We start from the raw sequence: 110,479 nt of genomic DNA, 5'->3' as shown, positions 1-110,479 counted from the left end.
TATCAAAATTTTTTGATATAGATTTATGAGTTCTGTGAAATCAGTCGGTTTGGTGATTTTGTGCCGGCTTCATCGGAAAACCACTACATATGGATTTGCCCCGGCATACCCTAATCGGCGAAAATACGCGCCTTCTTTTTGAGCAGTATTTGCAGCTTGAAGTCTTTTCCTGAAAAACACTGGAGAATTGTCAATGCCGTCCCGTAAAGATCTCGCCAACGCCATTCGCGCGCTGAGCATGGATGCGGTTCAGAAAGCCAAGTCCGGCCACCCGGGTGCGCCCATGGGTATGGCGGATATCGCCGAGGTGCTGTGGAACGATTACCTCAGCCACAACCCGGCCAACCCGCATTGGGCCAACCGTGACCGCTTCGTGCTGTCTAACGGCCATGGCTCCATGCTGCAGTATTCCCTGCTGCACCTGAGCGGGTACGACGTCAGCATTGATGACCTGAAGAACTTCCGTCAGCTGCACTCCAAAACACCGGGCCATCCGGAATACGGTTATACCCCGGGCATCGAGACCACCACCGGCCCGCTGGGGCAGGGCATCGCCAATGCTGTTGGCTTCGCGCTGGCCGAGAAGGCACTGGCTGCTCAGTTCAACCGTCCGGGCCACGACATTGTTGACCACTACACCTATGCGTTCCTGGGCGACGGCTGCCTGATGGAAGGTATCTCCCACGAAGTCGCCTCTCTGGCCGGCACCCTGGGCCTGGGTAAACTGGTGTTCTTCTATGATGACAACGGCATCTCCATTGATGGAGAAGTAGAGGGCTGGTTCACCGACGACACGCCCAAGCGTTTCGAGTCCTACGGCTGGCAGGTTATCCCCAATGTTGATGGTCACGATTCCGATGCCATCCGTGCAGCCATTGAAGCTGCCCGTGCTAACACCGCACAGCCCACCATTATTTGCTGCAAGACCATTATCGGCTTCGGCTCCCCCAACAAGCAGGGCAAGGAAGAGTGTCACGGCGCCCCGCTGGGTGACGATGAAATCGCTCTGACCCGCGAAGCCCTGGGCTGGCAGCACGGCCCGTTCGAGGTGCCGTCCGAGATCTACGCCGCGTGGGATGCCAAAGAAAAAGGCCAGGCTGCACAGAGTGCCTGGGAAGAGAAATTTGCGGCCTATGAGAAGGCCGAGCCGGAACTGGCCGCCGAGTTCAAACGCCGCATGGCGGGTGATCTGCCGGCAGACTTCGCCGAAAAAGCCCAGGCCTATATCCAGGAATGCCAGGACAAGGGCGAGACCGTTGCCTCCCGTAAAGCGTCCCAGAATTCCCTGAACGCATACGGCCCGCTGCTGCCGGAACTGATGGGTGGCTCTGCCGACCTGGCCGGTTCCAACCTGACTATCTGGTCGGGCTGTAAAGGCGTGACCAAGGAAGACGCCTCCGGCAACTACATCTATTACGGTGTGCGTGAATTCGGCATGGCGGCCATCATGAACGGTATCGCCCTGCACGGTGGCTTCGTGCCTTATGGCGCGACCTTCCTGATCTTCATGGAATACTGTCGCAATGCTGTGCGCATGGCCGCCCTGATGAAGCAGCGCTCCATCTTTGTCTTCACTCACGACTCCATTGGCCTGGGCGAAGACGGCCCGACCCACCAGCCTATCGAACAGCTGGCCAGCCTGCGCACCACCCCGAACATGAGCACCTGGCGCCCGGCCGATACCGTGGAATCCGCGGTAGCCTGGAAAGCGGCCCTGGAGCGCAAGGATGGCCCGACGGCCATGGTTTTCTCCCGCCAGGGACTGCCGCACCAGCAGCGTGATGCCGAACAGCTGGCGAATGTGGCCAAAGGTGGTTACATCCTGTCTGACAGCGAAGGCACTCCGGAGCTGATTCTCATCGCCACCGGCGGCGAAGTGGGCCTGGCTCAGGACGCCGCAGTCAAGCTGCGGGAACAGGGCAAAGCGGTGCGTGTTGTATCCATGCCGTCTACCGACGTATTCGATGCCCAGAGCGCCGAGTACAAACAGCAGGTGTTGCCGCTGGAAGTCACCAACCGCATCGCCATTGAAGCGAGCATTGCGGACTACTGGTACAAGTACGTGGGCCTGGACGGTCGCATCGTTGGCATGACCACCTTTGGTGAATCTGCGCCGGCCGGTGAGTTGTTCAAGGAGTTCGGCTTTACTGTCGACAACATCCTGGAAGTGGCTGACGAACTGCTGGACGCCTGATGACCAACGCAACGCCGTTTCGAATTGCCATCAACGGGTACGGCCGAATCGGCCAGTGCGTGTTGCGGGCCCTTTATGAAAACGGCTATCGCGACCATCTGCAGGTGGTCGCGATCAACGAGTTGTCGGATATCGACACTATTGCCCACCTCACCAAATACGACTCCACCCACGGGCGGTTTCACGGTGAGGTGGCCGTGGATGGCGATAACCTGGTGGTGAATGGTGACCGCATCCGCGTGTTGCGCCACCCGGACCCAAGCGACTTGCCCTGGCGCTTGCTGGAAGTGGATCTGGTGCTGGAATGCTCCGGCGCCTATTCCGACCGTGCCACAGCGGAAAAACATATTGAAGCCGGTGCCCAGCGCCTGCTGTTTTCCCAGCCGGGCGATCCGGATGTCGACCGCACGGTGGTCTTTGGCATTAACGATGGGGACCTGAACGTTCAGGACGTGATTGTAGCTGCCGGCTCCTGCACCACCAATTGCCTCGTGCCGGTCATCAAGGTACTGGACGATGCCTTTGGCGTAGAGCAGGGCAGCACCACCACGATTCACGCCGCCATGAACGACCAGCCGGTCATCGATGCTTACCATCACCAGGACCTGCGCCGCACCCGAAGTGCTCTCCATAATATTGTACCGGTAGACACCGGCCTGGCCCGCGGTATCGAGCGTTTGTTGCCTCATATGGAAGGCCGTTTCAGCTCGGTTGCCATGCGCGTGCCAACGCTGAATGTCTCTGCTATAGACATGGTGGTTAACGTGCGTGAGCCGACCGACATAGCCACAGTGAATCAGTTGCTGTGCAGTGCATCCGCAGGCTCATTGAAGGGTATCCTCGGCTATACCGATGAACTGCTGGCCAGTTCGGACTTCAACCACGATTCCCATTCCGGCGTGGTCGATGGCGGGCAGACCCGAGTCACCGGCGGCACCATGGTGAAAGTGCTGTGCTGGTTTGACAACGAGTGGGGCTTCGCCAATCGCATGTTGGATGTCAGCAGAACCTGGTTGAGCAAAATCTGAATAAACAGACGGGGGCTGGCCGTGAACGAAGTCAGCCCCCAACCATAGGCTTAGATGTTTGCACCTTTGAACCCATAACTACGGAACCTGATTATGGCCATCAAAAAAATGACAGACCTGAACCTCGCCGGCAAGCGGGTTCTGATTCGTGAAGACCTGAACGTACCGGTCAAAGACGGAAAAGTATCCAGCGACGCCCGCATCCGCGCCTCGCTGCCGACCATCCAGGCGGCCAAAGACGCCGGCGCCAAAGTCATGCTGATGTCCCACCTCGGCCGCCCTGAAGAAGGCGTGTATGACGAAGCCTCCTCCATGAAACCGGTCGCCGAACACCTGGGCACCCTGCTGGGCCAGGAAGTCCGCCTGATCAAGGATTATCTGGACGGCGTTGAAGTGGCTGACGGCGAAGTAGTGCTGTTCGAAAACGTCCGCTTCAACAAAGGCGAAAAGAAAGACAACGAAGACCTGGCCAAACAGTACGCCGCCCTGTGCGACATCTACGTGATGGACGCCTTCGGCACCGCCCACCGCGCCCAGGCCTCCACCCACGGTGTGGCAAAATTTGCCCCCGAAGCCTGCGCCGGCCCGCTGCTGGCAGCGGAACTGGACGCCCTCGGCAAGGCCCTCGACAACCCGGCAAAGCCGGTGGTGGCCATCGTTGGCGGCTCCAAAGTCTCCACCAAGCTGGACGTACTCAACGCCCTGGAAAAAGTGTGTGACCAGATCATCGTTGGCGGCGGCATTGCCAACACTTTCCTGGCCGCAGCCGGCCATCCGGTAGGCAAGTCCCTGTGCGAACACGACCTGATCGACACCGCCAAAGACATCGCCAGCCGGGTGGAAATCCCGCTGCCGGTTGACGTGGTGGTCGCCAGCGAATTCGCTGAAACCGCCACGGCGACGACCAAAAACATCTCCGACGTCAGCGACGACGACATGATCCTCGACGTGGGCCCGGAAACCGCCGGCCAGTTCGCTGAACTGCTGAAAAACGCCAAAACCATCCTGTGGAACGGCCCGGTTGGCGTGTTCGAATTCGACCAGTTCGGCAACGGCACCAAGGCACTCGCCCAGGCCATCGCCGAAAGCGACGCCTTCTCCCTGGCCGGCGGCGGCGACACCGTCGCTGCCGTTGACAAATACGGCGTAGCTGACAAGATTTCCTACATCTCCACCGGCGGCGGTGCGTTCCTCGAATTCGTGGAAGGTAAAACCCTGCCGGCAGTAGCTGTACTGGAAGAGCGCGGAGCGTAATCAACAAAGCGATTCTGAGAGAAACCCGCACAGGGCCAGAATCGCAAGGAGGGTGGGGTAGGTCTTTCGCGGAATTTCGGAGGCCATGGATGGCCGGAGAGAAGCGCACATGGATGTGCTCGTAGCGGTTCCGCGAAAGACCTACCCCACCCTCCGCAGCAGACTCAAAAGCCTGAAACGAACAGAATTCAAACCTCAAAAAGTCAACGAAGGAGACAACCCATGGCCCTGATTTCGCTGCGGCAACTTCTGGACCACGCCGCCGAGCATGGTTACGGTGTGCCAGCCTTTAACGTGAACAACCTCGAACAAATGCGCGCCATCATGGAAGCTGCCGACAAAACCGACTCCCCGGTCATTGTCCAGGCCTCCGCCGGTGCCCGCAAATACGCCGGTGCCCCGTTCCTGCGCCACCTCATCCTGGCTGCCATCGAAGAATGGCCGCACATCCCGGTGGTTATGCACCAGGATCACGGCACCAGCCCGGCCGTATGCCAGCGCTCCATCCAGCTTGGCTTCAGCTCCGTGATGATGGATGGCTCCCTGGGTGAAGACGGGAAAACCCCGACCAGCTACGAATACAACGTCGACGTGACCCGTCGCACCGTTGAAATGGCCCACGCCTGTGGTGTCTCCGTAGAAGGTGAACTGGGCTGCCTGGGCTCCCTCGAAACCGGCCAGGCCGGTGAAGAAGACGGCATCGGTGCCGAAGGCACCCTGGACCACAGCCAGATGCTGACCGATCCGGAAGAAGCCGCTGACTTCGTGCAGAAAACCCAGGTCGACGCACTGGCTATCGCCATCGGCACCAGCCACGGCGCCTACAAGTTCACCCGTCCGCCTACAGGTGACATCCTGGCCATCGACCAGATTAAAGCCATCCACGCCCGCATCCCGGACACCCACCTGGTTATGCACGGCTCCAGCTCCGTACCTCAGGAGTGGCTGAAAGTGATCAACGAATTCGGTGGCGAGATCCCGGAAACCTACGGTGTACCGGTGGAAGAAATCGTTGAAGGCATCAAGCACGGCGTGCGCAAGGTCAACATCGACACCGACCTTCGCCTGGCCTCTACCGGTGCCGTTCGTCGCTTCATGGCCCAGAACCCGGCGGAATTTGACCCGCGCAAATTCCTCAAGGCCACCATGGTTGCCATGACCGACATCTGTGTCGCCCGCTACGAAGCCTTCGGCTGTGCCGGCCAGGCCAGCAAGATCAAGCCGCTGAACCTCGAACAGATGTTCGAACGTTATGCGGCTGGCGAGCTGGACCCCAAGGTCAAGTAAGCCTTCTGCTCAAAGCCCCCGTAGCCGGGGGCTTTTTTCTAGCACTTTCTCGCCAGCCGCTCCAACGTCAACAACGTATCGGTGTAACGAGCAAATCGTGCCAGATACTCCGGTGACAACGTCTGCATTTCAGCAATAGCCCGGCTTACCAACCGATGCGCGTTCATAGGCCCCGCTTCTTTCGGAGTGCTTTCAATGGCGTGTCGAATTCGCTCGGCAATAACGTGATGGCCCTGGTTCGCCTGGGCTCTGATCATGGCTTTCAGGGGGCGCGGGTTATTGGGGCTTGATGCCGGGTGTGCCTGTGGCTGCTCTTCTGTCTGCTGCCCGAACACCCGTTGTTCCAGGGCCGATCGCGGAGCTTCAACCGGCGGTTCTGCAGTTTGATTCAACCGGTTCAGAAGTGAAGACAGAGGAGAAGGCTCGCTCACAGCGGATGTGGGCTCAGGCTGGCCGGCACCATCGCACTTTGCCTGATAGTCCGATATCGCCTGTTCCAGCTTCCGACAGTGCGTCGTTCCCTTATGCAGCCCCTTTGCGCGCAGTCTTTGCTCGAAAGACTCCAGATAGCGGAACCGAACCGGGTCATTCTGATCGGCGCCGTTTTGCCTCAAGCTTTCCAGCAAGGAGGGGCCGGGGGCTTCGCTCATGGTCAATCACCTTCCCCGGTTTCAGTATCCTCAGCCGACGAAGGCGCCCGTGGCACGGTACTGATTTCCACCCGCCGGTTCTGGGCCCGGGATTCGGCATCGACGTTGGGTACGGCCGGGTGGTGAGGACCAAAGGCAGCGGCGAATACCCGGTCATTGGGTAAGCCGAGTTCTGTGAGGGTTCGGGTAACCGTAAGTGCCCGCTGGGCCGACAGGCCCCAGTTATCCTGGTAACGGTTGCCGGGATGCATGGGCAGGTCGTCGGTGAAACCGCTCACCATCAGCAGTTCATCGTGCTGCTCCAGGTAGGTTTGCAGAGGTGTAATCAGCGATTTCAGAACTTCCTCGCCTTCGGCCTGCAACTGGTCTGAATTCAGCTCGAACAAGACGTTGCCGCTGATGCCGATACGGCCATCCCGAAAAGTGACCAGGCCCTTGGTGAGCGGGTCTTCCAGGGCCTGCTCCAGGGCAATTCGACGCTGTTCTTCCGCCTCCCGTTTCTCGATCTCCTCGGCCAGGGACTGGCTGAGTTCCAGCTGGATGCCGATCACCCACACAAGAATCAGCGCCAGAATGCCCACCAGCGCCGCCATCAGGTCCGAGAAGATGGCCCAGACCGGTGCCGATTGCTGTTCGCCGCCTTCCAGCTGTTCCATCAACCGGCCTCGCCAGATTCTGCCCGGCGCAGGGCTGCGGCGGCATCAATCACGTCTTTCTGGGCGCTGACGCTGAGGTCAATCACCTCGCGGGCCTGGGCCACGTAATAGGCCAGCTGTTCATCGTGCCGGGTGCCGGCGTTATCCAGGGCCTTCTGGATATCCGCAAGGCTGGCGACCACCTGCTGGTTGGACTGACTGAACAGCTCAATGGCTTGGGCGAAGGAGTCGCTCAACGCGCCGACTTCCTGGCTGCTGCCGGTGATGTTGTCGCCCAGTTCGCCCAGTTGCCGGCTTTGTTCCTGGATCAGGGTGTTGAAGCGCTCGCTGATGCCGGTCAGGGTTTCGCCAGCGCCGCTGATCAGGGTATCCACCGCCTCCCGCTGACTGTCAGCGGTGCTGCGCTGGTTCTCCAGCAGAGTGTCCAGTTCCTGGACCAGTCGCTGGCGTTCCTCCAGCAGTTCGTTTTCCCGCTCGCTGTTGCGGGCGATTTCCGACTGCAGCTGTCGGATCACCTCGGCGGCGGCCTTCGGTGTTTCCGAGGCGGTCTCAATCAGTCGGGTCATGGGCGCTTCCAGTGCAGTGCCCAGCTCACTCAAGTGGCGTGCTGCTGTGGCTTCCAGTTGTTCCATTCGCTCGTTTGTAGCCCGGGCTCGTTCGCTTTCCTGTTCCCGGAGTTGATCGAGCTGAGCGCCAACGGTGCTGATCAGTTCCGCCAGCCCGGCCTGTTGCTGCTCAATCAACCCGGTGCTGCTGGTCTGGAAATGGCTTTGGTATTGAGTCAGCGCCTCATTGAATGCTGCCAGCATGTCATCACTTTGAGCCTGTTGACGGGCCAGACCGGCCTGCCAGTGTTGCGACACCTCAGCCCCGGCATTGTTCAGGCGTTCACAGCTCTGTACCAGTTGTTGTTGATGTTCCTTGAGCCAGGTTTGGTGCTCGTCGTTGATGGCGCCAAGCCAGGTGTGGAGCTGCTCCTGCAACTGGCTTTGACTTTGTTCGTTCTGCTTTGAGAGGGTCGCCAACGTCTCCTGGTTCTGGGCCTGCTGTGCAGTCAGATTCTGCTGCCAGCGCTCGCCCGCCTCCGTGGTAACTGCCTGAAACCCGGAGATCAATTCCGTGAGTTGTTCACGGGCATTATCTGCCCAGCTTTGTTGCAGGCCGTGAGCATCCTTCTGAAGTTGCTCCAGGGCCTGGACAACTATGGGCTCAATCCGCTCTGACGCCTGCTTTGCAGTGTTGTCCAATGCCGTTGTCAGGGAGTTGGCTACGGAGTCGGCCAGGGTCTGATAGTGGCGGCCGACCGTGCTGTGGAATTCCTGCTGGTTCCGGGTCAGGGACTGTTCCAGTTGCTGGCCAAGTTGCTCCATGCGCGCCGTCATGCGTTCCATGGCCGAGGCCATTTCGGGCAAGGCTTTGGCCTGGCTCTCCAGCGCCTGAAACGCCTGATGGCGTTGATGGTCTGTAGAAAGATGATGCAGCTTGTCTCGCAGCGTACTATCCAGTGTGCGGGACGCCTGCAACCGGTCCCGGCGGCTCAGGGTAGATGCCAGCCCCAGCATGGCGGAGGCGGCGACGCCGGCAATGGAGGTGCCGAAGGCGAGACTCAAACCGACAATCGGAGCGGCCAGTGCGCTGCGAATAGCGCTCAGTTCGGTGCTGTTATCCAGGGCCGAGGCGGCGCCGCCAAGGGTCACAATCATGCCCGCAAAGGTGCCCAGCAGGCCCAGCATCACCAGCAGGCCGGTCAGGTAGGGTGTCAGTTGCGGGCCGGGTAATGCGGCGGCATGGCCCTCGATTCGCCTTTGCACCGGGAACTGCATCGGGGCGGGCAGTGTGCCAAGCCAGTGGTTAACCTGCTCCTGGCTTTCAGGTAACTGATGAATCTGTGCGTTCAGTTCGCGGGTTTGTCGGCGGAAATTCACCAGTTCGCCAAAGCCGAGACAGTAAACGGCGCCAATCAGGCCGGTAAACGCCAGCGCCAGCAGGTCGGAACCGACAAATCCGGCACCAATCCAGGCTACCACGGCCAGGCCGATGGCAAACGCCAGGGTAAAGAACAGTTTACTCATGGGGTGTTGTTAACCTCTTTGTGGCAAGCCTCCAGCAAACCCAGAACCGGTTCCAGCCGAACATCCAGTTCAGCGAGTAACAAAGACTGCGCTTCCTCGCAGTAGCGGTGGAACCAGTCGGCCGTTGTGGCCGGGGTGGGGCTTTGCTCCGGGGTGGTCGATCGGTGCTCGAATCGTTGTTCAAGAACCTTGGGAATATGGGAAAAACACTGTGCGGTATACCCGGCCATCGTTTGATCAAACACGGCGTCCAATTCGGCCAGGTGGGCCAGCTTCGGGCCCTGATCTTTCATCGATTTTCGAACCTTATCCCGCAACTGACGGCTGTTGGCCGCCACCTTACGCTGTAATGTCAGCCAGGCATTGAGAGCGACTTCAGGTTCGGGGTCACCATCAAACTCCAGATCTGAGCCAAACCCGCGAATACGCTGAACCAGTACCCTGCGTATCGTCGCCAGTTCCTCCGTTAACCGGTCTACCACGGCGCCCTGAGGCGTGCCTGGCTGTTTCGCCCGATAACCAATGGCCGCATCCAGGGTCATGGTGTCGCCCAGGCCGAACAGCCGGCTGAGTCGCTCTGCAAAGCAGGGCAGTGCGTCTGGAATTGCAGGTGCGCCCGGTGGGGCCAGCTGTACGAGCAGTTTGGACGAGAGGCCTGTATGTGCCTGAGGCTGGTTTAGCATCCGTTCGGTGTCTCACTCCGTGGTCGAGTAGAGCTGCGGTTAGAGGGCGCTATTCTACTGGCTAAAAGGAACGAATCCTAATGACTGTATCGTGAGGTACCGCACGGCATTTCTATAGCCGGGTGCTGAAATATCCACTTTCATTACGATGGCACGCATACTCCGGTAGCGAGCCACTGCGAGACGGGTACAATAGACGCCGGATGCTTATAAGTCGATAAATCAAGTCAGTTGGAAGGGATTGCCAGATGTCTGAGCAGGAAGCACCAGAAGTACAGATCAGTGCCACATTTGTCGAGAAAATAAACTTTGCCTGCCATCAGAGTGCTTTCGCAATATTACGCGAGCTGAAGGTCCAGAATCTCGACACCAGGGAAGGCTTGTCTGATCTCACTATTGTTCTTGAAGCCTCTCCCGCATTTCTGAAGCGTAAAGAGTGGAAGGTGGATTACCTTGCAGCGAAGGAGCTCCTGCTTGTCAAAGATCGTGATCTGGAGCTGGATGGTGGTTTTCTTTACGGGTTGACTGAGTCGATGCGTGGCGCGGTAACCGTTCAGGTGCTTCAGGCTGGTCGGATGCTTTCTGAAAGGGTGATTCAGGTAGAACTTCTGGCTTGCAATGAGTGGGGTGGCGCGGAGTACATGCCCGAGTTGCTGGCTTCGTTTTGTACACCGAATGATCCCGCCGTTGATCGTTTGCTGGGGCAGGCTAGTCAGATTTTGCGTAAAGCGGGCAAGCCGGATGCCATTGACGGTTACCGATCCGGCAGCCGTGAGCAGGTATGGCTGCAGGCCTCCGCGATATACTCGGCGGTGGTCAACATGCAAGTGAGTTACGCCTTGCCACCGGCGAGCTTTGAATCCAATGGCCAGAAGATCCGCCTTCCGAGCCAGATCGAAAACAGCCGGGTGGCCACCTGTCTGGATTCTACGTTATTGCTGGCAGCTGCGTTCGAGCAGGCAAATCTGAACCCGATGATTGTGCTGACTCGCGGCCACGCCCTTGTAGGCCTATGGCTGGAAAAGGAAGATCTGTCGGACATTGTGCTGCGAGATCCTCAGATTCTGCGTCAGCGGATTCCGCTGAAAGAACTTATTCTGATTGAAACCACCCTCACTACCCAGCACCCGCCTGTATCTTTTTCCAGGGCAGTCGCAGCAGGCAACGATCAGATGTCGATATCTGAGGACTATAAGTTCATTGCGGCAGTTGATATTCGCCGCGCGCGAGCCCACCGATTTAATCCCATCAGCCTGAAAAGTCCGTCCATTGCTCCGCGTGACAGCGCCAATATCAGTGAGCCTGAGGAGCTGGAGCTGGAAGATGCACCCGATCTGGATTCCAATCCTCCGCAGTATCTGGAGCAAAGCGTTAATGATGATACGCCGGAAGGGCGGGTGGAACGCTGGCAGCGAAAACTGTTGGATTTGTCGGCCCGGAATCCGCTTCTCAATTTCCGCCATGGTCTAAGCAGTCTGTCGATCCTGACGGTTGCTCCGGCGGAACTGGAAGACGTACTGGCCAGTGGCACCAAAATCTCGATAGCACCCTATCCCTGGTCGCAAACCAGAAAGCAGGACTCGGAACTGCATCAGCAACGAACGGGCGAGGAGCTCAAGGCCGCCTATGTCAGGGATGCCTTCAGCAAGAACCAGGTTCTTGTAGATATGCCGCAGAATGAGCTGGATCGTCGTGCGGTCGAAATTTATCGGCGGGCACAAACCTCTCTCCGGGAGGGGGGCTCGAACACGCTATTCCTGGCCATGGGCTTTATGCTGTGGCGATCCCGCGAGAACAACCGGGTTTATCGTGCGCCGCTGGTGTTATTGCCGGTAACGCTGGAGCGCAAATCTGTACGGCAGGGCATTCGGATTGTCGCAAATGATGACGAGCCTCGGTTCAACACCACTCTGCTAGAAATGCTGAGGCGTGATTTCGGCATCGATATCCACGGCTTTGATGATGCTTTGCCTCGGGACGAGCACGGTGTGGATATTCCTGGAATCTGGAATACGGTGCGTCATGCCATAAAGGATGTGGCAGGCTTTGAGGTGGTGGAGAATGTTGTGCTCGGGCACTTCTCTTTCGCCAAATATCTGATGTGGAAGGATCTTGTCGACCGCTCTGCCGCGCTGAAAGAAAGCCCGGTGGTCAAGCACCTGATTGAATCCCCCCGGGATCCATATGGCAGTGATATCCGATTTGTTGATGCCAGCGACATTGATAACCAATACAAGCCCGCAGATTTTCTGACGCCTCTTCCCGCAGACTCCTCCCAGATGTCGGCTATCGCAACAGCAGATCTCGGCAAGGATTTTGTGATCATTGGCCCACCTGGAACCGGGAAAAGTCAGACCATCAGTAACCTGATCGCGCATCTGCTGGGTAAGGGAAAGAAAGTTCTGTTCGTCTCGGAAAAGACCGCGGCCCTTGAAGTGGTGCACCGTCGCTTGCGTGATGTTGGGTTAGGACAGTTTTGTCTGGAGCTGCATTCCAACAAAGCCAGCAAGGCGGATGTGCTGGCTCAGCTTGGCGCATCCTGGAACAACGCCGCACGAACTCCGGTGGCAGGTTGGCAGCGTGAAGCCGACCTCCTCAGGACTCAGCGGGATAGCCTGAACAACGTGGTGAATGCCCTGCACGAACGGCATCGCAACGGTTTGACCGCCCACTATGCCATCGGGGTAAAGGTCCGGGATCAGGCGTTGACTGAAAAAGTCAGGCTCGGCTGGGACAAGACTGATGCTCATGATGAGCGCCAGTTGCAGCAACTCAGGGAAATGGCGGAGCTTCTTCGGGTGCAAGCCCGAGCGGTTGGGCAGTTTGACGGCCACCCGTTAAAAGTGGTCAATCAGTACGAATGGCACCCTCAGTGGCAGGAACAGTTGGTGAGTGCCGCAGAAGAATTTCAGGTGGGAGCCACCCAGTTGGCCGATCATCTGGTTGAACTTGAAAAGGCCATTGGGGTCAAGCTGGGACCAGTGAATCTTCCACGGTTAGAAGGCGTGGTCGAGCTGGGCCAGGCCTTGCTGGACTGTTACGGCAAGCGCGTGGCGTTCGCATTGGAGCCTGAAGGTCAGGAGTGCCTGAATGGCATCACGGAAGTAATGCCTTACCTTGAGCGTTATCAGGTTGCTTTGCCGAAACTGAGTTGCCCATACGAGCCGCTGGCCTGGCAAAAGCTGGACGCAGATAGTCTGGGCCGGGCATGGGACGAGGCGGTCTCAGCCTGGTGGCCCAAAGACTGGTTTGCCAAACGCAAGGTCCGAAAGGTGATGCGCCAGGGCGGCGCCCAGGCCAAACCGGATCCGGCCAGCGACATTCCCCTGCTGCACGAGCTTAGGGAAACCGGTGGTCACATCGATCGTTTGGATGCTCGGCTTAACAAATTGCACGGCTGGTCTCGCTACGACACAGACATCGGCACTGTCAGCGATCTTCATACACTAGGCACTCGGGTTCGCTCTGTGGTCAGTAGACTGGCTGACAGTACCGACAGCCTGATTGCGCTGCGGTCCGGTGTTCGTACGCTGCTTCACGATGCAAATGACTTGCTGGCGACGGAAGCCGTTATCGGCAAGGTCATTACCGGGTTTCTGGCATCCGCTTCAGTGTTTGAGCAGCGACGGGCGCACTTTGAGCAGCTGGTCGGAACACAGCTGAAAGAGTACCTTCCGGCGGATGGGAACGCCTGTGAACAGATTGTCAGCCTTTGTCAGCAGGTCGCAGGCCATCAATCGTCTTTGCGAGACTGGTGTGCCTGGGTTCGGCGGAGGTCAGAAGCCCTTGCCTTGCAGCTCGAACCTCTGGTGGATGTCATCGAGAGTGGCAGTGTGACACCGGAGGATATTCCTGCAGCCTTTGAGGCGGCTTACTGCAATTGGTGGTCTGCAGGAATCATAGGAGAAAATGAAACCCTTAGAACCTTCTCGTCTCCGGAACATGAAGCGACCATTCAACGGTTCCGGGAGCTGGATTCACGGTTCTGCGAACTGACCGCCCGGCATATAGCCGCCGAGCTGTCGCGCAATATTCCTGAACAAGGCGACGTAACCCGCAGCTCACACTGGGGCGTTTTGCGCCATGAGCTGCAAAAGAAGGCCCGACATAAGTCGGTTCGGGAACTGATGCAGTTGATGCCGGATGTCGTCACTACCCTGGCGCCTTGTCTGATGATGTCACCACTCTCGATTGCCCAGTATCTGTCTGCAGATCAGGCGCTGTTTGATGTAGTAATTTTTGACGAAGCGTCACAGATCACGGTGGGTGACGCCATTGGCTCGTTGGCCCGTGGCCGGCAGGTGATAGTAGCGGGAGACCCTAAACAGATGCCGCCCACCAATTTTTTCTCCCGTTCCGATGACGACCCGGATGGTGATATGGATGGGGAGAGCGATCTGGAGAGCATTCTGGATGAGCTGATCGGAGCCAGTATTCCCCAGCGGGTGCTGAACCTGCACTACCGGTCTCGGCGGGAAAGCCTGATCGCATTCTCGAACCGACAATACTACGACAGCTCTCTGGTCACCTTCCCTGCACCGGTCCATCCGGACAAGGGAGTGTCTCTGGTTCGGGTAGATGGAGTGTATGGCCGCGGGGCGGAACGTAATAACCCCGAGGAGGCGAAAGCCATAGTGGCAGAGATCGTCCGCCGACTCACCTCCGATGATCCGTCCATTCGCCAACAATCAATTGGAGTAGTGACGTTCAATACCGAACAGCAGGCTACGATTGAAGATTTGCTTGATGAAGCGCGCGCTAAGGATCCGTCCATCGAATGGGCCTTCTCAGAGGACAACAACCTGGAACCGGTTTTCGTGAAGAACCTGGAAACCGTGCAGGGAGACGAGCGTGACGTCATTCTCTTCAGCATAACCTACGGTCCGGATCGTCTGGGACGGATTACCATGGATTTTGGGCCGTTGAACCGAGCCGGTGGCGAACGCCGTCTGAACGTCGCGCTGACGCGGGCTCGCACCCGGATGATGGTCTTTACCAGCATGCCCCCGGAAGCCATCGATCTTTCGCGCACGCAGGCCCGTGCGGTGGCGGACCTCAAACACTTCATGGAGTTTGCCGAGCGTGGTGTGCAGTCCTTTGGCCGACAGGGCGCAGAGACCGTGGATAACATTGAGTCTCCTTTTGAAACTGCCGTGGCAAGAGCACTTCAGAGCAAGGGTTGGAGCGTCCACTCGCAGGTCGGTGCCTCTGCCTACCGGGTTGATATCGGGGTCGCCCATCCGAATGTGCCGGGTACCTACCTGGCGGGTATAGAGTGTGACGGTGAAATGTATTTGGGCTCCCCATACGCCCGTGAGCGGGACAAGATTCGTCAGAGCGTGATGGAAGGGCTCGGTTGGACGCTGTTCCGGGTATGGGCGACTGACTGGTGGACCAGCCCCGATAAAGCACTTAACGACTTGGACTTTGCGTTGCGTACGCTGTTAGATAACTCTTCAGCACAAGACGGGGTAGAAAATCCGGACCTTTAGATCTTGCGTCAGGTTGATGCCTCAGGCACTGGCTCAGGCCGGCGCCAGGCAACCAGGAAAATTATCAGCCCGGCCACGGCGGTTGCAGCCCCTACGTAGCCCGTGGATTGCCAGCCGAAGCCGGCGGTAATGGCCAGCCCGCCCATCCATGGGCCCAGGGCATTGGCAAGATTGAATGCGGCGTGATGGGAGGCAGCCGCCAGAGTCTGGGCGCCGGTTGCCACATCCATCAGGTGGGTTTGCAGCGCCGGGCCCAGGGCCACCATTAAAGCGGTCAGGAAGCAGACTACGAGTAACACGGGCAATGAGCCTGTGGCAGACGGAAAGACGCTCAGAATCATGGCGCTGAACACCAGGATCACGCCAACGGCACGGAATTGCAGACGGTCAAACAGCCAGCCACCAAGCAGGTTGCCCACAAAACCGCCCATCCCGAACACCACCAGGGCCACCGGAATCCAGGCAGCATCCACTCGAGTGACTTCCAGCAGCGTCGGGGCAAGGTAACTGAACACCGCGAACATGCCTGCGAAGCCGATAGCGCCAATGGCCAGCGCAAACCAGATTTGTGGTTTATTAAAGGCGCGGACTTCGCTTAACGGGCTATGCCTTTGTTCCTGTGGATTTTTTGGCAGGAACAGGGTAACCAGCACTACGGTGAGTAACGACACCAGGCCAACAAAACCAAAGGCGTAGCGCCAGTCCATGGATTGCCCCATCACCGTGGCCAGGGGGTTGCCTATCAGCAGTGCAAGGGTCAGCCCCATCATGATCTGGCTCACCGCCTTGGCCCGCTTGTGTACTGGCACCAGCGAGGCTGCCACCAGCGCAGCAACACCGAAGTAGGCGCCATGGGGCAGTCCGGCGATAAACCGGAAAACCAGCAGGGATTCGTAATTGCTGGCCAGGGCACTGGCCAGGTTGCCCAGCGCGTAGAAGGACATCAGTAGAATGAGCAGCTGCCGCCGGAACAGTTGCGCGCCGAGAATGGCCAGAATGGGCGCACCGACCACCACGCCCAGTGCATAGGTGGAGATAAGGTGGCCTACCTGCGGCTCAGAAACGCCGAGATCCTGAGCGACATTGGGCATCAACCCCATAATGGCGAATTCACCGGTACCGATACCAAAGCCGCCCATCGCCAGCGCAAAGACGATCAGCCAGGTAGGAGGGCTGGATTCGGGGAGTTGGTTGGCGGCGCTCAATCTGATCTCCTTGATCCAATCAGGGAAGAGAAAGCCCGCCATTGTCAGGGTTGGGTGCTCTAGCGGCTATAAGCGATTATGAGGATGGACGTTAGCTTGCTAATTCAAGCCGTAGCGGCGTTCGCGCTCAAACCGGAAAAAGCCCTCGTCCTCTTCCCGTTCGATGGTCGGAGCAGAAAACCCGAAATGTTCCTGGCGAAGATCCGTTAACGCGGCCTCCAGTTGATCGCGGTTCAGGCGCGTCTCCAGGGCGCGTCTTTCGGCCATATAAGCTTTGCCTTTCTGCCATTTTTCCTCCCGGCGCTGGTCTTCCTCGGCCAACTGGCGAACGGCCTCTTCGGAGTAGCCTATCTGGCGGCGCAAAGCGTTGATGGCTTGCTGGCGTTTGTCTGCAGGCAGGCTGGCGAGTTGCTGTTGAACGCTCTCCATGGAGAACAGGGCGTGGCCGGTCGCACCGGAACCCGCCAGTTGCCGGGCCAGATCGGCACCATAGAGTTCGTCTGCGGTGGTCTGTAGCTGGTGAGCCAGTTCGGTCAGTGGCATCTGGTTGGCCTGGTCCAGCTGCGCCAGAGTCTGCTGGAACTGGTCCGATTTGGCTTCCACCGGGTTCTGCTCCTCGGCCCAGATCTGGCTTGCCAGGGGGCCGAAAATCGCTTCGCGTTGCTGCCAGAGCTCGGCGTAGCGTTCCATGTCCGGCAACCCCTGTAAACGAAGCTCGTGATTGTCGAGCCACCGGTTGTACAGGTCCAGCTTGGCCAATAACGCGAAAATGCTGTCGGCCAGTTCTGGAAATGCCGTGGTGATGGCGGACTGGAAAAGTTCGTTACCGGAATCCGGGTAACGCGCCAACAGGTTTCGGCGTTCGTTATACAGACGTGCCTGGGTGGCCGGCTCGGTGATGGTGTCGCCATAAAGCTCCAGGTACTGAACGGCCAGTTCGACAGCGCGTTGGTCGCCGCTTTGGGTTGGCTCGGCGGTGGGCGTCGCGGCTGCATGTGAAGGCGCGGAGCTGTCGTGTACCTGACTGGCCGTTGTCTTTGATGACTCGGGCCAGTAATGAACACCGCCGGCAACCAGTAAAGCCATGGCACCGAGCGCCAATACGGAGTTGAGTGGTTTCATTGCAGCTGTCCTGCCAGTGGTCTTGCAGAATGTGGTCCCGGCCGTTTTCCGGCCGGGACACTAGGGCGCTTAGAGAAGCGGTTGCAGTTTCGGCCAGATCAGATCAGCGATCTTTTTCGAACCGCTATCCGCCGGGTGGATACCATCAAAGATGATATCGCGGTCGTTGATTACCCAGCGCGGATCCACAAACGTGCAGTCCAGTACCGAGTTTTCACAGGCCCGGGCCAGTGTGGCATTGCCGTAGTCCACCGCCTCTTTCATATCATCCAGCCGGAACAGGCCGTTCTTGGTGTAGTAGTAGCCGGTCAGAATGCCGTTCTGAACACCGGCTTCCGCCATCTCGTTCAGGAAATCGACGCCTTCCACATAGATATCATCGATGAAATCCCGGCATTGCTGGCTCAGACGCCCGAAGCGCCACCAGGGTGTCTTGCAGTTGTTGGAGTTGAAGGCAATCGCAGGAATCAGAATGTCATTCCCGCCGGCATCACCCACAATGGTTTTGATATCCGGGTTATCGGTAACTGCTTCCCGGAACTGATTGGGAATGGACGGGGCAATCAGCTCTCCGGACAGCTCTGCACCGGAGACCGTGTAGCGCCGGAAGGTTTCGCCGGCTTTGGCCTCCAGCTGATTCTGGATTTCACCGGAGAGGGCAAAGATGGAATCGCCAACGAAAACGACCTGGTCGTTATCGGCGTCGGTCACCTTGTCGTTACTGAGCAGATAGCCGAGTTCACTGCAGCCGGTAAATAGCAGGGCCGCGCCAAGTGCCATGGCTGGCTTGAGGGTTTTGCCCAGGAAATCGGGCAGGAACGAACGGTGTTCATTAATTGTCATTGTTTGAACTCCTTGTGTAAGGGATAGACGGTCCGTCTATGGGTACTGCCCTTTCAATATCGTCCATGGGCGCTAGTTTGCAGAATGGGAGAATAGGCTTCGGAGTTGTCAGATCCGGCCATCAGTCGGTCATTGTGAACCGCCTCTCAGTTCTTGACCTGTCTCAAGTGGTGGTCAGCACTGGCTTGTATTTTTTCCATCAGCGTCAAATATAGGTAATCAGAGAAACCTATTTGCTCAGATGCGAGGAGCGCCATGGATTTCAAAGACTATTACGCCGTCCTCGGTGTGAGTGAGTCTGCCACGCCCGAGGAAATCAAGAAGGCTTACCGTAAGCTGGCGCGGAAATATCACCCGGATGTCAGCAAAGAGGCCGATGCGAGCGACCGTTTTAAAGATGTGGGCGAAGCGTATGAAGTGTTGAAAGACCCCGAAAAACGGGCCGAGTACGACCAGTTGCGCAAGTACGGTGCCCGCTCCGATGGCTCATTCCAGCCGCCACCGGGCTGGCAGAGTGCCTCGGGCTTTGGCGGTGGAGGATACACCGAGGCCGACGCTCGCCAGTTCAGTGATTTTTTTGAGGAAATCTTCGGCGGTGGCCGGCGTGGAGGCTTTGGTGGCGGTTTTCGCCAGAGCATGAAAATGCGAGGCGAAGATGTGCATGCCCGGCTGGCCCTGTTTCTTGAAGAGGCCTTTAACGGCTGCGAGAAACAGGTGTCGTTCACGGTTCATGAACCGGATGAACATGGCCGCCTGATACCGCGCCAGAAAACCCTGAAAGTAAAAATTCCCGCAGGCATGCGCGAAGGGCAGCATATCCGGCTGAAGGGCCAGGGCGCACCCGGCATTGGTGGAGGTGAGCCTGGCGATCTGTTTATCGAAGTGGAACTGGCGCCCCACCCGCACTTCAGCATTGAGGGCCGGGATGTGCTGGTTACTGTGCCAATCTCCCCGTGGGAGGCGGCCCTGGGTGCGACGGTCACAGTACCAACGGTGAGCGGAAAGGTGAATGTGAAGGTGCCCAAGGGGGCCACCAGCGGGCGCAAGCTCCGGCTCAAGGGCAAGGGATTCCCGGGTAAACATCCGGGCGACCAGATTGTGGTACTGCAAGTGGCCATGCCGGAACAGCACACGGCGGAAGCTGAAGCACTCTACGAGAAGCTGGCTGAGCTGGAGAAAGGCTTTAATCCGCGCAGCAAGCTGCACGTGTGAGGGAGGCGAACATGACGAGCAAAGACCGGATTCTGATGCTGGAAGTCACCGATGCCGATGGCAGCACCTTCTCACTTCGGGAAATCTGCGAACGCGGGGACTGCCATGCGGAGTTTGTGATCAAACTGGTGAATTATGGGGTTATTTCGCCCCTGGACGAGGTGCCGGAAATGCGCCAGTGGCAATTTGATGTGGCCGCCCTGAACCGCCTGCAGAAAGCGCTGCGCCTGCAGCGGGACCTGAAACTCAACCTGCCCGGGCTGGCCATGTCGCTGGAGCTGCTGGATGAAGTTCAGGACATGCGGCGGGAGGTGGGCCGTCTGAACCAGCGCATTCGTCAACTGATGGGCGAGTAGGCGTATTATTGTCCCGGGGGCTGAACGCCTGTTTCAGCGCCCGGACTTTTCCAGTGCCTGTATTTCGGCGTAAATCTTTTCCGCCTCCTCCATCAGCGTGCCGTGACTACGCAAATCGCCATTACGCTGTGCATGCAGCGCCTTGGCGAGCTTTTCCTCATAGGCTTTCTGCAGTTTTTTCTTCGGGTCGCCCTTCAGAAATCCCAGCATGGCTGGCTTCTCCTCTTGTTCAATGTTCCAGCATATACGCTGTCGGGCCGGCGTAGTTCACTCCAGAACCTGGATTGCTGCCCACATAGGCCCGCCTTTTGCTATACATAAAGACAGAAACTCGGCAGGGAGCTGGCTGTCGGTGTGCAGGATGCTTTGCGCGCGAACACTAGCGGAGTCCCTATGTCCATACGCTTTTTCAAACGCCTCGTGACCAGTCGTCTGTTGCGGCCGGTGTTCATTGTGCTTCTGGTCGCTGGCCTGATACAGGTCGAGGGTTTGCGGTGGTGGCTGATGAAGTACGCACTCTGGCCAGCCTTCAGCAGCGGGTCCTTGAGATCTCCGGGGTGGCGGAAGATCAGAGTGGGCACACCAGCGAAGTCAGCGTCAGCGTGCGTGAAATTGCCGATTCCTCACGGGAAACCGTTGATTCCATAACGCAATCGGACGAGGCCAGCGGTGAAATAGCAAGCACCCTGTCGGCCCTGCAAACAAAGGCATCCCAGTTCCGGGTCTAGCAGACCCGGACACGTTTCCAGAAACGATTCACGAAATTTTCATCTTTCCTGACTGGACAAATTGAAAATTTGGGATTATTTTCCCATTTAATTGTTTGGGAAAAATATCCCAATTATTGTGGCGATGAAAAATGCGCCGGATTCTGTCAAATCAGTCGGGAGAAGGAAGATGAAGCGCAACGGACTTTCAAAAGCGATCAAGTTGGTTCTGGTTGGTACCTTGGCCGGCGGTCTGGCCGCCTGTGGTGGCGGTGGCTCCGGCTCCTCCGGTTCAGTGGGTGCGAGTGGCAATGCCGAGGGCACCAGCGTTGGTGCGGTGACCGGTTTTGGTAGCGTGTATGTCAACGGAACCCGGTTTGCGACCGATGGCAGCGTTAGCAGTGACGACGGCATCGAACGTGAGGGCCAGCTTGAAAAAGGCATGGTGCTGAAAATCAAAGGTGACTGGGACGAGCGGGGCCAGGGCCAGGCCGACGCTGTGTTCTATGACGATACCCTGAGGGGACCACTGGTTGCGGCAACCTGGGATGCCACCGCCAGCACCGGTCAGCTGGAGTTGCTGGGGCAGGTGGTTGTGCTTAACAACCAGACGGTATTCCGCGGAGCCACACCGGTTGAGCTTGCGGCCGCGCCTGCCAACTATCGGGTTCGGGTAAGCGGCTGGCGGCTGGATGACGGCAGTTTCCGGGCCAGCTTCGTGGGTGCGCGTCTGCTGGGCTCGGATTTTGACGATGTGAATGAAGCTGAACTTGAAGGCGTGGTCCAGAACCTGGATGCGCAGTTGCAGACCTTCACCATCAACGGTTTCACAGTGGATTACACCAGCGCAGTCGCGGATGACGACTTCAGTCTGGACCAACTGGAGAACGGGCTTGCGGTTGAGGTGGAAGGTCAGCTCAACGCAGACGGCGATGTCCTGCTTGCCGAGGAAATTGATGATGAGGACGACCTGTTTGACGACAACGATGACGTTGAAATTTCCGGTGATATCTACGATTTCGATGCGTCTGCCCGCACCTTTCGGATTAATGGCGTGCTGGTTCAGCTGAATGCTGAGACTGAGTTTGACGACATCAGCGAGGGCAGCCTTCAGGATGGCGTGTTCGTGAAAGTCGAGGGTGATTTCCGCAACAACACTCTGCTGGCAGAAGAAGTGGAAGGCCGGGAAGGCGATGCGGAACTGGACGGCATCATCCAGCAGATCGATCTGGACAGTGAATTGCTGGTGGTCAGTGGCGTTCGCGTTCAACTCACCGCAAATACCCTGATCGACGACGATGACAGCGATAACGACCTGCGTAATCGTGTTGATGACATCAACGCCTTCAGCGTTGGGGACTATGTTGAGGTTGAAGGTCGTCAGCGTACTGATCACCTTGAAGCCTTCACCATTGAGCGGGAAGACAGCGACGAAGATGATAACTTTGAGCTGGAGGCCAGAATTGATGCCATTTCCGATACGTCGGTGACGGTGATGAATCTTGAAATCCTGCTGAATGGCTTCAGCGTTGCGGGTCTTCAGGTTGGTGATGAAGCCGAGGTTGAGTACGACCAGACCAACGGCGGAGAGTATGTGTTGAACGCAAACCCCGAAAACTGAGGTTGAAGGACACAGGTTGCGGGGATACCGCAACCTGTGTCTGGTTTTCCGGGGCAAGATGGGAATACAATCCCAAACATGACTGATGCCAAATCCAATCCCCTGCACCAAGCGCTGTTCCGCATTTTGCGCCCGATGGCCAGACTGCTGTTGCGCAATGGCGTTCCGTTCGGCGAGTTCTCTGAGCTGGTGAAAAGGGCGTATGTGGAGGCTGCGTTGGAGGATTTCTCTGACGGGCGCCGCAAACCAACCGATTCCAGAGCGGCAGTGATGACAGGCCTTACCCGCAAAGAAGTGCGAAAACAACGAGAGATATTGGCGGGGCAAAGCCCGGTCAGTGAACGAACCTCTCATGCAAATCGCGCTTCGCGTGTGGTGTCCGGATGGGGGCACGATGAGACCTATCAGGCTGCGAATGGACAGCCCGCGGTGCTGGCATTCGAGGGCGCCGGGAGCTTCAGTGAGCTGGTTCGAAAATACAGTGGCGATATGACTCCCAGAGCGGTACTGGATGAGCTCCAGCGGGTGGGGGTAGTCGCGGTTGAGCCGGATACTGGGTTCCTGATCCTGAAACAGCGGGCGTATGTGCCGGCCGGAGACAGCGAAGAAATGCTCCAGATCTTCGGAGAGGACGTATCTGATCTTGTAGCCACTATTGATCACAATCTGGTGAGTCGGGATGTCGGGCGTGAGCCGCTGTTCCAGCGCACCCTGACCTATAATGAAATACCACCAGAGGTGATCGCTGCGTGGCGTGAACAAGCCGCAAGGCAGTCCCAGGCCCTGCTGGAAGATCTGGACAGCTGGTTAGGGCCTCACGACCGGGGAGTATCCGGCCAGGAGGGCGGCGAATCGGTACGGACCGGCGTCAGCATTTTCTATTTTGAAGAGCCGGTTCAGACGAACAAGAGCGGAGACGAATGATAATGGCTCTTAATGTCCCGACCGGACAACCCCCGCGCTGGCAAACCACCGAACTGGTCAGCATGCTGCTTTCGCCGGGTGCCCGTCAGGTGGTGAGATACTGGCTGAGTTCCGAGCATTTCCTGGATGAGCAGAAACACCCGAAGGTGGTGCTTGCAACGCCCCATGAACCCCATTCCTTTGTTGACCTGGTGCAAATCGCCAACCCAAACCTGGTGCCTTCTGTCGTGCTTGCGGAACTGCTTCGAAAGGGCATTGTGGAAACCCTGGAGAGCGGTCACGTTCTGTTAAAGAGAAGCGCTTATGCTCCCTGGGGTGCTACCGGTTCACTGAGCCTGGGCAATTACGATGATTTTGTTGACATCGACAAGCTACGACGACGCCACAACGACAGCTGACAATCAGTGGCGGGCCCGGATGGCCTGCAGGAGAGAACAATGTTCAGAGCAGTAACGCTTCACAGAATGCTGAAACTGGCCGCCGCACCGATCGCACTCGGCGTGTTGAGTGCCTGCGGCGGCGGTGGCGGTGGTGGAGTCGACGTTGCCGACGGCGGCATCCGAGGCACTGGCTCCAGCGTTGGGCCGGTTTCCGGTTTCGGTAGCGTCTTCGTCAATGGCGTGAAGTTTGAGACGGATGGTCGCGTCAGCAGTGATGACGGCATTGAGCGTGAAGACCAGTTACAGGAAGGCATGATCCTGAGGATCGAAGGCGAGTGGCGGGTTGATGGCCGGGGGAATGCGGAGTCGGTCGAGTACGACGATACCTTCCGTGGGCGTGTGGACAATCGGACTCAGACCCTGGATGCCGACGGTATGGTCGAATCGGTGCAGTTCACCATCTATGAGCAGACTGTGGTTGCCGACCAGCAGACGGTGTTCAAGGACATTGCGCTTGAAACCCTGGCAGACGGCGCTTTCGTGCGCATCAGTGGCTGGCGTGAGCCGGACCCCAACGGTCGGTACCGGGCAAGCCACATTGGTTTGATGACGCAGGATGAAACCAACGTAGAGATTGAAGGCCGCATCGACGAGGGTTCATTGCAGCTGAATCTGAATCAGTTCAGCATTAACGGGCAGTTGGTCTCGTACACTGACAGCGCGTTCGCCGGGTCGCTGACGGAAGCCGATCTGGCGGATCTTCTGCTGGTGGAGGCCGAAGGTACGATCTCCAATGGCGTATTGATTGCCCGGGAAATCGACGAAGGCGAAACCCGTCGCTACCGTCGGGGCTCCGGCAATGACATTGAGTTCTCAGGCCCCGTGAGCACCGACTACAACGCATCGGACCGATCCTTCCACATCAACGGCCTGATTGTCTTTGTCGACGATAACACCGAGTTTGATGATGGCTTGTCGGCCTCGGATCTGACTGCCGGCATGCTGATACAGGTTGAGGGGGATTTCCAGGACAATGGCTCCGTACTGGCTGAAGAAATTGAAGCTCGGGAGGGCAACGCGTCAGTAGACGGTGTCCTCGACGTCAACACGCTCAACTTCAACGACCAGACCTTCCGGGTTGGTGGTGTGTTGGTGCAGCTCACGCCACGGACGATCATCACCGACGATGACAGCGATCTGCGTCTGAAACTGGCGGACCTGAACGGCAGTTATCAGTTGGAAGTGGAAGGGATTGAGCGGCAGTCCGGCTCTGGCGTTGTGCTTGAAGCGATAAAGGTTGAGCGCAATGAGGAAGACAATGGGCCAGCGGCGGATCGTGAATATGAAAGCCAGGGTCAGCTCACGCACGTGCAGGGGACTGTGTTCACGGTACTGGGAATTGATGTGCAAACCACGATAGATACCCAGTTTGAAGGCACCAGCCGCGACGAGTTGATTGATGCCTTCGATGCCGGGCAGCGGCCGGTACTTGAAGTAGAGTATCGTGAGCCAACACCGGGCAACTTCGTGGCCGATGAAATCGAACTGGAAAGCGAAGACTGAGCCATGAACCACCTCGCCCACACCTTCCTCGCACCGGACTCACCGGAGGCGAGAGTGGGCAGTATCCTCGGGGATTTCACCCGGGGACTGGACTGGGATCATGTGCCGTCGCCGGTGCTTGCAGGCGTGCGGCACCACCTGGCGGTTGATGTATTCACCGATCAGCATCCGCAGGTGCTGGCCAGTAAAAGCCTGTTCTCAAGGGAGCGCCGGCGCTTTGCCGGCGTGGCCCTGGATATCCTCTACGACCACTTCCTGCTCCGGCACTGGGAACAGTTCAGTGACTGGGACAAAGATACCTTTATCCGGACCGTATACCAGGAACTGCAAAACCACCAGGCGCTGATGCCCGAGAACATGGCGGTGGTGACCCGTCGCATGGTCGAGCATGACTGGTTTGGCGCCTATCAGGATCTGGACAACATCGGCTATGCTCTCGATCGCGTGGCCAGCCGAATCCGCTTTGCCAACCGGTTTGCCGGCATCATCGACGAAATTCGCGCCAACGAAGCCGAACTGGAAGGCCATTTTCTGGCCTTCTTCCCGGAACTTCAGGCCTTCGCCAACCGCTTTCCGGAATCATCCCATCAGGCGTGAACGGGCCTGCTGATACTCCGCTTCCAGACGCTGAACCAATGCTTCAACCGACAACACATCGTTAATCTGACTCACACCCTGACCGGCGGACCAGACGGTCTTCCACGCTTTGGCCTCATCGTCCAAGGGCTTGAGCTTCTCGCCGTAATTCACATCGCCGGCCTGGTTCAGCTTCTGCATATCAAAGCCCGCGGCTTCCAGACTCTGGCGCATAAAACTGGCCGGTACACCGGACACCGCCGGGGTATGGATGATATCCGCTGATACGGCTTCGATGATCATGTTCCGATAGGCATCTTCCGCTTCCGATTCCTCGGTATTGATAAACCGTGTCCCCATATAGGCCAGATCCGCCCCCAATGCCTGGGCTGCCAACAGATCCTCTCCGTGCGACAAACCGCCGGCCAGCAAAATGGTGCCATCGAATACCTCACGGATTTCATGCACCAGCACAAACGGATTGGTGGTACCGGCATGGCCACCGGCTCCGGCGCTGACCGCAATGATGCCATCCACCCCGGCTTCTGCCGCTTTGCGGGCGTGTTTCTGATTGGTGACATCGTGGAATACCAGCCCGCCGTAACTGTGCACGGCTTCCACCACCTGACTGGCCGCGCCCAGGGAGGTAATGACAATTGGCACCTGATGCTTTACGCATAGCTCAAGATCCGCTTGCCAGCGCGGGTTGGTGCGGTGAACCACCAGATTCACGGCATAGGGCGCGGTTGTCGCGCTTGGTTGCTGCGCCTGCCATTGCGCCAGCTCGTCATTCATCTGTATCAGCCACTGCTCGAAACCCTCACTGCTGCGCTGGTTCAGGGCTGGAAAGCTGCCCACGATGCCGGCTTTGCAACAGGCAAGGGCCAGGCGGGGAGAGGAAATCAGAAACATGGGGGCGGCAATCAATGGAAGACGAAGTGCATTGTTGAGTTGTGCAGGAATTGGCATGTTGAGTCCTTGATTTTTATTGGAACTTTCTCAAGCTATGGGGGATCTTAGCCTGTTCCCACTGAGCCGTGAAACCGGTTTTCTGAGATAGTATGCAATCAACCTCCAGACAAGGAGCCCGTCATGGGTGAAGCAAAACGACGCAAACAGACCGGCGCCCCGTCGCCACGCAACACGCAGGGCCGAAAATCACTGATCATCGTCCTGTCTCTGGTGATCGGGGTGGCCGTCATCGCTGGCCTGTACTTCGTCACCAAACCACCAGCACCCAGCTCAGACACACTCCCCGTGGCGGCCCCTAACGCCGACGAATTCCCGGCCATTGTTGACCAGTACGGCATTGCCGTTGGCAGCGAAGATGCTCCGGTTGTCGTCCGCGAGTTCGCCGACTACCAGTGCCCGGCCTGCGCCCGCTTCGCCGAAGCCAGCCAGCGCCTGAAGAAGGAATATGTGGAAACCGGCAAAGTCCGCTTCGTCTATTTCGATTTGCCACTGCGCCAGCACCAGAACGCCATACCCGCCGCCCTGGCCGCCCGTTGCGCGGGTGATCAGGACCAGTACTGGGCCATGCACGACAAACTTTACGGTTCCCAGATCGACTGGAGTGGTTCCAACGATCCGACGGCCACCTTCACCCGCTACGCCAATGAGCTCGGCCTGGAAGAACGCCGCTTCCGTCGTTGCATGGAAACCGAATTGCACCGGGAAGCTGTCGAACAGAGCCTGAAAGTGGCTGTCCAGCTCCGGGTCGCCAGCACACCCACGGTCATGGTCGACAACATCCAGTTGACCCGGCCCGGCTGGGGCCAGTTGTCGGCGGTTGTAGAACGGGAGTTGGCCAAAGCGGAGTAATGCGGCCATCCGCAACTTGCATCGGGGGCCGGGTTGATTAAACTTTGCCCCCTCGCGCCCACCGGCCGTGACAAATATCAAATCATGCTCCGGATTTACGATCCGGCCCGCAGGAGAAAACCATGAGCAACGAAATCGTCGTCTGCGCACTCTACAAGTTCGCAGTCCTCAATGATTACAAAGATCTACGCCAGCCCTTGCTGAACCTGATGCTGGAAAAAGGCGTGCACGGCACCCTGCTGCTGGCCCGCGAAGGCATCAACGGAACCATCGCCGGCAGCCGAGAAGGCATCGACGCTGTGAAAGCGTGGATTGGCAAAGACGACCGCTTCAACGGCATCGACTACAAAGAATCGTTCGTTGATATCCAGCCGTTCAAACGCACCAAGGTCAAACTCAAGAAAGAAATCGTCACCATGGGCGTCGATGGCATCGATCCCAAGCGGATTGTCGGCACCTACGTGGAGCCGCAACAATGGAACGACCTGATCTCTGATCCGGACGTTGTCCTGGTCGACACCCGTAACCAGTACGAAGTCGAGATCGGCACTTTCAAAAACGCCGTCAATCCGGCCACTGACACCTTCCGCGAGTTTCCCGACTATGTGAAGCAGAACCTCGACCCGCAGAAGCACAAGAAAGTCGCCATGTTCTGCACCGGCGGTATCCGCTGCGAGAAGTCTACGGCTTATCTGAAAGAGCAGGGCTTCGAAGAGGTGTATCACCTCAAGGGCGGCATCCTGAAGTACCTGGAAGAGGTTCCCCAGGAGCAGAGTCTGTGGCAGGGTGAGTGTTTCGTATTTGACGATCGGGTAACGGTGAATCACAACCTGGAACGTGGCGAATACGACCAGTGCCACGCCTGTCGTCGGCCTATTACCGAGGCCGACAAGCAGCGCCCGGAATACGAACAGGGTGTCAGTTGCCACCAGTGCATCGACAGCCTGACCGAAGAACAGAAAGCCCGTTTCAAGGAGCGTGAGCGCCAGATGCGCCTGGCCCGAGAGCGGGGAGAAGAACACGTCGGCGGCGAGGCCGCACGCATTATTGCTGAGCGAAAGGCCCGCAAGAAGGCCGAACGGGAAGCACAGGCGCGCAGGAGTCTGGAGGGGGAAAAGCAGCGTAAGTCTGCTGTGAATTAACAGCCCCTGAGTAAGGAGATAGTATGTTGATCAGAAAACCCCTGGCGGTTGCCTGCCTGGTGGTGGCCCCCGTGGTCTGGGCCCAGGAAAGCGGCAACGTCGAAGGTGAAGCTGAACTTGGCATTTTGCTGACCTCTGGCAACACCGAAGAAACCAAGGTGAATGGTCGGCTGGCTCTCAAACATGAGACAACGATGTGGCGGAATACCGGCGAGTTCAGTTCCCGGTACACTGAAGCCGATGAAGAAACCACGGCAGAGGAGTATCAGGCTGCGCTGGAATCCGACTACAAGTTCGATGAGCAACAATACTGGTTTGTCAGAGGTTCCTGGGAAGACGATCGTTTCTCCGGTTACGACTTCGAGTCTACCTTGAGCACTGGTTACGGAAACCGAGTCTGGCAGGTGGGGGAGCGATCGTTCCTCGACCTTTCTGGAGGCCTGGGTTATCGGTATAACAAGCTTGAAGAAGTGAATGACGATGGCGACGACGCCGAGAAGGAAGCGATCGCAAGATTAGCCGCCCATTTCGACTACGCCTTATCGGACACCGCCCTGTTCCGGCAGAAGCTCAGTACCGAAATCGGACTGGATGAGAACAACACCATCAGCCAGTCCGAAACGGCCCTGCAGACCAGTATCGTGGGGTCGCTGTCGATGAAAGCGGCGTTCCGGGTAAAGCATGTATCCGATGCGCCCGCCGGTACTGAAAAGACTGACACAGAAACCTCGTTGTCTTTGCTGTACGGGTTCTGACACACCCGGTAGCCACAAACAAAAACGGGGCAGGGGAATAATCCTCTGCCCCGTTTGTTTTTGGGGTTACACGTTGTTTCTCAGGCCCAGTTCGTCCGGGTAGGGCGTCAGGTATTTCTGGGAGTGGAGGTAGTCTACCGGTTCCTTGCGTTGGGCCAGGCGCAGCAGCGTCATGGGCACCACCAGAGGTATCTCACCACGCCGGTAGGCTTCGATCTGCTCCAGCAGCACGGTTTTTTCCTCGGCCGACATGCCTTCTTTCAGAAAACCCAGCAGATGCTGCATGGCATTCACATGCGAGCCACGGCTTACCCGTTGGGTCATGGCTTCCATGAACTGATGGATGTAGCGGTCGGCAATCTGTTCCAGAGGTTCGGATTTGAGGTGGCCCAGCATCGGGCCCAGTTGCCGGTAGATCTTTTCTGAATGGGCCAGCAGCGTGAACTTGTGGCGGGTGTGGAAATCAATCAGCGCCTGCTTGGTCAGGTTTTCGCCTGCCACGTTCTGCATCCAGTCGTCGTAGGCAAATACCCGTTCAATGAAGTTTTCCCGCAGCATGTCATCGTGCAGGCGGCCTTCCTCTTCCACCGGCATCAGCGGGTAGGCTTTCATCAGCGCCTCGGCGAACATACCGCGGCCATCCCTGTGCATGAAACTGCCTTCGGCGTTGTGAATCTTGATGCGTTCCATACCGCAACTGGGTGATTTCGCCATCAGGATGTAGCCGCGCAGGTTGGCCAGCGAGGGAAGTACCTCGGCAATGAAGTTCTGCATGCCTTCGGTGTGGTCTTTGCTGCCCTTGCTTTCCACCAGATGAAGACCGTCTTCATGCTCACGCAGATGAATGGCGGGGCGGGGAACGCCAAGGCCGGCTTCAAGTTCCGGACAGATAGAGCGGAACTCGAAGTGCTTTGCCAGCACCTGGGTGCAGTAGCGGGAGTGTTTGTGGCCGCCGTCGTGCCGAACTTCCTTGCCCAACAGGCAAGTGCTGATGCCAACCGGTATACCGCTCACAGGCTTCTCCAATACACAAAAGTGACGTTACTGATACCGCTTACGTTGATTCAGTGTAAACCGATCAGAGCAATGCACCCAAAGTGCTCATGAAGACGTTTTGTTGCGTTTCTCGCGGGCAGCCAGGCTGGTCGCGTAAATGCCCCGGACATCCCGGGCAAATTGCTCGATGGAATAATCCTCGGCAAAGGCCCGGGCTTTGTCCGACAGCTCGGTGCGCAGTTTGTCGTCCTCAAGCAGCCGTTGGGCTTTCTCAATCCAGCGGGCCTGGTTTTCCGGAGTCTTGTAGCCGTTCAGGCCGTCCCGAACCACGTCTTCAATGCCACTGGAGCGAACCGCTACCACCGGCAGCCCGGCAGACATGGCTTCCAGAATCACCATGCCCTGGGTCTCGGATTTGGAAGCAAACAGGAAGGCATCGCCAAGGTTGTACCAGAGCGCCATCTCCTCTGGCTGAACCGCGCCCACCAGGGTGAAGTGAGAGCCCAGCTCCAGGCTGTCAATCTTCTTCTGCAGCCGGTCCCGCTGGTGGCCATCGCCAATCATCAGGAACCGGAATGGCACGTCGCTTTCCTGCCGCAGCCGGTCGATGGCTTCGATCATGAAGTCGATGTTCTTCTCGTTGGAAAGCCGGGCCACGCTGATAAAGACCTTTTCGTTGCTCAGCCCCAGTTTTTTCCGGAGTGCCTCCACGTCTGCGGGCTCCACGGCCTGGAAGCGTTCGTACTCGATACCGGTGGGCTGGACGAAGGTGGGCGTGGTCACCCCGATCATCCGCAGGTATTCCTCGGTGGAGTAGGTCGGCACGATCACGCCATCGCAGCGGTTGGCAAAGCGTTTGATCAGCGCGTGGGAAATCAGGTTCCGGAACAGCATCCCGGGCAGGGGCACAAAGTGAGCGTAGTGCTCCAGCCGGGTGTGGTAGGTGTAGATGGCCGGAATACGAAGCTGGCGGGCCATAAACAGCCCCAGGCTGCCGAGCCAGAACGGATGATGCAGATGAATCACATCCGGCCGGAAGGCCCGAACCTGCTTGCGTATACGGGCCAGGAAAATATTGGCCAGGCGGAATTCCCGCTTCTCGCCCATGGCCAGCAACGAGGGCACCCGCACCACGGCGTCTTCCCGGTCCGGCTGGTCACGATACCGGGGCGCGACAATCTGGGTACTGTCCCCTAGATGTTCCAGCCCCCGGCGCAGCCGTGCAATGGAAATCGGCACCCCGCCGATGAAAGGCAGATAGTTGTTGGTGAACATGGTGACCCGCAACGGCTTTTCGAGCCACGGGGTGGGGTCCAGGTCGTAATCCGGATAGTAATCTTTGCCGATGAAGATGACCTGGTAAAGCTTGATGGTCAGTGCCACAAACACCGAGACGATCAGGATGAAGTTCAGATAGCCGGTGTAGAACAGGGAATACACAAAGAACCACAAGCTTTCCAGGCGCTTCCAGACCGGATGCTGGCCCACTTCCAGACGCTCCATCTGATAGCTGACTTTGCCGTCTTGAGAGACCTGCACGTCCACGTAGTGGTAGAAGCTATCCTCCGTATTCAGCACCAGCCCGCCGGCACCCCCGGTGGTGATGAAGGGCGTGCCATCCACCACCTGCTCGTCAAAGAGCGACAGGTTAGCCGAAAACACCAGGTCGATGCCTTGCTCCCGAATCAGCTGCAGCAACTCCTCCCGGAAGGCGGGAGGTTGCAGGTAGTCGTCTTCATCGTCGAACAGGGCTGGGGTTTCCGGTTGCAGAAGCGGGTGGCCAATAAACAGGATGTGCGCGTTGCTGGTGTCGTGGGCCAGAAGATCCCGGAGCCAGCGAATCTGCCAGCGCCAGGGCGTTTTCCCGGTGCTGTCCAGGAAGATCAGCCGGGTATTACCGGCCCGCACACTGTAGAAATGGGGCCCGAAATGATCATAAAACCGGAAACTGCCAAAATTCTCGTATTCGTGTGGGCCGAAGGTGAGCAGATAGGGAATGTCCAGGTGGCTCAGGGTGCCATACAGTGCCCGGTATTTATCCTCGCCACCGCCGCTCACGGCATTGCCGGACGACACCAGAAAGTCCACACCGGCCTGATTCAGGGTCGGGATAAACCGGCGCTCGAAGATGCCCACGGAATTGTTGATGTTGCCCACCACCGCAAAACGGATACCGGAGCCTGGCGGAGTGCGTTGGTGGATGCGTTCAACCTGCTCGCTGTGCAGGGCCTCAAAGTCCTGTTTGAAGAAATTCAGGTACACCTTGTAGCCCACCAGCGCCACCACAATGGCCAGGCACAGATAGAACAGCAGTTTAAGCGGGTTACGACGGATCATTCCGGCCTCCGGTGGCTTTTGATCAGTTCCCTCTGCATCACCAGCAAACCGATGAGCATGCCCAGGTAGATAGTGAGAAAACGCCAGGCAATAGTGACCAGCACCAGGTGATTGCCCGACAGGATATCCTGGAAGAAACTGCCGAACACGCCTTCCGATATGCCAGAGGCCCCGGGGGTGGGGGAGAAATACATGATGAAGGTGGTTACCACCAGCAAGCCCAGAGTGGTCAGGTAATCCACCTCATAGCCCAGGCCGTGAATCAGCAGGGCGGGAAAACTGAACAGGCTGAGCAGGAACACGGCGGTGAACACTACCGACAGCAGTACGTCCCGTGGCGCGCCACGGAGGTATTCGCTGAAACACAGGGCAAACCGCAGCATTTCCCGCCGTAATTTGAACTGCCAGCGGTCGTGCCGGCGGTGGTTGATCAGATGTGCCTTGCGCAGGCCTGCGACAAGAGCGCTCAACGGCAGGATCATCCAGCGTGTCCGGAACAGCAGCACGGCGAAGAATCCCAGATAGAGCGACACAAACACCGCCAGTGCGGTGCCGATACCGGACGACCAGATGCCGCCGTCCAGGGCCTCCAGGCTCAATAGAAAGACCGGTGTCAGTGAGAAAATGAACGCCACCGCGAGTACCGTGCGGATAGTGGTGGCCGCCGTAGCGCGGGCCACGGGCACCCCATGGCGGGTGAGATACCAGATCTGGGCAAACCCGCCCCCGGTGGCCATGGGGGTTACGTTGGAGAAAAACAGATTAATGAACACCAGCCGGAAGATCTTGCGCAACGGCAGCCGGTGCCCCAGCGCCTTGAGGGTGTAGTGCAGGCGCAGACCATCGGCCATGAAGTAGATCAGCAGCAGGGCCGCGACCGGCAACAGCAAAGTGGGAGAAAGCAGGCGATCGTCGAACTGGAAACTGCGGCCGGCGAAGCGGTCGTAGACCGCATACAGGCCGGCGCCGGTCATGACCAGGAACAACAGGGCGAAGGCCGTAAGCCGTCGCCAGGAAGTCCGTTTCTGGTAGTTGCTGTCAGTGCTGTTGGTCATGCTCTGCCCGTCTGTTGGTGGCGGGCAGTGTACCCTGTGCAGGGCAGTGCTTGTCCAGTTCGGCTTAGTGACCGTAAACCATCAGATTGGTGTTGGTGATGGCAAAGTCTGTGAACTGAACCGAGCCGATGCTGGTGTCACCCATGCGGAATACCGGCATGTCGATATCAGCCCGGAATTCCACATCGTGTACAGAAAGGCCTTCTTTGCCAGAAGCGGCACTGGTGCCCCGGGACAGGTTAGCCTTGGCATGGGCCATACCAAAGTGCCCCATGGTATCCGCGCCACGGCGGTTATGAATCTGTAGCCCTTCAATGCCAACGGCGGCGAAGTTGAACAGCAGGATCACGTCGGCTGCGTCCCAGTTCAGGCTACCGTTGCTGATTTCGAAATGGGTATCGAGCTGCAGTTCGGAGCCGGACACCACGTTGCCATTGGCCAGGGTGCGCGTGGCGCCGCCGTTATTGCGGATAACCAGATCGGTGGGGCCGATGTAGCCCTGCAGCAGGATGTTTGAGAACAGACTGGAGCTGCCTTCACTGCCGGTGGTGGTGATGCTGTCGATGGCCAGTTCGAAATCTACCGCCTGCAGATAGTCGGTCAGGCTGGTGGGGTCGCCGTAATCGCTGGCCCCCAGATGGATCACCAGGTCGCCGTTGTCGAACTGTTTGCCGAAACTGCCGCCAACCGAGTATTTCGCCAGCGCGTCCGCGACATCGGGATTACTGGTATCGAGCAGACCGGCGTTGGCGCGGCGTGCTATCTCGGAGAAACCGTGTTCCAGAATCTCGCCACTGCCCGCGATATCAATCGTCAGCTTCATGTTGTCCAGCACGGTATCGTTCTGGCCGGACAATCTCAGGCCGTTGATCCCCAGAGAGCCTTCATCGGTCCAGATCAGGTGATCAATATTGAGTTTGGTTTCCAGTTCAATGGTTACACCGGCCTGGCCAGTCACACCCGCCAGGGTTGTGTCATCCAGCGGCTGGAATTCGGCCATGGCAGGCACGGCTAATGAGGCGCCGGCCATCAGACTCAGGCAGGCGAGGGATTTTCTGGCCTCAGGAATGAGAAAAGACATGTTGGCCCCGGTTCGTTCGACGATTTGTTGTTATTGATTGCTTCAGAACACCTGACGTGTGCTGATCAGCCGCAGGGACAACACAACCAGAGCTGCGGTCGTTAAAAGTTACACATTGTTACTTTAAGCCTGAAGGCGGGGGTGATCTGTGAGGCTGGTCACAACCTGAACAGTCGTGACCGGTGTTTCAATCCAGTGCCTGGCGGATGAGGTTTTTCTGATGTTCGGCGAAGCCCCGGATCAGCTCAGTGGCTTTGGTCGAATCCCTCGCCAACACCGCCTGCGGCAACTCCGAGAAAAACGTGCTGGTGGTTGCGAGGCCCTTGCGGTAGCGGTCTGCCCCCAGGTAATAGGCTCGGCTCACGGCAGGTTTGAAGTTGGACAGCGCTTCGGTCAGGTAGGGGTTGGCGACGACCTGGCAGCAAGCTTCCATCACGTTAAAGCTGGCTTCCACCACCCGGGTGATGTCGGGTTGGGGTTCTTTTATCCGTTCGACCACCTGCGATACCGCCACCAGTAAACGGTCTTTGTCAGCCTCCTGCCAGCGCTCGCACAGGCGTGAGGCCAGCATCATCAGCAAATGCATATAGACGTCGTAGAGCTCCGAGGCGTATTCGGCATTCAGCTGGGTTGCAGAAGCCCCTTTCCTTGGTGTGATTTCCACAAGGTGCCACCGCTCCAGGGTATAGAGTGCCTCTTTCACGGATGCCCGGCTCACTTTCAGTTCCGAGGCCAGTGTAGCTTCCTGAATACGCTCTCCGGGGCGGATCTGCCCGGTCATGATGCGCTCGGCCAGGAAGTTGGCAATCTGTTCTGCCAGAGTATTGGGCACCTGAAAGTCCATAGGGGGGCTCGGTCTGCTCACTGTCGGGTTGTTAGACAAACTTGGAACGGCGGGAGTGTAGCACAGCCGGAGTAATGCCGGTCATTACCTTGAAATCTGCCCGTGCAGCACGCAGGTATATGGCTTGAATCCTCCAAACATAAGGGAAACCAACATGCCCAAGCATTTTGAGCAGGCCCCGGGCCTGTACGATGACCCCGTTCCCGAAACCGAAGGCTATGTCTTTAACCAGACCATGATGCGCATCAAGGAGCCCGAGCGTTCCATGGACTTCTACACCCGGGTACTGGGCATGCGCCTGGTTCGCAAGCTGGATTTCCCGGAAATGAAGTTCACGCTCTACTTCCTGGGCTACCTGGACGACAAGCAGGCTCAGTTTGTGCCAAACGATGATGGCCACCGCACCACCTACACCTTCGGCCGGGAAGCGATGCTGGAGCTCACCCATAACTGGGGCACCGAAGACGATGTCGACTTTGCCTACCACAACGGCAACGATGAGCCCCAGGGCTTCGGCCACATCGGCATTGCCGTGCCCGATGTCTACGCTGCCTGTGAGCGCTTTGAAAAGCTGGGCGTGGAATTCGTGAAAAAGCCGGACGACGGCAAAATGAAAGGCCTGGCCTTTATCAAAGACCCGGACGGCTACTGGATTGAAATCCTGCAGCCAGACATGCTGGAGAAACAGCGCAAGGACAGCTGATCACTACGCTGTTCCTGACCCCGGCGTTCAGCTTTCCTGGCTGGCGCCGGGCGCCTTGCCATAGCGCGAGGCGACAATTACCGCCACTGTCAGAATGAACGCGCCCGCAACGCCAATCTGCCCCAGTTCCTCTCCCAGAATCAGCCAGGCCAGCAAGGCAATAAACAAAGGTTCGAGCACGACGACAATGCTGGATACCGTCGCCGGCGTGGTTTTCATCCCGGTAAAAAACAGCAGATAGCCAATGCAGGTGGGCACCACGCCAATGTACAGCACCATCAGCCAGTGCTTTAGCCCCATCGTCTCCAGCCCCGCAAAGCCGCCACTCAGGGCCACCACGGGCAACAGCAGCAGTGCGGAGGTACCAAAGCAGATAAAGGCGGTGGTAAACACCGGTGTGCCCGTTGAGTTGTAGCGGCTGGTCAGGGTGAAGCCGGTGTATACCGCCGCCGCCAGCAGCGCCATCAGAATGCCTGCCAGTCGCAGGGTGCCGGCTGTGTCCATGTCACTGACTACCAGCATGCCCGTGCCCAGAATCGCGGCAATCGCGGCCAGGATAGTGAGCAGTCCTGGTTTCTCGCCCAGCAATGGGGCAGCCAGAATGGCCACCAGAACGGGTGGCAGACACAGGGATATCAGGGTGGCAATGCCTGCCCCGGTCAGATCCACCGCCAGCAGATAGCTGCCCTGATAGAACGCCTGGAACAGCCCCAGGGCGGTGAGGGTGAGCATGGCCTTGCCGCTGAGAGAACGCAAAGAGCTGCCGGGCACCGTCTGGCCGGGGTTGCGGGCCACCAGCTGCCGTTGCTCGCGCCGCATCAGTAGCCAGAAGAATGGCAGCGCAACCACCAGGCGTAAAAAACCGAGGGTGATGGCCTCCAGTTCCGTACCGTTGAACAGAAACTTGGCGACAATCCCCGTAGTGGCCCAGAGCAAAGAGGCCAGGGCAATAAGAAGTGCTCCGTGGATCATGACAAACTGCCGGTTGGAGAAACAAACAGGCAAGGGTATCAGCGGTAAGTGCGTGGCGCTATAAGGGAAAGGAGAGGGGCAGCGAGGCTGCCCCGGGGGGTTATTTCACGGCGAGGCGGTCGGCGTTCTTTTCAACCGTACGCGCACCAATACCCTTCACATCGGCCAGTGCTTCAATGCTGGCAAAGGGGCCGTTAGCTTCGCGGTAGTCGACAATGGCCTGGGCTTTGCTCTCACCGACACCGCTCAGAGACGCCAGAGTGGCTACATCTGCGGTGTTGATGTTCACGGCGGGCTGCTCGCTGGCGAAGGCTGCAGAGCCAGTGATCAGGCTGAAAAACAGAACAAGGGTGGCCAGAAATGAGGTTGGTTTCATCGGTGATCTCCTGATTGTAATAACGTTGTTATGAACAGTCAGGCACGACAACCCATTGAGAGTATTGGTGATTCGAAACGGTGCAGAACAAAAAGGGGGAGGTGGGTGCGAGGGCGGTTTAGTGCACGGAAAGGGACTACTGTCCGTGTAGTCCCCAAATTCCGTGGCTGACCCCTGCCTGATCCATCAGGCTGCGCATCATCCTGAGCACTTCATCCTTGCAGTCATCCCTGTAGCCCTGATCCATCGGGCAACTCCGAATCCGTGGAGTTCTCATCCGTGAGCCAACGTCCGTGCTGGCTTGTCATCCCTGACAATGCTCATTCTACGGAAGATGAAATTTCGGAAAATCGGACATCCGCCAGACGGTTTGTGCGAGATATCCCACAGAGCTGTGAGCTTTACGGTGAACCTGAATTCATTGTTTTCAGGGTATTTTTTCGGGCAATTTATTGCCCGAAAATCAGCGCGCTACCAGATGGTGCAGTGGGGTTTGCCTACTCTGCACCAATTGAGGGCGGCGGGTTGGCCGAGGCACCGGATTGAGGCCTGAAACGGCGCACCAATTCATTGCAGAGCCGGTTCGGGTATGTTTTTTGTTGTTTAACATTATGTTTTCTAAATGCTTTTTTGGTTGTTGGAACGGCGAATGCAATTGGCTGTTTGCGTTTGACGACCCAAAACCAACGAAAAGGACGCACAACATGAGCATCAAAAAACACGTGAAACTGGGCCTCTCTGCATTGGCGCTGTCTGTCTCCCTCGGTTCTATCAATGCAGCGTTTGCCGCCGAAGACCCCATCAAGGTGGGTATTCTCCATTCCCTGTCCGGCACCATGGCCATCAGTGAAACCGCGCTGAAAGACACCATGCTGATGCTGATTGAAAAGCAGAACGCCGCCGGTGGCGTACTTGGCCGCCAGCTGGAGCCGGTGGTGGTTGATCCGGCTTCCAACTGGCCGCTGTTCGCGGAGAAAGCCCGTGAGCTGCTGGAGAAAGAAAAGGTCGACGTTATCTTCGGTAACTGGACCTCGGTGTCCCGTAAATCCGTTCTGCCGGTGGTAGAAGAACTGAACGGCCTGCTGTTCTACCCGGTTCAGTACGAAGGCGAGGAATCGTCTGAAAACGTGTTCTACACCGGTGCGGCCCCCAACCAGCAGGCGATTCCTGCGGTGGATTACCTGATGAACGACCTGGGTGTTGAGCGCTGGGTTCTGGCGGGCACGGATTACGTTTATCCGCGCACCACCAACAAGATTCTGGAAACCTATCTGAAAGACAAAGGCGTGGCCGCCGGCGACATCATGATCAACTACACGCCTTTCGGCCACTCTGACTGGCAAACCATCGTGTCTGACATCAAGAAGTTCGGCAGCGCCGGCAAGAAGACCGCCGTGGTTTCCACCATCAATGGCGACGCCAACGTGCCCTTCTACCGTGAACTGGGCAACCAGGGCATTTCCGCCACCGACATTCCCGTGGTTGCGTTCTCCGTGGGTGAACAGGAACTCTCCGGCATCGACACCGCTCCGCTGGTTGGCCACCTGGCTGCCTGGAACTACTTCATGAGCGTGGATAACGACGCCAACTACGACTTCATCGACGCCTGGGTTGCCTACAAGGGCGACGATGCCGCCGTCACCAACGACCCGATGGAAGCCCACTACATCGGTTTCAACATGTACGTTGAAGCGGTGAAGAAAGCCGGCACCGCCGACGTGGATGAAGTGAAAGACGCCATCATCGGGGTGAGCGTGCCCAACCTCACCGGCGGCTACGCCACCATGATGCCGAACCATCACATCACCAAGCCGGTGCTGATTGGCGAGATCCAGGACAACGGCCAGTTCTCCGTAGTCTGGGAAACCCCGTCTACCGTGGCGGGCGATGCCTGGTCTGACTTCCTGCCGGGCTCCAAGGATCTGATCAGCGACTGGCGCGCGCCCCTGCGCTGCGGCAACTTCAACGTGGTCACCGGCAAGTGCGGTGGTGGCTCGGCTGACGTGGCCTCCAACTAAGCTCCAACCGGGCACAGCCGGGCAGGCCTGAGCCTGCCCGGCACCGCTCCCGAATTCCCAAGCCAACAGGAATGAATCATGAGCATTCACCGATTGCTCGCCAGGATGGTATTGGCTGTCTGTCTGGCCCTAGGGGCCACACTGGCGAATGCCCAGGCGCAGACCGATGCGCCCGAAGCGCTGCTGAAACGGCTCGTAGAAGCCGGGCAAGCTGAAAAAACCGACTTACTCAAAGCCCTCTCCGAAACCGGCGACGAACGCGCCCGGGGCTGGCTGGAAGCCGTTCGCGACGGCAAACTCGCGATGATTGAAGACACCGGTGCCCTGGTGATTGTGGTTAACAACCGGGGCCGTAACTGGCAGATCGCCGACGCCCTGACCGGCGAAGACCTGGGTGAAATGTCGCGCCGGGATCTGCAAAGCCTGCGGGTGAACAACGCCCTGCGGGCCGACATCGAGGGCATCCTCTCGGTGATCGACCTGACCGTGGCCGACCCAGGCCAACGCCTCGATGCCGCGCGCAATCTGCTGGGCGAAGTGAATGAAGCGCTGGCCACCCAGCTGCAGGCCCGTTTGCAGGTGGAAGACAACGGCCAGGTGCGTGACATGCTCACCAATGCCCTGGCCATTTACCAGGTGGAGCAGGGCGATGTTGAGGCGGTAGCCACTTTGTCTGGCAGCCTGAACCCGACTGTGCGTGCCGCCCTGAATAATGCCGTTAACAGCGATGACCCTGCGCTGGCGGCTGCGGCCGAGAAAGCCCTGGCCAGCATTGAGCAGAAACTGAAACTCAACCGCGCTGCCGAAACCCTGTATTTTGGTCTGTCCCTCGGCTCGGTACTGGTGCTGGCCGCCATTGGCCTGGCCATCACGTTTGGTGTGATGGGTGTGATCAACATGGCCCATGGCGAGCTGATCATGCTCGGGGCCTACACCACCTGGGGCATGCAGCAACTGTTCCCGGGCCAGCCTGGCCTGGCCCTGATCCTGTCCATCCCGGCCGGATTCCTGGTGGCGGCGCTGGCGGGCATCGCCATTGAGCGCAGCGTGATCCAGTACCTGAAGGGCCGCCCGCTGGAAACCCTGCTGGCCACCTTCGGCATCAGCCTGATTCTTCAGCAACTGGTGCGTACCGTGATTTCCCCCCTCAACCGCACCGTGGTGACCCCGGAGTGGATGAGCGGTTCGATCATGATCAACGAAGCCTTATCCCTCACCCTGAACCGCCTGTACGTGATTGGCTTTGCCCTGGTTGTATTCGCCGGGCTGATGCTGATCATGCGCAAGACTCGCCTGGGTCTGGAAGTCCGTGCAGTTACCCAGAACCGGGCCATGGCCCGCTCCATGGGCATTAAAGCCACCAAAGTGGACATTATGACCTTCGCCCTGGGCTCCGGTGTGGCCGGGCTGGCGGGCGTGGCCCTGTCGCAGATCACCAACGTTGGCCCCAACCTGGGCCAGAACTACATCATCGACTCGTTCATGGTGGTGGTGTTCGGTGGTGTGGGCAATCTCTGGGGCACCCTGATTGCCGGGCTTTCCCTGGGCACCATCAACCAACTGCTGGAACCCTGGGCTGGTGCGGTCCTCGCCAAAATCATGGTGCTGGTGCTGATCATTCTGTTCATTCAAAAGCGGCCACGCGGGCTATTCCCGCAGAAAGGCCGGGCGGCGGAGGGCTGAGTTATGGCAACATCACAAACCTGGCTGCTCCGGCCGTTCCAGGAGCGTTCCACCCAAGTTTTCCTCGGAGTCCTGTTCGCCGCCCTGGTGGTGGTTACCTTCCTGCATCTGTTTATGCCGGAAGACAGTGCCCTGCACGTAAGTGCTTACACCGTTACCCTTTTGGGTAAGTACCTGTGCTACGCCCTGCTGGCGGTGGCGGTGGACCTGGTGTGGGGTTACCTGGGCATTCTCAGCCTGGGCCACGGCGCTTTCTTTGCCCTCGGCGGCTACGCCATGGGCATGTACCTGATGCGCCAGATTGGGGATCGCGGCGTGTATGGCGATCCTGTATTGCCAGACTTCATGGTGTTCCTGAACTGGCAGGAGCTGCCCTGGTACTGGCAGGGCTTCGACATGGCCTGGTTCGCCTTCATCATGGTGCTGCTGGCCCCGGGCCTGCTGGCGCTGGTGTTCGGCTTCCTGGCCTTCCGCTCCCGGGTAACCGGCGTGTACCTCTCCATCATCACCCAGGCACTCACCTTTGCGTTGATGCTGGCGTTCTTCCGCAACGAGATGGGCTTCGGTGGCAACAACGGCCTGACCGATTTCAAAGACATCCTCGGCTTCAACCTGCGCAGCGACGCCACCCGGCTTGGCCTTTTCCTGGCGACCGGCATCGCGCTGGCGGTGGGCTATGTCGTGTGCCGTGCCATTGTGACCAGCAAGCTGGGCCGGGTCAGCGTGGCCTGCCGCGATGCCGAAGCCCGTACCCGGTTCCTGGGTTACCGGGTGGAGCGGGTGCAGCTGTTTGTGTTCGTGGTCTCCGCCATGCTGGCGGGTGTGGCCGGCGCGTTGTATGTGCCACAGGTGGGCATCATCAACCCCAGCGAATTCTCGCCGCTGTTCTCCATCGAAATCGTGGTGTGGGTCGCCCTCGGTGGCCGTGCCACCCTGTATGGCGCGGTCATCGGCGCCTTGCTGGTGAACTACGCCAAGACCGTGTTCACCGGCATCATGCCGGACGCCTGGCTGTTCGCCCTGGGCGCGCTGTTCGTGCTGGTGACGGTGTTCCTGCCCAAGGGCATCGCCGGGCTGTTGCAGAAACGCCGCCAGACGGACGATGACCAACCCGGCGCTCAGGAGGCCACCGCATGAGCATCTTTGAACAACTTGCCAACCGGGATCAGGTATTTGAGTTTCTCACCCCCGTGGCCTCGCCGGTTGACGTGCGCCACGGCCCGATCCTGTACATGGAAGACGTGAGCGTGAGCTTCGATGGCTTCAAGGCCATCAACAACCTCAACCTCACCATCGACGACGGCGAACTGCGCTGCATCATCGGTCCTAACGGGGCGGGTAAAACCACCATGATGGACATCATCACTGGTAAAACCCGGCCCGACACCGGCTCGGTGTGGTTCGGCAGCCGCCACAACCTGCTGCGCATGAACGAGCCGGATATTGCCACCCTGGGCATTGGCCGCAAGTTCCAGAAGCCCACCGTGTTCGAGGCTTTGACTGTGTTCGAAAACCTCGAACTGGCCATGGCCGCCGACAAACGCATCCTGCCCACCCTGACTGCCATCATGACCGCGGAATACCGGGACCGGATTGACGAAATCCTGGAAATGATCGGTTTGCAGGCGCTGCGCGACAAGCCCGCCGGCATCCTCTCCCACGGCCAGAAACAGTGGCTGGAGATCGGCATGCTGTTGATGCAGAAACCCCGGCTGCTGCTGGTGGACGAGCCCGTGGCCGGTATGACCGAACAGGAAATGGAACGCACCGCCGAGTTGCTCACCAGTCTTGCGGGCAAACAGTCCGTGGTGGTGGTGGAACACGACATGGGCTTTGTGCGCTCCATCGCCCGCAAAGTCACCGTACTGCACCAGGGCAGCGTGCTGGCCGAAGGCACCATGGACCAGGTCTCCAACGACCCGGATGTGATCAAGGTGTATCTGGGGGAGGAGGCCTGATGCTCAAGATTGAAAAGCTCAACCAGTTCTACGGCGAAAGCCACACCCTCTGGGACCTGGAGCTGGACGTGCCCCAGGGCCAGTGTACCTGCGTGATGGGCCGCAACGGCGTGGGCAAGACCACGCTGATGAAATGCATCATGGGCGAGGAAACCGTGAAAAGCGGCTCCATCGAGTTTGCCCGGGATGTGGAACTCACCAAAAAGAAAATCGAAGACCGCTCCCGCCTGGGCATCGGTTACGTGCCCCAGGGCCGACAGATCTTCCCGCTGCTGACCGTGGAGGAAAATCTGCGCACTGGCCTGGCGGTGCGGGCCGATGGCAGCAAGCAAATCCCCGAGCGCATTTACGAGCTGTTCCCGGTGCTGAAAGAAATGAAACACCGCCGGGGCGGCGACCTCTCCGGCGGTCAGCAGCAACAGCTGGCCATTGGCCGGGCGCTGGTGATTGAGCCGAGACTGCTGATCCTCGACGAGCCGGGGGAGGGCATCCAGCCCAACATCGTGGCCCAGATTGGCGAGGTGATTCGACGGTTGATTGAAGAAGACGGCCTGACCGTGCTGCTGGTGGAGCAGAAACTGCCGTTCGCCCGCAAATACGCCGACCGCTTCGCCATCCTCGACCGGGGCCGGCGCGTGGCCGAAGGCGACATTGCCGGGCTGACCGATGAACTCATCAAACAGCACCTGACCGTATGACCGCCTATCAAGCCATCGACCGCCACGCCTCCGGCCACCGCTTCGACACCGAACGGCGCTGGGCGGCGGCCCTGGAACTGGGGTTTGAAGCCCGCGCCGAGAGCGAACCGGCGCTGGTAACCCGGTTGGTACGCCGGCGCCACCATGGCCCGTTGCGGGTACAGCGCCCCTTCTACCCGGAGGGCAAAACCGGCTGCTGCCACGTGTACCTGCTGCACCCCCCGGGTGGCCTGGTGAGCGGCGACGAACTGCGCATCGAAGCCACCGTGGCCGAAGGTGGTCACGCGCTTCTGACCACCCCGGCCGCGGCGAAACTGTACAAGGCCGACAGCCATGGCGTGGCCTGGGGCCAGCACACCCGGTTGCTGGTAGCCAAAGACGCGATTCTGGAATATCTGCCCCAGGAAACCATCGCCTTCGACGGCTCCCGGGGTTTGCAAACCACCACCATTGAACTGGCAGCCGGCGCCCGAACCCTGGGCTGGGAAGTGCTCGCGCTGGGCCGCCCGGCCAGCGACCTGCCGTTTGCCACCGGCGAACTGGAACAGCGTTTCCATTTAAGCCTGGACGGCCAGCCGCTGTGGCTGGAGCGCCAGTTGCTGGACCCGAAACACCGCCGGTTCAACGGTCCCTGGGGCCAGGGCGGCGCCACTGTGCAGGCCACCCTCTGGGCGGTCGGGCTGGACGACGAAGCTGCCGCCATCGACGTGCTGAGAGCACAGTTACCAGACCACAACCGCTGGGCCGTGACCCGGCGCCGGGGCGTACTGCTCCTGCGCTACCTGGGCACCGAACGCAACGAAGCCTGGGCCCTGTGCGAACAGGCCTGGCACCTGCTGCGCCCCATGCTCGCCGGCGTACCGGCCCACACACCCAGAATCTGGCTTACCTGACGCATAAGAGACAACGGAGTCATCCATGGAACTCACCCCCAGAGATAAAGACAAGCTGCTGCTGTTCACCGCCGCCCTGCTGGCCGAACGCCGCAAAGCCAAAGGCCTGAAACTGAACTACCCCGAAGCGGTGGCCCTGATCAGCGCCGAAATCATGGAAGGCGCCCGCGAAGGCCGCACCGTGGCCGAACTGATGAGCGCCGGCACCGAAATCCTCACCCGCGAAGACGTGATGGACGGCGTGGCTGACATGGTGCACGAAGTCCAGGTGGAAGCCACCTTCCCGGACGGCACCAAACTGGTCACCGTCCACAACCCGATTGTTTGAGGAACGCGCCATGACCCCCGGTGAATACCAACTCAAAGACGGCGACATCGAACTCTGCGCCGGCCGCGAACGCATCCAGCTGGACGTCGGCAACACCGGCGACCGCCCGGTGCAGATCGGCTCCCACTACCACTTCGCCGAAGCCAACCCCGCCCTGGACTTCGACCGCGCCAAAGCCCGCGGCTACCGCCTGGACGTGGCCGCCGGCACCGCCATTCGGTTCGAACCCGGCCAGACCCGATCTGTGACGCTGATTCCGTTTGCGGGGAAAAGGGAAATTTACGGTTTCAGAGCTGAGGTGATGGGGAGTTTGGACTCCAAGAACTAAGTCTGAGGTCCGGCGGGGGTTGCCCTTCCGGGAATGTGCGGAGGCATGGATGCCGGAGAACAAGCGCCACAGGGATGTGCCGCAAGGAGCGTTTCCCGGAAGGGCAACCCCCGCCGGGCCCGGCACCAAGATTAAAGTGAGAAAAAACATGAAAATCAGCAGACAAGCCTACGCCGACATGTACGGCCCCACCGTAGGGGATCGCGTCCGCCTGGGCGACACCGAACTGTGGATAGAAGTGGAAGAAGACCACACCCACTACGGCGACGAAGTAAAATTCGGCGGCGGCAAAGTCATCCGCGACGGCATGGGCCAAAGCCAGCGCTGCGACCACGAAGTGATGGACACCGTCATCACCAACGCCCTGATCCTCGACTGGTGGGGCATCGTCAAAGCCGACGTAGGCATCCAGAAAGGCCGCATCGCCGCCATCGGCAAAGCCGGCAACCCGGACACCCAGCCAGACGTCACCATCGTCATCGGCCCCGGCACCGAAATCATCGCCGGCGAAGGCAAAATCCTCACCGCTGGCGGCATCGACCCCCACATCCACTTCATCTGCCCTCAGCAGGTAGAAGAAGCCCTGATGAGCGGCGTGACCACCATGCTCGGCGGCGGCACCGGCCCGGCCACCGGCACCAACGCCACCACCTGCACCCCGGGCCCCTGGCACATTGGCAAAATGCTCCAGGCCGTGGACACCCTGCCCATGAACATCGGCTTCCTGGGCAAGGGCAACGCCAGCCTGCCGGAAGCGCTGGAGCTGCAGGTAAAAGCCGGCGTGATCGGCCTTAAACTGCACGAAGACTGGGGCACCACCCCGGCCAGCATCGACAACTGCCTGACCGTGGCCGACCAGTACGACATCCAGGTGGCCATCCACACCGACACCCTGAACGAATCCGGCTTTGTGGAAGACACCCTGGCCGCCTTCAAGGGTCGTTGCATTCACACCTTTCATACCGAAGGTGCCGGCGGTGGCCACGCTCCGGACATCATCACCGCCTGCTCCAAGGACTATGTACTGCCGTCGTCCACTAACCCCACGCGGCCCTACACGGTGAATACCGTGGATGAGCACCTGGACATGCTGATGGTATGCCACCACCTAGACCCGAACATCCCGGAAGACGTGGCCTTTGCCGATTCCCGGATCCGCCGGGAAACCATCGCGGCGGAAGACATCCTGCACGACATGGGCGTGATCTCCATGATCTCCTCGGATTCCCAGGCCATGGGCCGGGTGGGCGAGGTGATCTGCCGTACCTGGCAAACCGCCCACAAAATGAAAGTGCAGCGCGGCCTGTTGCCGGAAGACCAGGAACGCGGCGCCGATAACTTCCGCGCCAAACGCTACATCGCCAAGTACACCATCAATTCCGCCATCACCCACGGCATTGCCCATGATGTGGGCTCGGTGGAAGTGGGCAAACTGGCAGACCTGGTGCTGTGGAGCCCCGCGTTCTTTGGTGTGAAGCCCGCCTGCATCCTCAAGGGCGGCATGATTGCCGCTGCCCCCATGGGCGACCCGAATGCCTCCATCCCCACGCCGCAGCCGGTGCACTACCGCCCCATGTTCGGCGCCTTCGGCAAGGCGGCCAGTGCCACCCGCCTGACCTTCGTCAGCCAGGCCGCGCTGGACGCCAATATTGGTGAAGAACTGGGCCTGGACAGCCCGCTCTCGGCCTGCAAAGGCGTGCGGGACGTGCGCAAGCAGCACATGAAACTGAACGACGCCTGCCCGCACCTGACCGTAGACCCACAAACCTACGAAGTGCACGCCGATGGCGAACTGCTCACCTGCGAGCCGGCGACCGAGCTGCCCCTGGCCCAGCGTTATCACCTTTTTTAGTCAATACAGCTCAAGGCTGCTTAATCAACACAGCTCAAGGCTGTTCTGAGAGGAACGAACGGATGTTGGAACTGACTAAACGCATCACCCACGTAGACGCCAGCGAAATCCACGACAACCTGGTGCTGCCCTACGAACTGCGCATTCGCGGCCGCCTGCGGGCCACCACCGAAACCAACCTGGACGTGGGACTGTTTCTGGACCGGGGCCCGGTGCTGAGAGACGGCGACCTGCTGGAAGCGAAATCCGGCGAGATCATCCGCATTCGCGCCGCGGAAGAGCCGGTGGTCACCGCCCGCGTAGAAACCGGCCTGCCGCTGGCCCGCTTGTGTTACCACCTGGGCAACCGCCACGTTTCCCTCCAGATTGGCTCCGGCGGTGCGATTGGTGAAGACGAGCGCATGGGGTGGGTGCGCTTTCCGCCCGACCACGTACTGGAAGAACTGGCCGAACGCCTGGGCGCCACCGTGGTGCACCACACCGCCACCTTCGACCCGGAACCCGGAGCCTACAACCAGGCCGGCCAGGGCCATTCGCACGGTCATAGCCATGGCCATTCCCACGCGGACTCTCATGAGCACTTGCACGGTAAAAGCCATGACCACACTCACGCTGCTGGACATACCCATGCTCACGGCCACAAACACACCCACTGAGCCGGCTGCCATGGCGGGTGAGGGTGAACCCGGCGGCGACCTGGCCCTGCTGGGGTTGATGCAGCTGGTCAGCCCGGCGTTGCCCATCGGTGCCTTTGCCTGGTCCCAGGGCCTGGAAAGTGCCTTTGAGCTGGGCTGGGTGAACAACGAAGCGGAACTGGCCCAGTGGATTGAAGGCGTGCTGGACGACGGCCTCAGCCGGTGCGAACTGCCCCTACTGGCCCGGCTGCAAACCGCCTGGGCGAAAGACGACGGCGCCATCATCGCGCACTGGAACCAGTGGCTGCACGCCACCCGGGAAACCGCCGAATTGAGCGACGAAGACACTCGCCTGGGCGGTGCCCTGAAAACCCTGCTGGGCAACCTCAACCTGTTGCCGGAACAAACCCTGATTCCGGCCGAGCCCGGCTACATCACCCTGTTTGCCTGGGCCGCCCAGGTACGCCGGGTGCCGGTGCGGCAAACCCTGCTGGGCTTTGCCTGGGCCTGGCTGGAAAACCAGCTGGCGGTGGCCTGCAAATCCTTGCCCCTGGGCCACACCGCCGCCCAACGGATTATCGAACAACTGCGCCCGGCCCTGGTGATTGCCACCGACCAGGCGCTGGCACGGCAAGACCACGAACTCGGGCCCATCCTGCCGGGCCTCGCGCTCGGCAGTGCCCTGCATGAAACCCAGTATTCACGGCTTTTCAGAAGCTGAATAAAAACATCAAGGAGATACAGCCATGACACATTGTCTGAGAGTAGGCGTCGGCGGCCCGGTCGGGTCTGGTAAAACCGCATTGCTGCGCCAGCTATGCACCGCCCTGCGGGACCACTACGACATCGCCGTGGTCACCAACGACATCTACACCCGCGAAGACGCCGACTTCCTGCTGCGCCACGAAGCCCTGGCCGCAGACCGCATCCTGGGCGTGGAAACCGGCGGCTGCCCGCACACGGCCATTCGCGAGGATGCCTCTATGAACCTGGCGGCCATTGACGACCTCCAGCGCCGCCATCCGGATCTGGAGTTGGTGCTGGTGGAATCCGGCGGCGACAACCTATCCGCCACCTTCAGTCCGGAGCTGAGCGACCTCACCCTGTACGTGATCGACGTGTCCGCCGGCGACAAGATCCCCCGTAAAGGTGGCCCCGGAATCACCAAATCCGACCTGCTGATCATCAACAAGATCGACATTGCCGAACAGGTACACGCCTCCCTGGAGGTAATGGAACGGGACAGCAAAAAAATGCGTGGCGAACGCCCCTTCGTGTTCACCAACCTGTACGACGGGGTAGGGCTGGACACCATCATCAGCTTCATTCTCGAGCGCGGCATGTTGCCTGAGAGAAGGCCCGAAAAACTGGCTGAAATGGCCTGAGCAAACGAACCAAAATGATTACAGAACCACCAGGAGCAACACCATGAAACTGACTTCAAAGCTTCTCGCCACCGCCGCGCTGCTGACCGCTTCCGCCACCGCCATGGCCCACCCCGGCCACACCGAAGGCGGCTTCACCACCGGCCTGCTGCACCCCATGCTGGGCCTGGACCACCTGCTGGCCATGGCCGCCATCGGCTTCTGGAGCGTGCGCCAGAGCAAACTCATGAAAAACGCCACCCCCGCCTTCGTCATCGGCGGCATGGTATTCGGCGCCGCCCTGGCCTGGGGCGGCCTGAGCCTGCCTGGTGTGGAAACCGGCATCACTTTCTCGGTACTGGTGGCCGGTATCCTCATCGCCACCCTGGCGAAACTGCCGACGGCTGTGGGTGGCACCCTGGTCGGCGCCTTCATGCTGTTCCACGGCTTCGCCCATGGCGCGGAAATGCCGAAAGGCGCCACGCTGGCGGCCTACCTGGCAGGCTTCTCCATCGCCACCCTGGCCATCACGCTGGTTGGCCGTGGGCTGGGTAGTCTGATGCTGAAGGCGGATAGTCGGTTTAGTCGTGGTATTGGGGGAGTGTTGGCTGTCGCGGGAGCTTACCTGGCTGCTGCTTGATACCGTAAGTCCTCCAGAAACGAAAAAGTCGCCCGGGAAACCGCGCGGCTTTTTCAGTATATGGTTTACAAAATTTGACCTTGACGGTTTGGGAAGTTTACTGACGAGTAGGTTAGTGTGTAGTTATAAGAAACGGACAAACGCCGCTGTAAAGGATGATAGATGGACTACACCCCGGCACTACAGCCCCTCTTCGATTACCGCTGGTTCCTGATATCGCTCATCATCTTCTACGCGGTTATCAATTGCCCCTGGTTTAAAGGTAAAGCCGGCGAAGGAGTTGTAAATCTCTTCGACAAACGCTCTCGATCAATCCCGTTGCCATCTGATCAAGAGCTTTACCTTAACCAGCGAAGTCAGATCTACCCTGATCGAGTACATCACCGTCTCCCGGTACGGCGTGTTTGTGGTGGAAACGAAGAACGTGAAGGGGCGATCTTTGGGGAAGCAACGCTTAGTTGTTGGGTGAAAAGTTTTGTAGGCGACTATTTTTGTCTGAGAGGTTTATATGAAAATATATAGCAGTGCGAATGAGTTGAATATCAAAAGGCCTTATATTTTTTTGAAATCGTCAGATTGGGATGATTACAATTACAAGTCAACTTATGTTTTGGAGTATCGTTCTGAGTCTACAGATTTAATGATTGGCGAAGTTAAAATAATCAATAGTGACTTGGAACTTGGGAGGGTAACCTTCGAGAATGGTATTGATGGTCTTGGGGCAAACTTTTGTTCTTTGGGGCAGTCTGAAAGTTACTATAGGAATTTAAAAAAACTTGGCGATGATGTTTGCGTAGAGATATTAAAGTCTTTGAACGATTGTGCGTACGATAATGTCGTTTATGAAATTTTTAAAGACCTTGACCAATTTAAGTCTTCGGCGGTTAGGTTTAGTACCGCGGAACAGGCCCTGAAGTTTGGTCGAGAAATATTTAATAGGGATGTAAGTTTAAAAGAAAGCCCTTCGCATTCTTTCGAATTTAAGACCCGCCTGAAGGGGTTTGGCTCTGACCATGTTATAGATTTTACGTTTTTCAACAAAGATGATAAGGAGATACCTTCTAGTATAAATGTGATCATCGGTCGAAATGGAACGGGTAAGACCCAATTGTTGAGTGATCTGGCAAGAACCATCTCTGGGTACGGTTTTAATAGCAAGAAAGAGCTCATAAGATCGAAAGATACGAAGTTTTCAGGGGGGAAGCCATCTTTTGGTAACGTTATCGTAATTTCCTATTCTGCATTCGATAATTTTGAAATACCAGGAAAGGACGAGCAGGAAAGAGCTGAGCTCGAAGCTGAAGGGCATGTTCATGGATATAAATATTGTGGTCTTAGAGAGCGTGTAGAAAGTGGTAGGTATCGTTTAAAAGATATATCAGAAATAACTAGGGAGTTTGAAAAGTCGTATAAGAATATACGGGGTTCAGATTGTGTTGCGGACTGGGATCTTTGTATAGAACACGTGCTGGCCGATTCTTCATTTAGGTCGGTCAATAAGAATGACTTGGTGAAGTCATTCATCAGTTTGAGTTCGGGGCAGAAAATAATTCTCTCGATTCTTGCGAGTGTGTTTGAGCATATAAAAAATAATTCGATCGTTATTATTGACGAGCCAGAAACTCATTTGCACCCGTCTTTGATGGCAGCATTTATCCATTCAATCCGTTCGATTTTAGAAAGATTTGATTCATACGCAGTTGTTGCTACGCATTCACCTGTAATTCTACAAGAAACACCTTCTATGTTTGTCAGGGTTCTGGAAGGAACTCCCCAAAGACCAAAAGTGACGAGGCTAAAGTCAGAATGTTTTGGAGAAGAAATATCGACGCTGACAGAAGATGTTTTTCACGTTTCGATTGAAGAGTCAAATTTTTATAAGGTGTTAAATGATCTTTCTAACAAAGGTTTTTCCCTTGCTGAGGTAGAAAGAATGTTTAAACGGCGCCTTAGTTTTACTGCGAAAAGTTTTTTTGAAACATTGTGATGGTGGTTTAGGTATGAGGAATATCCCAGAGCCTAATTTCGATGATGTTGATGAGTTTGAGAAGATTTCTCGCTCTAAAAATAGAAAGTATCGAGATGTGCTGATTCCAATAACTGACTTTGTGGCCAAAAGATACAAAGAATATGTTGACAAAAAAAGTAATTTGGAATTGCTGTCATCAGCGAATATGTCAAGTGCTAGGGGAGAAGCTTTAACTAAATGTTACTTGTCTCCGACTTCTGTTTTAAATAAATTAAAAGAGAAAATTATATATCCAGATCTGGACGATTTTGACGCCTGTCCTTACTGCGATATTGGTGAGCCTAAAACTATTGATCACTATTTGCCGAAAGAGGAATTTCCTGAATACGCGGTTTTCTCTAAGAATCTGGTTCCGGTGTGCTCTGTATGCAATAGTAATTATAAAAAGACATACTGGATTAAGGACGGTAAGCGCTTATTTTTTAACCCATACTTCGATTCCATTCCTGACGAAGAGTTTCTGTTGGTTGAGTTGGATATTGATGGAGGGATAAAGATTGCTTACCAAACTACTGACGTTCCAAATGAGTACGAGTTTTCTGAATTATTTAAGAATCATTTTGAGAAACTTGCACTTAATAAAAGGTACAAAATAAAGGCAGCAGCGGAAATTAGTAGGAAACGCAGTGCGCTTAAGCGATTATATAATGATAAGAATTGGCAAGGTGTTTCATCAATGCTGAGTGATGAGCTTAATAAGCTGGAAGAGGAGTTTTCCAAAAATCATTGGAAAACGTCACTTTATAAGGCCTTGTCAAAGTCAAAGGATTTTTGTGACAAAGGGTTCGATAAGCCTCTTAAAATAAACTAGAAAAGTTTTTGCTAGGTCATATCTATATTCTGGGTGATGGGTATGGTTGGTCGCAGGTTGACCAATTTGCCCAGCTTGGCAATCGGATCTGGGAAAATACGAACAGATTTATTTTCCCAGCTTCTTCAGTGCATGGAAGCGCACTCGAGTCACCACTTACAGCCTCTATCTGGTTCGGTCAACTTCGCCTGCAAGAGCATGGAAGATTCTGTGCTTTCAAAAGCAAGAAGAAGCTGATGCCAAGGCAGGCCAGGATTATTGTGTCCGGTTTCTTCACGATATTATACAACGTGGATCTGAGCGCCAAGCGGTGTTCGTCGAGCGCCACCGTTTGAGTACTACCTGGCGAACCTTGAGAACCGAAAAAATAGGTCTGTCGCGGTTTTTCGAGGACAAGTGCGCCCGCGTAATGGGCCTGAATGTTGGGGGTAAAATCATCCAGATGAAATGCATCATGGGCGGGGAAAGTCACCAAGAGCGGCCGCATCGAGTTCGCTGGTAATTTGAGATCCACCTCGAAGAAAATGGAAGAGTGCTTGCGATTGGCTAACGGCTAAGTGCCCCAGAGCCTACAGACTATTCCGCTGCTTCCGATTGAAGAAAACTCGCGCACCGGGCTGGCAGCGCGCAAGGGTGGCAGCAACAAAACATCTAAGCGGGTGTATGAGCTGTTCCGGATGCTGGAGGAAATGCGAGACCGTAGAGTCGGTGACCTCCCCAATGGTCAGCAACAACAGTTGGCCATTGGCAGGATTCGAGTGATTGAACCCAGGCTGCTGATCCCGGACGAGCCGGGGAAGGAGTCAGCTGAATATCGTGGCGCAGATTGGGGAAGCTGTTCACCGCCTGATTGAAGAGGATGGTCTGACCGTTCTTTCGGTCGAGCAGAAGTTGCCGTTTGCCCGGAAATATGCAGATCGGTTTGCGATTCTTGATCGGGCGAGGAGAGTTGCTGTGGGGGGTAGCGCAGAGTTGACTAATGGGTTGATTAAGAAGTATCTGACGGCCTGATTGCGTACCAACTAGCTTGTTTTGCTGTTTTTTTCATTCATTCTCCTCAACGCCAAGTTCAGGTATTTTCGAGGCAGAGTTTTAGTTTTTTGGAATCTCGAGCGGGAAATCTTGTCCGTAATGAGCTAGTGTGACTAGTTAAAAGCTAACGGATAGAACGATTGTTAGGGACGATAACGAATGTTTCAATTATTGCTATTCAAGTCGTCCTCTATCGATTCGATTTTGAATTTCCCTCAGATAGTCATGACACCTTTATGTCCGGTGGGCAGCTTCAGTCCTGCACTAACAAGGAAAAAGGAGCGGCGGTCAATTCTCGTAGAGATTGAGCATCCGATTTAAATCTGGGAGGTTTTGGATCGAAAGCAGTAGAGTTGGTGGGCATCCTCAAAAAAGCCTCAGAAACTTGGCCAGTTCCAGTTTGAGAAAACCTCCGTGAAAACGTTGTAAATTTTCATTCCGGTGCTTGGCAAATGGAGGCCTGGCGGAGCAATTCTCTGCCTGATACCTTTGACCCATCCTTTACAGGCCTTGATTGGGCCTCGGTTCAAAGATCACTTTGCCGGCAGTATTCAACGGTTACAGAACGTAATAGGTATCTCGTAAGATGAAGGAATCACCTATAGAGATCTTAACTCCCCAGCGTGTGAGAAGTCTCCGTGGCCGAACCCTAGATGGAAAAATGGCTGAGACCTATGCATGCGATATCGCGTGGGGGGATGGCACTCAGGCAAGAGCGTTTCTCAAGTGTTTTCCGTCGTCACGTAGTCTAGGAGTAGTTAATGAACTGACTGGGTATCTCATTGCAAAAGCCTGTGCTTTGCCGGTTCCTGAGCGTGCTGGGGTCGTACAATTGAACCAATCACTGGTTGATTCAATGGATATCAAAAACTGTTCAGGTGGTGTTTATCGTTATGCGTTTGCTGTAAGTGAGGCGCCCGGGCAATCTCCAAATTCTATGTATGCAGGACTGTCTGAAAACATAGCTGCTATTGCTACACGTGAGATCTTACAGGGATGGAGGGGGCTTTCGCCGTTAATGGCATTCGATGAGTGGGCGGCTAATCAAGATCGAAATCTCGGAAATTTTCTAATAGATGAGAAAAACGAAATCTTTATCATTGACCACAGTAATCTGCCAGTCGATATCTGCTGGACCTCTGAGTCACTGGTCCCGGAAGGAAATTTTAGGAATATATTGATTGATATAATGACTTTGGGCGGCATGGTTCCTTTCGAGGGAGGGTTTGTGACGAGGGCTGCAGAACGTCATCCAGAGGTGTTTCAGTCAGTAAAGGAGGAATTAAAAGCTTGGTGGCAGGCGTTTCTCGGTAATGATCCTTCTCGTAGGGCAGCGATTGAGTCGTTTTTTCACGATCGAGCTAAAAACGGATCTGATCGACTGAACCAGAAACTTTCGACTATGCCGGTGTGACTATGCGTAATATTGACGACATTTTTCAAGAAAAACAGGATGATGTTGCATGCCGAGTTGAAGGTAAATGGTATCGGGTTCAGTGGACACCAGATCTTTCGGCCGGTGAAAGGTTGAATCTAGGTATTGCCTTTCTCCCTCAATATGGCGAGCCGTATATCCAGACAATTGATGACTTTGGTCGTCTCCGTTGTCTCTATGACGGGAAGGCTGAATACCATGCTAGCCTTGCTTGTAGAGTTGCCGAAATTATGATTGAGACTGAACCTAACCCAGAAAACTGGCGATCACCGCAGCTCAGCATTGTGGAGGGGGGGTTCGCCCAGGGCCAGAGTGCGGAGGAAATCGTTGAGAGGATGATGGTGGATCTTGTTCCTCTTGCTGCTTCACGTTTTCACCGGTCAACTCGGCATTCTCCTATTACCAAGAAGCGAGCTTATAAGAAGATTAACGAGCAATTGTCCTTCCGGTTAGGTAAAGAGTTCCGTCAGCATGTTCCCGAAGATCCAAAAGTTAAAACGGCTCTAGGTATTGATCTTTTTTTGCCTTTCCGAAGGGAGCGCAATGGACATGAAGCAGCAACGATCGTATCTGCAGACTTCACAACTCCTGAAAAGATCCAAGGCGAGCTTTACTTGGGGCAGCGGGATGTGTCTATGGCTACCACTGAGAAAGTCTTTCAGAATGGAGCAATATTTATTCTTCGTCCCGGTGGGAACATGAAGAAAAAAGATCTGAAGGTGGCTGAAGAGCAAGTTAACGATTTTTCTGTTTATCTAAAGAGTTTGCATGTTCATCACTATCTCGGGAAGGATACAGATGAGTTGACTGATGCGATTAAAGAGTGGTGTCTGGAAGGTGCAGCTTAAGTGGCGTTAAAATTGAACAATGCCTTTCTCATAAACAGATTCGGTATAGGTCTTTGATTTCGGCTCACAAGAAAGCCGGCATCTTCTCGTCGAGCTCTGGTGTCCTGTTAATTGGGCAACGTGGATCGTTTTTCTGGGAGAAGACCAGGACAGATTTATTTCCACGGCTTCTCTGAAGGTTCAGAGCTGATCTGAGTCACTATCAACCCTCTCCACATTTCGATTAATATCGGTTGCCCGCCCACAGAACGGATTCTGAGGGAAACCACAACAGATCTATTTTTCTAGAGCAAATTCCTCATCTCGAGATTTCGGTTCGTTCTCAAGTTTCGAAATTTTTGGGGGCGGCGGCGTCCAGGCTTTCAACAACTGTCCAGCCTCCTGATAAAAATGCGGAACAGCTTTCTCAAGTTCTTCAACAAACACTTTCCGGCCGCTGAACTTGCCAGCGAGATCCACCTCGTACACTACTTCAAGTGTAGTGGCCGCAGTTTTCGATGTGTCCGATTCCAGCAACTCCGGTGAATCTCGCAAATCTTTCAGGGCCTGGTAGGTGGTTTCTGCTTTGCCGGGTCGAGTAGCTCGAATGTAGAAGCCGGCGGGCTCGGTTTTCTTCAGCTGGCGCAGGAGCCAGTTCACTCTTGCTTTGGTGCTCTGTTTGTCCTTTGGGGCCGCAAGGCGCATAGAACAGTAGATCATTCGCCGTTGCAGGTCTGCGGTCACGTCCAAGTCTGCAGCCGCGTTGATAATGCTGAGTGCACAATTAAGGATTGGTGTTTTACAGAATGCTTCGGCATCGTCTTTTACGCGTTTGGCGGGGTCTAGCCGGTGTTCGTTTTTAAGTTTCAGTGACACTTCACTACCGGTTAAGCGGGACATTATGAGGCAAAGATCCCGTTGCTCTTGGTGCCAAGCTGCAATCGTGTTCTGGACTTCATCACTGGTTTTGGCCAGCGGAGCGTTACTCTTCACTTTGTTTACGACGTCTTTCCATTCAGCATTCATCTGGTCGAAGTGACTTATGCCGGAACGGTCGCTTTCAAGATAACGCAGTATCTCGCTGAGTATGAATACCTGGTCTACGTCCTCAACGCTGTCGTTCTTGAGTAGAAGCTGACACTGGGTGCGAATGAAGGCCCAGGACCAATGGAATAACGCTACGGACTTGGTGGCGTTTTTCGGAAGCTTCACAGGGTGATGAGTTGGCAGTGCTGCGAATTGGTTGGTGATGGTGATCACAGCGTCCAAACCGTGGGTTTTAGCTTGTTGGAGGTAGCGCGAAACCTGTTCCTCACCGATCGTGTCGTTGTTTACCTTGGCTTCAATCAATGCCCGCCACTCGCGGCGTCCTGTGCGGAGAATCAGAAGTCCATCCGGCCGGTCTTTCTGTTTGGCGGCTTTCTTGTCCTCGTTCTGGAAGACCACTTCTGTCCAGGCTTCCAGCGTGGCATTTGTGCCTACCCTGACATTCAGGGATTTCAGGAGTGCCTGGCGCAGTTCCAGGACTGAGCGGAGGCCCGCAAGTAGTACCGAAACGGATTTCTGTTCCCGTGCACTGTCTGCGGCTATTGGGATGAGTCGGGCGGGTTCCCCGCCAGAGAGGAAGTCAGGACGGTTGGTCACGGCTAGCTCCATGCTTTTATTCGATTTAGGTTCCTATTCAAGCGTAGCAGTGATTCGAGATAGTGCCGGTTTGATGTGTAAAAGATTTTAAAACGGAAAAGGCTTTCCCAACTATTTTGTTAAGAGGCTGAAAAGTAACGCTCCCAGAGCAGCGCCAGCGACGATCTGGCCAACGTCATTGTTTTGATTCTGGGCCTTAATTGTATTGCCCCTCACAGGTTGAACGACTTGTATGCCGTTAGCCTGAAGTTCCCTAATGTTATGAATTAGTCGCGTATTCAGCTCTTCGAAGTCGATACCTATGGCGCCGGCCGCTTGGTACATCTGGTCTACCGAGAAAGCAGACTTACCGCCCTCAAGTCGGCTGTAGCTAGGTTGGGAGAGTCCCATACGACTTGCCATCTCCCCTTGCTCAATGTTTCGGCTCTTTCTTAGGTTCGAAAGAACAACCCCAAGGACTGCAGAAAATGAAGTCTTGCCAGTGTGCATTTAAAGATCCCTTCCCAAAAAAATCATTTGACCTAGCGCATAAAGCGTAATAAATTGCATTAAATTACGTTAAACGCATACAGGATTTGATTTATGAAAGTGCATTCTAAATTAGAGATGGGAGATTTGCTATACCGTAGTAAAGGAGTGGTAGCGCACGCTGGGGTATATCTCGGCGCCGATCGGGTTTTGCACATCCAGCCAGGAGCGCGTGCCGCGACAGTGCCATTCCAACAATACGCTGACGGAAAAATGGTAGCGGTTAAGCGACAAGGCGTTCAGCGAAATGGCTTTTCGAGGAGGCTCCTTGAGATTAGTCAGAGCCAAGCTACCTACAGTCTCACATCGAACAACTGTGAGCACACTGCCTATTATCTGACAAGCGGTGAAAGGGTCAGCCCTCAGCTTCAAGCTGCATTGGGGCTCGGCTTTTTGGGAGGGGTTTTAGCCGCAAAAGGAAAGATGAGTAACTTTTTGGCCGGAGCAGGAATAGCCGGTATCGCTGCACTTCTGGTTTCAAATGCTAACCGAAAATATGACTTCACACTGCAGCCATAACACAGACGGTCGAGGCGTAAGGGGTAGACCTATTTCTCGGGGCTTTTTATATGGAGGACGTTCTTGTCCCTCATGCTTATCTTGAAGAGTTCACTGGCCCGGATAAGATCGCTCAGCTTCTTGTACCCATAGTTCACGGGAGAGAAAGAACTATTGTTGGAAATGTATTGGCCAACCTTGCCCAGATGGGCCCATCCATCGTCATCTGCAGTTTGTTCCACGGCAGTTCGCAGAGTTCTCACCAGAACCGTGTCGCCCCTCAGTTTGTTCCGGCCCCACTTGGTTTCAACGGCTGGTTTTGGCGTGCCGCCGTTACCGCTGTTTTCGGGTTCCTCTGTATCTTCTCGCAGGTTCTCCGTGTAGATAAATTGCGAGCAGGCGTTTACAAAGGGCATAGGGGTTTTGCGCTCGCCGAAGCCAAAGACAGGCAGTCCGGCTTCGAGAATTCTCATCACCAGGGGCGTAAAGTCGGAATCGCTGGTCATGAGGGCGAAGGCATTAACGTTGCCGCTGTAGAGCAGGTCCATCGCGTCAATGATCATTGACGCATCGGTCGCGTTCTTGCCGGTGGTATAGGCAAACTGCTGAACCGGCCGGATGGCGTTGGCATGTAGTTTTTCGATCCAGCCCCCCAATTGGGGGCCGTTCCAGTTTCCGTGGGCATGGCGAACGTTCACGGCCCCGTATTTGGCAAGCTCCTGGAGTACTCCTTCGATGGATTGGTGACTGACGTTGTCACAGTCGATGAGTAGAGCGATTTTGTAGTTGCTGTTCATCTTACTTCGAGCTCTCCTTGTCTCGGATGGTGGTCCTAGGGTTTGTCGGGGGAGCCGCCGGTAATTCCGCGTTGGGTGGTTCAGGCCTGCTCAGAACAGTTTACGCTGGTGCGTCTGGATGTCTGCTTCTTCGATAAACTTGAAGCTGAACGTTTCTCCGTCGAGTTCTACTGTCAGAGCATATATCGATTCGGGCCTTTGGTCGAAGCGAGTCATCTGGGATTGAAACCTTCCGCTGTAATTCTTCCCCGGAAAAACAGTTGTCTTCTGGAGATATCCATCCATCGAATTAAGGTTGCGCTGCAGGTCTGACTGGATGTTTGAAACTCCGGCCTGGACGTTGGCTTGAATCTGAGCCTGAGCTGCCGCTGAGGCAGCAGGATCATGAGTGTATGACTGAGTGGTGCCATAGTAGCTTGTAGTCCCTCTGCTTCCGTATGCAGTTCCCGAACCATAGGTTGTGGTGGTCTGAGACTGGGCAGCACTGAAGCTCTGGGCCATAGCGCTGAGGGCAAGTGCAGTTCTCCGGGATTGAGCACGACTGATGTGTTGTTGAGTCAGTTCGTTGTAAGAAAGAAGGTCAATCGAGTACTCGTCCTGCTGAAAGGAGATGTTTTCCACACTGACGTTCACGGGTTTTTCAGACTTGTTTTGAACGAAGAGAAGGCCAGTGATTGCCTCCCACGCCTGTTTTCCATCCCGGACAGCCATCTGAACCACATAGTCATCAGACTCCTGCTTCTGGATGATCCAGCCCTCTGAGAAATATGCCATTGAATCGTCTGATGGAAGGGCGTTGAAGCTGGTGTTGATCGTTTGCGTTGCGCAGCCAGATATCATGACGAAACCGAGCGCCAGAACTACGAACCGATTGATTTCATGAGACATTGCGAAAGCCATACGAGAGTTAAAAGTAGTTTATGTTGAGTGATGTTAGCAGAAGCGGAGCGGAGAAGGCCGGGAGATCCATCAGGAGTAAGTTCGTTCATGGTGCTCGCTGGGGTGGCTTTAGGCGAAGCGCCAGAAACTGTCGGTGATAGTTCGTGAGCAAGTGGATGCAGGTTTGGTGGTTCGCCAACGCGCCATGACAGGCTCTTGGGCGTCATCTTCGCAGTAGCGAATAAATGATGTTGATACCCGACCTCGAATATTTGGCGGTCTCAGGGCATAGCTAGCCATAGAGTGGCTCGATCAACTATTCTTAGGGTCATGCTATTGGCGGGTCGAAGAGCTAGCATATTCAAATGGTATTGATGAACCCAAACGCTGCGGGCGGGTGTGGTGGGAGGAAAAGGAATGTTCGATTCACTTAAGAAGCGATCTGCTCAGGCGAGAATGGAGGAAGAGAGATTCTACGCAAAAGTGATCGAAGAGTACGAGAATGGTGTCGTCCGCCATGGCCTATATGCAAAGGCGATAGAAAAATCTGGTGGGAATCCAGAAAAGACCAAAGCGCTTTATATACAGTTCCGAGTAAGATCACTTAAAGATGAATCAGAATTGAGTCACGCTCCTGATTCTGGTCGCAAGATAGGTGCTGATGCCTATTCGGAGGCTGCACGGATAGCCGACCCAAAAGGCCAAGCATGGAGCCCTCTTTTCCATATTTTATTATGGGTAATAGCGCCTTTGGTTTTGGTAATTATTTTCAATAATCTCAACTAAGAAAACGGGAATAGATTTATTTCCCGATGATGCGTTATCTCGCGCCCGGTTTTGAAACCCTTTTAAAGCAGGGGCGTTACGCCCCTGCAAACTCAAATATGATCTACAGAATTGAAATTGATTTGAATCCAAACTCCTGATTTTGAACTTCAAATCCTAGCTTTAAGATATCAGAGTATTTTTGAGCGACTCCATAGAAGACTACCTCGAGCTTCGCTTCTGCTCCTTGTGGGAGGTCAAGGCTAGCAGAGCTCCAACGTTGTTTCTGACCTCCTCTGAACAATTCAACATCGTTAAACACTGCCCCATCCTTCATAACGAGCCGCCAGGAGTTGACGCTAACTCGCTTTTGAGATCTAGCATTAAAAACTTCGATAGTGCAGGCGATGCTCTCACCTTCCCGGCTACAGTTGTTGTGCTCAAACTCTATGCCGCGATAGTAAACGCTACCACTCTCGGCGGTAACGGTGGGCATTCCATCACTGAACGTTGGATCTTGATATTCTTTTCCCAGGATAAAGAAAGCAAACGATGTTAAAAAGTAAAGAAGAAAAGCGGAAATAAAGAATAGAACTTTGCTTTTTAGGTACGTCCAAATAAATATAGAAAAATAGATGAGTGAAACGAAAATAGTGAAGAGGACAATTACGTACTCAGGTTTCCAGATGCTGTAGAAGTATATGAGTGGATCCGGGAACATGTATTCGAGGATGGCCCAAAGGACGGCAATGAGAGCAGTGATGCCGGTTAGGGTCTTCGTCGCCAACTTTTTGGTCCATCCGGCGCCATTCGCTGTAGATGTGTTGTCCGACACAATAAATCTCTCCCTTCGAAAAAGAGTCGCAGGATAGCGATTGAGGTCATCGAGGAAAAGCGTGAAATGTAAAACAATAAAAACTGGTGGCTTGAGTTAGAAGAGAGAAACTGGCACAGATTCATTTTTCCCGGACCAGGCCGGAGGTAGTAAGTTCCTGGTTGAAGATGGAAAAATAGACCCTTCCCGGTTTCGTTAAGATTATTACTCCAGGTTCCTGAGTGAACAGCGCAAAAAACAGAGGAAGCATGAAGTATTTCGCTTACGGCTCGAATATGTCACTTCTCAGATTAAGAGCGAGGGTTCCAAGCGCGCAGCGCATCGGTACGTTCACACTCGTTGAGCACGTCCTTCGGTTTCATAAGTGGAGCAGGATAGACCAATCCGCAAAATGCGACGCACTGTTTACCGGTAATCTGGAGGACTTCGTCATTGGCGCGCTGTTTGAGATACCGCGCAGCGAGAAAGGCCCGCTAGATAAAGCTGAGGGTTTGGGCTTCGGTTACGTTGAAAAGCGGGTCACGGTTACGGATGCCCTCGGGAATTCCGATGATGCTTTCACCTACTGTGCAACGTCCACGAATCCGTCTTTGCTGCCTCACTCCTGGTATTTGAATCACGTCATCGTTGGGGCGAAAGAAATCGGCGTTCCCGCTGACTACCTGGATGCCATTTCAGCCACGCCAAGCCAGAAAGACCCTGATCGAGAACGGGATGCGAGGGAGCGGGCTATCTACGATTAGAAGGGGCTCGCTATGGTCTACCGTCGTGCAAACCTGGAACACGCGGCGGCCTCGGCTCCGAACATGATGCAGAACGGACTGCTGATCGGGCTCCTGGCGTTGCTCCTTCTGGCGCCGACCTTGCCGGATGTGACCGTCTGGAATATTCATCCAGTTACCCCGATACTGCTGGGCTTCTATTTCTATGGCACCCGGCTCATACAGGGTGCCGTCGACAACCCTATGTGGTACCCCTCCGTTACTAGCGATACCCGGCAGGACGAGCCGGAGAGCGAGAGCAGCTTGCCATCATTGAGTCGTCTCTGGACCGAATTCCTGGTGCTCTAAGGGCGTGGTGTGGTGCTGATGTTTGCTGGCTGAATAGCGGCGTCATCCATAAGCAATGAGCTATCTGAGACTCACGAACGAAAAGCATGCGAGCCAAACAATGATCGAAACGCGCCTGTAATTTCAGGGCGATGCTACAGCCTCTCGCGGGTTATGCCTGAGATCCGAAGGGTTAACGGGAGCCACGCAGTGCTTTATCGTGTAGTCAGATGAATGCGATGCAAACAGGGGGGATAGCGATGACGGCAACAGACGATCAGCTTCGCGTGTTCTACGATGGCGCCTGCCCGAGCTGTGTCAAGGATCGCAGGCTCTATGAACGACTCGCAGGCAGGACCGGCGACTCGGTGGAGTGGGTGGATATCACCGGCCGTGATGAGGAGTTGGAGGAACGTGGTATAGACCCGAAAGCCGCGCTTCAGGAGCTCCATGTGGAAGATGGCCAGGGCAACATCCACCGGGAACTGGATGCCTATATCCTGTTGATGTCGCGAGTCTGGCTGCTGAAACCGCTTGCCTGGCTGATTGGTTTGCCGGTAATTCGGCCAGCGCTGGCAAAGCTGTATCACAAATGGGTGAGCGAGCGGCTGGAGCGAACCGGGCGCATGCCGTTGTAACCGCCGGGCCCTTACTGCAACTGGTATTTGACCGGCTGCAGTGGTTCGTGTGCCGGGTCGCCCAGGGCTTCGGCAACACTGATTTCATGAATGCGGCAGATGGCATCCAGCGGCAGGTCGTTGGTGTGTCGGCCAAAGGGAAACTCAAGCTGTTCAGACAGGCGATCCAGCCCGAAAAACGTGTAGGCCACGATGGCGGTGAACACCGGCGTAAACCAGCCTGCGACGCCTACCAGCCCGAACGGGAGCAGGTAGCAGAACACATACGCGGTGCGGTGAGCCAGCAGGGTGTAGGCAAAGGGCAACGGGGTGAGGGCAATGCGTTCCGAGGCCGCCTGAATGCCCGCGAGGCCATGAAGGTGCTGGTCTACGGCCGCGGTTGCTACAGAATCCAGATCGCCCGCCTTGTGGGCTTCGGCGAGTACGTCTCCGGCCCGGTGCAGCATAAAGGCGGCGGGGTTGCGTGTGCTCAGGGCCTGGTCAATGAGTTCGGGTGCCAGTGACCCGGGCAGGTCAGACCGTACATCTTCTCCCCGCAACTGGCCGCGCAGCAGGTGAGCGTGAGCGAGGCATCGGGTTAGAAGCTCCCGCCGTCGCTCCGGGCTCAGGTAAATGGTGCCAGTCCGCGCCAGGCTACGAAATTCGTACACCATATGCCCCCAGTGTTTTCTGGCTTCCCACCAGCGGTCGTAGGTGGCGGTGTTGCGCACGCTTAAAAAGATGGACAGGGCGATGCCCATGATCGTGAACGGCAGAAGTGTGTAGTCGACCATGCCGTCGAGGTAGTGGTGGCGCGATTCCTATGCCTTTTTACGGAGAACCCACTCGTTACACAAGGGGGTAAGCTTTTTTAAGCGAGGGGGGCAGCACTCTGGCCGTTGCCTGGCATTACCCTGTGGTTTCAGGGGCAACCAGATCAGGCGGCGGATTTGTGGCAGCAGTCACTGTCGCAGGGTGATAGCAGGTAAGTGCTCGAAACTTCGAGAAACTGTTCGATAATCTGTGTCATCAAGATTCCCTCTGATGGTTTATTTGAATTGCAACCTAATAGGTTGGGGCACATTCCTATAAAAAAACTTCGGAAAACCGAGACACATTGAGACCGCTTGGCGCCGGGGCTGTAAATTCCAACTGTTTTATCGACAGTCCCATGGCGCTTGAGCCTCTGACATCGACTTACTTTGATGGTAGCGGAAAGCGGTTGATGCGTGTTCGTGAGATGCGCGATTTTTAGTGCCGCTTGATTTCTCTTCTCTTGCCCTGATTATTTCTACCATCAGCCAATCAGAGGCCTGTTCATCATGACTGACGTTCGACACCTGGTGTGTCCCCATTGCCACAAAGTGAATCGCGTACCGGCCGACAAGTTGTCCGCTGGCGGCAACTGTGGCGCCTGCAAACAACCGCTGTGGCCGGATCAGGTTCTGGAGCTAACGGAGCAGACCTTTGCTACCCATACCGGGCGTAGCGATCTGCCCGTGTTAGTTGATTTCTGGGCCAGCTGGTGTGGCCCGTGCAAAATGATGGCGCCCCAGTTCGAGCAGGCCGCGAAGGTCTGGCGCGGGAAAGTGCGCTTTGCCAAGCTGAATACGGAACAAGCCCCCGGGCCGGCCGGTCAGTTTGCGATTCGCAGCATACCGACCCTGATTCTGTTCCAGAACGGCCGGGAGGTGGCGCGCCAGAGTGGCGCCATGAATCAGGCCCAGATCAGTCAGTGGCTGCAATCGCAGGGTATTCGCTAGGAAAAACCGGGACAAAGGTGCCTTAGTATGAAGTTTCTGATCATCGGTGTTTTCGCTGCCATCGTGGCTGTCCTGATCTGGCGTAGTAAACAGAACACCGCCCCTGAAGAGCAGGCCTGTGCCATCGACATTGGCAAGCTGCTAAAAACCAATCCGGATGCCCAACCGCAGGCCATTGCCGATGTGTTCCAAAAGTACGGCATTGATCAATCTCGGTGTAAGGCTGTGGGCGCGATGGTGATGCCGCAGTTGCGAAAGCAGGGTTTGAAACCGGAAGATGCCAGGATTGCGATGGGGCAGGTGAGGGCGGCTTACCCTCTTGTGCCCTAGGCTGAATCAATTCAATTGATGATCGGAGAACGCTATGGCTGGTGGATGGTCACGGGACGGCGCTGTTCAGGATCAGATAGATGCGAGTATTGAAGATGAAGTGCAAAGGGCACGGAGTCAGCTCGGTAGCGGTGAGAGTGCGCTCTATTGTGACGAGTGTGGTCGGGCGATTCCCGAAGCTCGCCGTAAGGCAATTCCGGGTGTTCGGCTTTGTATTGCCTGCCAGTCTGCGCTTGAGAAGCAGCAATCGACATCACGCGGTTTTAATCGGCGGGGCAGTAAGGATAGCCAGTTGAGGTGAGTACGATGATGGGGTCTATCGTTTCCTATTGAGTTTCGGCGCCCTGTTTATGGCAGCTTCATTGCTATCGTCGGTTTTTGCATCAACTTTCCTGAGCCCCCGTGGCGCATGGTTGTCGCCTGGTTAACCCTAGGTTTCCAACACAGTTATCCACAGCTTTTGTGAGTAAGGTTCGTGATAAAGCTGGTCAGGAATCAGGCCGACGGTCGTCCCGGTCTTCCGGGGGTTGGTTCGGCCCGCCGCCTCCGCTCTGCCCAGTCTAGCCGTTGATCGTGCATCCGAACCCGGAAGCTAGTTGTTAAGGCTTCGTAACCTGTTGAAGTATAAATAAAATGTAAGAGGTGGCGTCTCGTGTGATTCTGTTATTCTCGAATGGTTCAAAACTGACAGGTGCCCGGTGGGGCGCTGAGAACAGGCTCTCCCACCCGCGATACAGGACAAGTCAGACCACCTGAACCATGGGGTTTACATCATGAATATGAAATCACTGCTCGTTTTTCTGTCTCTGAGTGCCACCTCGTTGGGTGCCGTTGCGGGTGATACCGCCGACGCCGCGCTGGGTGGAGGTATTGGCGGCGCACTGGGGGCCGCCATCGGCAACGAGGTGGGTGGCAGAGACGGTGCGATTCTTGGCGGTGCTGTCGGTGCGGCAGCGGGAACGGCCGTGACCACCCGGGACCAAAGGGAACACGATCGCGATTATGATTATGATCGCCGCCGGTATGACGATGATCGCGGGTCTTACCGGAAGTCTCGCGGCCATTTCTGCCCACCAGGCCAGGCGAAAAAGGGTAACTGCTGAGACGCTTGTGTGTTTCCGGGCGTAGAGGGCGCGTTGTGGATATCGCCGCTGGAGGAATTGATGTGTAACCTGCAGGACGTGATGTCCGGAGCCTGGTGACTGCTGAATAGTCAATCCATCCAGTTCCAGGGGGGCGCGTCCAGAAGCCCCTGGCCAAGAATGCGGGTTTCACCCAGCTCTTTGTTCAGTGCGATGGAATGGCAATCGTCGTCTGCTTCCAGAGCGGCTACCAGTCGAGGGGCATGGGAAACAACCCACACCTGGGTTTCCCGCGAGGCGCGAATGATCAGTCGGCCGAGGGCCGGAAGCAAGTCGGGATGCAGGCTTGTTTCTGGTTCATTCAACACCAGTAGTGATGGTGGGCGGGGTGTGAGCAGCGCGGCGACCAACAGCAGGTAGCGAAGGGTGCCATCAGAAAGCTCGGCCTGATTCAGGGGGCGGAGTAAGCCGGCCTGCTCAAATTCCAGGACGAAACGGTTGCCTGCGTCTGTGCTGAACCCGAGCCTCGCTCCGGGAAAGGCATCTTCAATAGCGCTGTGCAGGCCCTCCCGGTCGCCGATTTCGTGAATGGTACGCAGGGCTGCAACCAGGTTATGGCCATTGTGGTCCAGCACCGGGGTACGGGTCCCGATTTGCGGGGTCCGGATGCTGGAGTGTTGATCGGTGCGGAACTGATCGTAAAAGCGCCACTGCCTGATGGCCTGCCGGACGGCATGGACTTCAGGTATAGCCACAGGATCACTGATCTCGCTCAGAATGCTCTCATAGGTGTTTAGCCGGGTGTCGTAGACCTCCCATTTCCGCCCTGAACGTACTTTGACAACCGGCCCGACGCGATCAATCAGACAACTGCTTGGGCGGCAGACATCACCCACCCAGATACATTCGCGTTTTATTTCAGGGTCGAGCTGGAACATGCTGGGTTCCTGATAACCTGCAAACCCCGTAGAGGCCGGAATCCCAAGAGAAATCGCGTAGCCGAATTCTTCGCCGGCAAACCCCAGCCGTAGGCGGGATGGGGTGTTCCCGGCGGTCCCCTGAACGGGCGCTGAGCCGTCCCGCATCTCCTTTGAGAACTGGCCAGGCCCTGCCCAGAAGGTGTAGTCCAGGCCGCCCTCTTCCGCCAGGGAGGAGATCAGGTTGCCTTTTGCCGTTTCCGCCAGCAGGCGCAACGATTTATAGAGGTTTGATTTGCCACAGCCGTTCGGGCCGGTAACAACGTTCAGGCCCGCCAGCGGTGCGACCACGTCTCTGAGGCTGCGATAGTTGGAAACGGCAAAGGCTTTGATCATGATCCGGGCCGAACCTGTTTCTTGAAGAAGGTTAGAGGTGCGCCTGCAACGAGCAGGAGAGGGCCAATGAGTCTGGATTTTCCCATGGATGCTTCTCTTTGCCATAAGTGATCTTGTTTCGCGAAGAGAATATCATTTTGTGATCCCACAGTTTGAGCTAGGTTGCTCAAAGGGATCCGGGAGGCTGCATGACCGGAGAACACTCTGTTCTAGGCCGCCCACTTGAACGCTTTCTGATACACTCAGAATCTAAACAGTCCAGGCGAGAACCATGGCCCCTGATCTAACCAAACATCCTGATATCGAGAAGCTCAGCGAGTTACTGGCTGATTTCCCGCATATCCGGGTTGCCGCTCTCTTTGGCTCCATAGCTCGGCGAACCGCCCGGCCAGACAGCGATATAGATGTTGCCGTTCAGGCTGACAAAGAGCTCCGTGCGGATGAGCGTATTGCCTTAACCGAAGCCATTGCTCTGGCCTTCAACCGCCCTGTGGACCTGGTGGACCTGCGCACAGCGGGGCAGCCTTTACTGAACCAGATTGTCAGCACTGGCATACAGGTTGTCGGCACACGCCACCAATGGGGTGACCTGATTTATCGCAATGTCATGGAAAACGAGGACTTTGTCCCTTACCAGAAACGTATCCTCGAAGGTAGACGCAACGCATGGATGAACAACTCGTAGCATCGATACTGAGCTGGCGTCTCGCATGCGGAAGTCCGTGGGATTCCGAAATGTGATGGTTCACAATTATGACGATGTGAACTGGGAGATCGTGTACGCCATTTGCAGTAAGCACCTGGGCGATTTTCGGGCCTTTGCCAAGGTGTTTTAGGATTTGATTGCGTAGACGGGAAAGTCTGAGTAGATCCTCTGAGAAAACGGTGTTTGCGGCCGTCGTTTCTTTCCCTATTTGGCGAGCAATGATCGGCTTGTTTTTTAGTGGCCGGCCACAAATATCTGGATGTTGGAACGCCCTATACTAAGAGGCGAAACTTCACTGCACACAAAGCTCAAGGAGGAGTGACGTGGTCATCAAATACTTCCTGAGTCACAAAAAGGTGCTCACGCTTTGCGCGGGAGCCTTGGTGATTGCCCTGACGCTATACCCGATGTTTTATCGCACCTGGGCGTTTGGCTCCGATGCCTGGGGGTTATCCGTCATAGCGATTCTTGATCCCGAAGAAGTGCCCTGGAGCCCTTCGGATTTCAATAGTCTGGCGATCCGGCCCGCCGTAGCCTACTGGCTTCTGACAAATTTCGATTGGCCTTATGAGCGCTGTGGTAAAGCGATGACCGCGATGGACGGTTGTTCGCAGCCTCTGGTTAATTTTGTGGGCACGACTCTGGATACGCACGAACCTGACTCGATCATGACGCGCCGAGGCTATGGGTTGCTTCGACATTTTGCGGCACGGGGAGAGCCGGTGAACGGCTATTACAACGGGCTGACGCCAGTGCTTGAAGCCGTTCTCTATGCCAATGTGGACTACCTTCGCGCCTTGCTGGAGCTGGGGGCAGACCCGAACCTGCCCATTGATATGCCGGAGAAGGACTATCACGGCTTCAATGCGGTTGAGTTTGCAGCATTTCTGGAGGCCCGGAATCCGGAAATGTATCAAGTTATTCGGGCAGTACTTGGTGGCAGCGAGTGAGCTACTTTGAATGCGAGTCGACGATCAGCGCAGCGGTGAAATAGATCTGCGTGTAGCTAGAAGAAATGGAGGCATACGTTACCCGCCCAAGCGCTCACTGTTTCTGGCCACCACGTCTATAAGAAAGTCTGCCAGGGCCCTGATTCGTCTAGACTTTGCCAAGTCGGTTTGTATGACGAGATAGATAGGCTGATCGACTCCAAGATCGGTGTCGACACAAACGAGTCCTGAGTTCCGAGCGATGAAATGTGGCAACAGTGCGAGCCCAAGCCCTGCCTTTGCTGCGGCCACCTGGGTGGCTAGTGAAGTGGTTGTCAGGGCGGGTCTTCTTCCACGCAAGATCCGCTCTATCCACTGAGCGGCAGGCAAATGTGAGTACATTTCCCCCCAGGTAATGAAATCATCCGTATCGTAGTAACCTAGGTCCGGGTTGCTCTCACGTCTTAGCTCATAGGACGTGCTGCAGTAGAGTCCATACCCCAAGGTGCCGAGAGCACGAAGTGTGACGTTGCCCCTTTCTGGCCGCACCATTCGCAATGCTAAATCCGCATCGCGTCGATGCAGGTTGGCGGTTGATATGTCTGTAACCAGCTCAACCAACAGGTCGGGGTATTGGGCTCGAAATGCCGGGAGTTCCGGCAGTATGAGTTCGGTGGCGACATTTTCCGCTGTAGCCAGACGCACGTGGCCACTCATCTGCGCTTGGGTGTCTGCGCCTACGGCAAACGCGTGCGCTGCAGCCTCCAAGGCTTCGGCCTTTTCTATCAACTCAGCACCGTCCTCAGTTAACTCGTATCCCGATTGCTGACGTACGAAAAGCGGAAGTTTTAGTGCCGACTCAAGCCGCTCGATGCGACGTGAAAGTGTCGCAATGCCTACATTCAAGTTCTGGGCTGCGGCGCTTAGCGTGCCGCAACGGGCCACTGCCAGAAAGGCGCGGGTGTCATCCCAAACCATGCCCCTCGGCATCTCGTTTCCGATAATGGAAATCCTTTTGCCAAATTTGTTTGTATTTTCCATTTTTCGAGTCTGTCACGATTTAGTTCTAGACATCAAGGAGTCAGACATGGAAAAACGAGTGCTTGGAACAGGCTTCTCCGTTTCATCGATCGGATTAGGGTGCATGGGGATGAGCGAGTTCTATGGGCCCCGTGATGACAGTGAGTCGTTGCGTGTAATGGAAAGGGCGGTGGAGCTCGGCGTTGACTTTTTCGACACCGCCGACATGTATGGGCCACACCACAATGAGGAGCTTATCGGTCGGTTTCTAGCCGGTAGTAAGGCGCCTGTTCACGTCGCGACTAAGTTCGGCATTGTGCGTAATCCTGGCGAATATAAGCGGAGCTTGAAGAACGGTTCCGACTATGCGCGCAGGGCATGCGAAGCCTCTCTTCGTAGGTTAGGAATTGAGCAAATCGATCTGTATTACGTGCATCGCGTCAATCCGGAGGAGCCAATAGAGGAGACGATTGGCGGGCTTGAGAAGCTCATTCAATCAGGGAAAATCGCCCGTATTGGTCTTTGTGAAGTGAGCGCTGAAACCTTACGAAGGGCTCATGCGGTGCACCCGATTACCGCTATTCAGACTGAGTATTCACTTTGGGCTCGAGAGGTAGAGCGCGATGTTCTGCCGACATGCCGTGAGTTGGGTATTGGTTTTGTTCCATACTCCCCCCTGGGCCGAGGTTTTCTGACAGGGCGATTTCAAGACCCTGGAGAGTTCGATCATAACGACTTTCGTGCTCACCTTCCACGGTTTGCGGAAAGAGCAATCGGCGCGAACCGCCGAATTGCCGATGTTATAGCTGAAAAAGCCAAGCTTAAAGGGTGCACGCCAGCTCAACTCTCATTGGCGTGGCTGTTAGCCCAAGGGGACGATATCGTTCCAATCCCTGGTACCAAGCAGTTGCGCTACCTAGAAGAGAATGTCGCAGCAGCAGATGTCAGTCTTTCCGTAGCAGAGCAGCGGGAGCTCGAAACCGCCACTGAGTCACTGCCAGTAGTGGGTGAGCGTTACAGCGAGGAAGGCATGAAGGGGGTGAATGTATGAGTTCTCCAGGCTCTGATCGCCGCACTCAAGCTTTAAATCTACTCGAATCACTCGACCCGGCCGCGCCGGGAAAGGTTGCCGCAAGCCTTGATGAGTTTCACAGCGAGGCTGTAGAAATACTTCTCGGGTTTTCCTTTGCTGATGTAGTGGCGCGTGAGGGGTTATCACTTAGAACACGAGAGATGCTCACTGTCGCCATGTTGTCTGCCGTAGGCACGGCACCAGGCCAATTGGAGTTTCATATGCGCGCAGCGCTGCATATTGGAGTGACGCAAGAGGAAATTGTCGAGATTGTCCTCCAAGTTGCTGTATATGCGGGAATTCCTGCCGCAATGAATGCCATTACAGCGGCAAAATTGGCCTTCAAGGAAGACCGGTTGGGCACATAGTCTCATTGCGCAACGCAGGGAGGAGAGAAAAATGTACGCTAGAACCACAACTTGGCGTGATTGGGTTGCCGTGACCGCGCTTGGTATTGGTAGCTTCACAATTGTCACTGCGGAATTGGCACCGATTGGATTGCTCTCCGATATTGGGAACAACCCGGTCTAGGCTATCGACAATAGATATTCTACCGGCTGCGCTTACTTCGACCGCACAAGGAGCGGAACAGCTCTATCGCGCCTTGCTGGAGCAGGGGGCGGCCCCGAACTTGCCCAGTGATATGCCGGAGAGGGACTCCCACGGCTTTAAGGTGGTTGAGCTTGCAGCGTTTTGGGAAGCCTAGAGTCCGGAAATATATCAGATTACTCAGGCAGAACTTGGCGGTAGCGAATGAGTATTACCTGGAGTGGGAGTAGTCTATCAGCGCCTGAACACAACGGCGGAACAATTCAGCCGAGAAAAACCGGTGTTCGCCTGGCTGTTCTGCAACCAGTAGCTGGCCACCGGACTCTCTGATGCCTCCCTCAATCATCAGGTTGTCGCTCATCTCGAAGTCTTCAATGCTGTGGCCCAGCTCATCCCGATCGGCTGCGCCCGCGCGTTCACGGTAGTGTCTGTGGTCCATCGTGAACCCGAACGCAGGTTTGCCCTGGCCGATCATGTAGCCGACTTCGAACACCGTGCCCGGGTCCGCACTGATGCCTCGGAAGGGGGTGAGGTTGGCAATGATGGCGTCGCAACTGTCCATCAGTTCGCGGTTGGCCTGGTAGATCCGGTGGCCGCGCGCCGGTTTCGTTTCCTGGTCGGAAAACGTCAGGGCGGTGTCCAGCGGGTCTATGCCTTCACAACCGGCTTCGTGCAGCAGGCGCTTTTTCTCGGCGACGATGGCGTTGTGTTCTTCGTGTGGGAAAAACACTTCCGGGCCGGCCAGGTAGATGCGTTTGGGTTTTTCCATGTGAACTTTGGCTCTCATTTCCGTTAACGAATGAGTGTACTTACGAGTCTCCATGAACACAAAAGCCCCCAGCAGGGGGCTTTGTCGTCTTACTGCAATACTCAGTTATTCACCGTCAGCTTCATGGACTGTGCGATGGCGTTGGCGTCAGCCGGGCTTCCGTCGCGATGTGTCACGTCCTCCAGCCAGGCTTCAACAGCGTCGGGGTTTTGGTACATCCAGTGGCGAGCGGCCCTTTCCTGCGGAACAAACTGGTTCAGAATCATATCCATCACCTGGCCTTCCATCGCCAGTGAGAATTCCAGGTTCTCCAGAAGTTGCGCCACATTCGAGCAGTCTTCGCTGAATCCGGCACGGGTGTTGGTGTAGACCGTAGCACCACCCTTGTTCGGGCCGAAGTACTCATCGCCGCCATCCAGGTACACGATATCGAACCGCTCGTTCATTGGGTGAGGTGCCCACGCCAGGAACACTATCCATTCCTTGTCGCGAATCTTGCCATTCACCTGGGCCAACATGATGCGCTCGGAGGTCTCAACCAGGTTGAACTCGCCCAGGCCAAAGGCGTTGGTTTCGATCATATCGAGGATGAGCTGATTACCGTCGTTACCTTTCTCCAGGCCGTACACGCTGTGATCAAACTTGTCTTTGAATCGGGCGATGTCGGAAAAGCTTTTAACGCCCGCCTCGTAGACCGCCTGTGGAACCGCCAACGTGTATTTGGCTCCCTGAAGGTTAGGCCCCAGCCGCTCGACCTTGTTGGCTTCGATCAGCGGATCGGCCACGGGCGCCATACTCGGCATCCAGTTGCCCAGGAACACGTCGATGTCGCCATTGGCCATGCCCTGGTACGTGTCTGTCACCGACTGGCTGGACATCTGCACGTTGTAGCCCAGCGCCTGCAACAGTTCCGATGCCACGGCGGTGGTCGCTTTCACGTCTGTCCAGTCCACAATGCCGAACTGTATCTGCTCGCACTGCCCGGCGGCGTAAGCCTTTGTCCCAACTGAGACCCACGCAAGCATCACCAGGAGAAATATCGTTCGCATGTTACACCCTTTAATTGAACGTTCAATTAATAAAAAATTGGCGCGGGATAGTACCGAAAAGTGAGCCAGATTGATATGAGAGTGCCTAATGATTCAGGTTTGAACATTAGGCACTTGGGGAGGGCTTGAAGTGAGTGTCGGCTGTGTAGCCGGAGATTCGGTTATCTGTTGGTGCCGCTGAGTTGGGCGACGTAGGCGGTAATAAAAGCGTTTTCCTGGAAGGCTTTCAGGCCTGTGTCGGCAAAGGCGATGGGCACAGGGTTGTTGGCCAGAGTGGACTTGGCCAGGGCCGGGGGCACCAGGGTCACGTTCAGCTCGGAGTCGGCAATCAACTGAATGGCGGCTTCCATTTTGAAGCTGATGGCGCCACCGGCAAACTTGCCTTTTTGCATCCGCTCCTTGATGGCAACCGTGGCCACGCCGCAATCGGCCATCAGCGCCGCAAAGGTGGCCTGAAACGTTTTCAGGTCGTCCCGGCTGTGGTTTTTGGGTAGCGAGAGTTTGCGTACTTTGCAGTCGGGCAGGTTGAATTGGCCCCGGTCCATATTCAGCATACACACCACCGCATCGCTGCCGGTCAGTTCTACTCCGCATACAATCATAATAATGCCCCCTAAGCCCCGGTTATTCTCAGCCGCAGCATTTCTTGAATTTGAGTCCACTACCGCAAGTGCAGGCGTCGTTGCGGGAGGGAGATTTTGCTGTAGTGACTGTTCCCGTTTTATTCAGGATAGCGGTGAGCTCGTTGACGGATTCAACGGCGCCCTCGCGGGTATCAACGGAGATGGTTGCGTGAAGCTTCGCCGCGGCCACCTGGGCTTCAACTTCTTTCTTGCGCGCTTCACTGGTAACCACCAGCGTTAGCGGGTACTTCTTGCTGCCGCTCTTTTGGCTGGCGTTGGTCTGAAAACCGCCATAAGCCGTGTGGTGCTGGCGGGCGTCTTGCCGACCTTTATAGAAAAATTTATCTGACATGCTGATATCCTGAAGGAGAGAATACCCAGGCGACGGCCGGGCGCAATCTTTTAGCACGCTTGCTGAAACAGTGATATAGGGAAAACCGGAAAAGACTAATCAAGGAAGCACCACGTGAATCAAAAAGGCTTACTCACCTCATGGAACGACGCCAAGGGTTTCGGTTTTATCACGCCAGAGAACGGTGGCGAGCGTCTGTTTGCCCACATCAGCGCCTATCAGGGCCGGGGCAGGCCCTCGGCCAGCCGCAAGGTGGTCTACGCACAGACAAAAGATGAGAAGGGGCGGCTGAGGGCGTCCAGTTTCCAGTACGCTGGCGTGGCGAGACACAGCGCAGCGGTCGCCACGGGCGTTTGGTTTGCTCTGTTGATTGCCGCTGCAGTCGCAGGGACGGTTTCTGTGTTGTACGTTCAGGGTTATGTGCCAGTGCTGTTGCCGGCGGCCTATGGCGTAATGAGTGTAGTGACCTTCTTGATGTATGCCGTCGATAAGGGGGCAGCTGAGAGCGGCAGGAGGCGTGTCCCCGAGGGGCGGTTGCATCTGTTTGAACTCCTGTGCGGCTGGCCGGGGGCATTGGTGGGCCAGCAATTCTTTCGCCATAAAACCCGAAAGACCTCGTACCAGCTGTCTTTCTGGTTCAATGTCGTGCTCAATCTCGCGGTGCTTTGCTGGTTGTTGCTGTGGCCGGGCGCCGAGTTCGCCAGGCAGGTGCTGGAGATTGGGAGGTTCGAAGTGATCTCTCAGGCGGTCGGATTGCACGAGTCATATTCACGATGTTTCGAGGCGACATGGTTTTGCTGAATGGTTTTATCAAAAAGACTCAAAAAACACCGGATCAAGGATTGAAGAAGGCGAGGGATCGAAAGAAAGATCTTGTCTGAAAGGGAGTGAATGCGATGACACAGCATAGACATATCGGGAGTACTCTCGATGATCTGCTCGAATCTGACGGTACGCTGGAGCAGGCAGAAGCCGAAGCACTGAAGCGCGTGATAGTCTGGCAGATTCAGCAAGCAATGGAGCATGCCGGCGTGAACAAAACCCAACTGGCAAAGCGTATGCACACCAGTCGTACCGTGGTTAACCGCCTTCTAGATGAAAAGGACACAGGAGTAACGATTACCACACTTGTGAAAGCGGGGCGTGCACTGGGGATGAGTTGGACTTTGGAGGCTGGCGAGGGTACCGGTTCTTATCAGGCTGCCTGAGCCTGGTTTCAGGTTCAGTTGCTCACCGCCTGAAAATCAACATTTCGTTGTTAGCGGGCATTGCAAAATCGTCCCGGAGTTGCAGGCCGACGGTCTCGGCCAGCTCAGACAGGGCTTCAATCTCTCGGATGCCCATATGGGGCGCGTTTGATTTCAGTGACTGATCAAACGCCTTGTTGCTCTCGCTGGTGAACCCGCCCTCATGCTTGAACGGCCCGTACAGGCAGAACGCACCGTCTTTTTGAAGGCAGGCGCCGACGCCTTGAAACATCGTTTCAACTTCCTCCCAGGCCATGATGTGAGCTGTGTTTGCTGAGAATGCCCATCGACAGGCGGACACAGGCCATGGCATTTGGTTTACGTCCAGCTCAAGGATTGGGAGGACGTTGGGTAAGGCGGCCTGTTGCAGTCGGGCAACGGCCAAGTGCGCCGCTCTGGGGTGGTCGGTGGGCTGCCACTGCAGGTGGGGCAGAGCCGCAGCGAAGTGCTCGGCGTGCTGGCCGGTGCCGGTTCCTATTTCCAGGACGGTACCTGGTGCCGTAAAGACGTCACGCAGTTTTTCCAGAATGGGGGCTTTGTTGTTTTCGCAGGCTTGGGAATAGGGCAGGTGGCTATTCATGAATGCGTCTCTCCTTTCCCTTGAACGGTATCATAAAACGGTGTTTTGGCCATGAGGCAGCTATAATGGGCGCCTTTCATCATTGCAGAGAACGCTATGCCAATCGAAAAGAATCAAGTGGTCCTGTTTCACTACATCGTGAGAGACGAACAGGGCAATGAAGTTGAAAACTCCCGAGGCGGAGAGCCAAATGCCTACCTGCACGGCCATGGTGGCATTATTCGGGGTCTGGAAGACGCTCTGGAAGGCCGCGAAGCGGGCGATACGTTCAGCGTGACGGTGTCACCGGACAAGGCCTATGGCACCCGCAAGCCGGATGCGATCCAGCGAGTACCCATCAAACATCTGATAGGCGCCAAGCGCTGGAAGCCGGGCATGATCGCTCAGGTACAGACCGAACATGGGCCACGCCATGTGCTGGTTGCCAAGGTGGGCCACAAGTTTGCGGATGTGGATACCAACCACCCGATGGCTGGCAAGACCCTCACTTTTGATATCGAGATCATTGAGGTGAGGGCAGCAGATGCCGACGAGATCGCCCATGGCCACGTTCACGGCCCGGGCGGTCATCATCATTAAATAGAAGCAGCTGATCACCGCCAGTCGGGCCGGGGGTTACTCGGCCTCGGCGGTTTCGTTCAGCAGTTCCGGCTTTTTCAGTGCCTTGGTGAACAGCTCTTTTTCTTCCGCAATGGCCAGGGCGCACTGTTCTGCCAGCTCTTCAGACAGGCCGCCGACCTTACGTTGCAGGAAGGTGGTAATCTCTTCGGAAAGTTCCAGAACCTTGTCCCGGGCATCGGCTTCTGCTTTGGACGAAAACAACATTTTGTCCGGGTTTTTCAGTGCCATGTCCAGTCCGTCCCTCTCGGAATAGTAGAGTGCTTTTACGCCCATGGTATGCCATCGCCTCCGGGGTAATGATGGTTGGTAAGACCGTTAATGAAATCGCAGCTTATCACGGATAGTGTATATTTATACAGTATTTTGCTGCGTCATCCTGTCCTCTTTTGCTGTTCCAGCGCCGGACCTGGCCCCCGTATGATGGATTGTCAGACATCAGCTCCGGAGTCCTGAAATGAACGCCAGAACAACCATCACCGGTACTCAACCCACGCCGTCTCCCAAAACCAAGGCGCCCATTCCCGAAGTCCGTCAGCCGGATTTTGATCTGGCGGAAGACGTGCCCAAGTACTGGTGGGATAACGATCCGGCCAAAACGCTGTTACTGGCGGCCCTGTCGGCGAGTTTTCCGCCCGGTGAGCGGTTCTTTATCGACTCCGTGCGCCATTATCAGAAAGAGATTACAGACCCGGAACTGAAGGCGGCAGTGCGAGCGTTCATCGGCCAGGAGGCGCACCATCCGGTGATGAAAAAGGCCGCGTGACGCCTAACACATTTGCTACCATGTCGGACTTTTCACTGGGTTGATGATCTAAGTACGGCAACATGAATGCTCCTTTCCAGCTTCGGCCTTACCAGCAGGAAGCCGTCGACGCAACGCTGAACCACTTCCGTAAATCGGATGAATCTGCGGTCATTGTGCTGCCGACCGGTGCCGGCAAGAGCCTGGTAATTGCCGAGCTGGCTCGCCTTGCGCGCCGAAAGATTCTGGTCCTGACCCATGTGAAGGAACTGGTGGAGCAGAATCACGCCAAGTATCAGAGTTATGGTTTGTCGGGGGGAATCTTTGCGGCCGGGCTGAAACGCAAGGAGAACCACCATCAGGTGACCTTTGCCAGCGTGCAGTCGGTGGCGGCGAATCTGGACCAGTTCCGGGATGAATACTCGCTGGTTATTATCGATGAGTGCCACCGGGTGAGTGGCGAGGAAACCAGCCAGTACCAGCGGATCATCGAGCTTTTACGGCAGCAGAATGATTCCCTGAAGGTGCTTGGGCTCACCGCCACGCCCTACCGCCTGGCCATGGGATGGATCTATCGTTACCACTACCGGGGTTTTGTTCGTGGTACCGATGACGAACAGGACAAGCCTTTCAGGCACTGCATCTACGAATTGCCTCTGAGCTACATGATCAACCGTGGCTACCTCACGCGGCCTGAACTGGTCAACGCCGCTGTGGCGCAATACGATTTCTCCGCACTCACGCAGGACCGCTTTGGCGAATATGCCGAGAAAGACGTCAACCAGTTGTTGAGCAAACATCAGCGGGTGACACGTGCCATCATCGAACAGGTGATGGAGATGGCGGCCGAGCGCCAGGGGGTGATGATTTTCGCTGCGACAGTGCAGCACGCGCAGGAAATTGCCGGGTACTTGCCCGAGCAGGAAACCGCCCTGGTGACCGGCGCCACTGATCTGCGAGATCGCGACCAGCTGATCCGGCGCTTCAAGCAACGGCAGTTGAAGTACCTGGTGAATGTGTCTGTGCTGACGACCGGGTTTGATGCCCCTCATGTGGACTTTATCGCCATCTTGCGGCCTACCCAGTCGGTAAGCCTGTATCAGCAGATTGTCGGCCGAGGCCTGCGGTTGGATGAGGGGAAACAGGATTGCCTGGTGATTGATTACGCCGGCAATCATGTCAACCTGCATCATCCGGAAGTTGGGGAGCCGAAGCCCAACCCGGATAGCGAACCGGTGCAGGTGTTCTGTCCGGGCTGCGGTTTTGCCAACATCTTCTGGGGCAAAACCGACAGCGACGGTCGTGTCGTTGAGCACTATGGCCGTCGGTGCCAGGGCCTGCTGGAATCCATAGAAGATGACGCTGGGCGGCCGCAGCAGTGCGACTACCGGTTCCGCTTCAAGGAGTGTTCACATTGTGGCGCTGAGAACGACATCGCCGCCCGCAACTGCTGGCACTGTCACCAGGCGATTCTCGATCCGGATGATCAGCTGCGGGATGCCCTGAAGCTCAAGGATGCCATGGTCATCCGCTGTGCCGGGATTTCGCTGGCAGGAGAAGGCCAAAAACTTCGGATGACCTACCACGGAGAAGACGGGGAGGAGCTCCGGGAGTCTTTCGATTTCAGCAAGCCCGCCCAGCGCGCCGTGTTCAACAAGCTGTTTGGCCGACGGTTTGCCAATGGCCAGGCTCCGAAAGTCTTTGCCCGGGCAAATGAGGTGCTGGAGATGCAGGTGCTGTTACCCGCGCCGGATTTCGTGATTGCTCGCAAGCAGAAGCATTACTGGCAAGTGCAGGAGCGAATCTTCGATTATCGGGGGCAGTATCGTAAGGCGGGTGAACTCCATTGAGGCAATCACTTCCCATGTTTCGTCGTGTGCTGGCCCGGACTATTGAAGACCGGCTTCTGCTGGTTCTCCTGGCTGCTCTTGTTCCGTTGTTGTGGTTTTCACCAGAGCCAATCTGGGCGCTGCATACGCTCGTGGACTGGAAAACTGTCGGCGCGCTGGCCGGGCTTATGATTCTGAGCCGGGGATTGGAGGAAAGCGGCTATCTCGCCCTTGCGGGGCGGTGGCTTATGCAACGGGTAAAGGGCGAACGCTTGCTGGCGATTGTCCTGGTATTGTTCTCGGCGTGCCTGGCGGCGGTGATCACCAATGATGTCGCGTTATTCATTGCGGTGCCTCTTACCGTGAGCCTCCGCCGGGTGGCCGACATTCCGACTGGCCGATTGGTGATTTTTGAAGCCCTTGCGGTAAACGCCGGTTCAGCACTCAGCCCGATTGGTAACCCGCAGAATCTTTTCTTGTGGCAGACCTCCGGTATTGGGTTTTTGGAGTTCACGCTGATGATGGCGCCCCTGGCGCTGGCGCTCACAGTGTTGCTGTTCGTTCTGGTGCCTCTGGCCTTTCCCGGCCGCAGGATTTCCTCGACTGGCATGACGGCGGACGTTCCCCGGCACCGTGGTTTGTTCTGGGTCTCCCTGCTTCTGTATTTACCCTTTCTCCTGGTGGCAGATCTGGGTTATGCGGCGGCGGGTGCGACCGGCCTTCTGGCATTCTTTCTGATCTACCGGCGGCGACTGCTCTGGGGTGTGGACTGGTTGTTACTGGTGGTTTTCGCCCTGATGTTTATCGATATGAACCTGCTGTCGGGGCTTCCGGCTGTTCGTCATGTGGCTGATGTTTTGTTGCAGTTGCCTGGGCAGGTGTTGACCGCGGCGGTGCTCGGTTCCCAGATGATGTCTAATGTACCGGCGGCTATTTTCCTGGCCTCATTTACAGATGAATGGCGTGATTTGGCCTGGGGCGTATCGGTGGGCGGGTTCGGCCTGGCCATTGGCTCTCTCGCCAATCTGATTGCCCTTCGGTTGGCCCGGGAGCCAGGTTTGTGGCGGGAGTTTCATGTTTGGTCCCTGCCTGTTCTGCTGGCAGGGTGGCTGATTGCACTGGTGATTGGCTGGCTCTGACGCCGGGTGGTGTGCGCTAGTCGGTGCGGTGCAGGTATTTATATTGGCATGGCCTGTTATACACAGTAACTTTTGATCTTTCGTTGTCACCACTGACTTTCACCATGGATATCATGCAGTGCTTATAAGGTTAAAGAAGATTGCCTCTGCAGCCCTTGTGATCTGGCTCCTGATGCTCGTCGCCAGCCCAGCCACCGCAAAGATCTACAAATGGGTAGATGAGCACGGCAAGGTGCACTTCAGCGACCGCCAGGACCATAGCGTTAAACAGGAAGTGGTTAACGTGAAGCCCAGGGCCTCGGAATGGTCGCGTTTTGATATCCGCATTGAAACGGTCGATCTGGAGCTGACTGCCGAGGAAAACCAGCAGATTGTCGATGGCGTGAACCATGTTTACGAGTTTTTCGACCGCGTGCTGTCTTTCGATATGTACCGGACGGTGCCGGTTAATATTCTGATTTTCAAGGATATGGTCAGTTACCGGAACTACCTGATTCAACGGGACAGGGGCTGGCTGGTTGCATCCTACGGTTTGTACATGCCATCTGAGCATCAGATCGTGGTGTATATTCAGGAGGACAGGGAACGCACCTTCAGAACCATCAAGCATGAGGTCAGTCATGCGGTTGTCAATTCCATCGTCCCCTATGCTCCCGCCTGGTTGAACGAGGGGCTTGCCGAGCAGATGGAGATGCTGGAACGGGATGACGCCGGTCTGTATTTCGAGAGCCACCCGGAAAACCGATGGATTGTCGCTAAAGCCCGTGAACAGGGCCGGTTAACCGGCATCGACCAATTCCTGAAACTGCCCAGCAACAAGTGGCGACACTCCGATATGTCTGGTAGCGGCAGCGTACGTGCCCAGGCTGGCCAGTTTGTCTATTTCCTGCTTGCCAAGCCCACGCGCCGCAGTTTTCTGGTGCGGCTGATGCATAACTTCAACCGAGGTGACCGCACCCTCTCGTATTACCTGGTAGACGACAACTACATCGGCGGGGTCAACATGCTGGGACTGGACTGGCGGCGCTGGTTGCTCAGTCAGGAGGGGGGGGTTATCCGGTTGTAGCAGGTTCTGGCAGTGGACCCGATCAGAATAAGGGTGGCAACAATCGGATGGAATCCATAATCAGAGTGGGGTTTACTCTCCCTGTCCACAATGAATAGAGGGTGATGTCATGCCTGGTTCACCAGAGCGACAACGGCGATCAGACAGGGATGCTGGAGACATAGCTTCCCATGGTGATGCCCGTGTGGCCCGGCTGGTCAAGGTGGCCGATCACATTGAATCCCACGCCGAGGAACCACTCACGCTCGCGCGCCTGGCGATGCTGGCGTCCTTGTCGCCTTCTCGCCTGCAGAAGCAGTTCAAAGAGGCCTTCGGGGTGTCTCCAAAAGCCTATCAGGATGCCGTCCGGATGCGCCGTTTCAAGCAGTCTCTTAAAGACGGCGACAAGGTGACGGACGCGATTTTTGCCTCTGGCTATGGTTCGGTCAGTCGTGTCTACGGCGAAGCCAACCGCAATATCGGTATGTCGCCCAAGATCTATCGGGCCGGTGGTGCGGGCGAAGTCATCGTTTATGCCTGTCGAATGACCGCACTGGGGCTGGTGATGATGGCGGCCACGGACCGCGGCGTATGCTCGGTGGAGTTCGGTAACGATGAAGCCTCGCTGATGGCCCAATTGAGGTCGGAGTTCCCCAATGCAGATCTGAACGCTTCACCAGCGCGGAACGCCCCAGAGCTTGATGCCTGGATGGACGCTCTGGATAAGCATATCAGTGCCGGAGCCCCACGGCCGGATTTGCCGTTGGATATGCGTGGTACGGCGTTTCAGGTAAAGGTTTGGCAGTTCCTGTTGAGTATCCGTGAAGGCGATGTTCTTAGCTACTCTGAGGTCGCCGCAAAGATCGACAAGCCCAGGGCAGTTCGGGCTGTGGCCTCCGCTTGTGGCAAGAACCGGATTGGTGTGTTGATTCCCTGCCATCGGGTACTCCGAGGGGATGGCGGGCTTGGCGGTTATCGATGGGGATTGGAGCGAAAGCGGGCGTTGTTGGATGCTGAGCGGAGGAGTCTTGTGCGTGAATAAACGACCCTGAAGCACTCCCCCGGCAATAATTTCCTGTTTCAGATACACTGTTGCTTTGATATTGGCGAACAGGCCGATATCCAATCGGGGAAATCTCATGAGCAAGAAAGTCGTCAAAGTTGTTTTAACGTCTGCAGAGATTGAAGAGCAGACGGCTGCCTTTTTAAAGTCCGGTGGGCGCGTTGAGTATGTGGCTAAAGGTAAGAGTTCGCAGTTGACCTCGGCTGGCCCGAAGCAGATTAATCTGAAGAGTAATTAAGAGATTTTCAAAAAAGGTAGCCTCGGCTGCCTTTTTGTTTATGTGCCACTCATCTCAGTCGAACCACGTCATAAAATATCGTAACCACTGGCCGGCAGCAGGCAAGCTACACTCTTCTGAATCATGGATGTGATATGAGGCATAGCTGCGGTTATGAGTCACAACGAGGAAAGCCCGGGTGTCGGGTCGGGTTCTGGCGAACAGGACTCAACCACGGCCCTGATTGAAGCCATCAATATCCGCAGCATGTCGTTGATTGTGCTGACCAGCATCGCCTCCCTGTATTTTATCGAATGGGCTCAGCCTGTTTTGCTGCCGCTGGTGGTGGCGGTTTTGATCAGTTACGCGCTGGATCCGTTGGTGTCGACACTGGATCGTATTCACATTCCCCGTCCACTGGGTGCAGCTTTGGTTCTTTGTGCACTGATAGGAATTCTGGCGGCGGCAAGTGTGCCGCTCAAGCAGGAAGCCATGGCCATGCTGGACAAGATTCCCCAGGCCATCAAGGAACTTCAGCGTGAAGATGCATATTCATCCGAGGATGAAGAAAGCATCATGGAAAAAGCCCAGATTGCAGCAAAGCAGATTGAGGAAACCGCCGAGAACAGCCAGGAGGAACCGGCTGTTCAGGCCGGCGTGACACCCGTACGGGTGGTGGACAAGCCGATGGACGTTCGTGACTATGTGATCCGCAATTCGCCAGCCACAATAGTGCTGATTTCCCAGATGTTTTCTGTGCTTTTGCTGGTGTTTTTCCTACTTTCCGTTGGCCGGCTCTACCGGCGCAAGATCGTTAGAATTTCCGGTCCTTCGTTCCGGCGTATGCGTAAGGCGGCGCGGATCATGAATGAACTGCATCACCAGGTGCGCCGGTTTCTCTTTGTCATGGTTATCAGTGCGCTCTTTGTCGGCATTCTCACCTGGTTGGCTTTTCTGTTACTGGGTGTTGAGCAAGCGGCGCTGTGGGGCGTGGTGGCTGGTATTGCCAGTGGTGTGCCGTATCTGGGGCCTTTCCTGGTTCTGGTCGGCTCTGGGGTGGCCGCATTCCTGCAGTTCGGCGAGCTCAATACTGCCGTGATTGTTGCGCTTACATCGCTGGTCATCACCAGTATTCAGGGGAATCTGCTGATGCCGTGGCTGACGAGTTACGTCTCCAGTTTGAATGCCGTCGCCATTTTTATCGGGTTGTTGTTCTGGGGGTGGTTGTGGGGGCCAGTGGGCTTGATTGTGGCTACGCCCATTCTCATGATCGCAAAGTCCGTGTGCGATCATGTGGTGAACTTTCGTCCGGTAGGGGAGCTGTTGGGTAAATGATTCGGGTGTGACCACAGCTTCAATCCTTGATGACTTCTCGCTCGAATCGGCCAAGCACGACCACGATAATCAGTGAAAGCACCGTCACCATGCTGGCAAGGGCCAGGGTGCCAAGGCCGCAGGCTACGCCAATGGCGCCGGATACCCAGATGGAGGCTCCCGTGGTAATGCCCTGAACATTGCCGCGGCTCTGGATGATGCTGCCGGCGCCCAGAAAGCCAATGCCGCCAATCACGCCTTCGACAATGCGTGTGGGGTCTATTCGGGCGGAAGGGTCGCCTTCCGCCGTGGCGAGCAAAATGTGCATGCCCATCATGATGAATGCGGATGCCCCCACGGAGACGAGCATGTGCGATCGCAGTCCCGCTGGCTTCCCTCGTAGTTCACGTTCAAGCCCAAGCACCAGTGCCAGGCCAGCCGCCATAAGCAGTCGAATGACCATGTCCATTAAGGGGATTTCGCTTTCCAGCACAGATCGTCTCCTGGTCTTTCAGTTTTGTTTGTATCTGCTCACGCAGATTAGCAGGTAAGGCCGGGATCGTCCTTTTATGAGGTTACTGCCGACACGGTTCCGTGCCATATTGGCAATCCCATATCCTCGGGATCTTCATTGGGGCCGCCAGTCCGGCTCTTGAATGAGCCTTCCTCAATCGGTATCCGGAACAGCGCGGTTGCCCGGCGCTCCTTCTGGCTCGGTGCCCGTACCTGCTCCCAACGCCCTGGCTCAATCTGGTTGATGATGGCCCGGAATGCGGCGTCGAATTCTGCAGTGTCCTCTACGAGCTGGGCGCGGCCGAACAACACCAGAGATTCGTAGTTGGCGCTGTGGTGGTACGCAGACTTGGTCAAAACCCATTCATTGGTGACGGCAAACGAGATGCAAAGGAGTTGGCCCGAGCCGAGGCGTTTTGACAACCGGCCTCCATTAAGGGTGTGAACGTACAGGTGGTCATCCATTCGCCAGGCGGTAATCGGGATGATGCGGGGCTCGCCGTCCTCCACAAAGCCCAGGTGCGCGGTTTTGAGTCGGTCAATCAGCGTGTAGGCAACCTGGCGGTCCACCGACGCTCTTTTGGTGGCCCGCCTCACGGTGCTCCTTGGGCAGGACGTCAGAGGTGAGGGTTGTTGAGTATCTGGCTGATTCATACGGTGGTCCTCAAGGCTGTAGGTTGGGCAGTTGCGTTCTATTTCACGTCACTTCTGATACCCTAGAAAGACCCAGATTGTGTTTTTTTATAGGACCAGTGGTTGTGATTGATGATATTCGGTTTGATGCTGACCAACCTCTGCAGCTTCAGCTCTATCGACAGTTGGCTGATCGAATTCTGGCTCAACGTTATCCTCCGGGACACCGGTTGCCGTCCAGTCGCCAGATGGCGGAGGATCTTGGCGTCAGTCGGAACACAGTGAATGCGGTCTACGATCAGTTGAAAGCAGAAGGCTTCCTTCAGAGCCAGGCAGGTAGGGGAGTATTCGTTCACGAGGATATCGGGTCGGCTATCGAACCGGCTGGGAAAAAATTGAAAATACCCTCCGGCGGGAGTTTCCGACTGCCTTCACTGCCAGACAGGGTGCGTGGGACTCCCCGCAGAGCGGAAGATGCCTGCCTGCCATTTCAGCCCGGCCTGCCGGATCTGGACGCCTTTCCCGTCAACGCCTGGAACCGCGTGCTGCACCATCAGGAAAGCCGGCGGGGGCTTCGCGGTTATGACAGTACTCAGGGCTACCTGCCGCTGCGGACGGCCATTGCGGACTACCTCCGAACGTCGCGTGGCGTGCGTTGCCATGCCGATCAGATTGTGATCACCAATGGTGCGCAGCAGGCCTTGTCGTTGCTGGCGGATGTGTTTCTGAGTCCCGGCGATCGTGTCCTATGCGAGAATCCGGGATATCGAGGTGCCCGCAATGCGCTGGGGCGCCTTGGCAATCCGTTGGTGCCCATTCCCCTGAAAAATCAGGTTCTTGATGTGACCGCGTTGCCACATCTGGGCTCCGCCAGGTTGCTGTTCTGCACCCCCACCCATCAATATCCCATGGGGGGGATTCTGGACCTCTCCCAACGGATGGCCCTGGTGCAGTGGGCCCGGCAGAACGATTGCTGGATAGTGGAAGACGACTATGACAGCGAATTTCATTTCTTCAACAAGCCGTTTGCGGCGGTGCAGGGTATGTTCGACAATGCGCCGGTACTGTACGTGGGAAGTTTCAGCAAAACGCTGCTGCCGGCATTAAGAGTGGGATATGTCGTTCTTCCGGAGGAAGTAGTGGAGCCGGTGCTCTGGGCCAAACAGGTCAGTGGTGGCGAAACGCCCTTGCTGATACAGGCCACTATTGCCGAGTTTATGGAGAGTGGCCAGTTCGTTCGACACGTTCGCCGGATGCGTCAGTTGTATCGGGACAAGTGGCAGTACTTCCAGGACGCGGTGCAGAGGAAACTCGGGGATCTGGTGCACCCGGTGGCCGAGAGTGCGGGTATGCATCTGGTGCTTGAAGGCCGGTTTGATGACTCAGCCTTGAGTGGATGGCTGAGGAAACAAGGCTTTGGCAGCACGCCATTGAGTGCGCACTACATCGGAGATACCGCATCATCCGGTCTGGTCATGGGGTTTGCCAGTGCCAGTGAGCGGGAAATGGAGGATTGCGTCAGCATCCTCAGAAGCGCGTTAACCCGAATGTAACCGCAGCTTGTAATTGACTCAAAATCCGTCGGAATAGCAAAGGGAAGCAGCATGACAACACCATCCGAGGCGAGACAGCGCGCCATTCTGGATCGTCTTGACCGGTTCAGTCGTCTGATGGACAGCAGCATCGGCCTTCCATTTACCAGGTTCCGGATTGGCATAGAGGCCATCATCGGGCTGTTACCGGTGGTTGGTGATATGGCTGGCCTGATCCTGTCGGGCTATGTGCTGGTAGAAGCGCAACGGGCGGGCGCCAGCAAGGCTGTGAAATTAAGAATGCTCAGGAATATGGTCATCGATTTCCTGGGTGGCCTGTTGCCGGTGGTGGGAGATGCCTTTGATGCCGTGTATAAGGCGAATACTCGCAATACCAGACTGCTGAGAAACTATCTTGAGAAGGAATTGGCGATTGAACCGCCCCCACCGCCGTTCCCCTGGGGAACGCTGATTGGCTTGTCGATTCTGTTTGCAGTGATAACCGGTGGTTTGTCGCTCATTCTTTGAACACCCGAACTGACTATGGATAGAGCATGATGCTGGATGCACTTCAGGCCAATGGCCTTATGCAGATACTACTACTGACATTGATGGCCGGTCTTGCAATGCCTGTGGGCGCAGCACTGGCATCGGTGGAGCGTATTCACCCGCGCTGGCTGGAAACCGAGGTGCGGCACAGTGTGATCGCGTTTGGCGGTGGCGCGCTGCTGGCGGCGGTTGCGCTGGTACTGGTGCCAGAAGGGACGGCTAACTTGTCCATGGTGGGTATCGTTGTCTGTTTTGCCGGAGGCGGTATCAGCTTTATGCTTCTGGATCGATGGCTGGCTGCCAACGGCACACCGGCGAGCCAGTTGGTGGCCATGCTTTCGGATTTTGTGCCGGAAGCCATGGCCCTCGGCGCCACTTTCTCGGTGTCCAGTGAGGGCGGAATTCTGCTGGCGGGCATCATTGCGTTGCAGAATATTCCGGAGGGCTTTAACTCCTATCGGGAACTGGTGGACGCGACCCATTATCGAGGATTGAAGATTGTGGGTGCCCTGGCGCTGATGGCGTTGCTTGGGCCGGTGGCCGGTGCCCTTGGCTACTTTCTGCTGTCGGATGCCCCGAGTGTAGTATCCGGCATCATGCTGTTTGCGGCAGGCGGTATTCTCTACATCATTTTCCAGGACATAGCGCCTCAGGTACGCCTGAAAAAACACTGGGCGCCACCATTGGGTGCGCTTGCAGGCTTTCTGCTTGGGGTGATGGGAGAGGTGGCGTTATCCGGATAGGGGACGTTCCGGCGTAGTTTGGCTATCATTCTGCCCTTTATGCGTTGTTTACTTTTTATTTTCCCAGAACAGGAGACTAACCGTGGCGGATACATCACTTAAGGAAAAACTTTCCAGCGCAGTCAAGGACGCAATGCGGAGCAAGGACAAAGATCGCCTGGTAACGCTGCGTATGGCTCAGGCTGCGGTGAAGCAGATTGAGGTCGACGAGCGCCGGGAACTCACTGATGACGATGTTCTGAAGGTGCTGGACAAGATGCTGAAACAGCGCCGGGACGCCGCTGCACAATATGATGACGCAGGCCGGGGCGAACTGGCAGACAAAGAGCGCTCGGAGATGGTGATCATCGAGGAGTTTATGCCTGCCGCGCTGTCTGAGGACGATCTGGATGCGCTTATCCGCGAAACCATTAACGCGACGGGAGCCTCCGGTATGCAGGACATGGGAAACGTGATGAATGAACTCAAGCCTCAGGTGCTCGGCCGGGTGGATATGGGGCACCTGAGCAAAAAAGTTCGAGCTGCGCTGGCGGGTTAAGCCAGCGCTGGGACCACGGCCTGGTCAGGCGAAGTCGTAGTCTCCACCTTTCTCCAGTGCTCTCTGGTACGCGGGGCGCGCATGCACCCGCGCTACCCATGCCTTGATGTTTGGCCTGTCGTTACCAACGATGCCCCTGGCGACGGACGCCTCCAGAGGAAAGCTCATCTGAATATCCGCCGCACTCAGCTGTTCCCCAAGAAACCAGGTGTTTTTGGCCAGTTGTGACTCCACGAAGTCCAGGTGGGTCTTGATCATCGGGCCGATAAAAATCTGGTTGGTTTTGTCCGAAATTCCTTTGGCGATCGGCTTGACAAAGAACGGCATTGGGCTGGTCTTCACCTTTTCAAACACCAGGCGCATGACCAGCGGTGGCATCAGTGAACCCTCGGCATAGTGCATCCAGTAGGTGTAATCCAGCCACTGTTGGCCTCCGGCTTCGGGCAGCATGGTGTCTTTACCATAGGTGTGCGCCAGATATTCGATGATGGCACCGGATTCGGCAACCACCAGATTTCCGTCGGTGATGACCGGCGACTTTCCGAGCGGGTGCACCTTCTTGAGACTGGCTGGAGCCAGCATGGTTTCAGGGTCGCGCTCATAGCGCTGGATCTCGTAGGGTACGCCCAGTTCTTCCAGCATCCAGAGAATGCGTTGTGAACGTGAATTATTGAGGTGGTGAACTGTGATCATTCGGAAGCTCCGTTCCCGTTTTATAAGTGGTCAGGGTAGTACAGTAGGCTGAAAAAGGCTGATTGGTTCACTCGAAATGTAGTATTCCGCTGTTACCTATCCCTGTTGAAAGTGGCGCATGATGGATATGCATTGTTGATCAAACAGGGAGGAATGAACATGTCAAATAAAAAACTGTTGCTGCTGGCCGGCGATTTCACCGAAGACTACGAGACCATGGTGCCGTTCCAGGCACTGACCATGCTGGGCTACGAAGTACACGCGGTTTGCCCGGAAAAGAAATCCGGCGACAGCGTGAAAACCGCCATCCATGATTTCGAAGGTGACCAGACTTACACCGAAAAGCCGGGTCATAACTTCGCGCTCAATTACGATTTCGATAAGGTTCAGGTTGATGACTATGCTGGGCTGGTGATTCCCGGTGGTCGGGGCCCGGAGTACCTGCGCTTGAATGAGCGGGTGATTGAGATCGTGCAGGCGTTCAACAACGCGGGCAAACCCATTGCGTCGGTCTGTCATGGTGCCCAGATCCTGGCTGCCGCCGGTGTGCTGGAGGGACGCGAGTGCAGTGCCTATCCGGCCTGTGGACCGGATGTGAAGATGGCCGGTGGTCGCTACATGGACATTCCGGTCGATCAGGCACACGTACAGGGTAATCTCGTGACGGCTCCGGCCTGGCCAGCTCATCCAGCGTGGTTGGCGGCGTTTGCTAAACTGTTGGGAGCGCAAATCTCAATCTAGCCCTATCCGGCAGCTGCCTATGGCGGCTGCCGCCCCTACAGGAGACAGACCCCATGTGTGAGCTCTATGTGAAAGCCGATCCGATTCTGTTCGAGTGTCGATCCCGCTCTCTTCGCATTCGGGGTGTGGTGACCACACTCCGGCTTGAAAACCAGTTCTGGGACATTCTGCAGGAAATTGCTGAAGTGGATGGCATGACCACCAACCAGCTCATCACCAAACTCTATGAAGAAGTGATGGAGCTGCGGGGTGAGGTTGAGAACTTTGCATCGTTTCTCCGCGTAAGCTGCACCCGGTATCTGGCTCAACGCGAAGCCCGCCCTGTGCCGTTGATGGCTGCGCAGTCGGGTTCCAAAGCCCGGATGGCTTCGGTCCCTTGAATTGTTTGTGGTTCGGGCGCAGCTAGAGAGTACGTTCATTTCACACAATCGACAGGGGAGGCACCCCATGCACGTATTCATTGCCGGGGCGAATGGTCAGATCGGGCGCTATCTTTTGCAGGAAATCGCAGACAGTAAGCATGAGGCACGAGCACTGGTTCGCCACGCAGACCAGGGTCCGGAACTGCAAAAGCTTGGTGCAACGGAAACGGTGATTGGCGACCTGGAGCAGGATTGCAGCGAAGCCATGCGGGGCTGTGACGCCGTTATCTTTACCGCCGGGTCCGGCCCCCATACTGGTCCGGACAAGACGGTAGATGTAGATCAGGATGGCGCGATTCGTCTGGTGGATACCGCCAAGGCCATGGGCATCAAGCGTTTCATCATGGTCAGCAGTATGCGCGCTGAAGAGCCGGAAAAAGGCCCGGAAAAGCTGCAGCACTACCTGCGTGCCAAGCGTAATGCCGATGAACACCTGAAAACCAGTGGCCTGAATTACACCATCGTGCGCCCGGGCCGGCTTACCAATGATGACGGCAACGGCAAAGTTTCGGTCAGCGAACGACTGGATGCCTTCGGGGAGATTCCACGCCAGGATGTTGCCCGGGTTCTGTTGGCTGTGCTGGATTCTGACAATACCGACAACCGTGTTTTTGATGTAGTGTCTGGGGATGTGCCGGTGCGTGATGCACTGGCAAACCTGTAAGCCGCGTCCGCCGGCATGATCAACAAGAGAGCCGCAATGAGCGATAACCCGTTAGCCTCGATTCTGGAAATGGATGGCGAAGAACGCTACGACTATTTTCTGGACGCTGTGGTGGAAGAGCGCGAGCTCTGGATACTGGTCAATGGCGATAACCAGTTTCTCAAAATTGTCTCGGAAGAGGATGGGGTCGGGTATCTCCCTGTATGGCCAGGTGAGGACTTCGCGGCGGATTACGCAGGGCCTTCGGGTGACCTGAGCCCGAAGGCGATTTCATTGCCGGACTTCTTCAAGAAGTGGGTGCCCGGGTTAAGCCGTGACGGGCTTGAGGTGGGTGTTTTTCCGGGCGCCGACAGTGAGCTCTGGATAACGCAGCCGGAAGAGCTGAAACAGGATCTTCAGGAAGTGTTGTCGGGATCTTTCTAGGCTTTATCGGCTGTAAACGAGCCTTTTAAGCTGTCAGTGAGCAGCAGTTTCAGACTTCTGTAATTTATGAGACCGGGTTCAGGGCTGGGAGAGTCGCGCTGATATAAGGTCATGCTCAGAGACCGAGTCGCAAGGAAAGAGCATGAGTAGTATGTCAGAGGAAGATTTTATTGAGTTGGTGCGTAAAGCCGAGGAAGAAACTGTTGCTCATCCACGGCGCTACGTGACAAAACTGGCGTTATTCGCCTTGATTGGATACCTGGCAATCTTCGGGGTGTTATTCGCTCTGATTGGTCTTGCTGGTGGGCTGGTCGCCGCGGCTGTTTTCAGTACAGCCTTGTTCCTCATTCTGGTAAAGAAAAAGCTGATTTTTGTCATTCTGATCGCCATCTGGGTACTTCTGAAGGCGCTCTGGGTCCGTTTTGAAGCGCCTGAAGGCTACACGCTCAAACGAAAAGAATGCCCCCGTTTGTTTGAGGAAATTGACCGTTTGAGCAAGCAGTTGAAGGCGGTCAGAATTCACCGGGTTATTCTGGATAACAATCTCAATGCTGCGGTAGTTCAACACCCTCGTTTGGGCGTGTTTGGCTGGAACCGGAATTACCTTATCGTCGGCTATCCTTTGATGCTGACTCTGTCCCCGGAAGAAATGCGCTCGGTGTTGGCCCACGAGTTTGGCCATTTGTCCGGCAATCACAGCCGTTTCAATGCCTGGATTTACCGTGTGCGTTTGAGCTGGCTCCGGATAATGGCGGCATTTGAACATGCGGAGTCATGGGGCGCTTCCATGATGCGCAAGTTCTTCAACTGGTACTCTCCCCGTTTTGAGGCCTATTCCTTTGCGCTTGCCCGGAGCAATGAGTACGAGGCTGATGCCATCGCAGCGGAGCTCACGTCACCGCAAACGGCCGCTCAAGCATTGGTGAATGTCCATGCAACGGCTCCGTATATCGACGATCACTATTGGAAGAACTATTTTCGAAGAGCAGATGAGGTGGCGGAGCCCCCTTTTGCGCCGTTTGCAGGCCTGGCCCATTTCCTTAACGACAGTCCCTTTGACAGAGAACAGATGAAGGCACGCATTGATGAGGAGATGCAGGTACAGACGCACTACGCCAACACGCATCCGAGTTTGCGGGACAGGCTGATCAGCCTGGGTGTGGAAACGCCGGAGGTGAGCGTCACTGAAGTGAATGCAGCCGATGAATGGCTCGGCGACCGTGGCCGCCAGGTAATGGCCGATTTTGATCGTGAATGGCTGACAGCCAATGGTGAAGCCTGGCGAGAGCGCTACGAATACGTGGCGAACGCCCGCACCAAGCTGAAAGAGATGGAGGGTAGTGATGCAGCAGAACTATCTGATGACACTCTCTGGGACTACGCGTGTTGGACCCGGGAGTTTGTCTCGGATGAGCAGGCATTGCCTCTATTTCTGGCGTTTCGTGAGCGTCAGCCTCAGGCCACGGGCTGCGCTTTCTATATTGCCTGTATTCTTCTGAGTCGTGATGATGAGTCGGGCCTCGAGTCTTTAGCTTTGGCCAGAACCAATCCAAACCTGATTGGCGACTGTGCGAGGCTGGGTTATCAGTTCCTCCTGGATAAGGGCAAACGGGAGGAAGCTGAGGCTTGGTGGCAGGACTCTTTGGCTCAGCAGGAAATCTTTGTTGCAGCCCATCGAGAGCGCCAAAGTGTTAGCCCTAAAGATGCTCTGATGAAGCCTGAAATTGAAAAAGAGCGGCTTGGCGAATTAATCGCGCAACTCAAGCGTATGCCAAATGTCGGAAAGGTCTGGTTGGCCCAGAAACCCGTTCGCCACATGCCGGAGGATCCGGTATACATCCTTGCATTCAAGTCTAAAGGCATCGTTTTCTCACGAAATAAGCTACAAGCTCGAGTGGCCGAAAGTCTGGATGTTGACGGTAGATTCTTCATCGTCTGTAAGTCAGGGGATGCCAAAGCTGTGGCAAAGAGGGTTGTTAAAAAAGGGAGCAGGATCCTGTAATCGCCGTTGTCACATTAAGAACCCCTCACATCGTGTTTCTGAGTCTGTGCTAGAGTTGGGATGACCGTGGTTGCTTTTGGATACACGCAGCCATAGCCGAAATAGCAGTAATCATACTGATAAGGAGGCAAGATGATGGAAGCGAAATCCGGTCAACAAAATGAGTACGAACAGGTTCGTGAGGATCTGCGCCGTCTTCAGGAAGATATGGCCAAGCTGACCAGAAGTGTCGCTGAAGGCCAGAAGAACAACATCAGTCATCTCCGAGACGAGATACGCCGCGAAAGCCGGGAAGCGTTTGACCAGGTAAAGCGGCGGGGCGATGAAGCCCTTGATCGCGCAAAGGATGTCAGCGGCAAAGCGGTGGAAAACGTGGAACACAAAATTGAGGAGCGTCCCTTCCTCAGTATCGTTCTTATGTTTCTGGCCGGGTTGTTGGTGGGTCGCTTGTTGGATCGCTGATGATGCCTGACTCGGCCTGGTTGCAGGGCGCGCTGCGCAAGGTAGTGGCGGCAGTTCTGGGTTTACTGCTGGCGCTGGTTTTGCTGGTGGCCCTGCTCATTACCGGTTTTTACATGCTCGTCAACGCCGCCACGCTGGCCCTGGCTCCTGTGCTGGGTGAAGCCGGTGCGATGGCCGTGACGGGCTTTTTCTGTATTCTCCTGTTAGTGCTTTTTTTCTATCGTATGACGCGGTCGGCCAGGTCTCACGGACAGGCCGATTCCGGCGAAAGTTCAGGCATGTCATCGCCGGTAGAATCTTTAAGGAACCTGATTCGAAAGAACCCTCTGGAATCGGCGTCTATTGCTTTTGTGCTGGGCATCGCCGAACAGGGAGATCCCCGGTTGAAGTCTCTGTTGCTTCAGGGCGGTATGGTTTTGATGAAGGAAGCCGAAGCTGAACGTGCTGCCAAGCCCGAGCATATGTCTGGCTCACAACCTTCCGATAGCCAGTCGGAAACAACGCAGTAACAGACCAAGAGCAAGACATGCCACCATCACCATTACAGTCAAGCCTACCTGGTGCGCCGGAGAATAAACGCGCACTCTGGTCTTGGGCGCTCTACGACTGGGCAAATAGTGCCTTCTTTACGATCATTCTTACTTTTGTCTTCGCTCAGTACTTCAGCGTCTCGGTGATTCAGGATGAAGTGGCGGGCACGCGGGCATGGGGCAACATCGTTGGTATAGCCGGGGTGGAGATTGCCATACTTGCTCCGATTCTCGGTGCTATTGCCGATCAGTCAGGCCGGCGCAAACCCTGGTTGATCAGTTTTACACTCCTGTGTGTGATTTCGTCGGCCATGTTGTGGACGGTGACGCCGGATCAGAGTCAGTTCTGGACGGCCGCTCTGTGGGTGGGGTTGGGTACACTCGGCGCTGAGTTCGCTTTCATCTTCTATAACTCGATGTTGCCGGATCTGGCTCGGCCGGAGCGTACCGGACGGTGGTCTGGCTGGGCCTGGGGACTGGGTTATGTGGGCGGTATCGCCAGTCTGGTGGTGGCGCTCTATGGCTTTATCGAAGCGGACGGCACGATTTTTAACCTTGATCGAGGCGCCGCAGAGCACGTGCGGGCAACCTTTGTTCTGGTGGCCGTGTGGTATCTGGTATTTGCCTTGCCGGCGTTCTTTTTTATCCCGGATCGTCCGTCAACCGGTTTGGGTCTGGGGGCGGCGACGCGGGCCGGACTGGCCCAACTGAAACAATCCATTGCTCATGTACGGCAGTATCGGGACATCGTGCGGTTTCTGATTGCGAGGATGCTGTACACCGATGGCCTGGCGACGATTTTTACCTTTGGTGGCGTCTACGCTGCCGGCACGTTCAACATGAGTCCCACGGAAGTGCTGCAGTTTGCCATTGCCCTGAACGTCACTGCCGGGCTGGGGGCACTGGGCTTTGCCTGGATTGACGATGCCCTGGGTGGTCGCAATACCATCCTGCTGTCGCTGGTGGGCCTGGGCTGCAGTGCGTTCGCAATTCTGGTGGTGGATGGGGCCACCGCGTTCTGGATATGGGGCATGATTCTGGGCATTTTCGTGGGGCCGCTGCAATCGGCCAGCCGTTCTCATCTGGCCCGTGTGGCCCCGCCGCATCTGCAGACTCAGATGTTCGGCTTGTTCGCCTTCTCCGGGAAGGCAACCGCCTTTGCCGGCCCGTTGCTGGTGGGTTTGGTGACGTCGGTTACCGACAGCCAGCGTTGGGGCATGAGTACGATCTTGCTGTTCCTGCTGATCGGGTTTGTGCTGATGCTGAAAGTGCCTGCGACTGAGGCCCGAAAAGCGGAGGACTGACACGGTATCTGCCCCAGCTTCGGCTATTCTGATTTATAGCCATCCCACATAAACAAGATCCTGAGGGGCGTTTTGCTATGGCCCGTGGTGTGCATGTCGTCGATCTGTTCCTGGATCTGGTGGTGGAGTTCGGCAGGAATATTCGTTGGTACACCACCGTCGGGAACCATCGAAAACGGGTACTCAAGCGCCTGGTGAAAGACCCCCGGTCGCTGATTACCTTCAGTGATGCCGGTGCCCATATTCGGAATATGGCGTTCTACAACCTGCCTCTGCGCATGCTCAAGCTCGTTCATGAGTCTATCAATGACGGAGACCCCATCATGACCATGGAGCAGGCCGTACATCGGTTGACGGGAGACCAGGCCGACTGGTTCGGTGTGGATGCGGGCAAGATTCGTGAAGCGGACCGCGCCGATGTTGTGATTATTGATCCGGCGGGGTTCAATCAGGACCTTGAGCAGGTGCACTGGGGCGAGATGGAAAACTTTGATCTGCAGCGTTTGGTCAATCGCAATCCCGGCATTGTAAAAACGGTTCTGATCAACGGACGGCTGGCGGTCGACGACGAGGAATTCTCGCCGTCATTCGGTCGTGAAATGGGCTATGGACAGTTTATCCCGGCGAGGTAATTAATCAGGTTATGGCCAAGGCCTCTTTTGCTAGAAAGTCACTGCGGCTGATGTTCTGGGTAGTTGTAGCCGCACTGGTGCTGATGTTTTCAATTATCCTGCTGTTCAGGTTCGTGAACCCTCCGACCTCGGCCTTCATGCTGGGTTATCAGATGGGTGATGCCCGCGAGCCTTTGCAGCACGAATGGGTGCCAATATCTGAGGTATCCGAATGGATGGCGCTGGCGGTGATCGCCAGTGAAGACCAGCGATTTCCGGAGCACCACGGGGTTGATTTCAAGGCTGTTCATAAGGCGGTCTCTGAATATCAGGCTGGAGAGGGCTTGCGAGGTGCCAGTACCATCACGCAGCAAACGGCCAAGAATCTGTTTCTCTGGAATGATCGAAGCTTTGTCCGAAAAGCCATCGAGGCGGGTCTGGCACTGGCAATTGATGCGATCTGGCCTAAACAGCGGATTCTTGAAGTCTATCTGAACATCGCAGAATTCGGGCCGGGCATCTACGGTGTACAGGCAGCCAGCCGCGCCTACTACCGAATTCCGGCGGGCGTGCTGTCGCCACTCCAGGCTGCACATCTCGCTGCAGTCCTTCCTAACCCGAACGTGTTGAGCGTGCTTTCGCCAACGCCTTACGTCCAGGAACGTGTGGCCTGGATTGAGGGGCAGATGGCTCGGTTATCGAGGGCGGGGTATCTCGCCGAAATCAACGCTGGCAGGTAATGCCAAACCGTTGTTTATGGTTCACCGGCTCTTTGATGAGTGGGCCTCGCTCCGGCACTGGGATGGTGTCATACCAAACCGGGCTTTGAATGCCCGGCTGAATTGGCTGGCGTCGTTGAAGCCGCAGGCGAGAGCGATGGCAGTGATTTTGGTGGTTGATTGGCGCAGATGATCGCGTGCCCGGATGAGCCGTTGTTCCTGTACATATTGGTAGGGGGCGCAGCCAAACGTGGCCCGGAACAGTCTTGCGAAATGGTAGGGGCTGAGATTCACCCAGCCGGCCATTTCCGACAGTGTGAGAGGCTGGCTCAGTTCCGCATGAATCTGCTCCTGTAACAGTCGCCGGTACTGATGGGACAGTTGCCCGGAAACTGCGGGAGGTGCTTTGGCGACGCTGGTGTGTCGGCTGACCACCTGACGCCCGAACTTGCCATTTATCTGGGAGCCTCTGAATCATGCCCATTAGTGCCCATTATGGAATGACTGTATTGATATGGGGTCTGAGCTGGACGGCGATTCGACTGCAGGTCGAATCTGCGTCTGTGGATTTGGCAGTGTTCTATCGCTTTGTGATGGCTTCTGTGGTTGCACTTGCGGTTCTTGCCGTTACCCGGCGGCTGAGCAGGTTGACGCTTGGCCAGCATGGCTGGCTTTTTTTGCAAGGGCTGACGCTATATAGCGTGAATTTTCTCCTGATCTATCGGGCCGCCGAATCGATGACCAGTGGGTTGTTGGCGGTCGTGTTTTCTCTGGCGGCACTGTTCAACGCGTTCAACGGTTGGCTCTGGTTGCGAACCAGACCGACAGCGAGGCTCTACCCCGCCGTGGCCCTTGGTGTGACCGGTGTCGCGCTGCTGTTCTGGCATGACCTGCAACTCGGCAATGCCACTGGCGCGAGCATACTGTTTGCGGTCGCTGGAACCTTCTGGTTTTCCATGGGTAACCTGGTGAGCGTGAAGGTGAAGGCCGCAGGGGTTCCGTTGTTTACGGCCAATGCCTGGGCAATGGTTTATGGAGCACTTATTCTCGGATTGTGGTGCCTGATCCAGGGGGTAGAGTGGATGCTGCCTGCCACCTCAGTATTCTGGGGAGCGACCGTGTTCCTTGCCGTTCCCGGCTCTATTGTGGCGTTCTACTGCTACATTACGGTCATCCAGGTGCTGGGCGCCGACAAGGCAGGCTATGCCGCGGTACTGTTCCCGGTTGTCGCTCTTTCGGTCTCCACCTGGCTGGAGGGATTCGAGTGGACGACGCCGGCTATGCTGGGCGCCCTGCTGGCCATATTGGGAAACTATGTGTTGTTTCGTCCCGGCAAGCGTCAGAGCGTCAGCGCAACCAGCGTTCCCGAGCAACGGACCTGACTCTGTTGCTATGGGCTCACTTTGTCGTGCAGGACTCATCGCACCCGTTCGCACCGATCTCTTTGGGGGCCATTTTTAAAAACACACCCAGTGCGGCCAACAACAATGCTGTACTCGCAATAATCGCAACCGGATAAACGAGATTCCCCGCCAAATCAAGCTGGCTGTATTTGATGATCATGATCAGTCCCTCAAGCGACATGGCCACGCAAACGGTACTGATGAAGCGGGGCAGGGTGCGGCGCATCATAGTCACTATATCGTGAGTTTCTGAACGGCCGCTGTATTCCGAGCGGATCACCATCGCCAGTTCGTAAACGGCCAGTGCGATAATGCTGCCGTTAACGCCATTAATCATGGCCTGCATCAAGGGCTCATCGGAGTTCAGGAGTTCAAAGACATCGACGATGGTTGCTGCCACAAGAGCGAAGGCCAATCCGAAAAACAACCAGGAGAACAGCCTGGCGAACAAACCGCGTACTGGAATACTTCTCAACCTGTCGAGCATGCGTTTTCACCGTGACCTGTGGATGTGATGAGACAGGCTACGGATATTTCGTCGAGGCTGCGATTACAGGTTGCACACAGCGCGGTAACTTTGAAGCAAAGGGCGAGTTGATTATTTTACCTCCGCTCATCGCCAGGCCTTGTGGTTGAGCCATTCACACCGGCTATCCTTGGGTTGCCAACACAGTTATCCACAGATTCTGTGGGAAAACTCTTTGCTGATTGATCATTGTTTCGGTGGTTGTGGAGGCGGTTATTGAAACCATAACTTGGCCGCTTTCAAGGCGTAGTAAACGCTACGGTCGCAAAGCGAGCAATGACATTGGACAAATACGCGGAGCTTTGCGGCTATTTTGGAGCAGCGAATCAGTAGAAGGTGTATTGGAGTGCTGCAACGGTGAGCTTTCCGCTCACCATTGCCAGCACAAGAGACCTTGGCCCGCGATGTGTAAGCGGCCGGAACTCAGAACAGGCGTTCCCCGTTACCCACCTTCGCATCCGGTCTTACCAAGGTAACTGCGCCCTTCTCCGTTTGCACGCCAGTGACCAGGCACTCCGACAAAAAAGGGCCAATCTGTTTGGGCGGAAAATTGGTGACGGCCAGAACCTGCTTGCCGATGAGCTCCTCCTTGCCATAGAGGTTTGTAATCTGTGCACTCGATTTACGAATACCAATGTCCGGCCCGAAATCCACTCGCAATTTATAAGCAGGTTTGCGCGCTTCAGGAAAATCCATCACTTCAATGATCGTCCCGATCCGTAGTTCAACCTTCTCGAAATCGTCCCAGGTAATCATCTCACTGCTCCTTTGACGTAGTTAGTCTGTTAACAAATCTGGCTTGGCGACCGTCCGGCTCTTCGCACGACCCGCGATCAAAGAACCAATGACGATCAGAATGCTGGCACTCAACAAGGCAACCGTAGCCTCGCCGAATCCGGCAAGGATCAACAGGATCACTGAAATCAGTGGCGCACTGTATGCCAAGGTTCCCAGTAACTGGATGTTTCCGTGCTTTACACCATGGTCCCAGGTAAAGAACGCTATGCCCACCGGTCCGAGGCCGAGCCCCACCACACCAATCCATTGAAGTGCGCCTTCTGGCCATACCGTTTCCTCCCAAAACAGGTGGCAGATTAAAGCCAGAATGGCCGTAACACCGCAGAACCAGCCTACGGCATCGGTCGGCACCGAGCGAACCAGTCTGCTAAGCACGGAGTAAGAGGACCAGATCAGCGCGCAAGACAGAGCCACCAAGTAGCCCGGCAGGTTCTCCCAAGCAAACCCGTCTGCGTTTCGGCTGATCAGCAGCCAGCAACCCACCAAGGCAACCAACGCCCCAACGATGTTTTGAGCTCGAAATTTTTCGCCGGGAAGGAAGGCGGAAAGCAGAACGATCAGCAAAGGCCAAAGGTAGGCCAGAAGGCTGACTTCTACGGCCGGTGCCAATGTCATGGCCTTGAAATAGGCAAAGTGATACCCGAACAAGCCGACGATGCCGATGCTCCAGGCCAGCGGTGATTGCCTTAAGTACTGCACGCCGATATACCCGGCCAGCACCCAACGGCCACACATCAACACGAAAGCAATGCCGAAGGTCATGGCCATGAGTTGGAACTCCGGAATCTCGCCACCGGAAAGCTTAGTCAGTAGCGCCAGAGTGCCCCATAACAAAACAGAAATGGCCCCAATCCAGGTAGCGGCGTTAACCGATGCCATGCAACCCTCCTCGAAAAATTAATGAATGATTCCGGGGAGGGTATCCGGGGTAGCGAGAAGGATCTTTCGAATCCTGGCGGAACTATTTCCAAATACGGCGGAAGTGGCTGGGTGACTTGCCGAAATGGCCTCTGAACCGGTCGCTGAAGGCGGATAGCGACGAGTAACCGACGGCATCGGCAACACGTTGAACAGTCAGGCCCGACTGCTCTAAAAGCCGCCATGCCTCTTTCATTCGCAATTCTGTGAGGTATTGATGCGGGGTCATGCCTACCTGACGCCGGAACAGATCGTTCAACTGACGAACGCTCAGGTGCGCCACCGCAGCAGCGTCCGTCAAAGACAACGGTTGGCTGAAGCGGTCATCGAGATACTGTTTCGCAACTTGAACTCTGCGATCCAGCTTCAACCGGCTGCCATGGCGCTCTTGAAGTAACTGAATCAGCAAAAGCAGCATTTGATGCTGGGTAAAATCGGACTCTGTGCCATTTTGAAGCTGCGCGTGGAGGAATTGGACGTAATGGAGCAGCGCGGGGTCGAGGTCAACGAAACAGGGTAGCTTGTCCAGAGCTGGAGCCAACCCTTCAGGGACGTCAGCGACTAGAAACCGATTGTCTTCGGTTGCCGCATAACCGTGCCGGCTTCCCGAGGGGATGATTGCAGCCCGATGCTGACCAACCTCCCCTTCAGTAGCGTCTACGGATAACGACAAGGCTCCGGCCAAGGGCAGAACCAGTTGATGATGGTCGTGGGAGTGGCTATTCCCTTCCTCATCATAGCTTCGTATGTGCAGCCCAATCTCAGAATGCTTCATGGCACCAGTATAATCGGAAACAACTGAGAATCACGCTCCAACGGTCTCGGTTTCAATCGAACCGTTGATAAAAGTCTTCCGTGCGTTGGTGTTTCGTTTGCCCATCTCATCGAGTCGGGCATCCAGAAAATCTTGGACGCGAATGTCCGCTTTTGTTTAGGTGCCGCGTGGGATGCGGGACGGTCGCAAAGCGAACATTCAGACTAGGGGTAACGCTTGGCGGCAGGGGCGCTACGTCAGTAGCGTCCCTTGACCGCGTTTGTTAAGCACCTTGCTCCAAGCCATGATCGCGAAGATCAAATTCGTAGAACTTGGTGTCAGGTACTGGGTTGTGGAAATAGGGCGGAATTTCAGTAAAGCCCATCCTCGCATATAAGGCCTGGGCTTTTCTCGTGGGAGGCACTGCGTCTAGAACGAGCCGTTCATAGCCTAAGCCTTTGAGTTTTTGCACCAGATTGGCCATAAGAGACCATCCGATATCTTTTCCCTGATGGTCCGGGCGGACGTACAAGCGCTTTACTTCTGCGGTATGGACGTCGATTTTCCGGAAACCAACACCTCCCGCAATTTCAGAACCCACCACTGCAAACGTGTACTGTCCACTTGGCAAAGAAAAGAGTGTTTCCAGGCTTGCCATCTCTCCGTCGAAATCCTGGTAAGAGAGATCAATACCGAGCCAATCGACATACTCATGTATTAGCTGTCGGAGATCCCTACTATCCGCGGGGAAACACACATCCCTGATTTCCATCAACTGCTCCGTGTTTTCGATTGATGCTTAACGCCGATGTTAAACGGCCGGTTTGTGGAGCGGCAGCAGAACAAACCGGTCCGGTGGAGGCCGTCAGGCCGGAACGTACTTGAACTACTTGTTAACAGGAATGCCAAAGCAGCGATACAAGGTGGCCAAAGCAAAGCCTATTGCTAACCCGAAAATATTCCAGGGGAAAACGTCTCCAGCCAAGTAGTAACCGACCACGCCTCCCAAACCGAAACCTATTAGGCCTACCATTCCTTTTTGTCGATGGGCTTCCCAATATTCCTTTCGTTTGAGCCTCTTTTTGCTCTTTTCATTCAGTTTCTTTCGCTTCGGTTCAAGGACAGCTTCAGAAGCCGCTTTCGCTTGCTCTCGATTCAGCATGTAAGCACCTCCATATGCTTGTGAAGCCTGTTAATCGGGATAGGGAGGCACCTCACGATGCCCCTCCTCCCACATCACCGGGCATACGGATCACGTACCACGGCGATTCAGTGACTGGATTCAACCCGTTACCGCACTGCCAGTTCCGGCAGTCCATAGCTCCGGAACAACCGGGCCGGTAGGGCTTCCCGCAGTGCCGGCGAGTGACTCAACCGCCACGGGCCGTGGGCCGATTTGGCGGTGTTCCAAGCCAGTCTGACCGGGACGCCCCGCTTTCTCAGTTCACGATACCCTCTTCGGCCCCATTGCTTCCACACGTAACTTCTCATTCTCCGCCTTATCCACTTGTCCAGGTCCCGCAGCGGGCTCAGCACTTCGGCTGTGTCGAAGTACGCTTTCCAACCAAGCAGGGTCTCTTTCAGATCTGCGATCACCTGGGCCAGGGAGTGGCCCCGTGTTCGGCGGCTCAGTATCCGGATTTGGGCTTTCAGCTTGCTGATGGCTTTGTCAGCCACTTTCAATCGCTGCCCTTTCCGGCTGAGGGTGAAGCCCAGGAAGCTTCGCTTCCAGGGCCGGTCTACCGCGCTCTTTCGTGTATTCACTGTGAGCTTCAGCGAGTCCTCGATAAAGCGCGTCAAACTCACCATTACCCGCTCGCCTGCACGGCGACTGCCAACGTAGATCTGGCAGTCGTCCGCGTAGCGGGCGAAGAGCAGGTTGCGCCGCTCCAGTTCCCAATCCAGCTCATCCAGCACCACATTCGCCAACACCGGGGACAAGGGGCCGCCTTGCGGCACGCCTTCGGGTGTAGGTTCTTTGTGATGGTTGATCTGGACGCCTGCTTTCAGGTATCGGTTGATCAACCTGAGCAGCGGCTTGTCCAGCGTGTGCTGTTTCAGCCGTGCCATCAACCGATCATGATTTACCCGGTCGAAGAAGGCTTCCAAGTCCAGATCCACTACCCAGTTACGGCCTTCCCGAGTGCAATGCTGTCCGTGTCGGACCGCTTGATGCGCAGAGCGTCCCGGACGGAAGCCGTAGCTGTATGGGTGGAAGCGGGGCTCCCAGTCCTGCTGGATAACCTGAGCGATTGCTTGCTGGATAAAGCGATCCAGCACCGTTGGAATGCCCAGAGGGCGGGAACCGCCGTTGGCTTTGGGGATGGTGACCCGCCGGACCGGTTTGGGTCGGTAGGTCTGCTGGAGCAACTGCTGCCGGATCTCGGGCCAATGTTGGCGCAGATAATCCGGCAATTCATCCACGGTCATGCCGTCGATGCCCGGCGCTCCCTTGTTACGTCGAACCTGTTTCAGGGCGCGATTGAGGTTGTCCCTGCTCAATACACGCGCCATCCACGGTGAGGGTTGAACGGAGTGTGAGTCTTCCCGATTTCCGGCAACGGGTTCATCCCCTGGAGACTCCAGGGGCAGCGCAAGCTGCTTTGCGGATGCCATCCCGTTACCCTGCACGGATTCTCGACTCCTGTCTCTGTTCGGGCCTTCAGTTCACGGGCGAACCTACTATGCCCTCTGCTGATTTCTGCCACGCGATCAGAGGCGATCGCTCGTCTCTCAGTGGGTCCGTCCACACGTGGCAGACCTCCCGGGGTAAGGCACAGAGCTTTCGCGGCATGAACGCCCGATTTATAAAGCACACCCCAGTCGCAGAAGGAGGGCTTCGCGGTCACGTGCCCGCTCGCCCCGGGTGTACCACACCTCGTATCGGGTTCCTGTTCGTCGCCCCGCCGCTTTGGATTGGGCTTCCTTCAGACCCCACCTCGCGATGACGCCCCTGCCCTTCTCCTAGCCTTCGGCTCTGCGAACACCTGGCAGGAGGACTTTCACCTCCCTAGTTCTGTGCCATGCCCGGCACACACGCTGAACGAAGCGGCGCGTCTCACGCGTCCGCCTTCCGTGACTTGATACTGATTGAGCCTTCTCCCCAGCCCTGCGGTTACCCGCTAAGCTGGAAGGCGACCAAGCACTACAAGGGAGAAGACTCAATGAACTTTTACCATAGCACCCATCGCCATTATTGTGGAATCGATCTGCACGCCCGTAGTCTGTACGTCTGCATCATCGACCAACAGGGCGAGGTCCTTCTGCACAAGGAAATCAAAGCCCAGCCTGAACTTTTACTCGCCCTGCTCGAACCTTTCCGTGATGACCTGGTCGTGGGTGTCGAATGCATGCACTGCTGGTACTGGATATCAGACCTGTGCGAAGAACACGGCATCAACTTCATTCTGGGCCATGCGCTGTACATGAAGGCGATCCATGGCGGCAAAACCAAGAACGACCGTATTGATTCCTTCAAGATCGCCATGCTCATGCGCGGTGGCAATTTCCCATTGGCTTACGTCTACCCCAGGGAGATGCGGGCCACCCGCGATCTATTGCGCCGCCGTACCCGCATTGTCCGGCATGGTGCCATGCTCAAGGCCCACGCAGTGAACACTCTGGGCCAGTACAATCTGCCGCCCAGCAAAGCCAACCTCAACAACCCTGGTGGCCGATCACAACTGACCGCCGCTTTTAGCGATCCAGACGTTCAGCGCAATATCGATCTGGACCTGGCCATCGTCGACTGCTATCAGCACGAACTCAAAAAGCTTGAGTGGCACCTGGAGCAGCAAGCCAAGCAACACGACCCGGCATCACTCAACGTACTGAAGACCATTCCTGGAGTTGGTCGCATTCTGGCCCTAACCATTCTCTACGAAGTCGGCGATATCCAACGTTTCGAATCCGTTCAGAAGTTCGCGTCCTACGCTCGCCTGGTGAAGTGCAAAGCCGAATCCGCCGGCAAAATCTACGGCACTCAGGGCAACAAGATCGGCAATGCTCATTTGAAGTGGGCGTTCTCAGAAGCGGCGGTGCTGTTCATTCGTAACAACGACAAGGCCAAACGCTACGTCGAAAAATTGCAGAAGCGCATGAACAAACCCAAGGCCCTATCCGCCTTGGCACACAAGTTGGGTAGAGCTGTGTACTTCATGCTCAAAGACAAGAGGGTGTTCGATGAACAACGGTTCTTGAGAGGTTAGTCACGCCACGGGCTGAGCAAGACGTCTAACTGGATCAGAAAGGATGACACCGAAGACCGCAAGTCTGCTGACTGGTACACCGATACCCAAGCGGTTTTCTGTCACCGATGTTGAAGCCAGAGCGACTTGATTAGCCAGCCCGTGGGCGTGCCTTAATACCATGAGCCAGTGCGCTTACACCGGTCCTGAGCCTGACACTAACTGGAGCCATGCAGCCCGTCGTTTGAATAGTGCCAGTGACCGGTTAACCGATGAATGTCTGGTGCCCCTGACCCACTGATGGAACGACCGGTCAGGCAGTGGCCTAAAGCCACGTAAGAGAGCCCCTATATGTGTTTGCTGTAAGTGCCTGACAGCTCCGCGAGACTGACGAAGCAGGCGTTCTCGCTCATGGATTTAGGTTGGCCGCTGGCGCGGCCAAAAAAATGACTCTTGCCTATTGATTCCGAGAAGGCTCATATGTGTTATGGGTTCGCGTTCCGAGCACCCAAGTCTTCTAAGATGTTAAAGGCCGGCTTGTTCACCAGGAAGACACAAGTCGTCGTCGCCGCTACAAATACCAGCGGGAAAAGGAACGAAAAGCCGACCTGACCTACAACAGCTATTGGCCAAACCACAATCATAGAACCAGCGACGCCTGATACAAGAATACTCAGCAGGTTTATCTTCAACCGACTGAACCTCGGGTACAGGGAAATAAGCAGAGCCCAATTCGCCAGTCCCGCCAGAAATGCTGGAACAATTCCCACAATGTAGGCGGGGAAAAGGCTGGACGAAAATTCATCGAGTGGAATAGGGCTCGCCAGCACAAAAACAAAATAACCCACAGGCGGACCGGCGACCAGGAAGATGAAGAGCACCAATATGAAACTGAGCAATAGAGCTAAAAACATGCGGTAAGGTACCCATAACGCCTGCGTAAACGGCGGCTTTTGCGCAGCGAAGCGGAGAAAAAGCCGTCCGGTGGAGGCCCACAGGGCCGGAACGTATTTGACGCATTTGTTAAGCCTTTCTGAAGCGTTCAAGTAATAATTTAGCCGCCGACCCCCAAACAAACGGCGCTACACAAACGCAATAAAGCACGTACGCGGCTGTGGGGAAATCATGGTCGTCTATGGCCAACATGATAGGCAAAGGCACGATTACGAGAAAAATTAGCACCTTACCGAATAAAGTCAGGCCACCTCCCGACTCATACATGCATGAACCACAGAACGGGCATATGTGCTGCGTTTTCATATACCTCAGAATTGGTGTGTAGTGCCAAAGTCGCGGAACACATGACTTCCCACATTGATCACACTGCACTTTGTCCATGTGCACTCTTCCTTCTTTGTGCAGGGCTTAACAGCTTATTAGGTTGCATTCGTAGTAAACCGCATCCGTACCACCGTGTCCAAAACTGTTTCACACCGCTGATAGCGTCGATTTTTCATAGTCTTACCAGCCATTAGCTGGCCGTTTTCGGGCTTCTGCGTCCGTGAAAAGTCTGCACGCGGTTTATCCTTGCACGTTTCTGCAAGTTAAATACAGAAGACCGAAATTTTCCATCGTCAAATCAGGCACATGCAAGGCACGTCTGTGGAAAGTGTGCATAGCCTTGCAAATTAAACCGCAAGAAATTTGGCGTTTTAGAGCCTTTTTTATTATAACTGTACGCATATACAGTTATCTCGACCAGGGAGGGTCGCCGTGGCGAAATCACCGTTTCTAGAGTCTGTTCGCACAGAGATCAGGACCAGGCAGTACAGCTATCGAACCGAGAAGTCCTATCTCTACTGGGTCCGGCAGTTCATTCATTTTCAATGACAAGAAGCACCCGGAGGTGATGAGTAATCCCGAAATTGAACGTTTTTTAAATCACCTTGCAGTCAATCGAGGCGTGAGCCCAGGCACACAAAATCAGGCGCTGTGCGCGATCATTTTTGTTTACAAGCATGTGCTGAAACGGGAGATCGAAAACCTTCAGTACAAGATGACAAAAACTCCACGCCGAATGCCAACCGTTCTCAATCCCGACGAAGTCGCCTCTATTCTCGGCAACATGGAAGGTGAGTATTGGCTAATAACCGCACTCCTCTACGGGTGCGGTTTAAGAATTAATGAGGCTCTCTCGCTCAGGGTGAAAGACATCGATCTCAAGAGCCGCAACTTGCTCGTGTTCAATGGCAAAGGACGAAAAGATCGTTACACATTGATCCCCGGGAATCTCAGAGAAAACATGGAGCGCCAAATCGATCATGTCAGGGCAGTGCATGAATCCGACCTTGCAGACGGATTCGGGCTAACATCAGTGCCAGCCTCTCTTCACAAGAAGTATGGACCGATAATGAAGGATCTGGGATGGCAGTACGTTTTCCCATCGTCAACACGATGCATTCATCCGATTGCGGGTTACGTGTGTCGACACCATCTTCACCACTCATCTTTCTCACGACAACTGAGGCAGGCGGTCCTGGCCAGTGGTATCAACAAACGGGTAACAGCGCATACCTTTCGACATGCTTTTGCGACCGAGCTATTAAGATCGGGTAGTGACATTCGGACTGTTCAGGAAATACTCGGGCACAGCGACATCCGAACGACGGAAATTTACACGCACATCATTGGTGATCGACGTGCCGGCACTGTCAGCCCGTTTGATCGTTTGCCAGGCACCTGAAGAGCTATGTTTTGCCTGCTTCAGAGGTGGGATAGATGCCAGAAATTTGCGGGGCCGCGAATGTTCGCTTTTGTTTAGGAACCAGGAAAGGCAGCGCGGGTCGCAAAGCGGACATTCAAGTTGAGCGATCAATACGATTAAACGGCCGCGGTTTGAGGCTGGGGTGTGTCAGGAGTATCAGGGTAAGTCCATTAGAGCGCCTGATTTCATGCAGCATTGCGTTCCGGCCTCCACCGCCTGAATACTTGTAACGCAGCGAATACTAGGCCCCCAACTAACACAATATTCAAAGATAGGTTAGCAAATGATACCCATGTCGGATATTCCTGGGGAAGCATGACAGCCTAGGAGCGCGGAAACGAAGGTGGGTCTAGTTTTTCTACGCTCTGCCATACAAACGGAAGGGGGAGGCCGTGAGGAACGTTGCCCATTTCAGATCTACCATCAATCTTTGTCGGCACAAGCAAAGAAGCTATAACGAGGACAACCGCCATACACACGCTTCCGATAATCTGCCTTGTCATGCCACTATCTCCCTATAGGCCCTAACGCCAGCCAGCGTGAAGCGGAGTCAAAAGCCACGGTAAAGGGCCCTTATATGTGCTTTCTGTGAGTACCTGACAGGCCCACAAGGCAGATGGGGCAGGCGTTCTGCCTCACGGGTTTGGGTTGGCCGCTGGCGCCGCCAGAAAATCACTATTGCCTATTGATTCCGAGAGGGCTCATA

Annotated in this window: 122 protein-coding genes; 80 read left to right on the top strand and 42 right to left on the bottom strand. The window is 56.0% G+C overall.

Annotated elements, in window-relative coordinates; all coding sequences use genetic code 11:
* Positions 1 to 193 precede the first annotated feature (193 nt).
* The 4 genes from tkt (at position 194) to fba (ending at position 5,763) form a co-directional block, all read left to right on the top strand.
* The gene (tkt, locus tag ACF8YQ_RS13870) at positions 194 to 2,194 is read left to right on the top strand and encodes a transketolase (protein ID WP_396621745.1); all 2,001 of its coding nucleotides are present in this window, start codon (positions 194 to 196) and stop codon (positions 2,192 to 2,194) included.
* Positions 2,194 to 3,222, top strand: a complete 1,029-nt coding sequence (locus tag ACF8YQ_RS13865; RefSeq protein ID WP_396621744.1) for a type I glyceraldehyde-3-phosphate dehydrogenase — start codon at positions 2,194 to 2,196, stop codon at positions 3,220 to 3,222. The genes tkt and ACF8YQ_RS13865 overlap by 1 nt, the downstream gene beginning before the upstream one ends.
* Before the next feature lie 93 nt (positions 3,223 to 3,315).
* Entirely contained in the window at positions 3,316 to 4,476 is a 1,161-nt protein-coding gene (locus ACF8YQ_RS13860) for a phosphoglycerate kinase (protein WP_396621743.1), read from the top strand.
* Positions 4,477 to 4,698: 222 nt separating this feature from the next.
* On the top strand, positions 4,699 to 5,763 hold the full coding sequence (gene fba / locus ACF8YQ_RS13855; protein WP_011786479.1) for a class II fructose-bisphosphate aldolase: 1,065 nt from the start codon (positions 4,699 to 4,701) through the stop codon (positions 5,761 to 5,763).
* 38 nt (positions 5,764 to 5,801) lie between these two features.
* On the opposite strand, the gene ACF8YQ_RS13850 is transcribed toward fba, so the two are convergent.
* The 4 genes from ACF8YQ_RS13850 to ACF8YQ_RS13835 are packed head-to-tail and all read right to left on the bottom strand — an operon-like array spanning position 5,802 to position 9,824.
* A complete protein-coding gene (locus tag ACF8YQ_RS13850) occupies positions 5,802 to 6,413 on the bottom strand; it encodes a DUF2894 domain-containing protein (RefSeq protein WP_396621742.1) in 612 nt (203 codons plus the stop codon).
* Positions 6,414 to 6,415: 2 nt separating this feature from the next.
* The gene (locus ACF8YQ_RS13845; RefSeq protein WP_396621741.1) at positions 6,416 to 7,069 is read right to left on the bottom strand and encodes an OmpA family protein; all 654 of its coding nucleotides are present in this window, start codon (positions 7,067 to 7,069) and stop codon (positions 6,416 to 6,418) included.
* Positions 7,069 to 9,141 (bottom strand): DUF802 domain-containing protein, encoded by a 2,073-nt coding sequence (locus ACF8YQ_RS13840; protein WP_396621740.1) that lies wholly within the window; start codon positions 9,139 to 9,141, stop codon positions 7,069 to 7,071. Before ACF8YQ_RS13840 ends, ACF8YQ_RS13845 begins: the two co-directional genes overlap by 1 nt.
* Entirely contained in the window at positions 9,138 to 9,824 is a 687-nt protein-coding gene (locus ACF8YQ_RS13835) for a DUF3348 family protein (protein ID WP_396621739.1), read from the bottom strand. The genes ACF8YQ_RS13840 and ACF8YQ_RS13835 overlap by 4 nt, the downstream gene beginning before the upstream one ends.
* A 248-nt stretch (positions 9,825 to 10,072) precedes the next feature.
* On the opposite strand from ACF8YQ_RS13835, the gene ACF8YQ_RS13830 reads away from it, so the two are divergent.
* A complete protein-coding gene (locus tag ACF8YQ_RS13830; protein ID WP_396621738.1) occupies positions 10,073 to 15,316 on the top strand; it encodes a DUF4011 domain-containing protein in 5,244 nt (1,747 codons plus the stop codon).
* Between the two features lie 8 nt (positions 15,317 to 15,324).
* Here the strand turns inward: ACF8YQ_RS13830 and ACF8YQ_RS13825 are convergent, their stop codons facing one another.
* From ACF8YQ_RS13825 to ACF8YQ_RS13815, 3 genes are all read right to left on the bottom strand, one after another.
* A complete protein-coding gene (locus tag ACF8YQ_RS13825; RefSeq protein WP_396623309.1) occupies positions 15,325 to 16,455 on the bottom strand; it encodes an MFS transporter in 1,131 nt (376 codons plus the stop codon).
* 165 nt (positions 16,456 to 16,620) lie between these two features.
* Positions 16,621 to 17,643, bottom strand: a complete 1,023-nt coding sequence (locus ACF8YQ_RS13820; protein WP_396621737.1) for a hypothetical protein — start codon at positions 17,641 to 17,643, stop codon at positions 16,621 to 16,623.
* Positions 17,644 to 17,712: 69 nt separating this feature from the next.
* Complete coding sequence (locus ACF8YQ_RS13815) at positions 17,713 to 18,486, bottom strand: SGNH/GDSL hydrolase family protein (RefSeq protein WP_227664333.1); 774 nt, start codon at positions 18,484 to 18,486, stop codon at positions 17,713 to 17,715.
* Between the two features lie 255 nt (positions 18,487 to 18,741).
* On the opposite strand from ACF8YQ_RS13815, the gene ACF8YQ_RS13810 reads away from it, so the two are divergent.
* Together ACF8YQ_RS13810 and ACF8YQ_RS13805 are read left to right on the top strand one after the other, a co-directional pair.
* A complete protein-coding gene (locus ACF8YQ_RS13810) occupies positions 18,742 to 19,698 on the top strand; it encodes a DnaJ C-terminal domain-containing protein (RefSeq protein WP_396621736.1) in 957 nt (318 codons plus the stop codon).
* A gap of 11 nt (positions 19,699 to 19,709) precedes the next feature.
* Positions 19,710 to 20,054, top strand: a complete 345-nt coding sequence (locus ACF8YQ_RS13805) for a chaperone modulator CbpM (RefSeq protein ID WP_396621735.1) — start codon at positions 19,710 to 19,712, stop codon at positions 20,052 to 20,054.
* Between the two features lie 33 nt (positions 20,055 to 20,087).
* On the opposite strand, the gene ACF8YQ_RS13800 is transcribed toward ACF8YQ_RS13805, so the two are convergent.
* Positions 20,088 to 20,264 carry a DUF6435 family protein gene (locus ACF8YQ_RS13800; RefSeq protein WP_011786463.1) on the bottom strand — a complete coding sequence of 59 codons (177 nt, stop codon included), beginning with the start codon at positions 20,262 to 20,264 and terminating at the stop codon, positions 20,088 to 20,090.
* A gap of 287 nt (positions 20,265 to 20,551) precedes the next feature.
* On the opposite strand from ACF8YQ_RS13800, the gene ACF8YQ_RS13795 reads away from it, so the two are divergent.
* The 6 genes from ACF8YQ_RS13795 (at position 20,552) to ACF8YQ_RS13770 (ending at position 25,846) form a co-directional block, all read left to right on the top strand.
* A complete protein-coding gene (locus ACF8YQ_RS13795; protein ID WP_396621734.1) occupies positions 20,552 to 20,782 on the top strand; it encodes a hypothetical protein in 231 nt (76 codons plus the stop codon).
* A gap of 169 nt (positions 20,783 to 20,951) precedes the next feature.
* Positions 20,952 to 22,382 (top strand): DUF5666 domain-containing protein, encoded by a 1,431-nt coding sequence (locus tag ACF8YQ_RS13790; protein WP_396621733.1) that lies wholly within the window; start codon positions 20,952 to 20,954, stop codon positions 22,380 to 22,382.
* Between the two features lie 78 nt (positions 22,383 to 22,460).
* The gene (locus ACF8YQ_RS13785) at positions 22,461 to 23,306 is read left to right on the top strand and encodes a DUF6502 family protein (RefSeq protein ID WP_396621732.1); all 846 of its coding nucleotides are present in this window, start codon (positions 22,461 to 22,463) and stop codon (positions 23,304 to 23,306) included.
* A gap of 2 nt (positions 23,307 to 23,308) precedes the next feature.
* A complete protein-coding gene (locus ACF8YQ_RS13780) occupies positions 23,309 to 23,704 on the top strand; it encodes a hypothetical protein (protein WP_227499617.1) in 396 nt (131 codons plus the stop codon).
* A gap of 39 nt (positions 23,705 to 23,743) precedes the next feature.
* A complete protein-coding gene (locus ACF8YQ_RS13775; protein ID WP_396621731.1) occupies positions 23,744 to 25,249 on the top strand; it encodes a DUF5666 domain-containing protein in 1,506 nt (501 codons plus the stop codon).
* Between the two features lie 3 nt (positions 25,250 to 25,252).
* A complete protein-coding gene (locus ACF8YQ_RS13770; RefSeq protein ID WP_396621730.1) occupies positions 25,253 to 25,846 on the top strand; it encodes an ACP phosphodiesterase in 594 nt (197 codons plus the stop codon).
* On the opposite strand, the gene ACF8YQ_RS13765 is transcribed toward ACF8YQ_RS13770, so the two are convergent.
* Positions 25,829 to 26,794, bottom strand: coding sequence for an NAD(P)H-dependent flavin oxidoreductase (locus ACF8YQ_RS13765; protein WP_396621729.1), 966 nt, complete (start codon positions 26,792 to 26,794; stop codon positions 25,829 to 25,831). The genes ACF8YQ_RS13770 and ACF8YQ_RS13765 overlap by 18 nt on opposite strands.
* 123 nt (positions 26,795 to 26,917) lie before the next feature.
* Between ACF8YQ_RS13765 and ACF8YQ_RS13760 the strand changes: the two genes are divergently transcribed.
* From ACF8YQ_RS13760 to ACF8YQ_RS13750, 3 genes are all read left to right on the top strand, one after another.
* Complete coding sequence (locus ACF8YQ_RS13760; protein WP_396621728.1) at positions 26,918 to 27,646, top strand: DsbA family protein; 729 nt, start codon at positions 26,918 to 26,920, stop codon at positions 27,644 to 27,646.
* Positions 27,647 to 27,768: 122 nt separating this feature from the next.
* Positions 27,769 to 28,788, top strand: a complete 1,020-nt coding sequence (locus tag ACF8YQ_RS13755; protein WP_226596551.1) for a rhodanese-related sulfurtransferase — start codon at positions 27,769 to 27,771, stop codon at positions 28,786 to 28,788.
* Positions 28,789 to 28,811: 23 nt separating this feature from the next.
* Positions 28,812 to 29,543, top strand: a complete 732-nt coding sequence (locus tag ACF8YQ_RS13750; RefSeq protein ID WP_396621727.1) for a YdiY family protein — start codon at positions 28,812 to 28,814, stop codon at positions 29,541 to 29,543.
* A gap of 66 nt (positions 29,544 to 29,609) precedes the next feature.
* Here ACF8YQ_RS13750 and ACF8YQ_RS13745 read toward each other — a convergent pair whose 3' ends face one another.
* From ACF8YQ_RS13745 to ACF8YQ_RS13725, 5 genes are all read right to left on the bottom strand, one after another.
* Positions 29,610 to 30,557: a DUF523 and DUF1722 domain-containing protein gene (locus tag ACF8YQ_RS13745; RefSeq protein WP_303293244.1), complete on the bottom strand. Its 948-nt coding sequence runs from the start codon at positions 30,555 to 30,557 to the stop codon at positions 29,610 to 29,612.
* Between the two features lie 87 nt (positions 30,558 to 30,644).
* On the bottom strand, positions 30,645 to 32,876 hold the full coding sequence (locus ACF8YQ_RS13740) for a glycosyltransferase (RefSeq protein WP_396621726.1): 2,232 nt from the start codon (positions 32,874 to 32,876) through the stop codon (positions 30,645 to 30,647).
* On the bottom strand, positions 32,873 to 33,931 hold the full coding sequence (locus tag ACF8YQ_RS13735; RefSeq protein WP_396621725.1) for a YbhN family protein: 1,059 nt from the start codon (positions 33,929 to 33,931) through the stop codon (positions 32,873 to 32,875). Before ACF8YQ_RS13735 ends, ACF8YQ_RS13740 begins: the two co-directional genes overlap by 4 nt.
* 64 nt (positions 33,932 to 33,995) lie before the next feature.
* Positions 33,996 to 35,012 carry a DUF6160 family protein gene (locus ACF8YQ_RS13730; protein ID WP_396621724.1) on the bottom strand — a complete coding sequence of 339 codons (1,017 nt, stop codon included), beginning with the start codon at positions 35,010 to 35,012 and terminating at the stop codon, positions 33,996 to 33,998.
* A 187-nt stretch (positions 35,013 to 35,199) separates the two neighbouring features.
* Positions 35,200 to 35,856, bottom strand: coding sequence for a GntR family transcriptional regulator (locus ACF8YQ_RS13725; RefSeq protein WP_226596548.1), 657 nt, complete (start codon positions 35,854 to 35,856; stop codon positions 35,200 to 35,202).
* Between the two features lie 154 nt (positions 35,857 to 36,010).
* On the opposite strand from ACF8YQ_RS13725, the gene gloA reads away from it, so the two are divergent.
* Positions 36,011 to 36,559 (top strand): lactoylglutathione lyase, encoded by a 549-nt coding sequence (gene gloA, locus ACF8YQ_RS13720; protein WP_396621723.1) that lies wholly within the window; start codon positions 36,011 to 36,013, stop codon positions 36,557 to 36,559.
* A gap of 27 nt (positions 36,560 to 36,586) precedes the next feature.
* Here the strand turns inward: gloA and ACF8YQ_RS13715 are convergent, their stop codons facing one another.
* On the bottom strand, positions 36,587 to 37,531 hold the full coding sequence (locus tag ACF8YQ_RS13715) for a DMT family transporter (protein ID WP_396621722.1): 945 nt from the start codon (positions 37,529 to 37,531) through the stop codon (positions 36,587 to 36,589).
* Between the two features lie 100 nt (positions 37,532 to 37,631).
* On the bottom strand, positions 37,632 to 37,907 hold the full coding sequence (locus ACF8YQ_RS13710) for a ComEA family DNA-binding protein (RefSeq protein WP_022992774.1): 276 nt from the start codon (positions 37,905 to 37,907) through the stop codon (positions 37,632 to 37,634).
* Between the two features lie 704 nt (positions 37,908 to 38,611).
* Here ACF8YQ_RS13710 and urtA point away from each other — a divergent pair.
* The 20 genes from urtA (at position 38,612) to ACF8YQ_RS13610 (ending at position 56,459) form a co-directional block, all read left to right on the top strand.
* Complete coding sequence (urtA, locus tag ACF8YQ_RS13705; protein ID WP_396621721.1) at positions 38,612 to 39,925, top strand: urea ABC transporter substrate-binding protein; 1,314 nt, start codon at positions 38,612 to 38,614, stop codon at positions 39,923 to 39,925.
* Positions 39,926 to 40,003: 78 nt separating this feature from the next.
* A complete protein-coding gene (gene urtB / locus ACF8YQ_RS13700; protein ID WP_058341620.1) occupies positions 40,004 to 41,608 on the top strand; it encodes an urea ABC transporter permease subunit UrtB in 1,605 nt (534 codons plus the stop codon).
* Between the two features lie 3 nt (positions 41,609 to 41,611).
* On the top strand, positions 41,612 to 42,745 hold the full coding sequence (urtC, locus tag ACF8YQ_RS13695; protein WP_396621720.1) for an urea ABC transporter permease subunit UrtC: 1,134 nt from the start codon (positions 41,612 to 41,614) through the stop codon (positions 42,743 to 42,745).
* Entirely contained in the window at positions 42,742 to 43,566 is an 825-nt protein-coding gene (urtD, locus tag ACF8YQ_RS13690) for an urea ABC transporter ATP-binding protein UrtD (protein ID WP_014422380.1), read from the top strand. Before urtC ends, urtD begins: the two co-directional genes overlap by 4 nt.
* Positions 43,566 to 44,264 carry an urea ABC transporter ATP-binding subunit UrtE gene (gene urtE, locus ACF8YQ_RS13685; RefSeq protein ID WP_011786439.1) on the top strand — a complete coding sequence of 233 codons (699 nt, stop codon included), beginning with the start codon at positions 43,566 to 43,568 and terminating at the stop codon, positions 44,262 to 44,264. Before urtD ends, urtE begins: the two co-directional genes overlap by 1 nt.
* The gene (locus ACF8YQ_RS13680) at positions 44,261 to 45,157 is read left to right on the top strand and encodes an urease accessory protein UreD (protein WP_396621719.1); all 897 of its coding nucleotides are present in this window, start codon (positions 44,261 to 44,263) and stop codon (positions 45,155 to 45,157) included. Before urtE ends, ACF8YQ_RS13680 begins: the two co-directional genes overlap by 4 nt.
* 25 nt (positions 45,158 to 45,182) lie before the next feature.
* On the top strand, positions 45,183 to 45,485 hold the full coding sequence (gene ureA, locus ACF8YQ_RS13675; protein WP_022992779.1) for an urease subunit gamma: 303 nt from the start codon (positions 45,183 to 45,185) through the stop codon (positions 45,483 to 45,485).
* Between the two features lie 10 nt (positions 45,486 to 45,495).
* The gene (locus ACF8YQ_RS13670; RefSeq protein ID WP_396621718.1) at positions 45,496 to 45,813 is read left to right on the top strand and encodes an urease subunit beta; all 318 of its coding nucleotides are present in this window, start codon (positions 45,496 to 45,498) and stop codon (positions 45,811 to 45,813) included.
* Between the two features lie 148 nt (positions 45,814 to 45,961).
* Positions 45,962 to 47,665, top strand: a complete 1,704-nt coding sequence (gene ureC, locus ACF8YQ_RS13665) for an urease subunit alpha (RefSeq protein WP_396621717.1) — start codon at positions 45,962 to 45,964, stop codon at positions 47,663 to 47,665.
* Between the two features lie 62 nt (positions 47,666 to 47,727).
* Positions 47,728 to 48,321: an urease accessory protein UreE gene (ureE, locus tag ACF8YQ_RS13660; RefSeq protein ID WP_396621716.1), complete on the top strand. Its 594-nt coding sequence runs from the start codon at positions 47,728 to 47,730 to the stop codon at positions 48,319 to 48,321.
* Positions 48,293 to 49,021 (top strand): urease accessory protein UreF, encoded by a 729-nt coding sequence (locus ACF8YQ_RS13655; RefSeq protein ID WP_396623308.1) that lies wholly within the window; start codon positions 48,293 to 48,295, stop codon positions 49,019 to 49,021. The genes ureE and ACF8YQ_RS13655 overlap by 29 nt, the downstream gene beginning before the upstream one ends.
* A 25-nt stretch (positions 49,022 to 49,046) precedes the next feature.
* On the top strand, positions 49,047 to 49,685 hold the full coding sequence (ureG, locus tag ACF8YQ_RS13650) for an urease accessory protein UreG (protein WP_036219814.1): 639 nt from the start codon (positions 49,047 to 49,049) through the stop codon (positions 49,683 to 49,685).
* 43 nt (positions 49,686 to 49,728) lie between these two features.
* On the top strand, positions 49,729 to 50,304 hold the full coding sequence (locus tag ACF8YQ_RS13645; protein WP_396621715.1) for a HupE/UreJ family protein: 576 nt from the start codon (positions 49,729 to 49,731) through the stop codon (positions 50,302 to 50,304).
* A 286-nt stretch (positions 50,305 to 50,590) separates the two neighbouring features.
* A complete protein-coding gene (locus ACF8YQ_RS13640; protein WP_396623307.1) occupies positions 50,591 to 50,773 on the top strand; it encodes a nuclease-related domain-containing protein in 183 nt (60 codons plus the stop codon).
* Positions 50,774 to 50,812: 39 nt separating this feature from the next.
* Positions 50,813 to 52,291, top strand: a complete 1,479-nt coding sequence (locus tag ACF8YQ_RS13635) for an AAA family ATPase (RefSeq protein WP_396621714.1) — start codon at positions 50,813 to 50,815, stop codon at positions 52,289 to 52,291.
* 13 nt (positions 52,292 to 52,304) lie between these two features.
* On the top strand, positions 52,305 to 53,144 hold the full coding sequence (locus ACF8YQ_RS13630; protein WP_396621713.1) for an HNH endonuclease: 840 nt from the start codon (positions 52,305 to 52,307) through the stop codon (positions 53,142 to 53,144).
* Between the two features lie 557 nt (positions 53,145 to 53,701).
* Positions 53,702 to 53,998 carry an ATP-binding cassette domain-containing protein gene (locus ACF8YQ_RS13625; protein WP_396621712.1) on the top strand — a complete coding sequence of 99 codons (297 nt, stop codon included), beginning with the start codon at positions 53,702 to 53,704 and terminating at the stop codon, positions 53,996 to 53,998.
* Positions 53,961 to 54,155, top strand: a complete 195-nt coding sequence (locus ACF8YQ_RS13620) for a hypothetical protein (RefSeq protein ID WP_396623335.1) — start codon at positions 53,961 to 53,963, stop codon at positions 54,153 to 54,155. The genes ACF8YQ_RS13625 and ACF8YQ_RS13620 overlap by 38 nt, the downstream gene beginning before the upstream one ends.
* 682 nt (positions 54,156 to 54,837) lie before the next feature.
* A complete protein-coding gene (locus tag ACF8YQ_RS13615; RefSeq protein WP_396621711.1) occupies positions 54,838 to 55,590 on the top strand; it encodes a hypothetical protein in 753 nt (250 codons plus the stop codon).
* 2 nt (positions 55,591 to 55,592) lie between these two features.
* On the top strand, positions 55,593 to 56,459 hold the full coding sequence (locus tag ACF8YQ_RS13610; RefSeq protein WP_396621710.1) for a hypothetical protein: 867 nt from the start codon (positions 55,593 to 55,595) through the stop codon (positions 56,457 to 56,459).
* A 276-nt stretch (positions 56,460 to 56,735) separates the two neighbouring features.
* On the opposite strand, the gene ACF8YQ_RS13605 is transcribed toward ACF8YQ_RS13610, so the two are convergent.
* The gene (locus ACF8YQ_RS13605) at positions 56,736 to 58,082 is read right to left on the bottom strand and encodes a hypothetical protein (RefSeq protein ID WP_396621709.1); all 1,347 of its coding nucleotides are present in this window, start codon (positions 58,080 to 58,082) and stop codon (positions 56,736 to 56,738) included.
* Between the two features lie 111 nt (positions 58,083 to 58,193).
* Positions 58,194 to 58,571 carry a helix-turn-helix domain-containing protein gene (locus tag ACF8YQ_RS13600; RefSeq protein WP_396621708.1) on the bottom strand — a complete coding sequence of 126 codons (378 nt, stop codon included), beginning with the start codon at positions 58,569 to 58,571 and terminating at the stop codon, positions 58,194 to 58,196.
* 93 nt (positions 58,572 to 58,664) lie between these two features.
* Between ACF8YQ_RS13600 and ACF8YQ_RS13595 the strand changes: the two genes are divergently transcribed.
* A complete protein-coding gene (locus ACF8YQ_RS13595) occupies positions 58,665 to 59,129 on the top strand; it encodes a hypothetical protein (RefSeq protein ID WP_396621707.1) in 465 nt (154 codons plus the stop codon).
* A gap of 29 nt (positions 59,130 to 59,158) precedes the next feature.
* Here ACF8YQ_RS13595 and ACF8YQ_RS13590 read toward each other — a convergent pair whose 3' ends face one another.
* Positions 59,159 to 59,905, bottom strand: a complete 747-nt coding sequence (locus ACF8YQ_RS13590) for an NYN domain-containing protein (protein WP_396621706.1) — start codon at positions 59,903 to 59,905, stop codon at positions 59,159 to 59,161.
* Between the two features lie 90 nt (positions 59,906 to 59,995).
* Positions 59,996 to 60,793 carry a hypothetical protein gene (locus ACF8YQ_RS13585; protein WP_396621705.1) on the bottom strand — a complete coding sequence of 266 codons (798 nt, stop codon included), beginning with the start codon at positions 60,791 to 60,793 and terminating at the stop codon, positions 59,996 to 59,998.
* Between the two features lie 408 nt (positions 60,794 to 61,201).
* Here ACF8YQ_RS13585 and ACF8YQ_RS13580 point away from each other — a divergent pair, with 408 nt between their 5' ends.
* Positions 61,202 to 61,570 carry a hypothetical protein gene (locus ACF8YQ_RS13580; protein WP_396621704.1) on the top strand — a complete coding sequence of 123 codons (369 nt, stop codon included), beginning with the start codon at positions 61,202 to 61,204 and terminating at the stop codon, positions 61,568 to 61,570.
* Positions 61,571 to 61,673: 103 nt separating this feature from the next.
* Here ACF8YQ_RS13580 and ACF8YQ_RS13575 read toward each other — a convergent pair whose 3' ends face one another.
* Complete coding sequence (locus ACF8YQ_RS13575) at positions 61,674 to 62,384, bottom strand: hypothetical protein (protein WP_396621703.1); 711 nt, start codon at positions 62,382 to 62,384, stop codon at positions 61,674 to 61,676.
* Positions 62,385 to 62,632: 248 nt separating this feature from the next.
* Here ACF8YQ_RS13575 and ACF8YQ_RS13570 point away from each other — a divergent pair, with 248 nt between their 5' ends.
* From ACF8YQ_RS13570 to ACF8YQ_RS13560, 3 genes are all read left to right on the top strand, one after another.
* The gene (locus ACF8YQ_RS13570; protein ID WP_396621702.1) at positions 62,633 to 63,127 is read left to right on the top strand and encodes a gamma-glutamylcyclotransferase family protein; all 495 of its coding nucleotides are present in this window, start codon (positions 62,633 to 62,635) and stop codon (positions 63,125 to 63,127) included.
* A 12-nt stretch (positions 63,128 to 63,139) separates the two neighbouring features.
* Entirely contained in the window at positions 63,140 to 63,454 is a 315-nt protein-coding gene (locus tag ACF8YQ_RS13565; RefSeq protein ID WP_396621701.1) for a hypothetical protein, read from the top strand.
* 239 nt (positions 63,455 to 63,693) lie between these two features.
* A complete protein-coding gene (locus ACF8YQ_RS13560; protein ID WP_396621700.1) occupies positions 63,694 to 64,071 on the top strand; it encodes a thiol-disulfide oxidoreductase DCC family protein in 378 nt (125 codons plus the stop codon).
* A gap of 11 nt (positions 64,072 to 64,082) precedes the next feature.
* On the opposite strand, the gene ACF8YQ_RS13555 is transcribed toward ACF8YQ_RS13560, so the two are convergent.
* Positions 64,083 to 64,844, bottom strand: coding sequence for a bestrophin family protein (locus ACF8YQ_RS13555; protein WP_396621699.1), 762 nt, complete (start codon positions 64,842 to 64,844; stop codon positions 64,083 to 64,085).
* A gap of 528 nt (positions 64,845 to 65,372) precedes the next feature.
* Here ACF8YQ_RS13555 and trxC point away from each other — a divergent pair.
* The 4 genes from trxC to ACF8YQ_RS13535 all read left to right on the top strand — a co-directional run bounded on the left by trxC (position 65,373) and on the right by ACF8YQ_RS13535 (position 67,246).
* Entirely contained in the window at positions 65,373 to 65,813 is a 441-nt protein-coding gene (trxC, locus tag ACF8YQ_RS13550) for a thioredoxin TrxC (protein ID WP_396621698.1), read from the top strand.
* A gap of 27 nt (positions 65,814 to 65,840) precedes the next feature.
* Entirely contained in the window at positions 65,841 to 66,143 is a 303-nt protein-coding gene (locus ACF8YQ_RS13545) for a hypothetical protein (protein WP_396621697.1), read from the top strand.
* A 34-nt stretch (positions 66,144 to 66,177) separates the two neighbouring features.
* Positions 66,178 to 66,444, top strand: coding sequence for a DksA/TraR family C4-type zinc finger protein (locus tag ACF8YQ_RS13540; RefSeq protein ID WP_076657156.1), 267 nt, complete (start codon positions 66,178 to 66,180; stop codon positions 66,442 to 66,444).
* 472 nt (positions 66,445 to 66,916) lie between these two features.
* Complete coding sequence (locus ACF8YQ_RS13535) at positions 66,917 to 67,246, top strand: hypothetical protein (RefSeq protein WP_224849614.1); 330 nt, start codon at positions 66,917 to 66,919, stop codon at positions 67,244 to 67,246.
* 110 nt (positions 67,247 to 67,356) lie between these two features.
* On the opposite strand, the gene ACF8YQ_RS13530 is transcribed toward ACF8YQ_RS13535, so the two are convergent.
* A complete protein-coding gene (locus ACF8YQ_RS13530; protein WP_226596508.1) occupies positions 67,357 to 68,538 on the bottom strand; it encodes an AAA family ATPase in 1,182 nt (393 codons plus the stop codon).
* 271 nt (positions 68,539 to 68,809) lie between these two features.
* On the opposite strand from ACF8YQ_RS13530, the gene ACF8YQ_RS13525 reads away from it, so the two are divergent.
* The 3 genes from ACF8YQ_RS13525 (at position 68,810) to ACF8YQ_RS13515 (ending at position 70,194) form a co-directional block, all read left to right on the top strand.
* The gene (locus tag ACF8YQ_RS13525; RefSeq protein ID WP_396621696.1) at positions 68,810 to 69,223 is read left to right on the top strand and encodes a nucleotidyltransferase domain-containing protein; all 414 of its coding nucleotides are present in this window, start codon (positions 68,810 to 68,812) and stop codon (positions 69,221 to 69,223) included.
* A gap of 1 nt (position 69,224) precedes the next feature.
* Positions 69,225 to 69,374 carry a DUF86 domain-containing protein gene (locus ACF8YQ_RS13520; protein ID WP_396623306.1) on the top strand — a complete coding sequence of 50 codons (150 nt, stop codon included), beginning with the start codon at positions 69,225 to 69,227 and terminating at the stop codon, positions 69,372 to 69,374.
* Positions 69,375 to 69,567: 193 nt separating this feature from the next.
* Positions 69,568 to 70,194: an ankyrin repeat domain-containing protein gene (locus ACF8YQ_RS13515; RefSeq protein WP_396621695.1), complete on the top strand. Its 627-nt coding sequence runs from the start codon at positions 69,568 to 69,570 to the stop codon at positions 70,192 to 70,194.
* A gap of 78 nt (positions 70,195 to 70,272) precedes the next feature.
* Here the strand turns inward: ACF8YQ_RS13515 and ACF8YQ_RS13510 are convergent, their stop codons facing one another.
* Entirely contained in the window at positions 70,273 to 71,214 is a 942-nt protein-coding gene (locus tag ACF8YQ_RS13510; RefSeq protein ID WP_199452416.1) for a LysR family transcriptional regulator, read from the bottom strand.
* Between the two features lie 46 nt (positions 71,215 to 71,260).
* On the opposite strand from ACF8YQ_RS13510, the gene ACF8YQ_RS13505 reads away from it, so the two are divergent.
* Positions 71,261 to 72,244 (top strand): aldo/keto reductase, encoded by a 984-nt coding sequence (locus ACF8YQ_RS13505; RefSeq protein ID WP_278351431.1) that lies wholly within the window; start codon positions 71,261 to 71,263, stop codon positions 72,242 to 72,244.
* Positions 72,241 to 72,633 (top strand): carboxymuconolactone decarboxylase family protein, encoded by a 393-nt coding sequence (locus ACF8YQ_RS13500; protein ID WP_396621694.1) that lies wholly within the window; start codon positions 72,241 to 72,243, stop codon positions 72,631 to 72,633. The genes ACF8YQ_RS13505 and ACF8YQ_RS13500 overlap by 4 nt, the downstream gene beginning before the upstream one ends.
* 392 nt (positions 72,634 to 73,025) lie before the next feature.
* On the opposite strand, the gene ACF8YQ_RS13495 is transcribed toward ACF8YQ_RS13500, so the two are convergent.
* From ACF8YQ_RS13495 to ACF8YQ_RS13480, 4 genes are all read right to left on the bottom strand, one after another.
* On the bottom strand, positions 73,026 to 73,583 hold the full coding sequence (locus ACF8YQ_RS13495) for a nucleoside 2-deoxyribosyltransferase (RefSeq protein ID WP_396621693.1): 558 nt from the start codon (positions 73,581 to 73,583) through the stop codon (positions 73,026 to 73,028).
* A gap of 101 nt (positions 73,584 to 73,684) precedes the next feature.
* Positions 73,685 to 74,632, bottom strand: coding sequence for an ABC transporter substrate-binding protein (locus tag ACF8YQ_RS13490; protein WP_396621692.1), 948 nt, complete (start codon positions 74,630 to 74,632; stop codon positions 73,685 to 73,687).
* 161 nt (positions 74,633 to 74,793) lie between these two features.
* Positions 74,794 to 75,234, bottom strand: coding sequence for a DUF3010 family protein (locus ACF8YQ_RS13485; RefSeq protein WP_396621691.1), 441 nt, complete (start codon positions 75,232 to 75,234; stop codon positions 74,794 to 74,796).
* A 28-nt stretch (positions 75,235 to 75,262) separates the two neighbouring features.
* Positions 75,263 to 75,607: a PBPRA1643 family SWIM/SEC-C metal-binding motif protein gene (locus tag ACF8YQ_RS13480; RefSeq protein ID WP_094623786.1), complete on the bottom strand. Its 345-nt coding sequence runs from the start codon at positions 75,605 to 75,607 to the stop codon at positions 75,263 to 75,265.
* Positions 75,608 to 75,721: 114 nt separating this feature from the next.
* Here ACF8YQ_RS13480 and ACF8YQ_RS13475 point away from each other — a divergent pair, with 114 nt between their 5' ends.
* Genes ACF8YQ_RS13475 through ACF8YQ_RS13465 form a run of 3 tightly spaced genes read left to right on the top strand, consistent with a single transcriptional unit; the run spans position 75,722 to position 76,815 of the window.
* Complete coding sequence (locus tag ACF8YQ_RS13475) at positions 75,722 to 76,408, top strand: DUF1294 domain-containing protein (RefSeq protein WP_396621690.1); 687 nt, start codon at positions 75,722 to 75,724, stop codon at positions 76,406 to 76,408.
* Entirely contained in the window at positions 76,360 to 76,488 is a 129-nt protein-coding gene (locus ACF8YQ_RS13470) for a type II toxin-antitoxin system RelE/ParE family toxin (RefSeq protein ID WP_396623305.1), read from the top strand. The genes ACF8YQ_RS13475 and ACF8YQ_RS13470 overlap by 49 nt, the downstream gene beginning before the upstream one ends.
* A gap of 15 nt (positions 76,489 to 76,503) precedes the next feature.
* Positions 76,504 to 76,815 (top strand): helix-turn-helix transcriptional regulator, encoded by a 312-nt coding sequence (locus tag ACF8YQ_RS13465; protein WP_011786406.1) that lies wholly within the window; start codon positions 76,504 to 76,506, stop codon positions 76,813 to 76,815.
* Positions 76,816 to 76,837: 22 nt separating this feature from the next.
* On the opposite strand, the gene ACF8YQ_RS13460 is transcribed toward ACF8YQ_RS13465, so the two are convergent.
* Entirely contained in the window at positions 76,838 to 77,434 is a 597-nt protein-coding gene (locus ACF8YQ_RS13460; RefSeq protein WP_396621689.1) for a DUF938 domain-containing protein, read from the bottom strand.
* 96 nt (positions 77,435 to 77,530) lie between these two features.
* Here ACF8YQ_RS13460 and ACF8YQ_RS13455 point away from each other — a divergent pair, with 96 nt between their 5' ends.
* Entirely contained in the window at positions 77,531 to 78,013 is a 483-nt protein-coding gene (locus ACF8YQ_RS13455) for a peptidylprolyl isomerase (RefSeq protein WP_396621688.1), read from the top strand.
* 36 nt (positions 78,014 to 78,049) lie between these two features.
* Here ACF8YQ_RS13455 and ACF8YQ_RS13450 read toward each other — a convergent pair whose 3' ends face one another.
* The gene (locus tag ACF8YQ_RS13450; RefSeq protein ID WP_224849642.1) at positions 78,050 to 78,328 is read right to left on the bottom strand and encodes a YebG family protein; all 279 of its coding nucleotides are present in this window, start codon (positions 78,326 to 78,328) and stop codon (positions 78,050 to 78,052) included.
* A 181-nt stretch (positions 78,329 to 78,509) separates the two neighbouring features.
* Between ACF8YQ_RS13450 and ACF8YQ_RS13445 the strand changes: the two genes are divergently transcribed.
* From ACF8YQ_RS13445 to ACF8YQ_RS13415, 7 genes are all read left to right on the top strand, one after another.
* Positions 78,510 to 78,818 carry a metal-dependent hydrolase gene (locus ACF8YQ_RS13445; protein ID WP_396621687.1) on the top strand — a complete coding sequence of 103 codons (309 nt, stop codon included), beginning with the start codon at positions 78,510 to 78,512 and terminating at the stop codon, positions 78,816 to 78,818.
* 62 nt (positions 78,819 to 78,880) lie between these two features.
* On the top strand, positions 78,881 to 80,647 hold the full coding sequence (locus ACF8YQ_RS13440) for a DEAD/DEAH box helicase (protein ID WP_396621686.1): 1,767 nt from the start codon (positions 78,881 to 78,883) through the stop codon (positions 80,645 to 80,647).
* 14 nt (positions 80,648 to 80,661) lie between these two features.
* The gene (locus ACF8YQ_RS13435) at positions 80,662 to 81,765 is read left to right on the top strand and encodes an SLC13 family permease (RefSeq protein ID WP_396621685.1); all 1,104 of its coding nucleotides are present in this window, start codon (positions 80,662 to 80,664) and stop codon (positions 81,763 to 81,765) included.
* Positions 81,766 to 81,883: 118 nt separating this feature from the next.
* Entirely contained in the window at positions 81,884 to 82,831 is a 948-nt protein-coding gene (locus tag ACF8YQ_RS13430) for a DUF4124 domain-containing protein (protein ID WP_396621684.1), read from the top strand.
* A gap of 109 nt (positions 82,832 to 82,940) precedes the next feature.
* Positions 82,941 to 83,852 carry a methylated-DNA--[protein]-cysteine S-methyltransferase gene (locus ACF8YQ_RS13425; RefSeq protein ID WP_226596480.1) on the top strand — a complete coding sequence of 304 codons (912 nt, stop codon included), beginning with the start codon at positions 82,941 to 82,943 and terminating at the stop codon, positions 83,850 to 83,852.
* 97 nt (positions 83,853 to 83,949) lie between these two features.
* Entirely contained in the window at positions 83,950 to 84,111 is a 162-nt protein-coding gene (locus ACF8YQ_RS13420) for a hypothetical protein (RefSeq protein ID WP_022992820.1), read from the top strand.
* A 153-nt stretch (positions 84,112 to 84,264) separates the two neighbouring features.
* Positions 84,265 to 85,425, top strand: a complete 1,161-nt coding sequence (locus tag ACF8YQ_RS13415; RefSeq protein WP_226596477.1) for an AI-2E family transporter — start codon at positions 84,265 to 84,267, stop codon at positions 85,423 to 85,425.
* A gap of 19 nt (positions 85,426 to 85,444) precedes the next feature.
* Here the strand turns inward: ACF8YQ_RS13415 and ACF8YQ_RS13410 are convergent, their stop codons facing one another.
* Together ACF8YQ_RS13410 and ACF8YQ_RS13405 are read right to left on the bottom strand one after the other, a co-directional pair.
* A complete protein-coding gene (locus tag ACF8YQ_RS13410; RefSeq protein ID WP_011786395.1) occupies positions 85,445 to 85,897 on the bottom strand; it encodes an MgtC/SapB family protein in 453 nt (150 codons plus the stop codon).
* A gap of 74 nt (positions 85,898 to 85,971) precedes the next feature.
* Complete coding sequence (locus ACF8YQ_RS13405) at positions 85,972 to 86,487, bottom strand: pyridoxamine 5'-phosphate oxidase family protein (RefSeq protein ID WP_396621683.1); 516 nt, start codon at positions 86,485 to 86,487, stop codon at positions 85,972 to 85,974.
* 188 nt (positions 86,488 to 86,675) lie between these two features.
* Here ACF8YQ_RS13405 and ACF8YQ_RS13400 point away from each other — a divergent pair, with 188 nt between their 5' ends.
* The 4 genes from ACF8YQ_RS13400 (at position 86,676) to ACF8YQ_RS13385 (ending at position 89,912) form a co-directional block, all read left to right on the top strand.
* Positions 86,676 to 88,103 (top strand): PLP-dependent aminotransferase family protein, encoded by a 1,428-nt coding sequence (locus ACF8YQ_RS13400; protein WP_396621682.1) that lies wholly within the window; start codon positions 86,676 to 86,678, stop codon positions 88,101 to 88,103.
* A gap of 51 nt (positions 88,104 to 88,154) precedes the next feature.
* Positions 88,155 to 88,610 carry a DUF4112 domain-containing protein gene (locus tag ACF8YQ_RS13395; protein WP_011786392.1) on the top strand — a complete coding sequence of 152 codons (456 nt, stop codon included), beginning with the start codon at positions 88,155 to 88,157 and terminating at the stop codon, positions 88,608 to 88,610.
* Positions 88,611 to 88,636: 26 nt separating this feature from the next.
* Positions 88,637 to 89,374, top strand: coding sequence for a ZIP family metal transporter (locus tag ACF8YQ_RS13390; protein ID WP_023009196.1), 738 nt, complete (start codon positions 88,637 to 88,639; stop codon positions 89,372 to 89,374).
* Between the two features lie 82 nt (positions 89,375 to 89,456).
* On the top strand, positions 89,457 to 89,912 hold the full coding sequence (locus ACF8YQ_RS13385) for a GatB/YqeY domain-containing protein (RefSeq protein WP_011786390.1): 456 nt from the start codon (positions 89,457 to 89,459) through the stop codon (positions 89,910 to 89,912).
* A 24-nt stretch (positions 89,913 to 89,936) separates the two neighbouring features.
* Here the strand turns inward: ACF8YQ_RS13385 and ACF8YQ_RS13380 are convergent, their stop codons facing one another.
* Positions 89,937 to 90,605, bottom strand: a complete 669-nt coding sequence (locus ACF8YQ_RS13380; RefSeq protein ID WP_396621681.1) for a glutathione S-transferase family protein — start codon at positions 90,603 to 90,605, stop codon at positions 89,937 to 89,939.
* A 159-nt stretch (positions 90,606 to 90,764) separates the two neighbouring features.
* On the opposite strand from ACF8YQ_RS13380, the gene ACF8YQ_RS13375 reads away from it, so the two are divergent.
* The 10 genes from ACF8YQ_RS13375 to mtgA all read left to right on the top strand — a co-directional run bounded on the left by ACF8YQ_RS13375 (position 90,765) and on the right by mtgA (position 98,504).
* Entirely contained in the window at positions 90,765 to 91,346 is a 582-nt protein-coding gene (locus ACF8YQ_RS13375) for a DJ-1/PfpI family protein (protein ID WP_396621680.1), read from the top strand.
* A gap of 53 nt (positions 91,347 to 91,399) precedes the next feature.
* Complete coding sequence (locus tag ACF8YQ_RS13370) at positions 91,400 to 91,726, top strand: ribbon-helix-helix domain-containing protein (protein WP_396621679.1); 327 nt, start codon at positions 91,400 to 91,402, stop codon at positions 91,724 to 91,726.
* Positions 91,727 to 91,793: 67 nt separating this feature from the next.
* Positions 91,794 to 92,432, top strand: coding sequence for an SDR family oxidoreductase (locus tag ACF8YQ_RS13365; protein WP_396621678.1), 639 nt, complete (start codon positions 91,794 to 91,796; stop codon positions 92,430 to 92,432).
* Positions 92,433 to 92,468: 36 nt separating this feature from the next.
* Complete coding sequence (locus tag ACF8YQ_RS13360; protein WP_022992812.1) at positions 92,469 to 92,855, top strand: DUF2750 domain-containing protein; 387 nt, start codon at positions 92,469 to 92,471, stop codon at positions 92,853 to 92,855.
* 151 nt (positions 92,856 to 93,006) lie between these two features.
* A complete protein-coding gene (locus tag ACF8YQ_RS13355; RefSeq protein WP_396621677.1) occupies positions 93,007 to 94,857 on the top strand; it encodes a M48 family metalloprotease in 1,851 nt (616 codons plus the stop codon).
* Between the two features lie 132 nt (positions 94,858 to 94,989).
* The gene (locus tag ACF8YQ_RS13350) at positions 94,990 to 95,319 is read left to right on the top strand and encodes a YqjD family protein (RefSeq protein WP_011786381.1); all 330 of its coding nucleotides are present in this window, start codon (positions 94,990 to 94,992) and stop codon (positions 95,317 to 95,319) included.
* Positions 95,319 to 95,828, top strand: coding sequence for a hypothetical protein (locus ACF8YQ_RS13345; RefSeq protein ID WP_222179293.1), 510 nt, complete (start codon positions 95,319 to 95,321; stop codon positions 95,826 to 95,828). Before ACF8YQ_RS13350 ends, ACF8YQ_RS13345 begins: the two co-directional genes overlap by 1 nt.
* A gap of 17 nt (positions 95,829 to 95,845) precedes the next feature.
* On the top strand, positions 95,846 to 97,153 hold the full coding sequence (locus ACF8YQ_RS13340) for an MFS transporter (protein ID WP_396621676.1): 1,308 nt from the start codon (positions 95,846 to 95,848) through the stop codon (positions 97,151 to 97,153).
* Positions 97,154 to 97,230: 77 nt separating this feature from the next.
* Positions 97,231 to 97,785 carry a hypothetical protein gene (locus ACF8YQ_RS13335; protein ID WP_396621675.1) on the top strand — a complete coding sequence of 185 codons (555 nt, stop codon included), beginning with the start codon at positions 97,231 to 97,233 and terminating at the stop codon, positions 97,783 to 97,785.
* An 11-nt stretch (positions 97,786 to 97,796) separates the two neighbouring features.
* Entirely contained in the window at positions 97,797 to 98,504 is a 708-nt protein-coding gene (gene mtgA / locus ACF8YQ_RS13330) for a monofunctional biosynthetic peptidoglycan transglycosylase (RefSeq protein ID WP_011786377.1), read from the top strand.
* Positions 98,505 to 98,525: 21 nt separating this feature from the next.
* Here mtgA and ACF8YQ_RS13325 read toward each other — a convergent pair whose 3' ends face one another.
* The gene (locus ACF8YQ_RS13325) at positions 98,526 to 98,918 is read right to left on the bottom strand and encodes a helix-turn-helix domain-containing protein (RefSeq protein WP_396621674.1); all 393 of its coding nucleotides are present in this window, start codon (positions 98,916 to 98,918) and stop codon (positions 98,526 to 98,528) included.
* Positions 98,919 to 98,959: 41 nt separating this feature from the next.
* Between ACF8YQ_RS13325 and ACF8YQ_RS13320 the strand changes: the two genes are divergently transcribed.
* On the top strand, positions 98,960 to 99,865 hold the full coding sequence (locus ACF8YQ_RS13320; RefSeq protein ID WP_226596458.1) for a DMT family transporter: 906 nt from the start codon (positions 98,960 to 98,962) through the stop codon (positions 99,863 to 99,865).
* A gap of 16 nt (positions 99,866 to 99,881) precedes the next feature.
* Here ACF8YQ_RS13320 and ACF8YQ_RS13315 read toward each other — a convergent pair whose 3' ends face one another.
* From ACF8YQ_RS13315 to ltrA, 7 genes are all read right to left on the bottom strand, one after another.
* Positions 99,882 to 100,373, bottom strand: coding sequence for a hypothetical protein (locus ACF8YQ_RS13315; RefSeq protein WP_011786374.1), 492 nt, complete (start codon positions 100,371 to 100,373; stop codon positions 99,882 to 99,884).
* 462 nt (positions 100,374 to 100,835) lie between these two features.
* Complete coding sequence (locus ACF8YQ_RS13310) at positions 100,836 to 101,168, bottom strand: tRNA-binding protein (RefSeq protein WP_396621673.1); 333 nt, start codon at positions 101,166 to 101,168, stop codon at positions 100,836 to 100,838.
* A gap of 21 nt (positions 101,169 to 101,189) precedes the next feature.
* Positions 101,190 to 102,089: a DMT family transporter gene (locus tag ACF8YQ_RS13305; RefSeq protein WP_396621672.1), complete on the bottom strand. Its 900-nt coding sequence runs from the start codon at positions 102,087 to 102,089 to the stop codon at positions 101,190 to 101,192.
* Positions 102,090 to 102,171: 82 nt separating this feature from the next.
* On the bottom strand, positions 102,172 to 102,903 hold the full coding sequence (locus ACF8YQ_RS13300) for a helix-turn-helix domain-containing protein (protein ID WP_396621671.1): 732 nt from the start codon (positions 102,901 to 102,903) through the stop codon (positions 102,172 to 102,174).
* A gap of 262 nt (positions 102,904 to 103,165) precedes the next feature.
* Positions 103,166 to 103,654: a GNAT family N-acetyltransferase gene (locus ACF8YQ_RS13295; protein ID WP_396621670.1), complete on the bottom strand. Its 489-nt coding sequence runs from the start codon at positions 103,652 to 103,654 to the stop codon at positions 103,166 to 103,168.
* Positions 103,655 to 103,768: 114 nt separating this feature from the next.
* The gene (locus ACF8YQ_RS13290; protein WP_396621669.1) at positions 103,769 to 104,044 is read right to left on the bottom strand and encodes a hypothetical protein; all 276 of its coding nucleotides are present in this window, start codon (positions 104,042 to 104,044) and stop codon (positions 103,769 to 103,771) included.
* A 128-nt stretch (positions 104,045 to 104,172) separates the two neighbouring features.
* The gene (ltrA, locus tag ACF8YQ_RS13285; RefSeq protein WP_396621668.1) at positions 104,173 to 105,498 is read right to left on the bottom strand and encodes a group II intron reverse transcriptase/maturase; all 1,326 of its coding nucleotides are present in this window, start codon (positions 105,496 to 105,498) and stop codon (positions 104,173 to 104,175) included.
* Between the two features lie 548 nt (positions 105,499 to 106,046).
* On the opposite strand from ltrA, the gene ACF8YQ_RS13280 reads away from it, so the two are divergent.
* A complete protein-coding gene (locus ACF8YQ_RS13280; RefSeq protein ID WP_228223648.1) occupies positions 106,047 to 107,090 on the top strand; it encodes an IS110 family transposase in 1,044 nt (347 codons plus the stop codon).
* 464 nt (positions 107,091 to 107,554) lie between these two features.
* Here ACF8YQ_RS13280 and ACF8YQ_RS13275 read toward each other — a convergent pair whose 3' ends face one another.
* Entirely contained in the window at positions 107,555 to 108,115 is a 561-nt protein-coding gene (locus ACF8YQ_RS13275; RefSeq protein WP_396621667.1) for a hypothetical protein, read from the bottom strand.
* 667 nt (positions 108,116 to 108,782) lie between these two features.
* Here ACF8YQ_RS13275 and ACF8YQ_RS13270 point away from each other — a divergent pair.
* Positions 108,783 to 108,899, top strand: coding sequence for a phage integrase N-terminal SAM-like domain-containing protein (locus ACF8YQ_RS13270; RefSeq protein ID WP_396621666.1), 117 nt, complete (start codon positions 108,783 to 108,785; stop codon positions 108,897 to 108,899).
* A 19-nt stretch (positions 108,900 to 108,918) separates the two neighbouring features.
* Positions 108,919 to 109,752, top strand: a complete 834-nt coding sequence (locus ACF8YQ_RS13265) for an integron integrase (RefSeq protein WP_396621665.1) — start codon at positions 108,919 to 108,921, stop codon at positions 109,750 to 109,752.
* Positions 109,753 to 110,479: the final 727 nt, after the last annotated feature.

This window comes from Marinobacter sp. W-8 (genome assembly GCF_044342215.1).
GTDB lineage: Bacteria > Pseudomonadota > Gammaproteobacteria > Pseudomonadales > Oleiphilaceae > Marinobacter > Marinobacter nauticus.
Note: the sequence above shows the minus strand (reverse complement) of the source record. Positions and strands in the feature narration are given on the sequence as shown.

Coding starts and splice junctions, on each gene's coding strand:
- ACF8YQ_RS13535 (WP_224849614.1), top strand. CDS start 66,917: ATGAATATGAAATCACTGCTCGTTTTTCTGTCTCTGAGTGCCACCTCG.
- ACF8YQ_RS13495 (WP_396621693.1), bottom strand. CDS start 73,583: ATGGAAAAACCCAAACGCATCTACCTGGCCGGCCCGGAAGTGTTTTTC.
- ACF8YQ_RS13480 (WP_094623786.1), bottom strand. CDS start 75,607: ATGTCAGATAAATTTTTCTATAAAGGTCGGCAAGACGCCCGCCAGCAC.
- ureA (WP_022992779.1), top strand. CDS start 45,183: ATGGAACTCACCCCCAGAGATAAAGACAAGCTGCTGCTGTTCACCGCC.
- ACF8YQ_RS13350 (WP_011786381.1), top strand. CDS start 94,990: ATGATGGAAGCGAAATCCGGTCAACAAAATGAGTACGAACAGGTTCGT.
- ltrA (WP_396621668.1), bottom strand. CDS start 105,498: ATGGCATCCGCAAAGCAGCTTGCGCTGCCCCTGGAGTCTCCAGGGGAT.
- ACF8YQ_RS13315 (WP_011786374.1), bottom strand. CDS start 100,373: ATGCTCGACAGGTTGAGAAGTATTCCAGTACGCGGTTTGTTCGCCAGG.
- ACF8YQ_RS13785 (WP_396621732.1), top strand. CDS start 22,461: ATGACTGATGCCAAATCCAATCCCCTGCACCAAGCGCTGTTCCGCATT.
- urtD (WP_014422380.1), top strand. CDS start 42,742: ATGAGCATCTTTGAACAACTTGCCAACCGGGATCAGGTATTTGAGTTT.
- ACF8YQ_RS13815 (WP_227664333.1), bottom strand. CDS start 18,486: ATGACAATTAATGAACACCGTTCGTTCCTGCCCGATTTCCTGGGCAAA.
- urtC (WP_396621720.1), top strand. CDS start 41,612: ATGGCAACATCACAAACCTGGCTGCTCCGGCCGTTCCAGGAGCGTTCC.
- ACF8YQ_RS13440 (WP_396621686.1), top strand. CDS start 78,881: ATGAATGCTCCTTTCCAGCTTCGGCCTTACCAGCAGGAAGCCGTCGAC.
- ACF8YQ_RS13635 (WP_396621714.1), top strand. CDS start 50,813: ATGAAAATATATAGCAGTGCGAATGAGTTGAATATCAAAAGGCCTTAT.
- ACF8YQ_RS13425 (WP_226596480.1), top strand. CDS start 82,941: ATGCCTGGTTCACCAGAGCGACAACGGCGATCAGACAGGGATGCTGGA.
- ACF8YQ_RS13840 (WP_396621740.1), bottom strand. CDS start 9,141: ATGAGTAAACTGTTCTTTACCCTGGCGTTTGCCATCGGCCTGGCCGTG.
- ACF8YQ_RS13610 (WP_396621710.1), top strand. CDS start 55,593: ATGCGTAATATTGACGACATTTTTCAAGAAAAACAGGATGATGTTGCA.
- ACF8YQ_RS13320 (WP_226596458.1), top strand. CDS start 98,960: ATGCCCATTAGTGCCCATTATGGAATGACTGTATTGATATGGGGTCTG.
- ACF8YQ_RS13365 (WP_396621678.1), top strand. CDS start 91,794: ATGCACGTATTCATTGCCGGGGCGAATGGTCAGATCGGGCGCTATCTT.
- ACF8YQ_RS13755 (WP_226596551.1), top strand. CDS start 27,769: ATGAGCAACGAAATCGTCGTCTGCGCACTCTACAAGTTCGCAGTCCTC.
- ACF8YQ_RS13305 (WP_396621672.1), bottom strand. CDS start 102,089: ATGGCATCGGTTAACGCCGCTACCTGGATTGGGGCCATTTCTGTTTTG.
- ACF8YQ_RS13615 (WP_396621711.1), top strand. CDS start 54,838: ATGGCTGAGACCTATGCATGCGATATCGCGTGGGGGGATGGCACTCAG.
- ACF8YQ_RS13530 (WP_226596508.1), bottom strand. CDS start 68,538: ATGATCAAAGCCTTTGCCGTTTCCAACTATCGCAGCCTCAGAGACGTG.
- ACF8YQ_RS13725 (WP_226596548.1), bottom strand. CDS start 35,856: ATGGACTTTCAGGTGCCCAATACTCTGGCAGAACAGATTGCCAACTTC.
- ACF8YQ_RS13570 (WP_396621702.1), top strand. CDS start 62,633: ATGAAGTATTTCGCTTACGGCTCGAATATGTCACTTCTCAGATTAAGA.
- ACF8YQ_RS13485 (WP_396621691.1), bottom strand. CDS start 75,234: ATGATTGTATGCGGAGTAGAACTGACCGGCAGCGATGCGGTGGTGTGT.
- ACF8YQ_RS13300 (WP_396621671.1), bottom strand. CDS start 102,903: ATGAAGCATTCTGAGATTGGGCTGCACATACGAAGCTATGATGAGGAA.
- ACF8YQ_RS13715 (WP_396621722.1), bottom strand. CDS start 37,531: ATGATCCACGGAGCACTTCTTATTGCCCTGGCCTCTTTGCTCTGGGCC.
- ACF8YQ_RS13645 (WP_396621715.1), top strand. CDS start 49,729: ATGAAACTGACTTCAAAGCTTCTCGCCACCGCCGCGCTGCTGACCGCT.
- ACF8YQ_RS13290 (WP_396621669.1), bottom strand. CDS start 104,044: ATGCTGAATCGAGAGCAAGCGAAAGCGGCTTCTGAAGCTGTCCTTGAA.
- ACF8YQ_RS13265 (WP_396621665.1), top strand. CDS start 108,919: ATGAGTAATCCCGAAATTGAACGTTTTTTAAATCACCTTGCAGTCAAT.
- ACF8YQ_RS13850 (WP_396621742.1), bottom strand. CDS start 6,413: ATGAGCGAAGCCCCCGGCCCCTCCTTGCTGGAAAGCTTGAGGCAAAAC.
- ACF8YQ_RS13735 (WP_396621725.1), bottom strand. CDS start 33,931: ATGACCAACAGCACTGACAGCAACTACCAGAAACGGACTTCCTGGCGA.
- ACF8YQ_RS13380 (WP_396621681.1), bottom strand. CDS start 90,605: ATGATCACAGTTCACCACCTCAATAATTCACGTTCACAACGCATTCTC.
- ACF8YQ_RS13370 (WP_396621679.1), top strand. CDS start 91,400: ATGTGTGAGCTCTATGTGAAAGCCGATCCGATTCTGTTCGAGTGTCGA.
- ACF8YQ_RS13750 (WP_396621727.1), top strand. CDS start 28,812: ATGTTGATCAGAAAACCCCTGGCGGTTGCCTGCCTGGTGGTGGCCCCC.
- gloA (WP_396621723.1), top strand. CDS start 36,011: ATGCCCAAGCATTTTGAGCAGGCCCCGGGCCTGTACGATGACCCCGTT.
- ACF8YQ_RS13845 (WP_396621741.1), bottom strand. CDS start 7,069: ATGGAACAGCTGGAAGGCGGCGAACAGCAATCGGCACCGGTCTGGGCC.
- ACF8YQ_RS13825 (WP_396623309.1), bottom strand. CDS start 16,455: ATGGGCGGCTTTGGTATCGGTACCGGTGAATTCGCCATTATGGGGTTG.
- ACF8YQ_RS13600 (WP_396621708.1), bottom strand. CDS start 58,571: ATGCACACTGGCAAGACTTCATTTTCTGCAGTCCTTGGGGTTGTTCTT.
- ACF8YQ_RS13545 (WP_396621697.1), top strand. CDS start 65,841: ATGAAGTTTCTGATCATCGGTGTTTTCGCTGCCATCGTGGCTGTCCTG.
- ACF8YQ_RS13460 (WP_396621689.1), bottom strand. CDS start 77,434: ATGAATAGCCACCTGCCCTATTCCCAAGCCTGCGAAAACAACAAAGCC.
- ACF8YQ_RS13805 (WP_396621735.1), top strand. CDS start 19,710: ATGACGAGCAAAGACCGGATTCTGATGCTGGAAGTCACCGATGCCGAT.
- ACF8YQ_RS13580 (WP_396621704.1), top strand. CDS start 61,202: ATGTTCGATTCACTTAAGAAGCGATCTGCTCAGGCGAGAATGGAGGAA.
- ACF8YQ_RS13340 (WP_396621676.1), top strand. CDS start 95,846: ATGCCACCATCACCATTACAGTCAAGCCTACCTGGTGCGCCGGAGAAT.
- ACF8YQ_RS13835 (WP_396621739.1), bottom strand. CDS start 9,824: ATGCTAAACCAGCCTCAGGCACATACAGGCCTCTCGTCCAAACTGCTC.
- ACF8YQ_RS13345 (WP_222179293.1), top strand. CDS start 95,319: ATGATGCCTGACTCGGCCTGGTTGCAGGGCGCGCTGCGCAAGGTAGTG.
- ACF8YQ_RS13710 (WP_022992774.1), bottom strand. CDS start 37,907: ATGAAACCAACCTCATTTCTGGCCACCCTTGTTCTGTTTTTCAGCCTG.
- ACF8YQ_RS13565 (WP_396621701.1), top strand. CDS start 63,140: ATGGTCTACCGTCGTGCAAACCTGGAACACGCGGCGGCCTCGGCTCCG.
- ACF8YQ_RS13770 (WP_396621730.1), top strand. CDS start 25,253: ATGAACCACCTCGCCCACACCTTCCTCGCACCGGACTCACCGGAGGCG.
- ACF8YQ_RS13680 (WP_396621719.1), top strand. CDS start 44,261: ATGACCGCCTATCAAGCCATCGACCGCCACGCCTCCGGCCACCGCTTC.
- ACF8YQ_RS13730 (WP_396621724.1), bottom strand. CDS start 35,012: ATGTCTTTTCTCATTCCTGAGGCCAGAAAATCCCTCGCCTGCCTGAGT.
- ACF8YQ_RS13355 (WP_396621677.1), top strand. CDS start 93,007: ATGTCAGAGGAAGATTTTATTGAGTTGGTGCGTAAAGCCGAGGAAGAA.
- ACF8YQ_RS13800 (WP_011786463.1), bottom strand. CDS start 20,264: ATGCTGGGATTTCTGAAGGGCGACCCGAAGAAAAAACTGCAGAAAGCC.
- ACF8YQ_RS13390 (WP_023009196.1), top strand. CDS start 88,637: ATGATGCTGGATGCACTTCAGGCCAATGGCCTTATGCAGATACTACTA.
- ACF8YQ_RS13525 (WP_396621696.1), top strand. CDS start 68,810: ATGGCCCCTGATCTAACCAAACATCCTGATATCGAGAAGCTCAGCGAG.
- ACF8YQ_RS13790 (WP_396621733.1), top strand. CDS start 20,952: ATGAAGCGCAACGGACTTTCAAAAGCGATCAAGTTGGTTCTGGTTGGT.
- ACF8YQ_RS13500 (WP_396621694.1), top strand. CDS start 72,241: ATGAGTTCTCCAGGCTCTGATCGCCGCACTCAAGCTTTAAATCTACTC.
- mtgA (WP_011786377.1), top strand. CDS start 97,797: ATGGCCAAGGCCTCTTTTGCTAGAAAGTCACTGCGGCTGATGTTCTGG.
- ACF8YQ_RS13455 (WP_396621688.1), top strand. CDS start 77,531: ATGCCAATCGAAAAGAATCAAGTGGTCCTGTTTCACTACATCGTGAGA.
- ACF8YQ_RS13280 (WP_228223648.1), top strand. CDS start 106,047: ATGAACTTTTACCATAGCACCCATCGCCATTATTGTGGAATCGATCTG.
- ACF8YQ_RS13450 (WP_224849642.1), bottom strand. CDS start 78,328: ATGGGCGTAAAAGCACTCTACTATTCCGAGAGGGACGGACTGGACATG.
- ureG (WP_036219814.1), top strand. CDS start 49,047: ATGACACATTGTCTGAGAGTAGGCGTCGGCGGCCCGGTCGGGTCTGGT.
- ACF8YQ_RS13335 (WP_396621675.1), top strand. CDS start 97,231: ATGGCCCGTGGTGTGCATGTCGTCGATCTGTTCCTGGATCTGGTGGTG.
- ACF8YQ_RS13435 (WP_396621685.1), top strand. CDS start 80,662: ATGTTTCGTCGTGTGCTGGCCCGGACTATTGAAGACCGGCTTCTGCTG.
- ACF8YQ_RS13540 (WP_076657156.1), top strand. CDS start 66,178: ATGGCTGGTGGATGGTCACGGGACGGCGCTGTTCAGGATCAGATAGAT.
- ACF8YQ_RS13590 (WP_396621706.1), bottom strand. CDS start 59,905: ATGAACAGCAACTACAAAATCGCTCTACTCATCGACTGTGACAACGTC.
- ACF8YQ_RS13595 (WP_396621707.1), top strand. CDS start 58,665: ATGAAAGTGCATTCTAAATTAGAGATGGGAGATTTGCTATACCGTAGT.
- ACF8YQ_RS13740 (WP_396621726.1), bottom strand. CDS start 32,876: ATGATCCGTCGTAACCCGCTTAAACTGCTGTTCTATCTGTGCCTGGCC.
- ACF8YQ_RS13555 (WP_396621699.1), bottom strand. CDS start 64,844: ATGGTCGACTACACACTTCTGCCGTTCACGATCATGGGCATCGCCCTG.
- fba (WP_011786479.1), top strand. CDS start 4,699: ATGGCCCTGATTTCGCTGCGGCAACTTCTGGACCACGCCGCCGAGCAT.
- ACF8YQ_RS13420 (WP_022992820.1), top strand. CDS start 83,950: ATGAGCAAGAAAGTCGTCAAAGTTGTTTTAACGTCTGCAGAGATTGAA.
- ACF8YQ_RS13655 (WP_396623308.1), top strand. CDS start 48,293: ATGCTCACGGCCACAAACACACCCACTGAGCCGGCTGCCATGGCGGGT.
- ACF8YQ_RS13820 (WP_396621737.1), bottom strand. CDS start 17,643: ATGAAACCACTCAACTCCGTATTGGCGCTCGGTGCCATGGCTTTACTG.
- ACF8YQ_RS13830 (WP_396621738.1), top strand. CDS start 10,073: ATGTCTGAGCAGGAAGCACCAGAAGTACAGATCAGTGCCACATTTGTC.
- ACF8YQ_RS13560 (WP_396621700.1), top strand. CDS start 63,694: ATGACGGCAACAGACGATCAGCTTCGCGTGTTCTACGATGGCGCCTGC.
- urtA (WP_396621721.1), top strand. CDS start 38,612: ATGAGCATCAAAAAACACGTGAAACTGGGCCTCTCTGCATTGGCGCTG.
- ACF8YQ_RS13310 (WP_396621673.1), bottom strand. CDS start 101,168: ATGATTACCTGGGACGATTTCGAGAAGGTTGAACTACGGATCGGGACG.
- tkt (WP_396621745.1), top strand. CDS start 194: ATGCCGTCCCGTAAAGATCTCGCCAACGCCATTCGCGCGCTGAGCATG.
- ACF8YQ_RS13810 (WP_396621736.1), top strand. CDS start 18,742: ATGGATTTCAAAGACTATTACGCCGTCCTCGGTGTGAGTGAGTCTGCC.
- ACF8YQ_RS13780 (WP_227499617.1), top strand. CDS start 23,309: ATGGCTCTTAATGTCCCGACCGGACAACCCCCGCGCTGGCAAACCACC.
- ACF8YQ_RS13775 (WP_396621731.1), top strand. CDS start 23,744: ATGTTCAGAGCAGTAACGCTTCACAGAATGCTGAAACTGGCCGCCGCA.
- ACF8YQ_RS13375 (WP_396621680.1), top strand. CDS start 90,765: ATGTCAAATAAAAAACTGTTGCTGCTGGCCGGCGATTTCACCGAAGAC.
- ACF8YQ_RS13360 (WP_022992812.1), top strand. CDS start 92,469: ATGAGCGATAACCCGTTAGCCTCGATTCTGGAAATGGATGGCGAAGAA.
- ACF8YQ_RS13760 (WP_396621728.1), top strand. CDS start 26,918: ATGGGTGAAGCAAAACGACGCAAACAGACCGGCGCCCCGTCGCCACGC.
- ACF8YQ_RS13415 (WP_226596477.1), top strand. CDS start 84,265: ATGAGTCACAACGAGGAAAGCCCGGGTGTCGGGTCGGGTTCTGGCGAA.
- ureC (WP_396621717.1), top strand. CDS start 45,962: ATGAAAATCAGCAGACAAGCCTACGCCGACATGTACGGCCCCACCGTA.
- ACF8YQ_RS13630 (WP_396621713.1), top strand. CDS start 52,305: ATGAGGAATATCCCAGAGCCTAATTTCGATGATGTTGATGAGTTTGAG.
- trxC (WP_396621698.1), top strand. CDS start 65,373: ATGACTGACGTTCGACACCTGGTGTGTCCCCATTGCCACAAAGTGAAT.
- ACF8YQ_RS13395 (WP_011786392.1), top strand. CDS start 88,155: ATGACAACACCATCCGAGGCGAGACAGCGCGCCATTCTGGATCGTCTT.
- urtB (WP_058341620.1), top strand. CDS start 40,004: ATGAGCATTCACCGATTGCTCGCCAGGATGGTATTGGCTGTCTGTCTG.
- ureE (WP_396621716.1), top strand. CDS start 47,728: ATGTTGGAACTGACTAAACGCATCACCCACGTAGACGCCAGCGAAATC.
- ACF8YQ_RS13490 (WP_396621692.1), bottom strand. CDS start 74,632: ATGCGAACGATATTTCTCCTGGTGATGCTTGCGTGGGTCTCAGTTGGG.
- ACF8YQ_RS13865 (WP_396621744.1), top strand. CDS start 2,194: ATGACCAACGCAACGCCGTTTCGAATTGCCATCAACGGGTACGGCCGA.
- ACF8YQ_RS13445 (WP_396621687.1), top strand. CDS start 78,510: ATGAACGCCAGAACAACCATCACCGGTACTCAACCCACGCCGTCTCCC.
- ACF8YQ_RS13510 (WP_199452416.1), bottom strand. CDS start 71,214: ATGGAAAATACAAACAAATTTGGCAAAAGGATTTCCATTATCGGAAAC.
- ACF8YQ_RS13765 (WP_396621729.1), bottom strand. CDS start 26,794: ATGCCAATTCCTGCACAACTCAACAATGCACTTCGTCTTCCATTGATT.
- ACF8YQ_RS13670 (WP_396621718.1), top strand. CDS start 45,496: ATGACCCCCGGTGAATACCAACTCAAAGACGGCGACATCGAACTCTGC.
- ACF8YQ_RS13465 (WP_011786406.1), top strand. CDS start 76,504: ATGACACAGCATAGACATATCGGGAGTACTCTCGATGATCTGCTCGAA.
- ACF8YQ_RS13295 (WP_396621670.1), bottom strand. CDS start 103,654: ATGGAAATCAGGGATGTGTGTTTCCCCGCGGATAGTAGGGATCTCCGA.
- ACF8YQ_RS13505 (WP_278351431.1), top strand. CDS start 71,261: ATGGAAAAACGAGTGCTTGGAACAGGCTTCTCCGTTTCATCGATCGGA.
- ACF8YQ_RS13585 (WP_396621705.1), bottom strand. CDS start 60,793: ATGTCTCATGAAATCAATCGGTTCGTAGTTCTGGCGCTCGGTTTCGTC.
- urtE (WP_011786439.1), top strand. CDS start 43,566: ATGCTCAAGATTGAAAAGCTCAACCAGTTCTACGGCGAAAGCCACACC.
- ACF8YQ_RS13860 (WP_396621743.1), top strand. CDS start 3,316: ATGGCCATCAAAAAAATGACAGACCTGAACCTCGCCGGCAAGCGGGTT.